Origin of the sequence: Niallia taxi (genome assembly GCF_004005475.1) — a bacterium.
GTDB classification, from domain to species: Bacteria; Bacillota; Bacilli; order Bacillales; family Cytobacillaceae; genus Niallia; species Niallia taxi.
The window spans coordinates 690,167-805,509 of the sequence record NZ_RZTZ01000002.1; the positions used below are offsets into that span (position 1 = coordinate 690,167).

A 115,343-nucleotide genomic window follows, 5' to 3' on the forward strand; every position below is an offset into this window, starting at 1 on the left:
AACAGCTGCTCGAGGATATTCTGCTCGTTCCAGAAGGAAAGGTATGCACATCTATTCTCTCTCTTTATAATGAGCACGCTATCGTTGCAGAGCCAGCAGGTGCTCTCCCTGTTGCTGCATTGGATTTATATAGGGACAAGATTAAAGGGAAAAATGTCGTTGTTGTTATCAGCGGAGGCAATAATGATATCGACAGAATGCAGGATATTAAAGAAAGATCCTTATTATATGAAGGACTGCTTTATCACTTTATCGTCAATTTCCCGCAAAGAGCAGGAGCACTAAGGGAATTCCTTGATGAGGTGTTAGGCCCTGATGATGATATAACAAGGTTTGAATACATCAAGAAAAACAATAAGGAAAATGGACCAGCGTTAGTCGGACTGGAGCTTAAGCATAGGGAAGACTATAAAGGGCTTATTGAGAGAATGGACATCAAGGGCTTTGCTTATACAGAGCTTAATAAAGATTCAAATTTATTTAATTTGCTTGTTTAAAAACAACTGGACGATATGAAACATAAGGAACCACTTAAATAACCCCGGTTATTATGCGAATTTCTAACAAATTTTCGTTTAATAGTCGGGGTTATTTATTTGCAGGTTTGTAATTTTTTACAGACGAATGTAAAGCGCACAATCTAAACTACTTTCTATATAGAAAGGTTGTCAGATTAGGATATTACTTGCTAACTATAGGACTATTGTTGTATAATTTATGTTTAAGAAAACGCTTTACAATTGATTAGATTTTTAAAAGGGAAGTGTAAAATGAAAAGAATTAAAATTGTTACTGACTCCACCGTAGATTTGGCAGATGAATTGATTGAAAAATATGAAATTGAAGTGATTCCTTTATCCATAACAATTAATGGGGAAACTTTTTTAGATAGAGTAGATATAGAACCAGCAGAATTTATTCAAAAAATGAAGGAAGCAGGCAATCTTCCGAAAACATCTCAACCACCAGTAGGCTTGTTTTTGGAAACCTACAATAAGCTTAGTGAACAGGGATATGAGATAATTTCTATTCATATGACTGGCGGAATGAGCGGAACAGTTGATTCTGCTCGCAGTGCTGCATCAATTACAGAGGCAGATGTTACTGTATTCGATTCTGAGTTTATTTCCAAAGCCTTATCCTTCCAGGTTATAGAAGCAGCAATATGTGCACAAAATGGCAAAAACAAAGACGAGATCATCGAAAAAATTCAGCATATTAGGAAGCATACGAAGCTATATGTTGTGGTGGATACACTTGAAAACCTGATAAAAGGTGGAAGAATAGGCAAAGGCAAAGCCTTTATCGGTTCACTCTTGAACATAAAGCCGATCGCCTCATTAGAAGAGGGAGTATACAACCCTGTCACAAAAGTGCGAAGCAGAGCGCAAGCTGTTAAGTATTTGGCAAATGCGTTTGCAGAGGATTGCTTAGGAAAAACCATCAAAAGAGTTGGTATTACACATGCAGACAGTCTCGACTATGCCAAAATGCTTCAGGAAGCAATTGAGAAGGTTTCCGGATTTAATAAAATCGAAATAGATTTTACTACACCAGTTATAAGTACACACACAGGACCTGGAGCATTGGGATTCAGTTACTACGCTGAATAGACTGAAAATTTTTAAGTTTTGCAGAAAAAGGAAATGCTGGCAATTACTTAAAGCTAAAGTCAAGCGCCAGTTAAGTGAAGTATTCATACTTTGAATTTTGATGTTTTAGCACCTCACAGGTGAAATTCTCCAGAAACGTTCATATAGATGGAGCTTTTCTCCGCAGAAGGCTTTCGGAAATTATCAAGTTAAAAAAATCGTCATCAAACGCAGAAAAAAAGTTTGTCGACAGACTGAGAGATTGATACTATATCAATCTCTTTTTTGTTGTTTCATAGGACTGTGACATGCTTTTAGAACATATATTGTAGTGGGGAAGCGATAAAGGGGGAGTTATTAAATGGCGTATTTTGGTTCGAAGGGCTGGTATGTTAGCCGTCTGAAAGAATTGGGAATAAGCAGACATCCACAAGAACAAAGGAAGCTTGAATTATACAAAACATATATTTTAAGGAATTTATATCAGGAGCAGCTCGAAAAAATAAAAGGCAATGTTTAGTGTTATAGACGTAGTTAAACGTCAACCCGCCTTGAAAAAAAGTTAGCGAAATAAGAGGGAATTAGTGTGAATCTGTCGAATTCTTTTAGTTATATTTCTAGAAAAGGAATAAAAAGGATTTGGTGGATATGATGATAAAAAAAATGAAGCAAATTCCTCTATTAAATAAAATTCAATTATTCTCTTTCTGTATGCCTTTATTTCTTTTAGCGTGTGCTGCTATAGCCATATTTGCTATTTTTTCCTACGAATGGAAGGAAGACTTGACTTATCGTGCTGACAGTCTGTTAAAGACTGCAGGATATCAGCTAACGAATGCTGAAGAAAGCAGCACGATAAGTAATCAAGATAAGGAAATGCTTACATCCTTGCTAACAATACAGCAAGAAACGGTAACTAATACATATATTTGCTTATATGATGAATCCTCTGCATGCCAGGAGTGGTCTGTAATTCATCAGGACGGCACATATTCAACTGTAAGCAGTACGGCTTTACAGAAAATATATTATCAAATTGGGAGAAAAGGCGTTTCAAACAACAGTGCTGATTTCCTTGGCTTTTATAAGGAAAACAGCAGCTATTTTTATACTGCCTTCATACCTTTAACTGATGAGGATGACAATATTGTCGGTGGAATTGGTATGGATATAGCTGCAGATAATCTGTTCCATCATATTCACAAGCTACTTGCTGCTATCATTACTATATTTGTTGTGACTGCATTCCTTTTGTTTTTCTATACGAAAATAACAATAAGTAAATACCTCCTTCCATTAAAGGAGGTTATTTGGGGACTGCAGGAGATCAGCAGTGGCAATTTAGAGGTAGAGCTTACCAGCCATGGTGCTTCTGATATTAGAATGATAAGTGAGAGCCTTAACGAGATGGTTAGAAAACTCGCTATGCTTTTTACAAGACTGTCTAAAACCTCCAAAGAATTGGGTACTTTATCTCGTGATATCGAATTGAATTCTGTGGAAGAGGCACTGAATGAAATGGATAATATTATGAACTACACGAAAATCCATCGGGAGCTGCAGCGTGCAGAAAAAATGAATGCAATCGGTCAACTTGCAGCATCTGTTGCACATGAAATTAGAAATCCCATGACGGTTGTAAAAGGTTTTCTGCAAATATTCTTGGCAAAGGAGCATATAAGCGAAGAAGAGCGAATGTACATTAAGCTGATGATTGAAGAAATGAATCGGGCTGAGACAATTATCAACGATTATTTATCCTTGGCTAAGCCTGGAATTGAGCAAACAGAAAAAATTGATGGTCAAGATATGATAATAAAGGTGATTGATCTTATGTACTCCTATGCCATGATGTCGAAAAGTATTACATTTGAACGGGATATCCAGCAAGTATTTTTACGTGCAAACAGGAGTGAACTAAAGCAGGTATTAATCAATATCGTTAAAAATGGGATTGAATCCATGCAGCAAGGCGGAGTATTAAGTGTTTATCTATACACAAAAGAAGGGTATGGAATATTTGAAATAACGGACACTGGTATTGGGATGACAGAGGAAGAATTAAGCAGACTTGGCACCGCCTTTTATTCCTTAAAGGAAAAAGGCACAGGCATGGGATTAATGGTCAGCTACCAAATGATTGAACAGATGAAAGGCAAAATAGAAGTGGAAAGTAAAAAAGGCAAGGGAACAACATTTAAAGTATTTATCCCACTTTATTAAATAAGGAAAAAACTTTATCAGCACTATTACATGCTTATAACATTATTGCATTTGTTTAGATTGCTATAAGGGCCTAATGAATAGGTCTTTTTTAAATAAAACAAGGACGAGTAGAAAAGATTCTCGTATAGTTTTCCTGAATCTGTAGAAGGATAAAAATGTAAAAAATATTCAACTGTCGATATGTTATAATGATTAAAAATGGAATAAAGGTAGGTGTATATAAATGAGACCATTTACCTTAATAATTTCTATTATTACGCTTTTATTGCTTTCTTCTTGTGGCAACAATACCTCTTTTCAAAAAAACAATGGAAAAGAAACTGTTTTGGCCATGAAGCAGGAAGTCCCTGAGAGCTTTGTTTCGGAGGAATTAAATGTTGTCGCTGCAGGTGATTCCTTAACACAAGGGGTCGGTGACAGTACTGGTACAGGAGGCTATGTCCCTTATTTACAGAAATTATTTCAACAAGAACAGGGAATAGGAACCGTAACCATTAACAATTATGGTGTTAAAGGCAACAGGACGGACCAGCTTTTGAAAAAAATTAAATCTGCCGAAGTGAAGCAGTCCATTAGTGATGCTGATATGGTTATATTAACAATCGGTGGAAATGATATAATGAAGGTTGTTAGGGACCATATCTCGAATTTGCAGCTTGATGATTTTACACCACAGATGAAAACCTTCGAAACAAATCTTTATAATGTTCTGAGAGAAATTCGCAAAGACAATCAACAGGCAGCGATTGTTCTTGTTGGGGTATATAATCCTTTCACAAAGTGGTTTGCAGATGTGGATGAGATGAATGATATTGTGACAGAATGGAATAGGACTGGGGAAAACATACTTACCCTTTATGACAATACGTATTTTGTCCCAATTGAACAAATCTTTTCCGATACTACGGAAAACTTATTGTATACGGACTATTTTCACCCGAATGATAAGGGCTATAAGTTGATTGCTGATGAAATATACACGAAAGTTAAAGAAAATGCCATTGGGGAAATTTTGGCGACAAAGCGCATGAATAGAGAAGACAGAGGAGAATGAGTTTGTTTAAGAAAAAATGGAAAGCAGCATTTTTACTATTAGCAGGCATCAATATTGTTATACTGCTTGCACTTGTCCTGCTGATATTTTTACCTGCTGACAGGTCAACTTCGGACAGTGCGGATGCAGGAAATGAGGAGGTTATCCCATTTCAGGTCACAACGAATAAGGAAGACTTGACGTTGCTCATCAACAGCTACTTGGAGAAGGAAGGCTTAAATGGACCTGTCCATTATGAGGTTAACTTATCAGATGAAGTAGAGCTTTTCGGTTATTTACCGATCTTTAACAGTGATATTGAAATGAAACTGACATTTGAACCAATCCCGCTTGAAAATGGAGATATCACATTAAAGCAAAAATCAATAAGTATTGGGCAGCTGTCCTTACCAGTGTCTTATGTTATGAAATTTATTGAAAATCAATATAAGCTGCCAACTTGGGTTAATATAAATCCAGACGATGAGACAATTGATGTACATCTAACAAATATGAAAATTGGGGACGGCATGAGTGCGGAAGTAAAGGAATTTGATCTTGAAAATGATCGTATTCAGTTTAATCTGCTCCTTCCTGTTACGGAATAAATGTAAATACTTAAAAAAAGGGCAGAATGAAATTTCTGCCTTTTTTATATGGAAATCAGTAGTATTTCGGCACTTACATCCGCTGAGGTACCCTCTAGAATAAGGGCTGAATAAGCTTTGTTTTCTTTTAATGGGAGCGGAGGAAAGCTTGCGAGTTTGCCGTTTGTTTCCGCATCCTTTGCTTCTAAGTAGACAGTCATAGGGTAAAGCCCGAGATAGGAAGTGGCCGCCTTCAAATGTAAATTGGGGAAAACGACATCGCCCTTTTGAACGGCAATATTTAATGCAGACATTTTGGGATGGAGATGAATGATGCGCAGCTTTGTTTCAGATGGATGAACAAATGGGTCTTCTTGGAAGGTATAAAGCTTTAAGTAATTGTTTGCTGATTCTAAAAATGTAATGGTATGAAAAATATTGCTCTCAACAAGAATTTTTTGGCTGCAAAGGGAATCAACCATTGCGCCTGTTTCATATATATCAACCTGATAGCGGCCGACTGGCAATGTCATTTCATTTGTAACCGATTTAAAGGCAACCTCTTTAAACAGCTTTACTCCATTGATATAAATATCAACAACGGGCTTTTGTGCAGCAGTATGGATGAACCTTAGTTTTCCGTACTCTGTTTGCCTGTCTAAATCTGTAGTTATGGAGTTTTGCGGCAAAGCTTTTCTAAGAACCTCGAGATGCTTTTGATAATAATAGATATGGAGGTCTGGATTAGTATATTTATAATAATCACTTAGCATATTGTACATTCCGGCTTCCTGGAAGGAATAGCTGTCCCCTTGTTTTTGCATGGTTTTCACTCCTGTTTCCTAAAAGATGATAACAGTTTATGCATGCATTTAGATACAGTGCCTATTTAAAAATAATCTTAAAAAGGTAAATTTTATGTACAAATTAGAAAGGATGGAATATAATAGATATTAACTACAACGGAAAGGGTGATGACGATGAAAACAACAATCTGTGTAAATAAGGCAATTGTATTCATCGTACAGCCCACTGCATACTTGCTCCATTAGTATGTATCTTTTATCCTGCATATTTAATGCATGAGAAAACCATGGGCTGTACGTCGCTTATGGTTTTTTATTATGCTTAAAAACGGAGGATATACAAATGGATTTGAATAAAATTGGGTTTAATGAAAATATAAACAATGCTTTAGCACAATTAAACAAGGCAGGTCTCATTGCAGGGCGGGTTGCTTTAGAACATAAGAGACTTTATCGAGTATATACGGAAATTGGAGAATTATTGTGTGAGGTTTCAGGAAAACTGTCCTTTGATGCTGTTGGCAGAGATGATTATCCTGCTGTAGGCGATTGGGTGGCTGTATTGCCTCGCGAAGGCGAAGGGAAAGGGACCATCAATTCCGTTCTTCCACGGAAAAGTAAGTTTTCCAGGAAAGCAGCAGGAATGACAACAGAGGAGCAAATTGTCGCCGCAAATGTCGATACTATTTTTCTTGTCAATTCCCTAAATGAGGATTTGAATTTACGCAGAATAGAAAGATACTTGACGCTGACATGGGAAAGCGGAGCGAATCCAGTGATCCTGCTAACGAAATCGGAGCTTGCTGACAAGGTGGCAGACAAAATTGCCAGTGTGGAATCCATTGCATTTGGTGTTCCAGTAATCGCCATAAGTGTTCATGAAAAACAGGGACTTGACTCCTTAAATGATTATTTGCTTCCGCAAAAAACAATTGCATTATTAGGCTCCTCAGGTGTTGGAAAGTCAACGTTGACTAATTATTTACTTGGTTATGAAAAGCAGTTAGTACAAAACATTAGAGAGGACGATGATAAGGGGCGCCATACAACGACATATCGAGAAATGGTTGTGCTGCCTAATGGCTGTGTTCTGATTGATACACCAGGAATGAGAGAGCTTCAGCTTTGGAACAGTAATTCAGGCATATCAGAAAGCTTTACAGATGTCGAGCAGCTTGCAACAGAATGCCGATTCAGAGACTGCAGCCATCTAGGTGAAGCAGGTTGTGCTGTTAAGCAGGCGGTAGAGGACGGAAGATTGGAAGAGGCACGTCTCAACAGCTATTTCAAGATGAACAGAGAGCTCGCCTATTTGGAAAGAAGGCAAAGCAAAAAAGCACAGGCAGATGAAAAGAAGAAGTGGAAAAGTATTCACAAAGCGATAAAAGCAAAGCATAAATAAGCAGAGTAAGGGAGTGCAATCTATGCACTCCCTTTATATTTTTTTGAATGCTAACATTTTTGAGCCGTCTTTTTGCATATTTTAGCGAATTTGTTTAAGCTAAATAAAAGATGTGTTACTACACCCCCATTGGGGAATATAAAAAGATATGAAATATGAAAGGAATAGAGGTGCATCGTATGGAAAAACAATACGAAAAAGCAACATTTGCCGGGGGCTGTTTCTGGTGTATGGTTAAGCCTTTTGATCAACAGCCTGGAATTATTTCAGTCGTTTCAGGCTATACAGGTGGACATAAGGAGAATCCTACTTATAAGGAGGTCTGTTCTGAGACAACAGGTCATTATGAGGCAGTCCAGATTACGTACGATCCTTCCCTGTTTCCTTACGAAAAGCTCCTTGAACTCTATTGGCAGCAAATCGATCCGACAGATCCAGGCGGCCAGTTTTTTGACAGAGGCTTGTCTTATCAAACTGCGATATTCTATCATAATGAAGAACAGAAAAAATTAGCAGAGGAATCAAAAAAAGCTTTAGGAGAAAGCGGCAAATTCAATAAGCCGATTGCGACAAAGATTATTCCAGCAACTGCTTTTTATGATGCGGAAGAATATCATCAAGATTATTATAAGAAAAATTCCCTGCATTATAATGCCTATCATGTAGGGTCAGGCAGAGCCGCGTTTATTAAGAATAACTGGGGGGATAAGCATGAATAAAAATGAATTGAAAGAAAAACTAACACCAATTCAATATGAAGTTACACAAAACAACGGAACAGAACCGCCGTTTCATAATGAGTATTGGAACGAATTTGCGGACGGCATTTATGTAGATGTCATTTCAGGTAAACCATTGTTCAGCTCAAACGACAAATATGATGCAGGCTGCGGTTGGCCTAGCTTCACAAAACCAATCTCAGAAGAGGATCTTGTAGAAAATACAGATACAAGCCATTTCATGGTGAGAACAGAGGTAAGAACAAAGGAAACCGATTCCCATCTTGGCCACGTCTTCAACGATGGACCACATCCAACAGGATTACGATATTGCATGAATTCTGCATCACTTCGTTTCGTTAGAAAAGAAGACCTAGAAGCAGAAGGCTATGGCAAGTATAAAGTTTTGTTTGATGAAGATTGATGATAAGACAAAAGGCAATCCTTCTATCTAGGATTGCCTTTTTTTAGTTATCTTGCACGATAATCGATGAGATCTGTACCCTGTGAAAACCGGAAGTATTATGTGACGAAGATTTACCCTTCATACGAAACGACACGGTGTGCTTGCTGTCAGAAAGCCCGCCGGCAATATAAAGGGACCGAGGCTTTTTGAAGGGCCACCATGTCGAAATGCTTGTGACAAACTCGTCATCAATATAAACATCCACCAAGCCTCCTAAAGGACTTCTTATCATATTTGCCCCAAGATACGTGCCTGTAAAGGTAAAGTCAATGCTAGCTCCTTTTTCATCAGAAGTATAATAGCCGTCCCTTTTAATAAAGGAACTGTCTTTAAATTGATACTCGTTTTTTGTTTCCATGTTGATTGCCTTTGCAGCAAATTCATTTTTTGGAATATCGGTGCTTTTATTCCCTTTTTGTATTCTTGTTTCTAAATACTGATAAATATAATCGCTATAGAGCTGATAGCCATCGTCATTTGGATGGACTAGATCTTTTGTTAAACGTTTCATGCTCTTACCCGATTCATTAAACGGAATTCTCATATCGAGATTTAACGCATTTAACTCCTTTGATACTTCCGCAATTGTATCGGCAAAGTTTTCATTGTCTAAGCTGCTTTCTGTTAGTGTAATAATTTCTGCAGTCGGGTATTTCTCCTTTACTTGCAGAAGTAGCTGGCTGTAAAAGGTGTAGAATACTTCCTTATTCATATATTTACGATCATTTTCACCGAATACGATAAAAACAAGATCAATATTCTGAAGGGAGGAATTTCTGAATTTATATAAGCCTTCAAAAGCTGTAGCCCCGCTTTGTACAAGCATATTTCTCTGCATTGGTGTGCCATGCTGTTCAAACACGGACTGCTCTAACAAGTAAAACCATTTTGTTTGATCCTTGCTCGCACCAGACCCTCTACCGATACTGTCTCCAATTATTAAATAAGATATTGGCTCACTTGATCTGATTTTGTCAAATGCATTTTTGGATGTGGAGCTTGTTTGATTTGGTTGATAGAGGCAATACAATAAAACGAAAGCTAATCCAATTACGGAGCTGATTAAAAGAGTATAGGTTTTGTTTTTCATAGGATTAACTGTACGTCCCTTCTGATTTTTTGCATGGTTTATTATATCCTAAAGAATCTTCATTAAACATAAAGAATAATACTTTATAGCTTTATAGAATACTAATTATCTTTTATTGGTGAATAATGCTTGCACCATTATTTCATGTTATGTATAGTATACGTTATATCATTTCGGATAAGGAAGATGCACGATGACAAAATCTTTTTACCATTTTTTAATGAAATTCCGACATCCCGAGCCAAAGGACGCTATCAGCATATTTGCAAATCATGCTTATTTAGATCACAGTTTTCCTAAAAACAGCTTTGACTATGATGAAGTGAGCAATTATTTGGAGCTTAATGGCCATTATTTAGACAGTATGAGAATCTTTGATGAAGCATGGGAGACCTATTTATTTCAAGAAGAGAAGGAAACACGCTATTAGCATTTTGCAGTGGTTACTGCAAAATGCTTTTTTTGTTTAGGACCTTGTAAGCGGCTTTTACATAATGAGTATTCTAAAATAGTTTGTCAGCTACATATATTGGATTAAACAAAAACATCCAATTCTAACTGACATGTTTATTTTAAAAAAAACGCGTGGAAATAGGGTGGAGCATTGTCGATTAGCAAGTGAGATGCATATATTATTTCAAGAAAAGATAACAGAGAACAAAAAAAGGATGAAGATGAGATGTTGATTGATGAAAGGCTGTGTTGTTTCATTTAATCCCCCGCCGTAAACGTTCAAGTCTTTAAGCATGACTGTGGGGGTGTATCGCCACACAAGTGGCCAAAATAATCGCACAATCTGTTTAGAGAGGACTTTTAACTATGGGAAATCGAAAAAAACCGAAATTTAAAATTGGTGATACGGTTGTCATCACCATATACGGTACTGTCGGAAAAATCACGGACGTAAAGTGGCTTGATGACATGCATGTCTATGAGGTTAATAAAAGCGAGGGCCTGTACTTAGAATCCAGCCTGCAAATGCTTTCCGAATTTGAAGGAGAACTGATGGATACAGAAAAAATAGACATTGAATATCGCTACTTTATAGGTGATCTCGTCAAAGTGAAAGGCTATGGCTCTAACCTCTTTAAAATTATGGGCTTCCGAACGGAAATATGGCGTTACAAGTCAGATGCATGGGAAGACATCATTTACGAGTTGTCTAGGGTAAGTGATGGAGATTGGCTTGAAGCTGGTGAAGAGGAGCTGACATTAGTAGCAGACGCAGAAAATGCCGATAGTTTCATTCAGAAATTAGGACTTTTGTATATAATGGATAAAAAGAAGAAACCTGTTAATCTGCAAAAACCAAATAGCTCTTACCGAAAAACGGAAAAAGAGCTGCTGGAAAGCACGAAGGAAAAACAGGAATTAATCAATGGTTTACTTGATATTTACAATGATTATCATATACTACATGAGTTATTTCATGACACTGAGTATGAACAGGCGATGAGGCTAACAATACGAAAGCTGAAGCAGCTGAGCAGCAAGGATGATAAGTCTGCATTATAATAATGGAATTACAAGATTAAATAGAGAAAATATGGAATACATCCAAACACTAATAGAGAAAACAAAACTTGAAGCCATTTGTCAAATATTCTTAAGATATTACTATTATCCTCATTAACATCTTCTTTCACTACTGCGACTAAATGCTGCAACTTTTTCATGATAATTTTCCCCCTGAAATCTCGGATTATAGTAATGTTTTCTTGTTATTAGTAATGAATATGAGCATGACCATCTAAACATGTCTCTTTTTACTTGAAAAATATTTTAATTTATCACATAATTTGTACAAATGCCTTGCATTTTTTATGCATTGTCACATATATTCTTACTAAAGGGGGCGATATGCTTGAAAGAGATTGATGTAATAATAGATACGGAGGAAATTGCTGAGTTTTTCTTTCGTGAGCTATTAAAAAGGGGATACGTTCCCACTGAAGAAGAGATGGATGAATTGGCTGACATCACGTTTGAATATTTGCTTGAAAAATGCATTATTGATGAAGAATTGGATGACTAGCTTGCAATGTAAGTTTGTAAAAGACAGTTAATTATATAAAGAAGTAGCAATGCATATGGCAGGAGAATACTCTTGCCATTTTTTTTATGGAGAAAATGATTAGTAATCTTGAAACCTTTTTGTTATTTACGCGTAAATCAAATTAATAAATTAAAATTGGGGTAACAGGAGGAAAAGGAATGTCTATATTTAAAAAGGCGTTGGCAAGTGTTGGGGTAGGTGCTGCTAAAATTGATGCAGTGCTGGATAAGAGGGATTATATGCCGGGTGAAAGGCTAGAGGGAGAAATAAATATTGTTGGCGGTAATGTGGAGCAGAATATTGAAGCGATTTATGTAAGACTGTATACAGAATATGAAGTGGAACATGATGATAAAAAAGAAACACGCACCGCTCTGATAGGTGAATTTTTGGCAGCAGGCGCCTTCACGATAAATATTAAGGAAAAGAAGGTAATTCCATTTTCTGGTACTCTTCCATATGATATTCCTTATTCCATAGGCAAAACAAAAGTATGGATTTCAACAGGTCTTGATATTAAGCAAGCCATTGATCCGAGCGATGTAGATCCGATTAATATTATTCCATCTCCGCTTGCTGATGAAGTGTTTCGTGCATTTCAAGAATTAGGCTTTAAAATGAAAAGTGGTGTTTGCAAGGAGGCAGGCCGGCGGCATCAACTGAGACTGCCATTTGTACAGGAATTTGAATTCATCCCATATGCAGGAGACTTTCGAGGGAAGCTGGATGAAGTGGAGCTTGTGATTTTGTCAACTGGTGAAAATGTAATGGAAGTTATGCTGCAAATTGACAGGAAAGCGCGTGGACTTTCTGGATTATTCGCAGAAGCTCTTGATATGGATGAAAGCTATGTATCATTAAGCATTCACAAACATGAGTTGCCAGGACTAAAGAATACACTTTACCAATTGATTAATAAATATGCCTAAAAACCTTCAAGCGTGTACCCTTTTGGCACACGCTTTTTATTTACCTTAGTTCTTTCTTTCTCTTGCAGACATTTCCTTACCATGTGCTTCTTGTTCGGCTATTATAGCCTCTTTTGGTATATGATTATTCTTTTTAGGAGAGTTAATTCGATTGCGATGCTTTTTTCCCATAATATTATATGTCTCCTTACGTGTCTGTTTTTAGAATATTATCATTGATAAGCATGTTTTCCAAAACCTATGGAAAACCTAAAGTTAGTATTGCCGATTAAAGATTTGTTATCCTGCAATTAATTGTATTTAACCTAAAACTAGAATATGATATAGTACAAATAGTGATTGTTTAAGGTATGGAAATGATTCCTATTATTATTTAAAAGAATGTTCTTAAAATTTGGAGGTACAAAAAAATGAGTGTACATATTGGAGCAAAAGAAAATGAAATCGCTGAAACGGTTCTTCTGCCTGGAGATCCTTTGAGAGCAAAATATATTGCAGAAACCTTTTTAGAAAATGCGGTTTGCTATAACGAAGTCCGAAACATGTTTGGATATACTGGTACATATAAAGGCAAAAGAATCTCTGTACAAGGGACAGGCATGGGAGCACCATCCATTGCCATTTATGTTAATGAATTAATGAATAGCTATAATGTCCAAAACCTAATAAGAGTTGGTACTTGCGGAGCAATCCAACAGGATGTAAAGGTGCGTGACGTTATCCTTGCTATGAGTGCATCAACTGATTCGCAAATGAATCGCCTAACGTTCGGCGGGGTTGATTATGCACCGACAGCTAATTTTGACCTGCTTAAAAAAGCGTATGATGCAGGCATTGAGAAGGGGCTTTCCTTAAAGGTTGGAAACGTATTTACAGCAGATAGCTTCTATAATGATAACTCTGAACTGGAAAAATGGGCGAAATATCAGATTCTTGCTATTGAGATGGAATCAGCAGCACTATATACACTAGCAGCAAAATTCAATCGTAAAGCATTGTCTGTACTTACTGTGAGCGATCATGTACTGACTGGTGAAGAAACAACTGCTGAAGAAAGACAGACAACTTTTAATGAAATGATTGAAGTATCACTTGAAGCAGCAATAAAGTAACATAAGCGTAACTAGTAACCTGGAACAAAGTGTAATATGGGGTGTAGAATGAAAAAACTATTGCTGCTGCTGATGCTTACTTTCCTTTTGACAGGATGCAGTAAATTGGATGGCATTACAGATCATATCCCTTTCTTAAACAAAGAAAAGGAATCGGAAGAAACAGCCGTGAATAATAACAATTCAGAACAAACAAACGATCAAGATACTGATGATAGTACAGAAGAGCTTCCATGGACTTTAGAAGCTGCTTTTTTCAATGATATTAAGGTTGTGGATGGCAGGAACATTATCCAAAATCCAACAAATACAGTGTCATTAGTTAACAAAAGCTTTGGTTTGCCAGATGGATACGCACCAGAGGATCTTATCAGGCCAGAAGTTCAGTTTTCCTTTGGTAATCAAGATATAGAGAAAAGCTATATGAGAAAGGAAGCTGCTAATTCTTTAGCTGATATGTTTAATGCTGCCAAAAAGGACGGTGTTATCCTTTATGCAGTATCAGGCTATCGTTCTTATGACCGTCAGACCGTTCTGTATGATGCAGAGATTGAAAAGGTTGGACAGAAGAAAGCGGAGGAAGCAGTTGCATATCCTGGTAACAGCGAGCACCAGACAGGTTTAGCCATGGATATATCTGCTAAAAGTGTTGATTTCCTGCTTACAGAGGACTTCGAGGCTACGAAGGAAGGCAAATGGCTGAAAGATAATGCACATCTTTATGGGTATATTCTGCGTTATCCGAAAGGAAAAGAGGATATTACAAAATATAAATTTGAGCCATGGCATTTCCGCTATGTCGGCGAAAAATCTGCAAACGATATATATGAAAACGGTTGGACATTAGAAGAATATTTTGACCAAGTTAGAAAAATCTAAGTAATAAATAAAATTATTTGTTCAAAATTTATTCATAATTATGTCATGATTTAAACCAATTTTTTTGATACTGTTGAGTATAAAAGGCATGTATCGCGGTGCCTAAAGGGCAAATGAAAGTGGTGAATTATTTGGAGAATGAAAACAATGTAAATGAAGAAAAGGAAAAAGAAGCAAGCGATAAAGATTCCAGCTTTATCCGCATTAAGAAATTTCACTTTGTTATGCTTATCTTCTTTACTGTTATATTGGCAGCCGGTATTACAACGGTTGCTCTGGCATTTGGTGAGGAGCCGGCCGTAACAGTAGGCACAGATCGAAGCGAATTTTCAAAGCTCTATTCAGCATATGATACTATTAAGGATAAATATTATCAGGATGTAGAAACAGAAGACCTCGTCAATGGAGCGATTGACGGCATGTTTACAGCACTAGATGATCCATATTCCGATTATATGAACCAAGAGGAAGCAACAAGTTTTAATGAAAGTATATCCTCTTCCTTTGAAGGAATCGGAGCAGAGATTCAGGAAAAGGATGACAGTATCATTGTTGTATCACCAATTAAAGGCTCACCAGCAGAAAAAGCAGGAATCAAGCCAAATGATAAAATTTTGAGTGTTGATGACAAGACCTTACAAGGGATGAGTTCATCTGAAGCAGTCCTACTTATCAGAGGTAAAAAAGGAACAACAGTCAGCCTTGAGATTGAAAGACCTGGAGTGGAAGATACTTTAAAAATTGATATTGTCAGAGATACAATTCCAATTGATACAGTTTACGGGGAATTACGTAAGGACGGTATTGCTGAAATACAAATCACGAGCTTCTCCGCAGATACAGCTCAAGAGCTTACAGATAAACTGAATGAGTTCAAGGAAAAAGGAATGAAAGGGATTGTACTTGACTTGAGACAAAATCCAGGCGGATTATTAACGCAAGTACAAGCAATTGCCAATTTGTTTGTTCCAGACGGAAAGGTGATTTTCCAAGTCGAGCATAAAAATGGAAAAATCGAACAAGTCGCATCAGACAATGAAAATTCCAATACATTACCATTAGTCGTATTGATTGATGAAGGTAGTGCTTCAGCCTCTGAAATACTTGCTGGGGCAGTTAATCAATCTGCAGACGTTCCATTAGTTGGTGTGAAATCCTTTGGTAAAGGAACAGTTCAAAGTGCAATAGAACTATCTGATGGAAGTAACATCAAGTTTACAACAGATAAATGGCTGACACCGAATGGCAGCTGGATTCATGAAAAAGGGATTGAGCCAACGTATAAGGTGGAGCTTCCAAGCTATGCGAAGCTGACAGTTATTAACCCAGATACAAAGCTTAAGCTTGATTCAAATTCCAATGAAGTGAAAACAGCGCAAGAAATGCTGAATGCCCTTGGATATAAGGTCGACAACGCAAACGGCTATTTCGATGAGAGCACAGAAGAAGCAACTAAGGAATTCCAAGAGAAGGAAAAGTTAAAGGTTGACGGTGTTATCACTGGAGATACGACAACAAAGCTTATGGAAAAACTTAGTGAAAAGATTCAAAAAAACGATACACAAATGAATAAAGCGATTGAAATACTGCAAGAAAAATTGAAAAAGTAACAAATGGAAGGAGCGGCACTCTATTTGCCCTCCTTTTTCCATGTCTGCTTTATGAAAAGAAAGGATTAGGGGGATAAAGATGAAAAAAACAGAAGTGTATATATTGTCAGGGTTTTTAGGCAGCGGTAAAACAACTTTGTTAAAAGAATTGCTTTTACATGAAAAAGCAGAAGGAAGAAAAGTGGCAGTTCTCATGAATGAATTTGGAGATATCTCAATTGATTCAAACGAAGTCGATGAAGATATCCCATTAAAGGAGCTGTTAGGAGGCTGTGTTTGCTGCACCATCCAGGATAAGCTGGAAGGCCAGCTCCAATCCTTGCTGATTGAGGAAAAACCTGATGTAATCTACTTAGAGACAACTGGAGCGGCACATCCGGTTGAAACGATGGATAGTATCCTTTCTCCATATTTCGCAGATAGGCTATGCATGAAAGGGATTATTACCGTAGTTGATGGCAAGCTTTGGCTTGATCGTAAGAAAATGAGTCCAAGCGTGCAGCAGCTGCTAATTGAACAGGTTCGGCACGGGAATATGCTGTTAATTAATAAACAGGACCAACTGACAGAGGAAGAAAAAGCAAGGATTACATTTGAGCTTCAAAGTATAAATCCACAGGCCTTTACGTTATTAACAAGCTATTCAAAGCTGCCTTTTCAAAGGTTAAAGGGCATGGTAATGCAGTTTGCAAATGATACTGTTAAAACAACGATTCAAACATTACAGCTAAGTTCTTTTGTTTATCCATTTCAGCATACTATTTCGGCCGAGAAATTTGAGGCATTCTTAAAAGAATTGCCTGATACCATTTACCGTATTAAAGGATATATACAATTCCATCAAAATAAGTATCCTGACCTTTTCCAATATTCTTATGGAATGCCTTTAATGATGAGAGAAGACATGAAAATGCCGTTAAATTTAGTGTTTATCGGTGAAGATGTAAACTGGAAGGAAATGAAGGACAAGTTGGATATGCTTTAACAGTCAGGGTTTCCAGCTATATCCAGAATGGAACCTTCGTAAAAAGGGCAAACTTTCTTTAGTTAAAGGAAAGAGGAGGATAATCTTGTTCAAGAAGCGAAAGTTTATTCCTTGTTTTGCACTTTTGGTTAGCTTGTTTTGTATATCAACGGCAAATGCCGCACCAATGGAAAGCATTTCACCTAAATATGGTATCCAACTGCTTGAATGGAAGGATGCAGATGTAATTATTCCTCGCTACAGCAAGTTTTCTATCTATGATGTCGAAACAGGCAAAGTATTTCAAGTCCAGCGGCGGGCAGGTTCTCAGCATGCAGATGTCCAGCCTTTAACCACCGCGGATACCGAGATTATGAAGGGAATTTATAATGGCAAATGGAGCTGGAAGCGACGGGCGATATTTGTTTTACAGGATCAATATATTCTCGCCGCATCTATGCATGGTATGCCACATGGAGCAGGATCATTAGCTAATAAATTTCCGGGCCATTTTTGTGTGCATTTCTTAGGAAGCACTACACATAAGACGGATAATATGGATCTTTCCCATAAATTGATGGTATATAAAGCAGCAGGCATTCTGAAACAGGAGCTGGATAAACAAAATCCAAATGAGACAGTACAATCGTTTGTAGCTGGAATGAAAGAACAGGATAATACAATCCTTAACCATTTAAGCTCCAAAAAGATTGATTGGAAAAAGGCTTTGGCGAATGTTGAAAATGTTAAGCTGTTAAGGGTAGAAGAAGTGGAAGCAAAGGATTATCTATCCAAAACCTCTATACACATAACAATAGAGTGGCAGCTGTATATCCAAAACGAAAAGAGAAAAAGTGAGAGTAAGACACTAACGCTTGTTAGAAGCTCACCGCTTGATCCATGGAAGGTCCTAACTGACGATGGGTTAATGCCATTATGAGTTAAAAAAGAGGCTGGGACAAAACAAAAGATAGCTTTCTAAACACGAATAATAGAATTGCAACTAAATTTGAAAAATGAAGGTTGTGTCTAAATAGAATGTTGAGTTAAAGTTAGTTCGTTTTATTGCGCGCTCGTCCTCGCGCTTTCCGCGGGGAGGAAGCTTAGCCTCCTCGTCTTCGCCTGCGGGGTCTAAGCCTTTCCTCTATTTCCCTTAGTAGTCGAGTGGCCTCCGCTCCATTCCACTAAAATTTCTAATTTTTTGTATTTAAACTAAAAACAAAAGACCGAACTACTTAATCCATAGTTGATTAAGTAGTTCGGTCTTTACGCTGGTTCACATACTTATGTCCCAGCCTTTTTTTAAGCAACTTTTGGAATGCTAAATGCATTCCTTTTTCATTATTTCATCTCTCCAAATTTGGCGAAAGTCCGTTCTTCATCAATTAAACCACAAGCAGCACATTGGATACGATAATCAGGTCCTTTATATCCCATATGAAAGGGAGAAAGATTTTCTGCTGTGTATTCTTCTACTATGTCCCCTGTTTGTGGGTCTAATTTTACTGATTGAGGCACTTGCTGAATGATATTAAAGCGACTCCGATTTGTTCTGCAGTTCGGACAAGCATACGGTGTACTCATGACCAAACTCCCTTCTTTTAAGAATGCATTCTGTTATTACTATTCCATCCTTTGTCCGAATATATACCTGCTAAAAGCCAAGTTTACAAGGCATTTATTGAGATAGTTACAATTATTGCGCTGATGATATGTACGACAAGTTATTGTCATAAATGTTATAAAAACAAGGCTGCTTCCATGCTGTCAATAGTAAAAAAGCTGAATTATATTACTTATATGGATAATTAAGGGATTTTAAATGATTTGCCGATAAATTAGTAAATATAGGAGGAGGCACTGTGAGAGAAGTGATTGATAGCTTGATAGATTGATAATCAGAACAGTTATGAAAGAAGAAGGTGATTATTGGAAGAATCATCCTTAAATATGACAAAAATCGTATGTTATGATTTGTCTGTAAGCAAGCACGAAAACAAGCTTTATATTCAAGGAGGATATAATCAAATGAACAAAAAAGTGATTTTATCAACAGCAGCAGCAGCAGCTCTATTAATGTCTAGTCCATTAATGCAAAAAGCAAATGCAGCATCTAACACTGCTCAAGAATCTACAAAAGTAGTCTATCAATCTTACAATTTAAATGAAGATCAAATAAATGCATTAATAAAACAATTTTCTGGTCGTGTGGACGTTAACAAATTATTAAGTTCATTGGAAGCTAATTCAGCTACTGCAGCAAATAAACAGACAGAAAGCACGAAAGCTCCAGCGAAAACAACAGCAAAAACAAACACTGCAGAAAAGACTACTACTACTACAAACACTGCTAAGCAACAAACTAATACAACTTCTAAACCACAGCAAACAACAACAACAACACAAGTAACTTCCTCTGTCAGTGCGTTTGAAAAGCAAGTTGTTGAATTAACAAATGCAGAAAGAGCAAAAAATGGTCTTCCTGCACTGACACTTGATACAAATTTAAGCAAGGTTGCGAGAGCTAAATCAGAGGATATGAGTAAAAATAATTATTTTGACCATACAAGCCCAACTTACGGAAGTCCTTTTGATATGATGAAGCAATTTGGAATTTCCTATAAAGCAGCAGGTGAAAATATCGCTAAAGGCCAAACAACACCAGAACAAGTTGTAAAAGCATGGATGAACAGCGAAGGACACCGTGCCAATATACTAAGCGATAAGTTTACGCATATCGGTGTAGGCTATGTAGCAAACGGAAATTACTGGACACAGCAATTTATTGGGAAGTAAAAAAGGCACCGTGCTTTACTATGTTATCTCTGAAGAAAACAGAAACAAGATTTTGACCAAAGGTATCATTTCCTTTGGTCTTTTTTTATACGAAAATTTCCGCGGTTTTGAATATTGTTATTTTTACCTATTAGCATATACTTTAGTGGTTTTTTTGGTGAGAAATTTATATAATAGTTTTTCAAATGATTTACTAAAGAAAAGGAAGAAAATAAAATCATGAAAAATAGGAAATAATAAAGAAATACTATTATAGGAGAATTCAGCGTGGAAATTAGACAAGCAACGATAAATGACTTAGAGAAAATCATGAAAATAGCAGCAAAAACAGTAAAGATAATGAATGAAGAGGGTAATGACCAATGGTCGGATAAATATCCTGCTGAAAAGGATTTTAAGGCAGATATTGAAAATAGTGCTTTGTTCGTAGCATTCATGGATGATAAAGTAGTTGGGTCCATTGCCATTGACCGCATTGGCGGGAAGAATTATGACCTAATAGAATGGACATTACCGGATAATAACTATTATGTTATTCACCGACTTATGGTCGATCCGGAAATTCGCGGCGGAGGCATTGCAAGCAAGCTTTTATCTTTTGCCGAAGTTTTCGCAAGAGAAAATGATACATTTTATTTAAAAACTGACACTTATGCCATAAATGAAAAGGCACAGAATCTTTTCTTGAAAAACGGCTTTAACAAGGTTGGAGAGCTGCATTTCCCCGGAAAGGAACGCCCATTCTACTGCTTTGATAAAACCTTTAAGTAATAAAAAAAATCAACTCGTTCAGCCCGAGTTGATTTTTTTATGGCCGAGGGATTTTTACGGATAGTATTCCGTATTTCAGCTCACAGGAAATGTCTTCTTTTATTATAGTATTTGGCAATGTAATTACTTTGTGAAAGCCCCTGTTTTGTCTTTCCTTCAAATAATAAGCGTATTCCTCATGCAGTGTTTTGTATTGTCCAGCTATATGGAGTTCATTACCTACACATTTTATCCCAATGTTTTCTGGCGTGATGCCAGGAAGTTCTAATTCAATGAAGTATTGCCCATCTTTTACATAAAAATCACAGGGCGGAAATTGATTATTGCTTTTTATGCTATTCGCATTACTGAAAAAAGCCTGCTGGCTTGCATCTTGAAAGAGATTATTCCAAAGCTTTTCATTTGTTGGATTTTCATGAAATTGAAAAATTTTTTCGAGGTTTTCGAAAGACATTGTTTTCAAATCCTTCCTTTTAGCTATTGCAATTCTGTCACTTCAATTTCTGAATATTGATTATGATCATTTTTCTGGATCATAATTTCTAAAACGCCTTCCTTATAATTAGCGGTTGAGCCTTTTTTACGAACGAGAGAAGGAAGATTGATAGTATGCTTGCTTTCGAATTCTGGAATGTTCTGAATAACTAATTGGCTTGATGTGTAGTAAACCTTAACTCTTTCCAGCCAAATTTCTTCTTTAATCGGAATGCGTATATAAACATGGTGATGTGTTTCAAACACAACGTAATCAAACTTTTGCTGGTTTGTCCCTTGTTGGTTGTTTGCCATTTGGGACATATTTTTAAACATATCATCACTGTTCATTTTTTGAAGGGATTCTGGCATCATTTTATTCATCATATCTTGAACATAATTTTGGATATCTCCAGGTCTCATTTGGTTCATTTTGTTTTTTGTGTCTTTATTAAAAGGGAATAAATTCCATGGGAACATTGGAAATTCATCCTTTCTTTCATTAGTTGCTGAATTTTTTATATCATATTCAAGTGCACCCAAATCGTGTTAGTTAGGCATGTATTTATTTTCCTTTTTATTATGAGTAGAAGGAACTAGTTATTTTAACCTAATGATGTTAATATAAAAGTACATTTTAGGAAAATTAGGTGCATTTTTTTGGAAACTTACAAAAAGCTGTTAAACAGTCTGTTTTACAATTATATAATTGGTTCATTTCTGGCCGTATTTGGGGTAGGCGGTGCCTTTATGTACACCAGCTTGAAAATTAGCAGCGATGACATGAAAATTCTCGGATTTATTATGATTCTTTCCTTTATATGCATGGTTTGCGCAGAAGGTGCCTTTTTTTATAAGGATTTAAACCCGTTACGAAATGTGCTTAAACTTGGTAAGCGGGATGTAAATAGCCTAGTTGAGGCATATCACCGTTCTAAAAGCTTCCCGTTGTTTTCGGTTAGAAGAATTCTAATCCCCCACTTACTTGGAATGTCTGTTCCGGCAATTATTTGTTCCATTTATTATATTACATCAGGCAAGCTTGAACTGCCGTTCGTGTACATTGTATATGCGACAGTTGCGGCGATTATTGTTGCCATATTGCATGCATTTATTGAATTTTTCCTTACTATACGGACGATGAAGGGAATCACTATTTATATTAAATCTTTAATGCCAAAAAACTTGGTTATTGAAGAGAAGGTGTTTATATCCATTCACAGAAAATTCTTACTTACTGTTGTCAGCATAAGTGTATTACCTTTAGTAATCATTCTGCTTTCAACAAGAGTTAAGTTGATTGATAATGGCAATCTTACAGAATTACCTTATTGGAATTGGGCAATTGTCATATTGTTTATTACACTAGTTTATTCCGTCCTTTCTGCAAGATTTCTGTCTAGAGATATAATAACACCTATCTATCAGCTGAAAAATCTTATGAAAAAGGTTGGTACAAGTCAATTCACCCAGCCAAACAGCGCAGTTTATACAGATGAATTTGCTGAGCTATTTAAAGGTTTCCACAAGATGAATGATTCAATCATTCAGCGTGAAAGGGTTAATAAGGAACTGCTTGACAGCTTTATGATGGTATTGAGTGCCACGCTTGATGCCCGTGATCCATACACGGCAGGTCACTCCACAAGGGTTGCAGGTTATTCAAAGCTAATAGGAGAAAATTTAAAGCTGTCAAAGGAAGAGATGGAATTATTATATAAAACAGCTATTTTACATGATATCGGCAAGATCGGTGTTCCGGATAATGTCCTATTGAAGGAAGGGAAACTGACAGAGGAAGAATTTTCTTACATTAAAGCACATCCAGTTATTGGAGAAAATATCTTAAAGCAGGTACAGCCCCAGGAAGAAATGGCGAGAATTATAGAAGGTGTCAGGTCCCATCATGAAAGATATGATGGCAATGGCTATCCCGATGGACTGCAAGGGGAAGGGATTCCTTACTTTGGCAGAATTCTTGCTGTTGCTGATGCCTTTGATGCAATGACGTCTGACAGGCCATATAGAAAGGGCATGCCTTTTTCAAAAGCGCTGTCCATTTTGCATGAAGGCAAAGAAACACAGTGGGATGGAAAAATGGTAGAAGCCTTCATTGGAAAAATGACAGAAGAGAAGATGGAAAAAGAAATAAGTTAAAAAAGGGAGGATCCATAATTGATCCTCCCTTTTACTATTTTGTTGATAAGGTAATATGCTTCTTTTGGAGAGAATACAGTCTGCTAGATAAGAAGGCTGCACCAGTAGCTAAACCAATGATTAAGCCAATCCAATAACCGAATGGGCCAAAGCTTGTGTAATTAGCAAGCAGATAGCCTGAAGGCAGACCGATTACCCAATAGCTGATTAGCGTCATAATTAAAGTAATGTTAACATCTTTATAACCGCGTAATGCTCCTTGAACTGGTGCCTGGATGGCATCTGACAGCTGGAAGAAAATTGCGTATATAAGGAAGCCAGTTGTAAGCTTAAGTACTTCTGCATCATTCGTATAAATTCCTGCTATTTGTTGGCGGAATGCAAGCAGAATGATGCCGCTCACGAATGCAATAATGACGGCAGTAAATACTCCCATCCAGCTGTATTGTTTGGCATCCTTCAGCCTGTTTGCACCAACTTCAAATCCAACTAGAATCGTCAAAGCAGTTGAAATGCTAAGAGGAACCATATAAAGGAGGGAAGCAAAGTTTATGGCAGATTGATGGGCAGCAATCGTATTCGTATCATAATTACTCATTAATAGTGTAACTGCACTGAAAATGCTTGTCTCAAAAAAGATCGAAAAGCCGATGGGTACACCTATCTTCAGGATCTCTTTCCATTTTTCCCATGAAATACGGTGTATTTTATTGAGCAGCTTAAATCCAGCAAATGGTTGATTATGATAAACAATATGAAGAGCAGTCAGCAGCATATACCAGTATGTAATACTTGTAGCATATCCTGTTCCAACGCCGCCTAACTCAGGAAAAATCCAAATGCCATTAATCAATAAATAATTCAGTACAATATTAACAGGTAATGCAGAAAGGGTGATAAACATCGTCACTTGTGTTTGCCCAAGTGCATCAATAAAGGACCGCAATACAAAATATAAAAAGATTGGTATAATACCTGTGCTAAGTGCGGCCAAATAACGGAAGGCAATGTCTTGGACATCTGCCTCAAGTCCCATTAATTGAAGGATTGGCTTCAAAAAAATAAAACCAAAAACAATTAATAAAACTGCCATGGATAAACTTAAATAGATAGCTTGAATAACAGAAAAGCTTACCTTGGATTCTTCTTTTCTTCCAACCAGCTGTGCGACAATTGGAGGGACAGCAAGTAGTATACCGCTTAATCCAGTATAAATCGGTGTCCATAAGGAGCTGCCAACAGCAACCCCAGCTAAATCTGTAGGGCTGTAATGACCAGACATGGTTGTATCAAAGAAGGTGAGACCAAACATACCTACCTGTGTAACGAGAACAGGCAGTAATATAACTAGCATCTGTTTTAGTTTTTGCTTTGTTGTAAAGGTTTGTTTCATTCTTTTTCCTCTCTTATGTTCAATAACGTTACGATTATATCACAGATAAAAGGAAAATATGGCAAATACAGATTTTTTGCTTATAAAATTACCCGTGGGACATGAGGCGCTTCATTGGCTCTTTGTTGTGCTCCTGTTCAGCACTTTCTAAATAAACAGCACTTTTTGGAACGGAAAATAATACATTTCTCTTTTCCAGAATACTAATAATTTGAAAATTAATGTCCTCTTTTGTTTGTAAATAGCCGAGATAATCAGTTGCCTTTGTAAAGAAATAAATTAATATGTCAGCACTAGTATCACTCATTGACTCAAAAGAAACGAGAATGGTTTCAGGATGTACATCCTGATGATGCTGCAGCAATGCTTTTATGTCTGAAATAGTCATATGTAATTTTTCTGTTTTTGTAAGAATATCTAGCTTTAAGTAAAAGGAGACTTGCCGTTTCCCCATTTTAGACCAATTGATAATCGGTTCGTTGGCAAGAGTCGAATTTGGCACAGTGACGAGGGCTTGAGCGAACGTCCGCACCTTTGTACTGCGGAAGGTAATATCTTCAATCGTGCCTTCTACACTTGGAGTCTTAATCCAGTCACCGATCGTAAACGGCTTTTCTGTAATTAACACAATACCTCCAAAAAGGTTGCTGACCGTTTCCTTTGCTGCAAGGGCAAATGCAAGACCACCTAGACCAAGTCCAGCGATAAAGCCGTTTATATTAAAGCCCCATTCCTGGGCAATAATGCTGAATCCGAACAGGAAGACTAGAGTTTTCAGCATTTTTGTCAAAAAGGGGATAATGATTTTATCAACATTAATATCCAGCTTTGTCATCAGCTTTGGAAATAGCAGTGTTGTTACATTGCACAAATTAAACAAACCCCATGTTAATAATGCGATAAAGCATGAGCGGACAAGGCTTGATTCCCATGCTGCAGATACGGTTTGAAAGGGGAGAAACTGGAAGGCTAACTGCATGCCTATAACTACAAACACCCAGCGCATCGGTTTTTCAAAGGCGACAAGGACAGTGCTTGCTGCATGAATCTTTTTCGATTGGGTATAGGAGAGGACCAATGCAAACAAATGGCCTGTAAACCACTTTCGTAGTAATAGGCTTGTTACAATAACCAGTATTGACAGCAGCAGGCTGGCCCAAATGTTGGTGTCTAAAAAATCACTCATAAATAATACACTCCTTCTAATAAAGTTGTCCTATCTGTACTATATTAGAAGGAGTAAATAAGTATGCCTGCATGAAAAAAGCCTGAAGCATATATGCTTCAAGCTTTCGTATTAAGCCTCCATAAGACCATCTGTCTGGTCTATGGTTGAGCGCATTGTGTATAGAGTGAAAACATCCTTTGGAACTTCAAATAATTCGTAGCTGACTCCGGTTTCTTCCTTGAGCTTTTCTACGATTGTTTTTCTGGTTTCATTGGCATGGACGGCATAAGGGAGCTTTTCTGCTGCTTTAATAGAACGAAGATTATGCTCTCTTATACGCATCAAGATACTGTTAATATTCAATTCAAAGAAGGTTTCCGAAAAAAACAGTTCCTTGGCAATTTTATTGTATCCTTTTCCGTGATATGGCTTGCCAATCCAGGTTCCTAAAAAGCCGATTCCGTCTTGTATATCATACAGATTGATCGTTCCAATCGGGTTATGCCATTCATCAAGAATGGTGCGAGAAATCAGTTCTCCTTTTTCTTCCGCTTCAATTGTTTGTTTTGTGACAAACAAATATTCTTCATAAGATGCTGCCTTTTGGCGAACAAATGGAAACACATCTGGATGCTTCATTAATTCATAAAGAACAGCACAATCTTCCAATTCACGTTTTTTCAGCATAAAAAATACCCTCCTTATACATGAGGGCAGAAAACAACAGAATGACAAATACCGCTCCGCCCTCGAAATTTTTTATCAACTTGTAACTTGTAAAAAATTTCGGGGTGGGAATCGAACCCACTAGAACCGTAAAGGTGGCGCACCATTTGCCTTCCCTATATTTTATTTATTGTTTTCCTGCAATAATTTCGTACTGCTTATATTGTACAAAAAAAATTTTAAAATTCCTATAGGTAAATGTAAGGTTATTGTAAAGTATTTATTTATTTTTTTTGCGGATTTGAAGAAGTATATACGCACCGAGCAATAAGACTGCTGCAATGATAATAGGTGTGATATATGGCTTAGCATATGTCTCGATATTCTCCCAATGATCGCCAAGTCTCATTCCCAGCAATAAAAACAGAACTGTCCATGGAATGATGGCTGCAGTTGTATATAAAGTAAACTGCCCAATCGGCATTCTTGCAAGTCCAGCCGGAATGGAAATAGCATGTCTTACTACAGGAATAAATCGGGCAAGGAAAATCATGCCTGTCCCGTACTTAAGAAACCATTTTTCGGAAGCATCCACATGAGAGCTTTTGATTAAAATGTACTTTCCATATTTGTCAATAAAAGGTCTACCGCCGTAAAGAGCAATCCAATATAAAAATAGCTGGGCAATTGTCCCGCCGATGACACCAGCAAGTAGGGCGCCGAAAAAATTTATATGGCCGGTATGGATTAAATACCCTCCATAGCTTAGCACGATTTCACTTGGAATTACTTCGACCATCAACCCCAATGCTATACCCATATAGCCTAAGGATGATAAAAATTCAAAAATTGTATGTACTAATTCTGACACTTACATCTCTCCCGCGTAATGTAATTATTTGTATTTTCTATAAAGAATAGTCAATCATAAGTATACATGACTAATGGACAAAATTGAAATAAGAAATTAATCTGAGTTTTACCTAGATATTTATAAAAGGAACTGTAAACTATATGCCTTAAATTTCACTTAAAGCGAAAAAAGAGCAAAAAAAACTGAAACATATTAACAATATGCTCGTATATAATAAAGACAAATAATTTAAAACCTATAGAGGGAGGACATAATGACTTATCATAAAGAAGTACACCAAGATGAAAGACTATTTGCAATGCTCATTTATGTATTAAGCTTTTTTACAGCATTTATCGGCCCATTAGTCGTTTATTTAATAAAGAGCGATTCACCATTTGTTAAGTATCATGGCAAAGAATATTTTAATTTCCTTATATCTTATGCTATATACGGAGCCATAAGCTGGTTGCTGGTATTTGTGCTTATCGGTTTTGTTTTAATGCCACTTGTCGGAATTGCAGCATTTGTATTTACGCTTATTGCTGCAATTAGAGCATACGAGGGTGTTGAATACCGAATTCCATTCATTATCCGGATTATAAGATAGTACTAAGTGCAAAAAGACTCGTTCATAAGGAACAGAGTCTTTTTTTGTCTTTTATCGTAATAATCGTTATGATAGATTGGAATGAAGGGAAAAGAAAGAAGGATTGAAAATGAAAGAAAAGGTAGGATTAGTGCTAGAGGGAGGCGGCATGCGAGGTGTGTATACTGCAGGTGCCCTTGAGTGCTTTTTAGAACATGAGGTGTATTTCCCATATGTGATTGGTGTTTCGGCAGGAGCCAGTTATGGAGCATCTTATCTTTCAAAGCAAGCTGGGAGGAATAAAAGAGTTAGTTTGGATTTTGTTACAGATCCCCGCTATATGTCTTGGCGAAACTTTCGGCAAACAGGGCAGTTTTTTGGGATGGATTTCATTTACAATCAAATCCCAAATAAGATGGTCCCATTTGATTATAATGCCTTTTACGAAAATGAAGCAGAATTTAAGATAGGGACAACGGATATCCAAACAGGTGAAAGTGTCTTTTTTGGTAAGCAGGATTATAAAGAGGAGTTGCTGAAGGCATTAGAAGCATCGAGTTCTTTGCCATTTTTGGCACCGATTGTAGATTTTAAAGGTAAAAAGCTGATGGACGGTGGCATTGCTGATCCTATCCCCCTTAAGAAGGCGGTAGAGGATGGTTTCACAAAAAATGTTGTCATTTTGACAAGGAATTATGGTTATCGTAAATCAAAATCGCGGTTTTCCTTTTTCGTGAAACGCAAGTATCCTCAATTTGCCGGATTGCAACAAGCTATGCAAGCAAGATATAAATATTATAATGAAACGCTTGAATATATTGAACAAGAAGAACGGAATGGAAACATACTTGTCATAAGACCACAGGAAAAATTGATTGTCGGACGAATGGAAAGAAATCCTCTAAAGCTCGAAAATTTGTATATGCAAGGCTATCGTGATGCAAAAGCGGCACTTGTACAAATGAAAGAGCATGAATATATGTAAAGATACCAACTCCCAATTGTATACCAATTGGGAGTTGGTTTATGTCCAACTACAAAAGCTATTAATATCCAAGAACCTTCATTTTTCCTATAGCCAAAAATTCTCGCAAAGTTAACGAGACTTTCACTGAGTTCGGTGTTTTAGCTGCAAGAGGATAGGCGCGTATCCCAATTTTTTCAGCGATAGTGATTGCTCTGTATAGGTGGAAATCGCTTGTTGCGATAATGGCTTCCTTTATGTCATATAAGTCTTTACTATTTTGCAGGTTTTCAATTGTGGAAGTAGAGGTATCTTCCATAAGTATCATCTCTTCTGGAACTTTTTTTTCAAGAAGATAGTTTTTGAGTGCAGCAGCCTCTGATATACTTTCGCCCTCCCCTTTGCCGCCAGATACAATAATTTTAGACTGTTTATTATTATTCCAATAAGAGAGGGCTGCATCAGCCCGGTTTTTTAGCACCTTTGATAATGTTTCGCCTTCCACTTTAGCCCCAAGGATAATGATGTAAGGTATTCCGTCTGGTGGTGTGGTAGAGGAGGTTCTTTTCATTTTTATATAGTAAAAGGATGTGCATGCTATCATCACCACAGTAAATGTGAGGATAGCTAATTTTACTTTTTTCAAAAAATATCACTCCAATCAATCATAGATGATAATGGCTGTTAATAGAATATAGAATACTAGATTATGTTTAAAAAATCAGTAAGGAGCCATGTTCGTGATGAATATTGAAAAATACTACAGACAATCAGCAACTGCTTATCTTAACGCAAGCCTTATCAGCTGCCTTCCAGTCATCTTTTTTCTGGTCATGTTTTTAAGTATTAAGCTGAATCGTCTCTTTCTTTTGTTAATCATACCCTTTTGTTTATACAGTATAACAGCATTTGCCTCGTACTTGCTTCAGAAACGGCGATGTGAGAGGCTTGCAAATACTTTCGAAGAGACAAAGGTGAAGTCTCTCCTTCAATCTCGGACAGTTCTTTTGTCTTTTTTGCCAGCCCCATCCTTAAGAATGCTTATATTTGACGGCGAGGGCATCGCACTTGGAGAAATTAGAGATGAAAAATTTGCTTTGTTCAGGTGGTATTTGCCACCATTTTTAGACGGATTATGGTCAAAAAAATATGGTTTCTATAACGGGGAAGATATGCTTCAATATCAATTTACGATGCGAAAACATTCGATAGAGATTCGGAATAGAAAAAATCAGCTTATTAGTAAAATGGATGAAAAGAAAACAGACAAGGCTGTGCAAACTATCTATGTGTATGATGATAAGCAGCTTGTTTTAAAAAGGTCCCTTGCATTTACTGATTATTGCCTTGAAAAAGAAAGCGGCTTAATACTGGCCGATGTAAAAAAAGGCTGGATGCCAAAGGGTTGGCAAAAGCGTTTTTTAGACCCCAACCATCCAGTTGTTTCTATCCATCATTCTGCAGCAGATAAAGATATAATTCATATTTATGCAATTTTGGCAAAAATATTTGCTTATAAGGACCATTAAAGAAAAAAGGCTGGCAAATTTGCCAGCCTACTAATTTCAAATGCGTTATTCGTATTTTTTTAGCACGATAGCTGAATTATGGCCGCCAAATCCGAATGAATTGGAAAGACCGATGGACATCACTTTTTCTCTAGCTCTGTTTGCAACATAATCCAAGTCACAATCTGCGTCTGGGTTTTGCAAATTGATGGTTGGGGGTATAAGCTGGTGCTGAAGAGTTTTGGCGAGGGCAATGGCTTCTGCTCCACCTGCTGCACCTAGCATATGCCCTAGCATTGATTTATTCGCAGTTACTGGAATGCGATGGGCATCTGCACCAAACAGCTTCTTGATTGCGAGTGTTTCTGACATGTCGCCAACCTTCGTGCTTGTTGCATGTGCACTGATTACATCCACGTCACTAGTTGTAATGCTTGCTTTGCGCAACGCATTTTTCATTGCTGAATATGCTCCAATTCCCTCTGGATGAGAAGCAACCATATGATAGGCATCAGAGCTTGCACCATAGCCGATTACTTCACAAATAATTGGCGCATTGCGACTTAATGCATGCTCTAAAGATTCTAGCACTAATATTCCAGAACCTTCACTCATAACAAATCCATCCCGATCTTCATCAAAGGGACGACTTGCAAGCTCAGGCTCGTCATTTCTTGATGATAATGCTCTTGCGTTTGCAAAGCTAGCCACAGATAATCGTGAAATTGCGGCTTCAGCGCCGCCAGCAAACATGATGTCAGCATCCTCATTTCGAATCGCGTTAAATGCTTCCCCAATAGATGTATTTCCAATGGAACAGGCAGTTACAGGCGAAAGGGAAGGACCTAAAGCACCAAGCCTTATACTTATCTGTGCTGCAGCTGCATTTGAAATCATCATCGGCACTAAATTTGGACTGACCCTATTTGGACCTCTGTCCTTTAATATATTCACATTATCAATAAGAGTATTCAGGCCGCCGATTCCTGAACCGACATAAACGCCCATCCTTTCCTTATCAACCTTGTCTAGGTTCAATTGTGAAGCAGCTAACGCTTCTTCTGCAGCTGCTAATGCAAACTGTGCAAAGCGATCTAGTTTTTTTGCTTCCTTTGTGCCCCATCTTCCTTCAGCATCTAAATTTATAACACTTCCAGCAATTTTCGTTTTTAAATCAGAAACATCAAATTGTTCAATTTTGCTTATACCCGATTTTCCACTAGAGAGATTTTCCCAAAATTGGTTCACATCATTTCCTAGTGGGGAGATAACACCCATTCCTGTGACAACGACTCTTTTCATTTTTCATTCCTCCAAAAGCTTGTTTTTTTATCTATTTTATCGTTTACTTATCCTATTACAAGTTGTAGTTTATCCTATTATAAATACTACTATCTTAATGAGGAGACGAAATGATTATGAACGATGAGATAAGACTTCGGGCACTGTCAGAGTTTTTGAAAACGAAACGGTCAAAGCTGCAGCCGCAGATGGTTGGACTACCTACTGGAGGGAGAAGGCGGACACTTGGGCTTCGCAGAGAAGAGGTGGCACAGCTAGCAGGGGTCAGCACAACATGGTACACATGGCTTGAGCAAGGGAGAGATATTAAAGTGTCGATTTCCGTATTAGAAGCAGTTTCAGACGCTTTAAGATTGAGTAAGGACGAAAAAAAATATGTATTTGGACTTGCCTTGGAGGAAACGCATAACACAGAAATTACTATAGAGGAGGGAGAATTAATTACACCTTCTTTAGAAAAAATTCTAAAGGAGCTTAAATACTGTCCGACAATTATTACAGATAGAAGATGCTTTATCGTTGGCTGGAACGAAGCTGCAGCACAAGTATTTCTGAACTTCAACCTGCTGCCTTTAGAGAATCGGAACTTGATTGAGCTTTTGTTTGCCAGAAAGGAATTAAAGGCTCTAGCTGTTAACTGGGAGCATTTCGTCCAAGGTTTTCTATCCATTTTCCGCACTTATTTAGGCCAGTATATGGCAGATGATTGGTATTCCCACTTTATTCAACAAATGGGTGATAAGTATCCTGATTTCCAAAAGATGTGGAAGGAAAGTGAGGTTAGCTCTGCACCAGAAGTTATGATTGAATTTCGACATTCAAAAGCTGGAAAAATGCTCTACAATTTGTCATCTCTGCAGGTTCATGGTGCGAATGATTTAAGATGCAGCATTTATACACCAGTTGACGGTACAGAAACAGAAGAGAAATTAAAGCAGCTTATTAAATAGCAGCTAAAAAACGCATTGTGCAATAAAATGCCTTCATATAAAATGAAAGTAAAAGAAAGTAAAAGAAAGTAAAAGAAAAGGATAGAATAGGTGAATGCATCATGCTTGACGACTTACTAGTAAACGGTTTCTTCCTATTTTTGTTTTGTTGTTTTATACCGCTGCTGTTTGTGTTTCAAAATGGCAGAATTGAAAATAAGAAGTACTTACTTATTTTAACTTCCTCAGCTGCAATCATTGCCTGCATGAGTTTTCCGATTAAGGTGGGGAATGGTACGCTGTTTGATTTGCGGCTTTTGGCCCAAATTTTCGGCTCTTTATATGGAGGGCCAATTGCAGCGATTATTTTAGCATTAGTCAATATCCTGTATAGAAGCTTTTTTGATGGTATAGGTGTAATAACCACACTTATTATTTCCCCCATTCATTTGATAGTTATTTTGGTTGTGAGAAAGCGGTTTCTGCTGTTGTCTATTCGGAAAAAAATTATATATAGTTTTTTTGGAGGAACCATTTCTACCTCACTTACTCTGTTAATGGTTAATTGGATAGCGGGAATTAATGTCCCAATTAAGCTGGCGATCCTATACGCATTGCTCCTATCATCTGTATTAGCCTTAATAGTTTATGTTGTGGAAACAATTCAAAAGCTTTGGACAGTGCAGCATAAAATAATGCAATCTCAAAAGATGGAAACGGTCAGTCAGCTGGCAGCATCTATCTCCCATGAGGTACGTAATCCACTAACATCAGTAAAGGGATTTATGCAGCTGCTTCAAGAAACATCTCTTACTAATAATCAAAAGAATTATTTGGAAATTTCAATAAGTGAGCTTGACCGGGCAGTAAAGGTAATAGAAGACTATTTGACATTTGCTAACCCAAAACCATGCAGTGCTGTGAAAGAATTGGATGTTCAAGAGGAGATTAATCAAGTTGTTAAGGTGCTTCGGCCCCTTGCAAATAAGAACTCTGTGCGTTTGGAGCTTAGTATAAGCAGTATCCATATTATAGCTAATCAGCAATACTTTAACCAATGTCTTATTAACATATGCAAAAACGCAATAGAGGCAATGGAAGAGCATGCCCATGGAGTACTGGCAATTAAAACAGAAAAAGCAAAAAACGATATTATCATCCGTTTCATTGATACAGGAATAGGAATGAGCAAAGAAGAGATAGCCAGACTTGGGGAGCCGTATTATTCTACAAAAGGAAAAAATGGAACTGGACTTGGCATGATGTTTGTTTTTAATTGCATTAAAGAAATGGGCGGTACCATTCAAGTAGAAAGTAAAAAAGGGCATGGCACAACATTTATTATGCGCCTGCCCCTTAAATATCATACTAATTCAAAAGAAACGGATCATGCACATTGATCCGTTTTTTTTATAAATAGAATCTGTACCCACTTAATGTTGGTGATTGTGGAGCCTTTCTAATACTTTACGTTTTCGATAAAACATTTCACCTGTCTCGGCAATATCATGAATCATCGACCGGTTGGAGAAAGCACCAAAGACAACTCCGAATACTGGCACCATCTGAAATAGCTTTTTCCAGCCAAAAGTATCGCGATAGGCGAAGACAACCTCCTTCCAGCCTTGCATTTCAAGCAGAACCTCTCTTTGTACTTTATCTGCTTCTTGGTCGAAGTGGGATAGCTGATCCAATATAGTGTTTTTCCCTAATACGTCTGCTGAAACATATTGCAAACATTTAATAATAAAAATACGTTCTTTTTTTTCATTTGGGTTATAGCCGTAACAGATGGCAATATCCTGCAATATTTTAATTTGCATCGAAAGCAGGATGGGAATATCGATTCCTAATGTCAAGAAACCGCCAATTCCTGTACTAGCTCCTTGGATGGTTGCAATGTTTTTGCGGCTTTTTTTCAGTTTCTCGACTGCAGATTTCATCTCAATTAACGGCAAGTCCTTAACTTCGTCAAAATGCTGTACATTAAGATGCTTATAATATTTTTTTGAGGAAGATATATCACTTAACAGTTTGCCGCCACTCTGAATATAGTTTCCCATTTCATCTAAAAGCTGCCCAATTTTATTTTGGATGAAGGCTGGTGTTAATTTGTCTATTAATTTAAAGGGAAGTCTGCTGAGCTTCTCCCAAAACCATAATCCGCTTTGGTCCTTTTCCCATGCTTTTACTTCCTCTAGCTCATTCAATAAAAAGGCTTTATTTTCTGTCATAAAAGCTGCTCCATTTCTGATTAGATGTTTTGTTCATATTGTATAGTAATACGATAGTATCGAAAATTAGTTTCAAAAATCACTGGAAAAATGTAATACTAAGATAATTTTTCTGCTCAAGTTTTTGTTTTTTTGATGTTTATGTATAAACAGAGTAGTTGCATTCTAATATTAAGTAGTGTAAACTGGCAACAATTAAATAGTAAAGGACCACATTATGTGGTCGCCTTCGGGGTAGGGTGAAATTCCCAACCGGCGGTGATGAGCGTTCGTTTGCTCTAAGCCCGTGACCCGGCTTAAAAAATTTTTTAAGGCGGTGGATTTGGTGAGAAACCAAAGCCGACAGTATAGTCTGGATGGGAGAAGGAATAACAAAAGCTGCTGATTCATTATGTGGATTCAGTGTGTTTGGTGTGAGTATCGCTAACTTAGGTTCGCTTTTTTGACTATGGGCTAATTGTGTCCATTGTTGAAACAGGTGTAGCTTTATTTAGTGAACACTTAAACAAAAACGCGTCTTTATTTGTTATGCAATCTCCCGTATAAATTTAATTTATACGGGATTTTTTATTTTTCAGTGCTAGCTTAAAGGGCATTTAATGAATTTATTGCATGAATTCTTAAAGGGTTGGTCAAAATGAACAAAAACTGTTTTTACATACAGCAGCACATACTAAATTATCCTCTAACTTATAAATAATGAAACATGCTTTAATCACCCCACTTAGGTGTGAAGGCAGCTATTTAAGATAAACAAAAGAGGGAGGAGGAGATTTTTTGTTTACTGGAATTGTCGAGGAAACAGGTATAGTCAAAAATATTTCAAAAACAGGCAAAACATTAGTGCTTGCCATCCAAGCGAAAACCATTATGGATGATATGAGGCTTGGGGACAGCATTTCGGTTAATGGGGTTTGTCTTACCGTAACAAGCTTTAAGCAAAATGAATTTTCTGCAGATGTGATGCCTGAAACGTTTAAAGATACTTCACTTTCTCGGCTTACAAATGGTTCACTTGTAAATTTGGAAAGAGCAATGGCGGCAAATGGCAGGTTTGGAGGTCATTTTGTAACAGGTCATATTGATGGCGTTGGGACCATTTTAAGTAGAAAACCAATTGAGAATAGCATCAGTCTTGAAATCGAAATACCGGAGGCTGGCACTCATCTAGTATTGGAAAAAGGATCGATTGCCATAGATGGAACGAGCCTGACCATTTTTGAGACAAAAAGCCGCTCCATTTGTGTAAGTATTATCCCGCATACAACGTTAGAGTCCATTGTTGGTAAAAAACAGGTTGGGGATATCGTAAATCTTGAATTTGATATGATGGCGAAGTATTTTTATTCCTTCATGAATAGGGAGGCAGACAAGAACCAGTCAAGCAAAATAACACCATCCTTCTTAAAGGACAATGGCTTTTATTAAACGGATTCTATAGGTAAATAGGAAGGGGGAGTATTTTATGTTTCATACGATTGAAGAGGCATTAGATGATTTAAAGGCAGGCAAGCTGATAATCGTAGTAGATGATGAAGATAGGGAAAACGAAGGCGATCTAGTGGGGATTTCCGACTTAGTAACACCTGAAATGATCAACTTTATGGCAAAAGAGGGCAGGGGACTTATTTGTGTTCCCATTGAAGCAGAGCTTGCCGGCAAGCTCAAACTGCCACCAATGGTAGATAATAGTAGTGATCCTCGTGGGACAGCTTTCACAGTGAGTGTTGATCATAAACAAACATCAACAGGAATAAGTGCTTTTGAACGAGCATTAACAATCGAAAAAATGGTGGCCCAAGGTGCTAAAGCGGAGGATTTTACAAGACCAGGCCATATTTTCCCACTAATTGCGCATAAAGGCGGTGTCCTTTCCAGAAATGGACATACAGAAGCTGCGGTTGATTTAGCAAAATTAGCAGGTTACTCTCCATCTGGAATCATTTGCGAGATTTTAAAAGAAGATGGAACGATGGCCAGAGTGGATGATTTAAAAGTAATTTCACAAAAGTTCGGACTGAAATTGGTTACGATAAAAGCACTAATAGAATATAGACAAAAAAGAGAAGAAGCAAAGGAGACAGTAAAATGACAAAAATATTTGAAGGTAATTTAATCGGAAGTGGGCTAAAGGTTGGCATTATCGTTTCAAGATTTAACGAATTCATCACAACAAGACTTTTATCTGGTGCAGAGGACGCTCTAAAACGCCATGGAGTAGAAGCAGAAAATGTTAATGTTGCGTGGGTACCAGGTGTTTTTGAAATTCCACTAGCAGCCAAAAAATTAGCAGAAACAAAGAAGTATGATGTAATAATCACATTAGGAACAGTTATTCGTGGAGCAACACCGCATTTTGATTTTGTTAGCAATGAGGTGGCAAAAGGGGTGGCAAGCACGTCTTTATCAACAGGAGTTCCAATTATTTTTGGAGTTCTTACGACAGAATCGATTGAACAGGCAATCGAGCGCGCTGGCACAAAAGCCGGAAACAAAGGCTGGGAAGCGGCAGTTAATGCAATTGAAATGGCAAACCTTTACAAGGAAATAGTTTAATCTCAAAAAAAAATTGGTCAAATCCTCCATTTTTACGGGACAGGATTTGGCCAATTTTCATTTAAAAAAGTTGGCAAAGTAATGGAAATCTGCTATCATATTCAATTGTGGCTCCCTTAATAAAATAAAACAAATTAGGACTAAAGATTTATGTGTCTTAAACTTATTTTTAAGGTGATGCGGGTAGGGAGAGGGCTAAAAATACACAGGTTTACTAAATGAAAAACTATATATCAGAATTCTTTAAGCTGAAGGAAAGCGAAGCTACTTTCAAAGGGGAATTTTTTGCAGGGCTGATTGGCTTTTTTACAGTCGTCTATATTGTCGCTGTTAATTCGCTGATTTTGTCAGAGGCTGGAATTCCACTTGAAGCAGCAATAATCGCAACCATTTTAACATCAGTCGTTGGCTGTTTCTTAATGGGGTTTCTAGGGAATGTGCCAATATTGCTTGTTCCAGGAATGGGGATTAATGCGCTGTTCTCGTACACAATTGTCCAGTCCATGGGATTAAGCTGGCAAGAAGCACTTGCCGTTGTTTTTGTTTCTGGACTATTGTTTATGCTGATTGCCTTTACTAAGCTAGCGGCAATCGTAAGCAGGTCGATACCAAATTCTCTTAAGGAATCACTGACAGTTGGACTCGGTCTATTTCTAATGCTGATTGGATTGGAAAAAGGCGGAATTGTCGAAAAGGGCAGCAATTCTATCATTGCGTTAGGCTCTTTCAGTGATTTGCATGTATTGGCAACCGTTATTACATTAATCATAAGCATTATCTTGTTTTTGAGAAATGTAAAAGGAAACTTCCTGATTACGATTTTAGTTGGAACATTGATTTCTTGGATGTTCGGCTTGATTGAACCAGGAAGTACAGGAGAGTCTGTACAGTTAAAGGATTATTGGAATGTTTTCGGTTCTATGTCCTTTGAGAATATTATTTCCATTCCTTTTTGGATTGCTGTTTTCTCTTTATCCATGGTGCTTGTATTTGAGAATATTGGTCTTGTATCAAGTCATGTTCAATATGTTGGAAAGCCAGAGCGTTTCAAACGAGCTTTTCAGGCAAATTCCATTTCCGTGTTGCTTTCAGGTGTATTTGGAAGCAGTCCAACTGTTGCGACAGTGGAAAGTACTGCAAGCATGACAGCAGGTGGAAAAACAGGACTTACGTCCATTACGACAGCATTGTTGTTCATTTGTTCCGCATTCTTCATTCCTGTTATAAAGATGATCCCGAATAGTGCCATCGCCCCGATTTTAATCATAATTGGTGGGCTGATGCTGCAAAATATTCGCCATCTTGATTTAAAGGATATGAGTGAAAGTTTTCCGAGCATTTTTATTATTGCGATGATTCCTTTCACATATAGTATTGCGGACGGTATGGCTATCGGATTTATATTGTATCCGATATTAAAGATAGCACTAGGAAAAGCTAAAGAAGTATCTTTGCCTTTATACTTCATTTCTTCCTTGTTCTTAATAAATTTTGTCCTTCAATATACACATTGATGAAAACTGGCTTCCATAGAGTTTCCTTTTATGGCAGCCAGTTTTATATTGAAATATCGGGAAAAATTTGCTCCATAGTTTTGGAATGAGTTAAATTACCCATTATAATAGAGTAGATAGTCACTTTTTGTAAAAACTCCATCGTTCGACAGCCTTTGGAGACATCGTTTATTAGAATAAAACTAAATATTTTGAAATGAGTAGAAAGAAGTTCGGAGGTATTTCAATGGAAGTTTTTGTGGCCAGGCAGCCGCTGTTCAATAGAATGGAAGAAGTGTACGGCTATGAGTTGCTGTATCGCAATAATGAAGTCAACATGTTTCCGAACATCGACGGTGATCATGCGACAGCAGATGTAATTATCAACAGTTTTTTAAATATTGGGATTGAAAAACTATCTGATGGAAAGCCTTGTTTTATTAATTTTACAGAAAATCTTCTGGATTTAGGGCTGCCTACATATTTTCAACCACGAGATATCGTAATAGAAATTTTGGAGACTGTCGAACCAAGCAGAAAAATAATTGACATATGCAAAGAATTAAAGTCATTAGGCTATAGAGTTGCGCTTGATGATTACATTTTTGATAACAGTAATCCATATGCTTATGAATTATTGCTAGCATCAGATATTATTAAAGTGGATTTTATGAATACGAATGAGGAAGAGAGACTAGAAATAGAGGCGCTTGCAAAACAGCTTGGCAAGGAGATGGTTGCCGAAAAGCTTGAAACAAGAGAAGAATATGAAAAAGCTAGAAATTCTGGTTATCATTATTTTCAAGGTTATTTCTTCTCAAAGCCTGCAATTATGTCTACACATGATGTTCCTGCATATATCCATACTTATTATGGTATTTCCAAGCATATTCGCTCCACTGACCCGGATATTGATATGATTACCAATCTGATTGAACAGGATATTTCATTGTCGTACAAGCTCCTTAAATTAATTAATACTTTAGGATTCGGCCTAAAGCATAAGGTGACGAGCATTAGGCAAGCGATCGTGCTTATTGGCTTAATGGAGCTTCAGAAATGGTTGTACGTGCTGGCAGTAAGGGAAAGGGACTGGAATAACGGCATATCATATGAAGTAATGTCCAATTGTCTAATCAGGGCCAGAATGTGTGAGTCTGTTGCAAATCTAATTCCAGGCAAAACAAATACCTCTGGACATTTTTTGACAGGAATGTTTTCGTTAATGGATACGATCTTAAACCTTGATATGCAGGATATTTTAACACAGGTTCCACTTGACGGTGCAATCATGGATGCACTGTCAGGCAAAAATAATACACAAAGAGATGTCCTTGATCTTGTACTTGCTGTTGAAAAAGCAGATTGGGTACTAATCAGTAAAGGCTGCAGAAAGCTGAACATAGAAGAGAAGGAATTATTTAAGGTTTATGCAGAATCACTGAACTGGGCAAAAAATCTCATGAAAGATAAAATACAATAAAAAATAAGCCTGCATTCTAAAACCTCGAATGCAGGCTTATTTTTTTTTTGAATTTTTCGGCTAAGAAAAATGTTACAATTGCAAAAATAGTAAAAAGAGAAGTACAATGAGATAAAGCTAATGTTGGAGGGTTACATATGAAAATTAAACTTACAAAATGTCATGGAAGCGGGAACGACTTTTTAATAATAGATGAAATTTCAAACAGCTACACTTTTACAGAGGAAGAACGTGCAAATTTGGCAATCGCTTTTTGTAATCGCAGTACGGAATTAGGGGCAGATGGAATTTTATTTGTAATGCCTAGCAAGCAGGCAGATGCTCGTATGAGAGTGTTTAATGCAGATGGATCTGAAGCATCGATGTGCGGTAATGGAATACGTTGTGTGGCACGTTATGTATGCGAGCTGCTTAATGTTGAGGAAGCAGTAATTGAAACAATGAAAGCTAACTTGGAAGTGAAAAATGAAGCAGATATCTTTCCAAACATACCGACATATTTGGTGGAAATATCACCAGTTTCTTTCCAGACAAAGGACTTACCTTTACATGTTGGCAAAGAAACTCTGTTAAATGAAAAGATTGAAAGCCTTCATCCTAATCTGGAATTTACTGCCTTAGCTGTCCCGAATCCACATCTTATTACAATTGTCGACAAAGCAACCATCGAATCCTCGGTTCAAGAGGAAATTAGCAGCTATGTAAATGGACCTAATGAGCTTTTCCCTGATGGAGTTAATGTGAGCTTTGTGTCTATATTGGACAAAGGAAGCATCTATGTCAGAACGTACGAGCGTGGTGTTGGATTTACAAATGCATGCGGTACTGCGATGTCTGCATCATCACTAGTATCTATTTTAAATGGCTTCAATAAGTCAGGTGATTACATTGAGGTTTATAACAATGGTGGAAAAGTACGCTGTTATGTGCATGAAAATGATGGGAACTATCGTATTGACCTAATTGGTAATGCAACATATGTATACGAAGCATTTGTGGAAACAGACCTTGAAAAGCCTGCTGATTTTGTGCTCCTTGAAAAAGCGATGGAGGAGCAAGAAGCTATTCATTACAGCAAGCTGCAGGATGCAGCTCAAGCCTATATTAACGAAAAGCTTGTATAAGTATTTTTTTGCCTGAAAGGACTACCCTTTCAGGCTTTTTTTATTACTTTTTCGATATGGAAGAATATTTAAAAGTTATGTTTGTATGATTTCCTTCTTTCCTTCAAAAAATAAGAGCCTAGTCTTGTAATGGAAAGGAAGTACAAAATGGCAAAATTATTATATATTACGGCACATCCAAACGATCATTCTCAATCCTTTAGCATGGCTGCTGGACAAGCGTTCATTGATTCATATAAAGAGCAAAATCCAAATGATGAAATTGTCCATATTGACCTGTATAAGGAAGGGATTCCGCATATTGACAATGATGTTTTCAGCGGATGGGGCAAGCTGCAATCAGGTAAAGGATTTGATGAGCTTTCAAATGATGAGAAGTCAAAAGTGAGCAGACTTGGTGAATTGAGTGATCAATTTGTCGGTGGGGACAAGTATGTCTTCGTTACACCGATGTGGAACTTCTCCTTTCCACCTGTTTTAAAGGCATATATTGACTCTGTTGCTGTTGCAGGCAAAACCTTCAAATATACAGATAAAGGTTCTGTTGGTTTGCTGACAGACAAGAAAGCTCTCCATATTCAAGCACGTGGTGGCATTTATTCAGAAGGTCCTGCGGCTGAATTGGAAATGGGACATCGTTATTTGAATGCAATCCTCGTGCACTTCTTTGGTATTCCTGCTTTAGAAGGTCTATTTATTGAAGGCCAAGCAGCAATGCCAGATAAAGCACAGGAAATTAAAGATAAAGGAATTGCGAGAGCAAAGGATTTAGCGAAAACTTTTTAAAATTAAGGAGCTGCTTTTCATTAAGCAGCTCCATTTTTATTGGGATAAAAAGCTGTATTAGAGGCATGTTAAAGAAAAAAAGGAATGGGAAACAATGAAACCAATCGTCCCTTTTGAACCAGTAGTAACAGAGTCCGTACCCATTGGAGACAACTGGGTAGCACAAGTAAAGTGGGATGGGACAAGAATTCTGACATACCACGATGGCGACAATACCAAGCTCTATAATCGTAAATTGAATGAACGGACGAAGCAATACCCAGAGTTGCTTCATGCCTCCACCTATTTAGAGGCAGACTCTTTCATATTAGACGGTGAAGTAATTGCCTTAAAGAATGGGAAGCCATCCTTCTATGATGTGATGAAAAGAGATCGCTTGAAAAATATCGAACGCAATGGCGGGATGATGGATCGGGTACCTATAACCTATATGGTATTTGACATTCTTTATTTAAACGGTAATTGGGTGACAGACAAGCCTTTAGCAGAAAGAATGGAGCTTCTAAAAGCATTGGTGAAACCAAATGAGCATGTACAGCTTGTTGAAAGCTTCAGTGACAAAGAAGGGCTGCTGCAGGCTTGCCTCAGCAATGACTTAGAAGGAGTAGTTTTTAAGGATTTGACAAGTTCCTATACACTTGGTGCCAAGGATAAACGCTGGTTAAAAAGGAAAAAACAGCATGACCTGATTGCCGTCATTGGTGGTGTCACCTATAAAAACGGTGTCGCAAATTCCCTTCATCTAGGCTTATATGATCAAGAAACTAATTTGATTTACATCGGAAGCGTTGGTAACGGTAAATTGACTAACAAGGATTGGGTGGAGCTTACAAAAATTCTTGTTACATTGCAAATGGAAAACTGTCCTTTTACAAATATTAATGATGGTAAATCTGCCATGGTTTGGTTAAAGCCTATTTTGACTGTAAAGGTCAGCTTTCTTGAATGGATTGAGGACCAGACATTAAGGCATCCGATCATAGAAGCTTTCGTAACTGCAGACCCGCTTGAATGCAGACTGGAAAAGGAAGAGTAAAGATGTGGGCGTTGCATCACAGTTATTGCTTTGCAACGCTTTTATCGAGACAATTGAAGTTTTTCGACTAACATGCGTTGTTTTTTTGCTTCGATATAGTGTAAAAACGAACAGACTAGCTCTGCATCAAAGATAGTGGTTTTTAATGCTTCTATTTCTAATTTAATTTGCTCTTCATTAATTGGGGATTGATAAGCTCTCCCGTAAAGCATTGCATCATAACTATCAATAATACGAAGCATTCTAGAAAATAGAGGGATCTCTTGGCCTTTTAAGCCATAGTAGCCACTGCCGTCTTGATTCTCATGATGATATAAAATGATATTCATAAACTCCTCTGAAAACACCTTTTTCTCCTGTAATATTTGTTTTCCATAAATTGCATGCATGTTAAGCTCATGCTTTTCCGAAATGGTAAGCTTACCTGTTTTGTTCAGCAAGCTGCTGCTGATTTTAAGCTTTCCAATATCATGAACTGCTCCCATGTAATAGATTTCAGCAGACGGCTTAATGTCGATATAGGAGCTGAATTTATCCAGCTCGTCTGCGACTCGCAATGAATGGCCCAAGGTACTTCTGCAGTGTTTAAATAAACTGCATACTAGCTCCTGAATATGTTTGTTCATTTATCATTTCTCCCTTTTATTAGTATGAAAAATCTATCTGAATTTAGGGTACCACTTATTTACATATTTTGTTTCTCATTTTCGAAACGGTCTGTTTAATTTTTGGAGAAATATTATTTAGATTACTATTTTAATATTTTACGATTTATAAATCCTATTCAATTGGAAGTTGAATCTCCTTTTAAAATTATAGTTACGACGGGAACCTTGTTAATGCTTTAATTTGAAAAGCTCCGTTTCAATGTTGAGACGAATCAGTTAATTCCTTGTTGTAAAATGTAAATTGTTATTATTTGCACTTAAATCCTTTGTTCCTATATTTCTAGTGAGTAAATAATCCTTAAAAAACCAAGCATTTTTACCTATGAAGTTTTTTGTTACAAATCCTTTGAGGATAAATAGGAATGTCCTCATTAGCTTGCAAATACTAACACGGAAGAATTTAAAGAGGAGACAATAATCTATGGCTAAAATTGCACTTTTAGATAAGGATCCACTTGCAAGAGATAAAATGAGACAAAGCCTTAGGATGGAAGAATCCTATCGTATTGTTGCAGAGGGGCAAGATGGGAGATTTGTACTGCCAATCATGAGAGCCCACAATCCAGATATATACATCATGTGCAGCAAAATGCCGAATGTTAATGGGGTGGAAGCTGCGAAAGAGCTTATTGAGGAAGTTTCAGAAGCGAAAATTATCATGGTGTTTTCAAATGAACAAGACATAGAGTTAACGGCGTCTTTATGTGCAGGAGTAATGGGGTTTGTTTCCATTGAAAGAATAGAGGATTGGTTGAAGGAAGCAGTGAGGAATCTCCTTTCTAACAGAATTTATATGGATCCGTACATTTCAACTGAAATTCTCAAAGAATATCGTAAGCTATCAGATCGAACAAAAAAACATAAATTTGGTCGTGCTAGTATTTTTACAACACGGGAGCAGGTAGTTCTCCAATCGCTTGTAAAAGGGAAAAGCAATTTTGAAATTGCAGATGAGCTGCATATCAGTGATAAAACAGTAAAAAACCATATTAGCAGTATTTTAAAAAAGTCAGATACAGAATGCAGAACAAGAGCTGTTGTTAAAGCGATTAAATACGGATGGGTAAAATTTTGAATAACTAACCAGCAATTTTACCGAGAAAATATTGCTGGTGGTACGTTTTGCATTATTTTCATCATATCAAGACAGTAAAAAGCAAATCTCGGCAAAAAGGTGATAAGGATGAATCGATTTTATAAGCGGTATTCTGATATAATTTTTCAACTGCTAAGTGAGGAAAGGTGGAATAGTTTAGCGGTACTTTCAGATAAGACAGGCTTTTCCAAAACAACCATTTGGAGAGATTTAGAATTTCTTGAAAGTGTTTTACCGGAAGATTGGGTGTTCGAGAAGAACGAAGCATATGGTGTCAGACTCATTAAACCGGAAAATGGGACACTTGAAGGTCTTTTGGGTCAAATAAGAGAAAAAAACACGTATTTGCATACATTGAAAATCATCCTTCTAAATGATGGGGTTGATGTTTCTCAAATTTGTCAAGAAGTGCATATAAGCAGGTCAACAGCGTACAGGCACTTGGAGAAATTGCAGGAGGTAGTTAAGGAGGCAGAGGTTACATTAACCGCTAGTCCATTTCGGCTTGAAGGTGATGAAAGGAAAATTAGACGCTTCATTATGCAGTATTTAGATTTTATGTCCTTTGAAACGAATCTTGTCAAAGAAGAGCTTGATGCTGGAAGATTCCAAGAGCATTTGGTAAAAATGTTTGCGCGGTTTTCTATGTCTTATCGAACAGGTGCGCTCTATCGCTTGACGATTATTTTGTTTATAGCGAACCATCGTGCATCAATGGGCCATTATATTTCTTATCCAGATTCTGTGTTAAAGACACATGAAGGAAGCAAGTATTTTGAATTGACTAAAAGGCTTTTGCCTTTTATGGTCAAATGTCCGCGCAGAGAAATTCAACTGCAGGAAATTCTGTATATCGCGATTTTTATTATGAGTGAGGAAAGACCGTTAAATAGAACAAAGCACTTGCAGTATATTCATAAATCAATGAAAAGTGAAAGAGGCTATCCTATGTCTGTCTTTCTTAAAAAGCTTGATAAGTATATCGGTTTACCTATATCCCAAGACGATATATTTTTGTTCCACTTTTATCAGTCACTAAAACGAATTTCTGTTGAGACAGAATTTGAAACAGAAACGGTGAAAAATTCAGCTCTGCAATATTTAGATTTTTTTGAGGGGAACCAGCTTTATCAGGCAATAGCACAAATTGCAAAAGAGTGCTTTACACATTACTCTCTTTTGTTAAAAAAGCTTGATATACTCGAAATTTTCGCCATTACTCAGGCAGCTATAATCAGAAGATGGAATAACCACAAAATCCAGGTGGCTGTAATGTGCAGAACATACAGTGAGAAGGATTACATCCGCGAAATTTTGAACTATCATTTTTACAGCAAGCTGGAAATAACCTGTCTCGATCCTTCAAGCGTTCATCTGCTGTATATGTATGAGGAGTTTGATTTGCTTATTTCTGCAGGAGAATTGAATCCTTCAGATGCACGTATCGAGCATATTCCGAAAATCATCATATCATCCTTTCCAACAAGTGCTGAGTTAAGAGAAATAAATCATTTTATTATGGATCATTTTTTTGGCAATTTAGGAGTTACAAAGGAAATGGTTTATCCCTTCAATGAACCAGTTTGATCTTTTGTTATGTTAAAAAGAATCCCATCAATAGTGCAGGGATTCTTTTTTATTCATGTATGGTTTGACTGGATAAAAGGAAGCACTTCTTTTAATGATTGCTTTTCCTTCGTTGCGAAATAAGATTGGAAGGGATCTTCCCCGTTTTTCAGTCGTTCTGACACAGACTTCATTGTAAAGGCTTTTGGCGATAAATTATTGGTGAGTTCCTCCCAAAATATCGGGCAAGCGACATATCCACCTTCATTTCCTCTAACTGAATAGGGAGCAATGATCGTTTTTCCTTCGCTATGCTGGATATAATCGATGTAAAGCCGGTTATGGCGGTTTTTTTTCAAACGCTCAATCGTAAATAATTCTGGTTCGATTGTTATCATATAGTTTGCAATAAATTCAGTGAAAATTCTAGCTTCCTCATACGTGTACGTTTTTTCTGGAAGTGGAATATATACTTGAATCCCTTTATTTCCAGATATTTTTATAAAAGAAATAAGCTTTAATCCATCAAGAACCTGCTTGAGTATTTGTGCAGCTTTAATGGCCATAAAGAAATGATCTCTTGATGGTGGGTCCAAATCAAATACTATTTCAGAAGGCATACCGTCAGACAGGACGGTCTCAAATGGTATGTGAAACTCGAACGCAAGCTGATTGCCTAGCCAGAACAGGGTTTGTTTATTGTTGCAGATAATATAATTAATATCTTCCTTCCAGCTTGTTTCAACAAATGCTGGTGCATAATCAGGACACTGCTTTTGATAAAAAGATTCACCGAACAATCCATGCGGGAACCGGATAACTGTCAGTAACCGATTTTGTAAAAAAGGCAGTATTTTCTCTTCTGCCAATGTTAGATAGTTGATGAAATCTATTTTGCGTATATTGTTGGCAGGAAATAATGGTTTGTCTGGATTGGTGATAGACAATTTATCAAGTCCGATGTTTTGCAGTAGCTGTTCATAAGTGCACTCCTGCCAGCTTTTTTGGAAAAGAAATTGTACAAATACAGGTTGAATAATTTTTTCGTTCTGAAATGAAGCAAATTCAAGCTCCACACAAATACCTGGTTCAACCAAGATCACTTTATCCTCTGTCCGCGCATTTTTTTGCACAATGCTTAGTAAGGCAGTATTTTCTTCTTTTGTCATGCCTTCACTAAACTGTCCAACATTTTTGATGATGCCATTATCCGCAACACCTACCGAAAACAGCTTATTCTTAAGGTTATACTCTGTAATCGTAAAGGAAGCAGTATATTTCATGGATGTACTCCTAACAATGCTTATTTGCTTTTAGTGTTTCTCCTATGCAGTCGAATCATTCATTTCCAAGATTTCATTGCATGAAAGGTGCGCTCAAAAGCCATTTTATTAATAAGTACCACCTAAAAAAGTCAGTGAAAAAACATGATTGGAGAAATACGAATGCACACAATGTGGAAAGGAAGCATTAGCTTCGGTTTAGTTAACATCCCAATTAAGCTGCATACAGCAACAGAAGATAAAGATATAAAGCTGCGCACTCTTCATAAAGAATGTCATGCACCTATTAAATATGAAAAAAAATGCTCTGCATGTGAAAAAGAAGTTGCACCAGAAGATATAGTTAAGGCATATGAATATGCGAAAGGCAAATATGTTGTCCTTGATAAGGAAGATTTGGAAAAGCTGCAAAAAGAAAATGAAGATAAAGCAGTAGAAATAATTGATTTTGTTAAAATGGATGAAATTGATCCAATTTATTATGATAAGTGCTATTTTATGTCTTCAGGTGATGGAGGCAATAAAGCATATGCTTTATTAAGAGAGGCATTAATTGAATCAGGAAAGGTCGGTATTGCCAAAATTATTATCCGTTCAAAAGAGCAATTAGCGGTAATTAGAGTATATGACAATACATTAGTTATGGAAACAATCCATTTTCCTGATGAAGTCCGTAAAACAGAGGATGTACCGAATGTTCCGGCAGAAGCCACTATCGCCAAAAAGGAGCTAGAGACGGCCATTCTGCTGATAGATCAGTTAACCACTGCATTTGATCCTTCCAAATATACGGATGAATATCGAACAGCATTACTTGAATTAATCGAAGCAAAGAAAATGGGCAAGGATGTTGTAACAAGCCAAGAAAAGGTTCAGACAACAAACGTCATGGATCTAATGGCAGCATTACAGGCATCTATCGACAATACGAAGCCAGAACAGGCAGCAGAAGAGAAACCGAAAAAAACAAAAACAAGAAAAAAAGTTGCAAAAGAAGCATAAAACAGCAAAGGGGGATTTCCCCCTTTGCTTACTGGTTTTATTAATAAAAAGGTCTTTTTGGAAAATTCGTCTACAGTTGTCTATAATGGGGAGATAACCTAATGAAAGGGGGGTATACTTTATTGAATAAAAGTGAAAAAAAGCTGACGCTCAAATATGTCAGTACAATACTTACGATCGTTTTTTTGTTTATACTCGTTTTTTTATTTGTCAGCTATCAAATTAGAGGTGCAGAAATAATCGCTTTTGATAAAAATATCATTGAGTTTGTCCAGTCCTATCAAACAGATGCCACAACTAGATGGACCTCGATTTTGACAGATTTTGGCTCTATTAAATTTATAGCCATTGCCATTGCTGTTGGTGCAGTGCTTCTTTGCTTGTACAAGAAATATTCTCTGGCTATTTTCCTTATTTGTGTTCCTGGGATTGGCGGATTATTAAATAAGTTCCTAAAGTGGATTTTTAAACGAGAAAGACCGGATATACTCCCTTTAATTACAGAGCATGGGTATAGCTTTCCTAGTGGTCATAGTATGGGATCGCTAATTTTTTATGGCAGTGCTGCATATGTACTTCTTCATATTTGGAAGACTAATGGAAAAAAAGTAGCGACTGTTCTGATCGCTTGCTTTTTAATATTAATGATTGGGACAAGCCGAATTTATTTAGGTGTACATTATCCAACAGATATTGTTGGGGGATATGCTGTAGGCTCTGCGTTTTTACTAGTGTGTATCTTAGTTTTCCGCTATTATGAAGAAAGAAAAAATAAATAGATAATAAAACAGGGTAGAGGTAACTATGATGGAACAGAAAATAATACCTGCATCATCCAACTTAAAGGAATTTGAAGCTTTTTTGGAAAGCAGTTACGAGGTTGGCGTTTTTTTAGAAATACATATATCACAGCTGAAGAACATAAGTAAGCTTGCCAAAAATGCCGGTAAAAAAATGATTTATCATGTCGATTTAATACAGGGGTTGAAAAGTGACGATTATGCGACAGAATATGTTTGTCAGGAATTTAAGCCATATGGACTAATATCAACAAAATCATCTGTTATATTAAAAGCGAAACAAAAGAATGTAATCGCTATTCAACGTGTCTTCCTTCTTGACAGTCATGCTATTGAAAAAAGCATTAAACTGGTACAGCGAACAAAACCTGATTATATTGAGCTCCTGCCAGGTACAATGCCTTGGATGATTGAAGAAATAAAGGAGCGGCTAGATGTTCCGATATTGGCTGGCGGATTGATTCGTACGGAAGCAGATGTTGAAAATGCGATTAAGGCTGGAGCAGCGGGTATTACAACATCAAGAAAAGCATTATGGGACAAATAAAAAAAGTTTTCACTATTTTTCTAGAGAAAATCTTGCAAACGTGTTGACAGCGTTTTCATGGTAGGATATGATGTATCTACAAGTTAATAAAACGTGTTGGAGATAAGGAGATGCACACAGATTTTCACATTTATTGTGATATTTTTCTGTTGTGCTCTCCTTTTTTGCTGTTTTATAAACTTATTGTTTTTTTAGAGAAGGGGGAGTTTGGATGTCTGCATTTTTAGGTGAACTTATTGGTACAATGATTTTAATCGTTTTTGGGGGAGGAGTAGTTGCTGGAAGCAATTTAAAGAAAACGTTTTCTAATAATAGCGGGTGGATTGTTATTACTATTGCTTGGGGCTTAGCTGTTACGATGGGAGTATTTGCCGTTGGCAGCATCAGTGGAGCACATCTTAATCCTGCAGTAACAATCGCGCTTGCTATAACTGGCGATTTTGCATGGAATCAAGTGCCTGAATATATCATAGCTCAAATGCTTGGTGCGTTTATTGGAGCAGTTATTGTATACTTACATTATTTACCGCATTGGAAGGCGACTGACGATAAAGGAGCTAAGTTGGGCGTATTTGCAACAGGGCCAGCTATTCCACATACTTTTTCCAATCTGCTTGGAGAATTAATTGGTACTTTTATGCTTGTGCTAGGCTTGCTTTTCATTGGTGCGACAACCTTTACAGATGGCTTGAACCCGATGGCAGTCGGTCTACTAATAGTAGTGATCGGTATGTCTCTTGGAGGTACAACGGGCTATGCTATAAACCCTGCAAGGGATTTAGGGCCGCGTATTGCTCATGCATTGCTTCCAATCGTAGGTAAAGGGGATTCTAATTGGAAATATGCATGGATTCCAGTGGTTGGACCAGTATTAGGTGGAGGATTGGCAGCAGTGTTTTATCAATATTTCTATAAAGGAACAATCTCCAGCTATTTTTGGCCAGTAGTCATCGTTAGCATAGTGATATTAGGGTTTGCGTTTTTTGCTACAAAAAGCAATAATTCTATTAAAATGAAAAATGCAGCTTAATAATAGAAGGAAATAATATGGTAGACTAGTTTCATAATCAAATAGGGGGTATTACGATGGAAAAATATATTTTGTCATTAGACCAAGGGACTACTAGCTCAAGAGCGATTATTTTCAATAAAAAAGGGGAAATTGTACACTCGGCACAAAAAGAATTTACGCAAATTTTTCCAAAGCCAGGCTGGGTAGAGCATAATGCAAGTGAGATTTGGGGTTCCATTCTTTCAGTTATTGCAACCGTTTTATCGGAATCAGATATAAAGGCAGACCAAATTGAAGGTATTGGGATTACGAACCAACGTGAAACAGCAGTCGTTTGGGATAAAGAGACAGGTGTTCCAGTCTATAATGCAATTGTTTGGCAATCAAGACAAACAAATGATATTTGTGAAGATCTAAAGGCACAAGGTCATAACCAATTATTTAGAGACAAAACTGGTTTGCTGATAGATGCGTATTTTGCAGGTACAAAAGTGAAATGGATTCTTGATAATGTGGATGGTGCAAGAGAAAAAGCGGAAAATGGTCAATTGTTGTTCGGTACAATTGATACATGGCTGATTTGGAAGCTTTCAGGCGGAAAAGCGCATGTGACGGATTATACGAACGCTTCTCGTACTTTAATGTTCAATATTTATGATTTAAAGTGGGATGATGAGCTGCTTGAAATTTTGACTGTACCTAAATCTATGCTTCCAGAGGTTAAACCTTCTTCTGAAGTGTATGCACATACAATTGACTACCACTTCTTCGGCAAGAATATACCTATTGCAGGTGTAGCTGGAGATCAGCAAGCAGCATTGTTCGGCCAGGCTTGCTTTGAAGAAGGAATGGCAAAAAATACGTACGGAACAGGCTGCTTTATGCTTATGAATACAGGGGAAAAAGCAGTCCGCTCTAATCATGGTTTGTTAACAACAATTGCATGGGGATTAAATGGAAAGGTCGAATATGCGCTTGAAGGAAGCATCTTTGTTGCCGGTTCTGCTATTCAATGGCTTCGTGATGGCCTCAGAATGCTGAAGGATGCAAAAGACAGTGAAGCATATGCTACAAAAGTAGATTCAACTGACGGTGTCTATTTAGTTCCTGCATTTGTTGGTCTTGGCACACCATATTGGGACAGTGATGTACGCGGTGCGATGTTTGGTGTCACAAGAGGTACGACAAAAGAGCATTTTGTCAGAGCAACACTGGAATCCCTTGCCTATCAAACAAGAGATGTCTTGTCTGCGATGGAAGCTGATGCCAACATTAGTGTCAAAACCTTAAGAGCTGATGGCGGAGCGGTAAAAAACAACTTCTTAATGCAATTCCAAGGAGATATTTTAGATGTTCCTGTACAAAGACCTGTCATCAATGAAACAACTGCTCTTGGTGCCGCGTATTTAGCAGGGCTTGCAGTAGGCTTCTGGAAGGATCAGGCTGAAATTGCTGAGCAGTGGAGATTAGATAAGTCATTTGAACCAGCAATGGAAGAAGAACAACGAGAAGTGCTTTATTCAGGTTGGAAGAAAGCGGTTCAAGCAACAATGGCATTCAAAAATTAAGCTTGGATAATACAATTCTAAATACTATGAATATATATATAATTATGTTATAATAAACACAAGTTAATAAAATGTCCGGAGATTTGGAGAGACCACAAAGTCGTTATCGCGTATTGGTAATGATTCTTTGTGGTCTCTTTTTTGTTGGGCATTATTCTTAGGAGGACATCCAAATGAAAACGAATCGTAACTTCTTAAAAAAACAGCTTCAGGAAAACAAATTTGATGTGCTAGTCATTGGTGGAGGGATAACTGGTGCTGGGATTGCGCTTGATGCATCAACAAGAGGGATGAAAACAGCATTAGTGGAAATGCAGGATTTCTCTGCAGGCACATCAAGCAGATCAACAAAGCTTGTCCATGGAGGACTTCGCTATTTAAAACAGTTTGAAGTGAAAATGGTAGCAGAGGTTGGTAAGGAAAGAGCGGTCGTTTACGAAAATGGTCCACATGTTACAACTCCAGAATGGATGCTTCTTCCTTTTCATACTGGCGGCACATTTGGAAAATTCACAACAAGTATTGGCTTGCGAGTTTATGATTTCCTTGCAGGTGTCAAGAAAAGGGAAAGAAGAAAAATGTTCACAAAAGATCAGACGCTTGCAAAAGAGCCTCTTATTAAAAAAGAAGGGCTAAAAGGCGGCGGTTATTATGTGGAATACCGTACAGATGACAGCAGATTAACGATTGAAGTAATGAAGGAAGCGATCGAAAAAGGGGCAACTCCATTAAACTATACGAAAGTGGAAAATCTGATTTATGACAACGAAGGAAAAGTTAATGGAGTAAATGTAACGGATATGTTAACAGGAGAAACCTATTCGGTTTTTGCTGATATAGTTGTTAATGCAGCAGGACCATGGGTGGACACGATTAGAGAAAAGGATGGCAGTAAAAAAGGGAAAACATTGCAGCTTACAAAAGGTGTGCATATCGTCATTGACCAATCTGTTTTCCCGTTAAAACAAGCCATTTACTTTGATACACCAGATGGCAGAATGGTATTTGCTATTCCAAGGAACGGTAAGGCGTATGTTGGCACAACAGATACCTTCTATAAGGAAGATCCAGTGAATCCTGCGATGACAGTGGAGGATCGCACATATATTCTTAACGCGATAAAATATATGTTCCCAGCAGTTACTATTACAGAAAATGATGTAGAATCAAGCTGGGCTGGGGTTAGACCATTAATTTTGGAGGATGGAAAGGATCCATCAGAAATCTCAAGAAAGGATGAGATTTGGGTATCAGATTCTGGTCTAGTGACAATTGCAGGAGGTAAGTTGACGGGGTATCGTAAAATGGCCGAAACCGTCCTTGAGCTTGTCAGTAAGAAATTAACAGAAAAGGGTAAGAGCTTTAGCGGCTGTCAAACAAAGCATTTGCCGATATCAGGAGGAAAAGTTGGTGGTTCAGCCAACTTTGAAAGCTATATGGAAAAGATCATTCCAGAAGGTATAAATGCTGGTTTGACAAGAGAAGACGCTGCGACAATTGCGAAAATGTACGGAAGCAACGCACCAGACATTTACAGCATGGTGAAGGAAAAGCAAGCAGTGGCACAACAGTTTAACTTACCTGTCCTGCTATGGGCGAAAATCCATTATGCCATGCAGCGCGAACTCGCGATGACACCAGTCGACGTTCTGCTTCGTAGAACGGGGATGCTCTTATTTGACATAACAGAAGCATTAAAACATAAAGAATCTGTTCTAGCATATATGGCAAACTATTACGAATGGGATCAAGCAGAACAACAATTTCACAAGCAACAACTCGAAAAAGAAATTCAACACGCAACAATACCAGCAGATTTACAATCAGCCGAGCTTTTAAATAATATAATGTAATTAAAAAAGAGGGTTTAACTTAAGGAATTCTAGAAAAAACTGAACTATTTTAACGTTAATAGTTCGGTTTTTTTCGATTATAATAATTGAAAACCCTAGTGAAATGGAGCGGAGGCCAATCGGCTCCTGCTTAGAAATAGAGGACGCTTTAGACCCCACAGGTTAAACCGAGGAGGCACCATTCCTCCCCGCGGATAGTAAGTATTGTTGAGCACAATGGAACGAACTCATCTTAGGAACATACTCTATTACTAATCTTATGTTGGGTTGTTGTTTACAGCTAGATTATGGATATTATTACTAATATTCAGTACGGTTGACAAAATGTAAATAATAGGGTATTCTATATCTTGTATGTATTTGAGGCAAGAACGGATTAGTACAATAAAAGTAAAAGATTTTGTGTAAAGTTATGTAGATGCAAACCAACCAGGAACAGTTGAAATATAGAATAAACACCACTTTAACAATCTTCTCCAAAAATCACATTAAAATAATCTTCCATATGCGGATTAAACCCTTCCAAAAAATTATTCTCAGTTAATGTTATTTTTGCCGCCGTTCTAACTGATAGAACCTAAATTCACACTGGCACGGCCTCGGAGCCGTAAGGATGAAAGAGAGGTAGGGCTTTCATTGTTTTAGGCAATGGCACTAATAGTAGTGCATTCCTTAAATATATGCCAATAAAAGTGCAAGATTTTACATAGGTCTACTTTCTTCATATAATAATGAGCAAAGATCTATTGCTAGCACTCACCACTGGGCATCTCCTAAATTAACAGGAGATGCCTTTTTTCATGTCAAAACTTGTTTTCATAAAATGAGAGCTATGTTATTATAACCTAGTAAATAGATTCGTTTCGCAGTGACTGACGACAATAATGGAATGAACCATATGGGAGCTGTGAAAAGGTGTATAGCCGGTCGTCTGGGCAAAAGGTGATAAACCTTTCTAACACAATACCTGGAGGGATATACATGTCTGAGAAAGTAATATTAGATGGAAATGTAGTAGCAAATGCTGTAAAGGAAGAATTGAAAAGCAGAATCGATGCACTAAAGACGAAAGGAATCACACCATGTCTTGCAACGATCCTTGTTGGTGAAGATCCATCTTCCGCTACTTATGTACGCATGAAAGGAAATGCGTGTGCTAAGCTTGGAATTGACAGCAAAAAAATCCATTTAGACAAAGAGACAACAACAGAACAGCTGCTTGAGACCATCCAATCTTTAAATGAAGATAGTAACGTACATGGAATTTTGCTTCAGCATCCTGTACCTGACCATATTGATGAAAGAAAGGCATTTGAAACAATTGCTATAGATAAGGACGTTGATGGTGTAACAAGCCTAGGCTATGGACAAACAGCCTTGGGCTTCGGAAAGTACCCATCCTGTACACCTGCTGCTATACTGAAAATAATGGAGCATTATGGGATTGACGCAAGCGGAAAGCATGCAGTCGTAGTTGGCAGAAGCCCTATCCTTGGTAAGCCAGTATCAGCATTGCTTTTAAATGAAGATGCAACCGTAACAACATGTCATTCTCGCACTAAAAACCTGGCTGAGCATGTCAAACAGGCTGATATTGTTGTTGCAGCAGTAGGTAAGCCTAACTTTATTCAAGGTGACTGGATTAAACCAGGAGCTGTTATACTTGATGCGGGCTACAATAAAGGTAATGTTGGAGATGTTGATTACGAGGCTTGTCTTGCAAATGCATCAGCAATAACTCCCGTTCCAGGCGGTGTAGGTCCCGTTACAATCAGTATGCTTTTGAAGCATACAGTTGATTCAGCAGAAGGAAAATAAAAAAAGTTAATTGACAAAAGTCCATATTGAAGATATGATGTATATAACGCTTGTAAGTTCGGTATATGTTTTTTAAGGATTGTTGGTCATGGTTGCAAATACAGCCTATGTCCGAAAAGGTAGCGATGCTTCACTGATTCCTAAGATTTATATAAGTTCTTAAAGGTGTAACACAATTTTGGAGGTTTTACAATGAACACAGGTAAAGTAAAATGGTTTAATGCAGAAAAAGGTTTCGGTTTCATCGAGTCTACTGAAGGACAAGACGTATTCGTTCACTTCTCCGCTATCCAATCAGAAGGTTTCAAAACTTTAGAAGAAGGCCAAGAAGTAACTTTCGAAATCGTTGAAGGTAACCGTGGACCTCAAGCTTCTAACGTAAACAAAGCTTAATAATTTTTAGATTAAAGGTGATGCCTTTCCTTAATGCATCACCTTTTTTTAGTGTAGTACGCTATCGCTCCACAGGACCAATCATTTTCATCAGGAATTTAAATCCCCTAATACTTTTTCCAGAATGTTTTGGAACATGAAAAAAAGTGAATGGAAGTGGAGAGTATATATTTATCATAATTATACAAAGCTCTTGCTCCAATATTTCTCAAGATTAGATTATTTAAATGCCTACCAATTTGGGTAAAATAGGCTAGGGAATCCAATGTGGACGACCAACATTCTTTAAAAGTATTTAAGGCAATGAGCAATAACGAAGGAGGAAAAAGTATTGACGACTTTTTCAGATTTTAATTTAAGCAGCAGTTTAGAAAAAGCATTATCCAATATGGGTTTTGAAGAGCCAACACCAATTCAAGCACAGGCGATTCCGATTGGTCTTGCAGGTAAAGATATGATTGGACAGGCACAAACAGGAACAGGTAAAACAACAGCATTCGGTGTCCCTCTTTTGGAAAAAATCGAAGTTGGTAAAGCTGTTCAAGGTCTTGTTATCGCTCCAACTAGAGAATTGGCTGTACAGGTTGCAGAAGAACTTAACCGTATCGGTGCAGTAAAAGGTATCCGTACATTGCCAATCTATGGTGGACAAGATATTAACCGCCAAATTCGCGGACTAAAGAAAAAGCCGGAAATTATCGCGGCAACTCCTGGACGTCTTATCGACCATATTGAAAGAAAAACAATTCGTCTTCAAGATACAAAAATGATCGTTTTGGACGAAGCAGATGAAATGCTAAATATGGGCTTCATCGAAGATATCGAAAGAATCTTGAGTGAAACACCAAAAACACGTCAAACTTTACTTTTCTCAGCAACAATGCCAAAAAGAATTCAATCATTGGCAGAGCGCTTCATGGTGGAGCCAGAGCTTGTTAAGGTTAAAGCAAAAGAAATGACGGTTACAAATATTGAACAACACTTTATTGAGCTGCAAGAACGCCAAAAATTTGATGTACTATGCAGTCTTCTTGATATCCAATCACCAGATCTTGCGATTGTATTCGGAAGAACGAAAAAACGTGTTGATGAAGTAGTGGAAGGATTAATCAAACGTGGATATTCTGCAGAAGGAATCCATGGTGATATTCCTCAAGGTAAAAGGGATCAAGTAATCCGTCGCTTCAAGGAGCAAACAATTGATATCATGGTAGCAACAGATGTAGCTGCCCGCGGATTAGATATTAGCGGTGTAACACATGTTTACAACTTTGATATTCCACAAGATCCAGAAAGCTATGTTCACCGTATTGGTCGTACTGGCCGTGCTGGTAAAAAAGGTTATGCAGTAACATTTGTATCTCCAAGAGAAGTAGATCACCTTCGCATCATTGAAAATGTAACGAAGAAAAAAATGGTTAAAAACCCAATTCCATCAACTACTGATGTATTGGCAGGAAACCAACAGGCAACAATCAACAAAATCCAAAAAACGGTTGAAGAGAACCAATTCGCAGAATATAAGCGTATTGCGGAAACTTTACTGGAAGAAACGGATTCTGTTACATTGCTTGCAAGTGCATTAAAGCTTCTTACAAAAGAGCCGGATGCAACGCCAGTTAGATTAACTGCTGTTGAACCGCTTCGTTCTAAAAAGCCAAAAGGTGACCGTTCTGGCGGCGGCGGACGTCGTCGTAGTGGTGACAGAGGCGGACGTGGATATGATCGCAACCGTGGCGGCGGCAACGGCGGCGGCGGAGAAAGAAGAAGCAGAAACAGAAATAGAAATAGAGACTAATAAAAAATATTTTCTGGATTATGTTTAATTTCTCGTCATAATGGTTAAAATGTACAAATGAAGGATATAAATGTATATCCTGGTTATTTAAATCTAGGAGGCAATAAAATGGCAACAGGTAAAGTAAAATGGTTTAACTCAGAAAAAGGTTTTGGATTTATCGAAGTAGAAGGTGGAGATGATGTATTCGTACATTTTTCTGCAATTCAAACAGACGGTTTCAAAACATTAGATGAAGGCCAAGAAGTTAACTTTGATATTGAAGATGGCGCACGTGGCCCACAAGCTGTTAACGTAACAAAACTTTAATATGCTTATCTCAAAGAACCCTGTATGTACAGGGTTCTTTTTCGCATTGTTCATTTTTTAGGTTAATGTTTTTTGCGAAATGGACAAAGTCTGTTACAATTAAGGCTGATTAAGAAAGAGGTGCTTATATATGAAGGAATATACTGTTGAATTTCATAAAGAAGACGGTATGGAAAATATTACAGTCCAAAAATTAAGCGAAGAGGACTTCAATCGTGTCACAAGCGGTGGAACTAGACAGCTGTTTGAGCTTGATACAAATATCGGCTTTTTCATCTATTTTGATGCAGTGGATGAAAGTGGCAAAGAATCTTATTTAGTCCTTCAATATGAAGAGGAGAATGAATCTCCATCAGCTTGCTATTCATTTGAGTTAAAGGATTTTTATCAGTTTATTGCATTGCATTTGAATGATCTGCAAATTGATGAGGATGAAGAGGAAGAAGCGGATGAACAAGAATTTGGTCCAATTCATTACCTTGCACATTTAATGCATCATATTGTTGAAGACGGAAAGTCTGTGGAAGTATAAGCAGAGAAAAAGGAGCAGGATTAGCCTGCTCCTTTTTATGTAGATTAAGCCTCTTCTGATGCATAGTGGCTGCTGCAAAAGCTGTGAATCTCTTGGAGCTCTTCATCCTCTAAAGCAAAGTCTAAGTACTTATCCTGACTGCTGTTATGGAAATGATAATTTAAAACCTTCATTTCCTTCTCATCAACGAAAAATAATACCTTCAGCTCAACTGCTCCGTCCTCAAACAGCTCATCATCTTCCTCTTCTTCAAGCTGTAAGATAAATTCATAACGGTCTCCTGATAAAATACCTGTAGGATCTTGAAGCTTTTCAACTGTGTATTCTGTTATATTCATTTGTGTTAGCCTCCTATGTTAATACTTGCTAGTATTTGAAAGTATCGGTGAATTTATTGCACACTCGAAAATAATATCATATTGCTTTCAGGATAGCTAATGCTTTTCATTTGAAATGAAATATGTTACTATGAAATATTAAATATTTGACTTTTTTTTATAAATGTGCTATAATAATAAGATAGGTTAAAAGATAGATATGTTTTGTCACTTGTTTTTTAAGGTCTAGTCTGTAGATTTCTTACGTTTACAAGTGATTTTTTATTTTTATCGGCTCGAACGTACTCTGGCATTGTATCCAGAGCCGAAACAAACAAAAGCTTCATGGAGGTGTTTCATTTGGCAATGGGTTTTGGCCGGAAGAATAACGAGGAAGTTGTAAAAGAAGAAGTAGTAATTTGGGATTGTGTATCTGAAACATGTAAGTGCTGGATACGAGACAATTTTAAAAGCAGTGAAACACCGAAATGCCCAATTTGCGGCAGTGATATGGCACAAACGACTAGAGAATTACAAGTCGTCAATAATAATAGCATTTATTCAAAATAAAAAACTAAAATCCTTTTGGATTTTAGTTTTTTTTTAACTCGTTATATTCATTAATAATGGGATGAGAGAGCTACCCCAAATAACCGTAATCCACGCAGCTAATATCATCGCAAGTGTTGAAAAGGTTGCTTCCTGTTCTCCAAATTCCATTGCTTTTGTTGTTCCTACACCATGTGCACCCATACCTAACGCTAAGCCTCTGGCTATCGGTGATTTCAATGACAAAAATTTAATCGCATATGGGCCGATAATTCCTCCAATGATTCCTGTCAGAATAACAAATACTGTTGTTAATGGCGGCAGCCCGCCGATTTCCTGTGAAACTTCTATTGCAATTGGAGTCGTAATCGAACGCGGCAGGATACTGATCATAAAATCAGGTCTTAAGTGAATGAACATAGAAAAGAAATAAGAAGAAACAATAGCAACAACCGTTCCAGTTGTGACGCTTATAAGCATGACACCAAAGTATTTCTTCAGCAAATGCTTATGTTTATAAATTGGCACTGCAAATGCTATTGTTGCAGGACCAAGCAGATGAGTTAAAAATCTGGAAGCATCTGTATAGTTGCCAGCAGGTATATGCAGGCAGCTGATAACAAGTATCAACATTAATGGTGCCAGCAGGAGTGGGTGCAATAAGGGATTTTTCCACTTTTTATAGCTCCACTTTGTCAGCCTGTATAATAAATAGGTTAACGCTGTAAACAGTAAAATATTCATTTATGAAAACTTCTCTTTCTATTATAGATTTTTTCGGCTGTAAAACCTGTCGCACCCATGACTATAAAGGTACTGACAGCAATGAGAAGTACTGTTTCGACGCCTTTCATGTTAAAAATCTCTTCATAATTAACGATTCCAACTGCTGAAGGAATAAAAAACAGCAGTAGCTCTGCTAACAGCCAGGCAGCTCCTTGCTCCACCCATTTTAATTTAATCCAGCCAAGCTGCAATCCTATAAATAAAAAAATGAGACCAATCATGGATGCCGGCAGTGGAACTGACACAACCATTTTTATTCCCATTCCTAGAAAAAGAAAAAGATGTATAAAAGCAATTTGCCCAATTATTATGATTAGTTTCAATACAATCACCTTCCTAATGTCAATCAATGAAAGTACATATTTCAAAAGATTAACTATATGGATATAATACGATGATTGTTGGTATTCGTAAAATACATAATAATTATAATTAATATAACTATAAGTTATGATGAGGCCGTGAGATGACAAAAGGAGGAAGGGGGAGGGAAGAAGGGCAGAAGGGCAGCTACTGCTGAAGAATAAAGTCTATAAACCTTCTTCCGGCGACAGAAAGATAGCGGTCTTTTTTTGTTATGACAGCCAATTGCCAGTTTGTTACTGGCTTTAAATCCATAAATCGTACTTGATTGTTCGTAGTTCTGCTGCATATTGATTCTGGGAGCATGGAGATTCCTAGGTTTGCTGCCACTATTTCAATCATAAAGTCCCATTGTGAGCTTTTGAAAATAATGTTTGGCTCAAATCCTTCATTAATAAAGCCTCTTTTCATCATTTCATACAGTGCAAACTCTTCGCTATAAAAAATAAATTCCTCCTCTTTCAGCTCCTTCATATGGACTTGGTTTCGATCTGCAAGCTTATGCTGTTCATTTACAATTAGTTTGATTTCTTCACTTACAAGATGAAAAACGTTAAAGGAAGATTCATCGGTTAGCGGCAATACAGCGATACCAATTTCAAACTCGCCTTCTTCCACACTCTTAACAACTTTAGCAGCTCCATATTCTTTTATATTGATATGAATATTTGGATAGGCTTTATGAAATGCAGCAATTACTTTAGGAAAGAATAAACTCCCAATCATTGGCGGAATGCCTATTGTAATGCTTCCTCTTGCAAGATTTGTCATGTCATGAAGAGTAGTTGCCATCTCATCCATTTGCGCCATAATTTTTTGTGCATATTCGTACACAATCTGACCGGCATCTGTTAATTCATGGGTTTTATTGGAGCGGTTAATGAGTGTCATTCCAATCTCTTCTTCTAAGCTTTTGATCCCCTTGCTTAAAGCAGGCTGTGAAATATGCAATTTTTCTGATGCTCTTGTCATGCTCTTTTGTTTAACCACTTCAACAAAATACATAAGCTGCCTAATATCCATGTTTCTCCTCTATTCTTCGCTTGTTTAATGTTTATTATTGTACTCTACTAGTTGAAAAAGGAACAGGTAAATATTATTATTTCAAAAAAAGATCAAAAATATCGGGATTAGGCGTTTATAGTTAGCGGCAGGAGGGTATAAACACGTTAGAATGAACGAAAAGGGTGTGGAAGCTATGAATACTTATGAGCTGAAAACGAAAAGAAAGCATTCTGACTGGAAAAATAATTTAATGGCGCAAAAGAAGTATGAAAAATTAATTACGAAGAAAACTATTGTGGAATTTATCACAAACAATATTAACCGCAATAAGGAACAGCATTAAGCGTTTATGTGAAATATATGATCTCAGGCTGTTTTTGCAGAAAATGCTAAACAGCCTGAAAATAGTATCTAAAGTGAGCGCAATTATTTCAGCGCGGAAGGTTCCATTATATAATCTTCAAAAACTTTTTCTATGATTGCATTTTCCTCAATATAATTTGTACTTTCAAAATGTTTGATTCGCACAATATAAACAGACTTAACAAACATATGAAGTGCTTCATCCTCGGTTAAAGCATCAATCTTTTCGATTAATACTCGGTCGGATATATAGTTAACAATTCGACTCAGAAATTCTTTTGGATAATCCTTTGGCAGTTTTCCGGTTTCTTCTGTAAAGATACCTCCTTGACCTTCAATTTCGACATGACGTATAACCTCTGATAATTCTTTAATACTGAATATATCCACTGATTCAACACCTCTTTCCTCTAGTATTATAACAGGGGTTTAAATGCTAGTAAATTAGTGTTTTTTCACTTGATTATTATGTTTACAGCTGCTTGGTCTAAAACGTTGTTATATAAAAGAAAATCGCGTGATTTTTTTGGGGATTTCAAAAAAAAACAGAATGTAAGTCCCATATTGGGAACAATAATGGTAAAATACTCATGGTAGACTATTGATAAAGGGAGTACGGTATGGCTAACGAACAAAATAAAGATTTAAACATAATGTATAAGATGGTAAAGGATTTTCATCAGGCATTTGGCCACCAAGTAGGAGAAAGTCCAAAGCCGATTGCGGAAAAAACTGCTGTTAACAGAGCTGTTTGGACAGGAGAAGAGCTTGTGGAATTCCTTTACGCTACTGCAGCAGGTGAGGAAGAGAAATTCCAGGAATTATTCCAGCAATTTCTTAAAGGACTCCATAAAGCAGCAGATAAAATGATGACAGAGAAAAAACCTGTCGATGATGTGCTTGTGGCACAAATGGATGCATTAACAGATGTGGAATATTTCAATCAAGGCAGCTTTGTTATTGCCGGAGTTGAACCGTTCAATTTATTCAATATTGTCCAAGAGGCAAATATGGGCAAGCTATTTGAAGATGGAAAACCGAGATTCAGGGAAGAAGATGGAAAGATCATTAAGCCGCCAAATTGGGAAAAGGATTTTGCCCCTGAAGGTCGTTTAAAAGAAGAAATTGACAAGCAAAAGAACAGATAATGTGTTACCACATATGGAGCTAGGAGGTCATTCTTTAAAAGGATTTCTCCTAGCTCTTTGTTTGTTCATTTACTTTTCCATATAAAGGGTGAAACATCATGTAAGAAAAATGCCCCTAAAAATTAGCAATCACGAAAATGACACATTGTCATGTTTTTATGTTGACATATGACACTGTGTCACATATAATAAATTTTGTTACTAGATATGACACAGTGTCATATGAAGAGAGTAGGGTTATGTTATGCCAAAACAAACTTTTTTTCACTTAGCTCAGGATAAGCAGGATACACTAATACTTGCTGCTAAAGAGGAGTTTTCAAGAGTGCCGCTCCATGAAGCTTCCATTGCAAATATTATTAAAAGTGCAGGTATTCCAAGAGGTAGCTTTTATCAATATTTTGATGATAAAGAGGATTTGTATTTCTATTTATTGAGCGAAACCTCTAAAAAAAATACCGGAAAATTTCTGTTGATATTACAGGAAAACAATGGTGACTTGTTTAAAACGTTTATTGAGTCCTTTAGATTTATGGTAAGTACTCATAAAGATAAAGACCAAGCAAATTTTTTTAAAAATGCTTTCTTGAATATGAACTATAAATTGGAGAATACTTTAGCCAATAATGTATATGAAGAAAACCAAAAAAGTCATTTTGAGAACATTTCTAAATCAATTGATAAAAGCATGCTGAATATAGAGGATGAAAGTGAATTACATCACATGGTAAGGGTAATGACTGCTGTTACCTTTCATAATTTAGTGCAAATGTTTGTGAAGGATCTTACCGCAAAAGAAGCAGAAAACAGCTATTTGATGCAAATGAAGCTGCTAAAAAGAGGATTTTGCAAGACAGAGTGTTAAGGCGAACAACATAAAGTAGCTGCGAGTAAAGCAAACTAAAGGTAAATAACATGATTAGTTAAAAACAGTGAGGAGATAAATTAGATGGATTCAAGTTTACAACAAAAAAAACCCCCCTATTTGATGATTGCTATACTTTTTGTGGGAGCCTTCGTTTCATTTTTGAATAACTCCCTTTTAAACGTTGCGCTGCCATCCATTATGGTAGATTTAAAAATTGACGATTATTCAACAGTACAGTGGTTGTCAACAGGCTATATGCTTGTGAGTGGTATATTGATTCCTGCTTCAGCCTTTCTTTTGACCCGTTTTTCAAACAGAAGCCTATTTATTACATCAATGGCTATCTTTACGGCAGGTACGGCGTTGGCAGCATTTGCGCCTAACTTCGGCACATTGCTTGCTGGACGTATGATCCAAGCTGCAGGATCTTCTGTAATGGGTCCTTTACTTATGAATATTATGTTAATCAGTTTCTCCCGTGAAAAACGTGGAGCTGCAATGGGTATCTTCGGATTAGTTATGATTACGGCTCCTGCAATCGGACCAACATTATCTGGTTATATCGTAGAGTATTACGATTGGAGACTTCTTTTTGAAATGATTCTTCCACTAGCTGTTATTAGCTTGCTGCTTGCAGTATGGAAGCTGAAAAACGTTATGAATCAAAACAAAAATGCAACACTTGATTATATTTCAATTGTGTTATCAACTATCGGATTTGGCGGTTTGCTTTATGGATTTAGTTCTGCAAGCTCTGACGGCTGGACAGATCCAATTGTGCTAACAACATTAATTGCCGGTGCACTAGCTTTAGCTGCATTCATTATCCGCCAATTAAAAATGGAAGAGCCGCTGCTTGACCTGCGTGTATATAAATATCCAATGTTTGCGCTTGGCTCCGTCATTGCCATCGTTAATGCTGTTGCCATGTTCTCAGGGATGATATTAACTCCAGCATACGTGCAGAACGTAAGGGGGATTTCACCACTTGATTCAGGGTTAATGATGCTTCCTGGTGCAATTATTATGGGAATAATGTCACCAATTACTGGAAGACTGTTTGATAAGTTTGGACCTCGTGTTTTAGCAGTCATTGGCCTTGCTATCACAGGATTGTCCACATATATGCTGGCACATCTGCAGCTTGATTCAACACATACGTATATCATACTTGTGTATACACTTCGTATGTTCGGAATGTCGATGGTAATGATGCCAATTATGACAAATGGTTTAAATCAGCTTCCTACACGTCTGAATCCACATGGAACAGCTGTTAATAATACAGCACAGCAGGTATCAGGTTCCATCGGGACAGCAATATTAGTTACCATCATGAATACTGTGACAAAAAACAACGCAGAAAGCATGATGGCAGGTGTAGACCCTGCAACAATCACACAATCCTCTGCAGCGCTGATTACGCAGAAAGCATTGTTAGAAGGTATTCAATATTCCTTTTACGTAACACTTGTAATTAATATTATTGCATTGATTCTTGCCTTCTTTGTTAAACGTGCTGATACAAGCGAAAGTGCAGTGAAAGAGCTTGAAAAACAAAGCAATGCAACAACAAAGCCTGCAACTAACTAAAGAAATGAAGAAAAACCAGGCGATTGCCTGGTTTTTCTTTTATAGGTCGTAATATAAGTATGAGCCATCAATGTTCGTCCAAATGTTTTGGATAATTTCCAACAAGATAAATCGCACTGATGATTCGTTTGTTAATCCATTTACGGTTTTCGTCTGTGTTTAATTGCTCAAAAACATGCTCTCTGCCTTTATCTGTTGTAACATAATGGTGTGGCAGATTATTTAAGCTGTATGCAATTATATCCATTTTACATTTTTCACATTTACAAAAAAGCTGAAAATCGGGACTGAGCAATAAATAGGTTACGAGAGACTCGACGATTTCTTCCATGACATTTAAGTATTTTCTATCCATAGCTATTCCCCCACAAATGCACTATATTTGTTATATCGGCAAATTCCATGATTTTTTCACTTAGTTATAAACATTTGTTTATCGAATCAAAAAATATTTTTATTTATTTAGCGAAGGAGAAGCTGTTTTGACTAACCAGGTTAATGCATTTTTACAAAGCTATTTTAAAGATTTAGAATTGAAACCACCGTTATTTTACAGCTGGAATTATGGATTAAGATTTGAAATCGCAGATCCAATCAAATGGAATGAAAAGGGTGGTATGAGCCAAGCTTATGAACGTTCCACCACATTATTCAATGAGGTGTTTGCAATCGACGATAACATTATTTTTGTGACAGATGTCCATACTTTCAAAAGCAACAAGTATCTGCAGAAGCGTCCACTGAATGTATATTCTAAATTCATAAAAAGTAAACAAAAATTATATCAATTATCTCACCAAACACTTCCTGAATTGGAGGAGGAAGATGGAGTTACCCATCGGTTTAGTCTTATTTGTAACAAGTCCGAAATAAGATATGCTTCCTTGCTTAAGGCAATATGCCATGAAGATATGGGTGATTCGCAAACTATTCTAAGAGGAGATAGGCGGATTGGCTATAACATTTACTTGATAAATGACACGAAGCAGATAATTTATCACCTGTATGATGATCGTGGGTGTGATATTATCGCTGCAGGTAAACGCAGCCTGCACGCGATTTATAAGAATTATAATCATTGGTTACTGGATTATGATCGAGAAAAAATGTCTTCCTTGTTTGCACCAAGCAACATGTAAAGACAATCTATCGAAAAAAAAACATGTCCTTTTTATTTTTCCTCCTCAATTAGTGAATTCACCTAGACAAAATAAGGGCTGGGTGAATATCGTATTAAGGATTACAGGAGGAGGTAATATAGAGATGAATGAGATAGCTGCAAATTATCCAATTAACAGTACTGATTTAAGAAGACCATTTGGAAGGCCTTTTGGTTTTGGCCATTTTGGCTATGGTAGAAGACCGTGGGGATACCGTCCGTATGGATTTGGCTTTCCTTTCGCTGCAGGACTTCTTGGAGGTCTTGCTGCTGGATCACTTATCGGTGGACCATATGGATATGGGTATCCATATGGGGGATACCCGTACCCATACACATATCCAGCCTACCCTTACTATCCTTATTAATATAAAGAGATGCCCATCCTACTGGATGGGCATCTTTCTTTTGTTAGCGTGAATTAGGGAAAACTCTTCTGATTGTTTCGACAAATTCGTCATATAAACCGCTGATTGGTTTTCCATCTTCAATGTCATTAGCATAATTTGAAAATCGATCAAAAAAATCGGGGTTAGAGGATACGTACACGTTATCGATGTCCTTATCTGTATCTTTCACACGATCGGCAATTTTATCCTCTAGCTTATTTGTTACACCGTTTTCTTGATTGCCTTCAAGCTGGACAGCAACAAAGGCATTTTCGTCTGTTTTCATCACGACAGCACGCTTGACTTCTTTCATATCTTTTACTTTATCTGCTGCTTTGTCTGCGACATCTAGGTTGGCTTTTTTACGCTCATCTGTTTTATAGCCAACACTATTATCTCTTAAATTGTTTGCAGTATTATTATTATCATCATTCATGGCTGTGTTATTATTATCGTCATCATTGCCACAACCTGTCATGATTGTCATTAGAGCAGCAACTGCAAGCATATGCTTCACTTTTTTCATGGTGATTTGCCTCCTTGTATATGATTCAAATTAAGTTTTCCCGAGAACTTAATTTAATATGTACAAGAAATCAACCATATCCGTTTAAAGCTATTGTCTAACGACCATCCTAATAATATCTCCAATGTTGAAAATTCCTTTAGATCAACATTAAAAAATGGAGTTAGATTGGCTGTTGATTTGTCGGATTGTCATCTTCTGAATTTCCTAATTGTAAGAAGTTACTTACAGAGCGTACATGCTCATCCAAAGCATAATTTCGGTACAAGCTGCTAGCAGATCTTACTGGATCGCCAAAGAAAAATCTTTCATACTGTGTTTGTCTCGAGCCAAAAGCACTCATCGTTAAATCCCAGCCTAAACGAAAAATTTTATTGCGGTCAACTGCCTGTTTATTTGCACCCTGCAAATACTGAAGTAAATCCTTTCTAATCTCAGATTGAAAGGCTGCTTCTGTCGGTAATGTAACGAGTCCGCTCGCCCCAAGTAATTGAATGATTTCAACAAATCTAGGGTAATTTTTTGAAAAAATATTGCTGGAAACCTGAAGGGGAGTAATGCTGGGTACTAGGCCCCCCCAATTATCGTAACTTGCATCGTTCTCAGATTTGTCTAATAACGCTTTCATCGTTTCAAGTGTAATGATGATTTCCGCCATTTTTTCTTGTATATGAGTGTATTCTCTTATATCAATTGTATCAATGATTAATTCGGCAATTCCCAATAAAAATTCCGTTTTGACGATTTGCCTAATTAAAACTTGATGTAATGCGAAATGATGGAAGGAGCTGTTGTTTAAAAATTCGTTTGCTGCATCTAAATTGTCATAATAAAATACACGGCTCCATGGAACCAATACATCGTTAAATACAAGGATACAATCCATTTCCTCGTATCGAGAGCTTAATGGATGATCGATTTGAGATTTCCCGCCTGCAAATGACTCTCTGCCAATAAACTTAAGTCCAGGTGTATTAGAAGGAATACTGAAGGCGAATGCCTCATTTTTATCATACTTTGGTGCACCAAAAACAAGCACCTCGTCTGTTATGCCACCCTGTGTTGCCAAAAGACGCGCTCCCTTTATAACTAATCCTTCAGAGGTACGAGCGATGACTTTAGCAGAGATAGGTTCTTTTGCATCTTCTAAAAATATTTGTGACCGATTCACCTGTGGGGTAATAAAAGTATGGGTAAAAGTCAAGTCACGCTCTCTAGCTTCTTTATAAAGGCGTACAATGTTTTCAGGGAAACAATTTTCCTTGCCTGCAAGCAGACTTGCTGATGAAGCCAAACTCATTACCGCTGTATTTAAATAATCAGGACTTCTGCCCATCATCCCGAAGCTTGCTTTTGCCCAACATTCCATCATTTTACGGCGCTTATATAAATCTTCCTTTGTTTTTGGCTGCAAATAGGACATTCCAATATGTTCGCCTGTATCCGGGGAAGGAAATGTCATTAGCTGCTTCAAATCTAAGCTTGTCTGCAAGTCATATAGTGCAGCTTTTTCCTTTAGTATTCCTTTAAATGCTGGATGTGTTGACAGCTTTTGCGTGACTTTTCTGCCGTCCAGCCAAATTTCTGGATTCAAGTTATCCATTCTTTCCATAAAAGCTTTCCCATTAATAGCCCCCATAAAAATCCTTCCCTCATATGATATTTAGTTAAAGTTATTTTATTGAAAATCATTGGTTATTGTTCCACGTTTTAATGTATATAGGTATGGGTTTAAAGAAATTAGTCAGGTGTATAGGGCGAATGTTAGATTGTTTGAAGAATTGTTGATACGATAAATATTGAGGGTCTGTTTTTTTTTACTTCTAATGGAAACTTAGGGCTGTTAATGTGCGATGTTCTTGGAGACTCAAAATTAGGCACCGTACATACTTGCAAAAAAGTTTAGAAAGTTTTTTAAGCATTTGTTAAAGGAGGAAATGATGTATCATTAGAAAACAGGACAGGAATTTATTGTCCTGTTTTTTTATATGCAAGTACACATTATATTTGAACATAGGGAATGTCATAAACATAAAAACATGGTTATATGCTATGGAGAGGCGCATGTTATTGGAGGTGATGCTTTTGGTAAGATTAAACACGCTGTATCAGGATAAAGGAAAAGGCTGGCAGTCTAAACAAATTATCTTTCAGATAGCACCATCCATTGGCGAGACAATTAAAATTGATAAAAGTTTTTACAAAATCACTAATATCATTCACCATGCAGAGGATGGCAGCTTGGAAGTAATTGCCCAAGCAGATTGAGCTGACGATTAAGGAGATAGGGACTTATAGTCAATACCTCCTTAATCATCTATAATAGTGAGGGATGAACAGGGAACTTGGTAATGAGAATCGATTCTTAGGGACAAGCTCTGACTAAAATATTATTATCATTAAGTGTTCGTTTAGCTATAAGGGAGGTAATTAATGTGGAAACAAAAAATAAAGAGAAACTGTTAATGGCAATATGGGTTGTCTCAACAATTGCCACGTTTGGAAGCTTGTTTTTTTCTGAAATTATGAAATTTGAGCCATGTAAACTATGCTGGCTTCAGCGAATATTTATGTACCCATTACCGATTATTGTCGGCTTAGCCATTATAAGAAAAGATTATAATCAAATTTGGAGCTTTTTAACGTTAGCAAGCATCGGCTTTGTTATTTCTGTCTATCACAATTACATTATGCTGTTTCCGCCAGAGCTAGGCTCATGCGGCAGGGTGTCATGCACAACGGATTATTTTCATTTATTAGGCTTTATTACTATACCGCTTATGGCTCTTATAGCATTTATTATTGTTATTGTTTTATGTATTATTGGCTTGAAAATGGACAAAAAGTCTACATTTATCGTTGGTGAAAATCAGGAATAAGCATGGGACTGAGACAAAATAATTTCTGCATTCAGACATTGGGCCATGTAATTATATTATTAGTATGGAATGAAAATTAAGTTCATTCCATTACGCACATAGACTCGCTCTATTCGCAGAAAGGTGTGGGGCTTCCTTGTCTTCGCCTGCGGGTACTCATCTCCCACAGGCGTCGAGTCGCCTCCATTATCAAACTGAATTATTTATGGATAACCGGCGAAATTGTTTTGTTTCAACATTGGCTTACATTCTTTTATCCCACTACCAACTTGCTTATATTTCTAAGGAAATTCCGGAAACAATAATAACTGCCTTTATTAATATATGTTTAAACACTCCCTCAAGAAGGTAAATAACTCGTACACACTTCCTTAACAGCAAAGGAAGCTGCGAATCTATATTTACATAAAAAAGGGTGAGGAATTAAATGAAGACTAGTGAGGAACCTGCTTTTGTAAAAACATCCGCAGCAAGCTCAAATGAAGGGCAGAAAAAGCAGAGGTTTTCACAAAAAACATATTTAAAATTGATTACATTTATTTCTACATTCGGTGGTCTTTTATATGGTTATGATACGGGTGTAGTAAATGGAGCACTGCCATATATGTCAAGAGAGGATCAGCTTAACTTATCTCCTTTTACGCAAGGGCTTGTTACGAGCTCCCTTCTGTTCGGGGCAGCATTCGGGGCCATTTTTGGAGGCAGGCTGTCTGACAGGAAAGGAAGACGCAAAACAATCATAAGTGTTGCATTTATTTTTCTTATCGCAACAATCGGTTGTTCGATTGCTCCAAATATGGAGATTATGGTTTTAAGCAGATTTATTTTAGGTCTTGCAGTCGGAGCAACATCTGTAACAGTACCTGCATTTTTAGCGGAGATGGCTCCTGCAGAAAAAAGGGGAAGACTTGTTACTCAGAATGAATTAATGATTGTCACAGGACAACTGCTTGCATACATATTCAATGCCGTTTTAGCGAACTCATTTGGCGATATGGGCAATATTTGGAGATATATGCTCGTTATTGCGACTCTTCCAGCAGTTTTATTATGGCTTGGAATGCTGATTGTTCCCGAAAGTCCACGCTGGCTAGCTTCTAAAGGCAACATAAAAGGAGCTTTACAAGTACTTGAAAAGATTAGGGAACGCATGCAAGCACGAAAAGAACTAGAAGAAATTGAGAATACGATTGTTAATGAAGGGAAAGTAAAAAAAGCAACTTTTAGAGATTTGAAGCTCCCTCATGTTCGCAGAATTATACTTATAGGAATAGGAATTGCGATGATCCAGCAGTTAACAGGAGTTAACTCTATCATGTATTATGGAACAGAAATATTGAAGGATGCAGGCTTTTCAACAGAAGCGGCCTTAATCGGTAATATTGCCAATGGAGTTATCTCTGTTGCTGCAACATTCGTTGGTATAGCCCTGCTTGACAAGGTAGGCAGAAGACCAATGCTGTTTATTGGTATGGTTGGGACAAGCACTTCACTCCTGCTTATTGGTATTATTTCGATGACAATGGAGGGTTCTTCCGTACTTCCGTATATTATCTTGAGCTTAACTGTTTTATTCTTAGCATTTCAGCAAGGTGCTGTCTCACCAGTAACTTGGTTGATGCAGTCAGAAATTTATCCACTTCATCTTCGTGGGTTAGCAATGGGTATTTCTATTTTCTGTCTGTTTATGATGAATTTCCTTGTAGGATTACTATTCCCTGTATTATTTGATGCATTTGGATTGGCAACTACTTTCTTCATCTTCGTTGGATTGGGATTAATAAGCTTATTTTTCATCAAACGATATGTACCTGAAACGAAAGGTCGTTCACTGGAAGAGATTGAGCAAACCTTTGCTAAATCACAGAAAAAATATGCTCAACAAGGTTAATAACGATGAAACGTTCCTAATAAAGGAACGTTTTTTTATGTTAACAGCCTGTTTTTTCTATTCATTGTCGCGAATACCTTCCTCCAATCATTTTATATAAAAGGTTTTCTGTGAAAAGAGGAGGAATTGAAAGTCAATACACCGCTGTTGACAAATAAAGTTCATTCGTAATAATATAAAATTAGTACCTGATACTAATAGTAGAATATAATAACTGGTTTTAAGTATAAAAAGGAGCGAACGGTAATGACTTCAAAAGCAAGGATTTCAGCAATTGGAACATATGTCCCTGAAAAGAGACTGACAAATAACGATCTTGCGAAAATGGTGGATACAAGTGATGAATGGATCATCCAAAGAACTGGCATAAAGGAAAGACGAATTGCAGGAGAAGAAGAGTTTGCTTCCACCTTGGCGATTAAGGCAATTGAAAACTTAGCTGCAAACAGCAACCAATCACTGCATGATGTTGACTTTATTATCGTTGCAACAACTACTGCTGATTATGGTTTTCCAAGTGTAGCAGCACAGATACAATCGCATTTTAAAATCGAGCAGACAGGTGCAATTGATTTAAGTGCAGCGTGTGCCGGATTCACATATGGTTTGCATTTAGCGAATAGTATGATTACATCAGGAATGCATAAGAAAATTCTTGTTGTTGCGACAGAAACTTTGTCCAAGGTGACAGACTATACGGACAGGACGACATGTATTCTGTTTGGTGACGGTGCTGGAGCATTTCTTGTTGAATATGATGAAGAAAATCCAAGCTTCCTCGCATCCCATATGGGCACAAATGGAGAAGGAGGCATTCATATTTATCGAACGGCACTTTCGGAAAAGATGAACGGAGAACCTTTAAACAACAGTGGGAAAATGGTTCAAAACGGCCGTGAGGTATATAAATGGGCGACAAGAACAATTCCAGCCTCCATGGATACTTTATTGAAAAAAGCAAATATGAAAAAAGAACAGCTGGATTGGTTCGTTCCTCACAGTGCAAATTTACGGATGATTGAATCCATTTGTGATAAATCTGGTGTACCAATTGAAAATGCCTTAACAAGCATGGTTCCATATGGAAACACCTCTTCAAGCTCCATACCATTAGCAATCCAGATAGGGCTCGATGAACAAAAAATCAAAAATGGAGACCATTTACTTTTATACGGATTTGGTGGCGGACTTACACATCTCGGGTTAATTATAAAATGGAATTTAGTTTAAAAAGCTACAGGGAAGAGCAATCTGCTCTTCCCTGTTTTTTTTGCTGCTTATCAAATGGTCCTGTTGTCCGATGTACCGTTATAATGGATCACTTTTAAAAGGAGCTTGTCTGATGAATGGTAAAAAAAGACTTATCCAAGCGAAATACAGGGCTAAAAAGAAGGAAATGCAGGAAAATAATAAATCGATTGCCGTTTTTTATCTTTTAGCTTTAATAGTGCTCATTTTGATGCAAAGTGATTTTGGAAGTAAGTCTATATTTCCTTTCGATGGAAATGGCAATTATACTTATTATAGCGAGTAATTAAAAATGAATAGAAATAGATAAGTCAGTCCTATACAAAGTGTACAGGGCTTTTTTTGTCGGAAATCCTTAAGCAATGTGCACAATTTATTAATACGCAAGAGCTGAAAAAGTGTATAAGGAAGATGTTTGAACATACCATTTCAAACCCTCTCTCATAGTATATAAAAGTAGTTATGAAATGGAGGGAAAATAGCTTGGATAATCTTATTACAGTCCTAATCCCGTTTTACAATCCTGGCAAATATATTATTGATGCTATTAGCAGTATATACGCACAAAATTATTTCTCCTGGAAAATTGTTTTAGTAGATGACGGCTCGACAGATGAGAGTACAGAGTTAGCAAAAAAATATCTTGTTGATCCAAGAATAACATATGTACGACATGACGAAAACAAGGGGCAATCGGTCAGCTTGAATACGGGACTTCAGCATATTGAAACACCCTTTTTTGTTCAGCTTGATCCAGATGACTGGCTTTATCCTGACACATTGCAAAGTTTAGCTGAAGAAGCGTTAAAGCAGCCAGAGGATGTTGCGGTAATTAGCGGCAATATTAATATTAGTTTTGAAGATGAAAATGGACAAGTTTATTTATCGCGAATAAAAAAAGGCAGGCATTATGATAATCCATATGCTTTTTTATTGGCAAATACATCTATTTGGCCGAGATGCTACAGAACCGCTGCTGTACGAGAGGTAGGAGGCTGGCCGACGGATGATCCTTATGGAGGCAGATATGTGGAAGACATTAGAATACTGCTTCTGTTGATTATGTCTTATCGTTTTTATTGGATAGATCAGCTTATGCTTTATCATCGCAGACATGAAAAAAATAACACAAATGAAAAAGATGAAACGGCTACTTCCTTAAGATCGCTTATAGAAGAAACATTAGTCAATTGGGGAGATGTATACAAGCCTGTCTTTAAATATGAAGATGGCTACATGATTCTGCATGGTCTTGAGGTTAATAAAGACAGTCAAGATGATAATATAGCAGAAATTATTACGGAAATACCAGAGTCAGAGTAAACGTAATAGTTAATGAAAAAAGGGAAGATGTATCGCATCTTCCCTTTTTCAAAATAGATTAAAGTGCACCTTTACCAAATGAACCTTCAAATAGTGACTCACTTAATGCACGTCTGTTGCTTGGCTTTTCGCGCTCTTGCAAATTATCAGGGAGCGCTTCTTTTTCCCCTTGATAACCTATTGCAACAACAGCGTGTAGTTCATATTGCTCTGGAATGTTTAACACTTGACGAGCAAGCTCCTTATCAAATCCGCCCATCGCATGTGTGACCAAGCCTTTATTATGTGCTTCAAGAGCAAGGTGACTCCATGCAGTACCAGCATCAAATGCATGCCAAGCATTGGGACCGCGTTGTGTTAATGCTTCCGAAATAATAACTGCTATTGCAGGTGCATGCTTAGCCCATGTCAGATTTCCAGGTACAATAAAGGAATGGAACTTCTCTAAATCTTCTTGCGTGCGGGCAATAATAAATCTCCAAGGCTGAATATTGGATGCAGAGGGAGCCCATCTTGCAGCTTCAAATATACTTAATAGCACCTCCTCAGGTATATCCTTCTCCAAAAATGAACGGGGAGACCAGCGATTGATAAATTGCTGTGAGATTTCGTAATCAGCATTGCGGAAGTCTTTCATATCAGCCATAAATAATCCTCCTAACTAGAAATATTAGTTAAAATATACCATAAATAACCTAGGATAAAAAGTTTTGCAAACAATTGTTAGAAGATAATGATGTTTCTAAAAGATATGTTAATAAGGAAATATATGTTAATATATTGTTAATGATACAATGGAGGATAATAATGTCATATATTACTGGTTTTTGGCAACTGATGATTTTTTTATTGTGAGTCTTATTGGTGAGAGGGGTATATAAATTTATAAAGGTAAAACGGTACTGAACGGAGCAATAAATCTGCACACAGCTGCTAAAAAGGCAGCTATTTTTTATTAGGAAAAACATTTGCAAAAAAAATGGACAGTGTTTAGGTTAAGGAAAGAAATTCTCACCTGTTTCTTGTATAATGGATAGAGAAAAACATGTAAACATTTAAATTGCTTTAATGAGGGGTTAAATTGAAAAAAAGAAGAAGAAAATTGAAAAAACTGCCATTCCTAATCTTAATCGTTATTGTTTTATACGGTGGTTATTTAATTACCGCTAAATCTATTAAACAAACAGCTGAAACAAGATTAGCCAATTATTTGCCAGAGATCAAGGATGAATTGGAAAAAAATGAACTGGATGCAGATGAGTTTGCACCTGTTTTGCTTGCCATTATGGATCAGGAAAGCCATGGGAAAGGCAGTGATCCAATGCAATCATCTGAATCTGCTGGTTTAGCGCGAAATGAAATCGGTGACCCCGCAGAAAGCATTAAACAAGGAGTGTATCATTTTTCCGAAATGTACAAATATGGTGAAGCAAATGATGTAGACCTTGAAACAATTATTCAAAGCTATAATATGGGTCCAGGCTATATCGATTTTATTGTTAATAGTGATACAAACCATAGTGAGGAAACAGCTAAATCCTATTCTGAGCTTATGGTAGAGAAATCGCCTGATTTGTATACATGCAATAACGATAAATTAAATTTCCGCTATCCTTATTGCTATGGTGATTATAGTTATGCAGGAAAAGTCACTGCAAAAATTGATGCGATGAATAAGCTTGTGAGACAGCATTTATAGAATTAGGTAAATAAAAATTATACAAAAAAAGATAAACAAAAGGTTTGTCTAAAAGTTTTAAGACCAGTGGAAATCACTGGTCTTAAGTCATTCAGGTTATTTTTTTCTGTACTCATGCTTGTGCCGATTGAAGGGTGTAAAATAGGAGACGGAATAATCTAAATTAATCATTTCACTATATTCAAACACCTTGCCATTTTCTAATATACCTCTATTAATAATTTTCATGGCTGCACTCCCTTTTTTACAATTAAGCAGGTCTGCATCCTCTTTAGAGATGTTAATAGCACGGTATGTTGTGATGAAATGGGAGATGATTAGCCCGCATTGCTGTACATAATCATGGACAGATTTTTTTATTTCTTCTTCGTTCAGATCTGGAAAATAAGAACAGGGAAGTACGGATGTTTCAATCTGCATCTTTTGAAAGTCGACAATTCTTATCCGTTTAAACTCCCATAATTTCTTATTTGGAACCATATGTAAATCAAAAATCTTTTCGAGCTCTTGATTTGGCTGGATTTTTTTTAAGTAAATAATTTTTGAATGGATATCCTTGAATTTTTTTTCCGTAAGTGAATTATAAATTAAAGGACTTTTATATCTAGTTTCAGACACAAAAATTCCCGAGCCCTGAATGACTTTAATACACCCAATGTTGACAAGCTTCTTTAACGCTTCTCTAATCGTATACCTTGAAACAGTATACAGATCAGAAAGCTCCCTTTCTGTCGGGAGCTTTTCTCCAGCTTTGTACTTATTCTGATAAATTTTACTGAGTATATCCTCTGCGATAAAATCTCTTTTTTTCATTATTTATACCTCGAAAATTATTATCTCTCCTCGGTTCATTGTAGCATGCAAAGGTATAGGAGCGCTTGTTATGGTGTGTGGATTGCGCCGTTCGGCAGGCGGGACTCTGTCCACTCGTGTTTACGGTAAATAACAGGATAGGCAGCTGCCATTTCTTCGTCAAAATCTACACCAATGCCGATTTCTTCAATTGGATAAATATACCCATCCTGTACCTTCACATTACCAGGAAACATTTTTTTTGTTGTTTCATCTGGTTCTTGAATTTCCTGAATGGCTGCATTATGAAGATGGATATTTAAGTGCGTATTGACGGCAACACCAATTGGTGTCATATCAGATGGGCCATGCCATGCAAGACGAACACCAAAATTCTCACAAAGCGCTGCTAGCTTTAAGGCTGGTGTAATTCCACCTATTTGTGAAACATGACAGCGAATAAAATCAATTTGACGATTAACAATCAGATTTCTCCATTCTACGGGATTATTAAATAATTCTCCTGTAGCAATCGGGGTGCTGCATTGATTTCTTAAGGAAACAAGCCATTCATTTTGGTCTGGAGGAAGAATATCCTCTAAAAAGTATGGTTTAAATGGTTCCAAATCCTTCGCTAGCTGCAATGCTTCATTAGGAAAAAGTCTTTCGTGAACATCATGCAGGAAATGGATAGAATACCCATATTTATCCCTGAGTGCCTGAAACATTGTGATAACGTCCTGCCGATAATTATGCTGATCAAAATATTCACCGCCAGCGTCCTTTCTGGCGAGATGCATGTTCGGGTTTTTCCCGCCGTATTTTCCCAGTTGACAGCGGATATGTCGATAACCTTTTGCCAGCAGCCGATCCACATCCTCGAAAAGCTGTTCGATTGTTAATCCATCAGCATGTGTATATGCAGCAATAGCATTTTTGGATTTTCCGCCAAGCAGTTGATAAAGAGGCATGCCAGCTAATTTTGCTTTTATGTCCCATAATGCCATGTCAATGCCAGCAATAGCATTATTGATAACAGGACCGTTTCTCCAATAAGAATTAACCATCATTACTTGCCAAATGTCTTCTATATGATTTGCATCACGATTTATGAGCAGCGGTTTTAAATACTCTTCGATTATTGTTTGAACAGCTAATGGTCGTTGTTGAAATGTGGCACATCCGTAACCGTAAACACCATTATTCGTTTCTACTTTAACAACGACAAGATTATGCCGATGCGGATTTGTTACAAATGATTTTATGTCAGTAATTATTGTTGGTTCCAACTCTTAATCTCCTTTTCTCTCGCTTTTTTCGTCAAATCAAAGCCTTATAATGACTCCATTAAAGCATATGGAAAAACAACGAGTCAATTTGGTCAGGGAAGTACTTCATATACATTAATTTACCGTACCAATATATTATCAAATAGATGGTGAAAGCCAGCTGCAGCAACGGTCTCCATAATAATGGGTGCTTTTTTAACCGCTTTCATAGTAAGCGGTGCTATGCTATTATGACCTTGTCAAATCAAGGTTCTATAATTAATGTTAATCTGCATTTACTTGATAATGAGAGGATGCTTTAGGATGAAGGAAAAAGAAGCTGTTAAAAGAATCATAGAAAATGTTGGCGGGAAAGATAATATTAAGAAGGCATGGCATTGCATGACAAGATTACGGTTTGATTTAGTCGATCAAGCAAAAATTGATCATGAAAGTGTTAAGCAAGTTAACGGAGTTATTGGAGAACAGCTGCAAAATGATCAATATCAAGTGATTATTGGTACAAATGTGCAAGTCTATTATAATGCTTTAATGGAAGAATTAGAGGTAGATGAAAATACAATTAGCACAATAGAGGAAAAGAGCAGTAAAGGAATGTTTGGCAGATTATTGGATGTAGTTTCAGGTGTGTTTGGACCAATTGTGCCTGCCATTGCAGGAGCGGGAATGATAAAAGGGGTTTTGGCTGGTTTAATAGCTTTAAACATTTTGTCAAAGGAAAGTGAAACGGTTGTTATCTTAGATTTAATTGCTAGTGGAGTCTTTTATTTTCTGCCATTCTTCTTAGCAGCATCTGCAGCAAAAATCTTTAAAACAAATCAATACTTAGCGATAGCAGTAGCAGGAGGGCTGATGTACCCGACGTTGCTTGATGCGGCGAAGCTTGGAGAAATAACCAAGTATTATTTTCTAGGGCTGCCGATACCTGTTATTAATTACTCAGGTACTGTTATTCCCATTATTTTATCTGTGTGGGCATTAAGCTATATACATAGATGGGTAGATAAATGGATGCCAAGTGTATTGAGAACCGTATTTACGCCAACATTGACTTTATTCCTTGTTATTCCAGTTACACTTATTGTAACAGGTCCTTTAGGCAGCTATGTTGGGAGGGGCCTGGCATATATGGTTGAATTTTTGTTTAATGTGTCTCCGATTTTGGCAGGTGTTGTCATGGGTGGGGCGAGACCGATTGAAATCGTTTTTGGTGTTCACCATGCTATCACACCGATAGCCTTGCAAAATTTTGCGGATAAAGGATACGACATGCTGATGCCAATGATGTTCATGACAAATATGGCGATTGCTGGTGCGACCTTTGCAATGTTTTTCAAAGCGAATAGTAAAACAGAAAAGTCAGTGATACTATCTGCAACCATTTCAGCCATACTTGGCATAACGGAACCTGCTTTATTTGGAGTTTTAATCAGGAACAAAAAGGCATTTATTGCGTGTACAATCGGCAGTACGATTGCTGCGACATTCTTTGCTGTCATGGGGGTGAGAATATACGGGTATATTCTTTCAAGTATTGTAAGTCTTGTTGCATATGTCGGACCGTATTTTCCGTATGCAATTGCAGGTATCATTATCGCAATTGGAACAGCCTTTTCCATCACGTTTTTGACGGTAAAAAAGAATTCATTTGGGGCGGGGCATAAAGATACTCCCGTTCAGAAAATAAGTGGATAATAATTAGAGGGGTGTCTCCCTTTAGGGGAGGTCCCTCTGACTATTAAACGAATGCCTCTATTGGTGATCTTTGATTAATTAATTTTTTTATGATAGATAGGTAGCTTTGCATAACCTCATTGTTTGCCACTGATTTCGGATAGACAGCCCATATTTCCCGATACAAATAATCGGGACTTTTAAAGGGCAATACAATAATATCTCCTGATGCATAATCTTGGTGATTAATAAGGGAAAAATCATCGAGTGCACAGATGGCATGGCCATCCTTAACAACATTTCTTATTAGTGCACTATTATTGGAGGTAACAAAAACAGGGTTGGTTTCCAAGCCTGTTTTTTTCACAAGCTCTTTATGTGTGGATGTTTCCAGGACGGCAATACTTTCATTTACTAAATCTTCCTTCGTCAGAAATTTTCTAGTAGATAAAGGAGAATGCTTACTTAATGCAATACAGACATAGCTTTGATAAAATGGCTCAATATGGATGGAACTGCTATTTTCTAACAGATTTCTGTTCTCAACAATTAAGGATAGGTCGAGTGACCCATCATTTTTTGTGATCTTTGAGACGATATCCTCATGCATACCCTCTTGTATTTCAACCTTCAAATCCTTATATTTCTCCTTTAGGGACATAAGAGCAAGATAGCCTACATTTCCGAATGTTGGAGAAAAGGCAATTCTTAAAGGCAAGCATTGCTGTCCATTTTCCATTCTTTGCACTTCGTCATATAGCTCTTTATACTTACACTGCAGCTCGAATGCGCGTTTCAGGACAATTTTTCCTTCAGGTGTTGGATTAGTCCCTTTGTTGGAGCGCTGAAAAATAGTGACCCCTAAATTTAGTTCTATTTGCAGGATGGATTGGCTGATTGCAGAAGGCGTTATATGCAGATTATCTGCTGCTTTCCTGATAGACCTTTCCTTCGCCACTTCCAACAAATAATCAATTTGTTCTATATTCATTTTCATCCTCCTACCTAAAAAAATACTTAAATGATTGTCCAACTTTATTACTGTTCTTATAGTACTTAATATTCGCCTTTTATTAGTCTCAATAATAAAATGGAGAATTTCAATTTAGAGACAAAAAGGAATTAAATAACTAGCTATTGTTCCTATTTTTGACTATTGATGTTTTGATAAGCAAACATAGCAAGGGTTTTTCGTTGGAAGTAAGAAGAGGCAGGTGATTGAGATGAGCAATAAAGAATTGGAGCACGGATGAAGTGAAATTACTGCAACACTTTTAAACAGAATAGAATTAAGGGTGGAACAAGGTATTCCAAGCTGCTCGAAAAGGCGTTAAAAGGAAGTAAAAACAGACTGCCGATTGACAGCCTGTTAGCTTCCTTTATAATATTTTACAAGCTTGATTTCAAGTCCATTTACTTTTTCGCTTTTTAACCGAGGTGCAGTGCCGCCAATATTCGGTGCGTCAATTTCGAGGACTACTGTATCCGTAAATGTTTCGCCATCAGGCTCTCCGACAAGAATGGACAGCTTTACTTCATACCAGCCATTGTAACTGTCTTTGCCTGTTTGCTTCTGCATAATGGCAACATCTTCTACCTTTATTGGATTTACAATCATTTCCTTCCCATATTGGTCCTGAACGATTTTGTTTAATTTTGGCTCAAATATAGAGAAAAGAATATCCTCCGTTGTAAAGTAACCATCGACTCTTTCTGCTTTTGTTTCCGTTTTGGCATAAATATAATGTCCATTTGCGAAAATCATTAAACCTACAAGTAAAAATAGCAGATTTTTCATTTTGTCATTTACCTTCCTTCCATATTTATGTTGTCACTGATTTGGAGATTTATTATATGTTGCCACTTGTAGTCCTTTATCTTCCTGCCATTCAGCATAAAGGACATCTTTATAATCTGAAATTTGCTGTTGAGATAACTGTTTCTTCAGCCAGCCTTCGTTAAATTGGAGTGTTTTTAAATTTTGTTTATTCACTTTACCATCAAGCACTAATGCATATGCAAGCCGTACTTTTTTTTCTGGTATCTGTAAATCTTCATTAGTAGGAGCACCGTATGAATGCTTTGGCGCAACACTAATATTACCATCCTGTTCCAAAATGACATACTCTGCGTCAAATAAAGAAAAATAGCCTTGTTTTCTTAAAAGATGCTGAAGCTGACTTAAATCAATATGATTTTTTTTTAACGCTTTAAAGTCAATTTCTCCTTTATTCACAAGCATGGATGGTTTTCCTTCAAAGAAGCTGCGCAGTATAAATGATTTTTGTGTCAGTAACTCAACAAGGTAGATAAGTAGACCCCAAAGTAAAATGCTGTATACGATATCAAGCACACCTGTACGCTCATCAAAAATAGAATCTCCTACGAAATTCCCTAATACCATTCCAGTTATAAAGTCAAAGGGGGTAATTTGCGAAAATTGAATCTTACCTAGTATTTTCAGCATTAACAGAAGTGTAAAAAACCCGACACATAATTCCACTGTGATATCAACTAACATTTTCTTCACCTATTATCTTTTTAATTAATTTGCTTAAAGGCATGGTAAACTATACAGAAATTTCATCCGTTTATATAATGCGGAAAATCACCTGAAATATACAAAAGCTGGTCATTTTTCCATAGAGAATCAAAAAAGCAGTATAAACTACCGATAATTTATAAAATAGACAGGCTTGAATCATGGTTACATGCTTAAATCAATTAATCTGTAATAGATAAAAAATATTTTATTGAAAGCGTTGACATGAAATCGTTCTCATGATAAATTAAACCTATCAAATAACAACTTAATAAGTTCCTTGATGGAATGTTACCTTAAGTGGGCATAACCTGAACTGACTAGAACACGCTTTTATAGTGTGATTTAGTGGGCTCAGGTTTTTTATTTGGCAAAAACCAAAAATAGAGAAAAGAAGGAAGGGTCAAAAATGAAATATGAGCAGCTGGCAAAAGACATTATTGCTAATGTAGGTGGAAAAGAAAACGTTTCCAATGTGGTCCATTGTATTACACGCCTTCGCTTTAAGCTAAAGGATGAAGGAAAAGCAAATACAGAGGTATTAAAAAACATGGATGATGTTGTTACAGTCATGAAAAGCGGCGGACAATATCAAGTCGTTATCGGAAACCATGTACCTGATGTATACAAAGCTGTAGTTACAGTTGGTGGCTTTCAAGGTCAGGAGCAAGTGGAGGAAGATGAAGGACCAAAAGGTTCCCTTTTCAGCCGCTTTATTGATATGATTTCTAGCATTTTTACACCAGTCCTTGGTGTGTTAGCCGCATCAGGTATGATCAAAGGCTTTAATGCATTATTTGTTGCACTTGGCTGGCTGGAAAATACATCTGGCACCTACCAAATCTTAAATGCTGCCGGTGATGCACTATTTTATTTCTTGCCAATCTTCTTAGGATATACAGCAATCAAAAAGTTCGGTGGTACACCGTTCATCGGAATGGCGATCGGAGCAGCATTAGTATACCCGACCCTTTCGACCTTAACAACAGGAGACCCGCTGTACACAGTATTTGCAGGTACAATGTTTGAATCACCAATTTATGTTACGTTTTTAGGAATTCCCGTTATTTTAATGTCTTATTCATCATCCGTTATACCAATTATTCTTTCTACGTTCTTTGCAGCAAAAGTAGAAAAATGGCTTCGTAGCTTTATTCCAGATGTTGTTAAAACATTTGTAGTGCCATTATTAACATTATTAATTGTTATTCCAATTACATTTATGGTCATTGGCCCGATTGCAACATGGGCAAGCAGCTTGATCGGTGCAGGTTCATTATTCCTTTATAACTTAAGTCCATTAATTGCAGGGATTTTGCTTGGCGGTCTATGGCAAGTAATCGTTATTTTCGGTCTTCATTGGGGCTTAGTGCCAATTGCGATCAACAATGTGGCGACAATGGGCTTCGATACAATTCTTGCAACAGTATTTGCCGCATCATTCGCCCAAATTGGTGCAGTTCTTGCAATCTTAATTAAAACAAAAGATAAAAAGTTGAAATCATTGAGTATACCAGCATTCATTTCCGGTATCTTCGGTGTAACAGAGCCGGCTATTTACGGAATTACCTTACCATTAAAGAAACCATTTATCATCAGCTGTATCGGTGCAGCAGCAGGTGGAGCTATTTTAGGTCTTGCTAATGTAAAGGGTTACATTATTGGCGGTCTTGGAATTTTTGGAATTCCAACATACATTAGTCCTGATGGTCTTGGCATGGATTTATGGGGGGCACTAATTGCAATCGTTGTAGCATTCATTGTTGCTTTCATCTTAACGTACTTGTTTGGCGGAATTGGCAAAGAAAAAGCTGCAAGTACTAATGCAGAAGTAAAATCTGCTTCAAATGAAGTAGCTGCAACAACAGCAGTACAGCATGAGGTTATCATTAGTCCATTAAATGGTGAAGTGAAAGCATTATCAGAAGTAGAAGATGCAGCATTTTCAACAGGTGCATTAGGACATGGCCTTGCAATTGAACCAACAGAAGGGAAGCTTTATGCTCCAGTTTCTGGAACAGTATCAGCATTATTCCCAACAAATCATGCCATTGGTATTACGACTGATTCTGGTGCAGATATTTTAATTCATATTGGGATGGATACTGTACAATTTGAAGGAAAATACTTTAAAGCATATACAGTCCAAGGTGAATACGTGGAAAAAGGCCAATTGCTTATTGAGTTTGACATCGAAGAAATTCGTAAAGCAGGTAAGTTGTTAACAACACCTGTTGTTGTAACAAACTATAAGGATTACAGCATGGAGTTGACTAATAAAAAGCAAGTCACTACAGTAGATGAGCTGTTCAAATTAGATGTAAAATAATAGTGAGGTAGAAGATAAGGAGCATAAGCTCCTTATCTATTGCAATGAATATAAAGGAGGAAAAGAAAATGGCATTTCAAAAAGGATTCTTATGGGGCGGCGCAATCGCTGCAAACCAAGCAGAAGGTGCATATCTTGCTGACGGAAAGGGTTTAACAACAGTTGATCTTCTGCCGACAGGTCAAAAAAGATGGGACATTATGATGGGGAATTTATCCTCATACGAACCATTAGAAGGAGAATTCTATCCATCACATGAAGCGATTGATTTTTATAACCGCTATAAAGAGGATATTGCATTATTTGCGGAGATGGGCTTCAAGGCGTTGCGTCTATCGATTTCTTGGGCAAGAATTTTTCCAAATGGGGATGATGCAGAACCAAATGAAGCAGGACTGAAATTCTATGATAATTTATTTGATGAGCTGCTGAAATATGGAATTGAGCCTGTTGTTACAATCGCCCATTTCGATGTGCCAGTAAATCTTGTTAAAAACTATGGAAGCTGGCGAAGCCGTAAGCTTGTAGGATTCTTTGAGAAATATGCGACAACTCTTTTCAACCGTTATAAAGATAAAGTAAAGTATTGGATGACATTTAATGAGATTAACATGCTTCTTCACCTTCCGTTTGTTGGAGCTGGTCTTGTATTTGAAGAAGGGGAAGATAAGAAGCAGGTGAAATACCAGGCAGCACATCACCAGCTTGTTGCAAGTGCACTAGCTGTTAAAGCATGCCATGAAATCAGCCCTGATGCTAAAATTGGCTGTATGCTTGCAGCTGGACAAACCTATCCATATAGCTGTAATCCTGATGATGTTCTCGATGCAATGGAAAAGGATCGCGATTCTTTCTTTTTCATTGATATTCAATCTCGCGGAAAGTATCCTGGCTATGCAAAGAAATTCATTAAAGACCATAATATTACAATTGAGATGGAAGCAACGGATGAGGAAATTCTGCAGAATAATACGGTAGATTATATTGGCTTCAGCTATTATGCGAGCAGAACGACAAGCACAGATCCGGAAATCAATAAGACGACATCTGGAAATGTGTTCGGTTCGATTGAAAATCCATTTTTAGAAAAGTCAGAGTGGGGCTGGACAATTGATCCTAAAGGGTTCCGCATTACAGCAAACCAATTATATGACCGTTATCAAAAGCCGTTGTTTGTTGTTGAAAATGGACTGGGTGCCATTGATATTCCTGAAGAGGATGGAGCTGTAACGGACGATCATCGCATCGACTACTTAAACAAGCATTTACAGGAGCTATCTCAAGCGATTGATGAAGGTGTTGAAGTGCTCGGTTACACGAGCTGGGGCCCGATTGACCTTGTGAGTGCATCAACTGGAGAAATGAAAAAGCGCTATGGCTATATTTATGTGGACAAGGATAATGAAGGAAATGGATCATTAGAGCGTTCACGCAAAAAAAGCTTCGATTGGTATAAAGAGGTTATTTCGACAAATGGAGAAAATTTATAAAGAAAACACCTTTAGGAAAGCGAGTCAGTTGCTTTCCTTCTTTTGAATTTTCGAAAAATAATCCTTTTAGATTCCTATTTTCCATTATATTATAAGTAATAGAACGATAATAAACGAATAGGTGGTTACATGAGAATAGCCAAAGTATTTAATAATAATGTCATTAGCGTATTGGATGACAACCAGGAAGAGCTCATCATCATCGGAAAAGGTCTTGCATGGCAAAAAAAGCCAGGAGATATTGTGGACGAAGAGAAAATTGAAAAGATTTTTGAGCTGAAAAACAAAGATATTTCACAGAAATTTAAAACCCTTCTATATGAAGTTCCCCTTGAATATATGGAAGTGACCGAAGAAATCATCAAGCTTGCAAAAAGCAGACTTGGTAGAACCTTCACCGACAGTTTTTATATTTCTTTAACAGATCATGTCCACTTTGCTGTGGAAAGAATTCAACAAGGACATATAATCAACAATGCATTATTATGGGAAATTAAAAGGTTTTACAAAGATGAATATACAATCGGCAAAGAAGCATTGCGTATGCTGAAGGAGAAATTCGGTGTCGAATTACCTGAGGATGAAGCGGGATTCATTGCGATGCATATCGTGAATGCTGGTCTTAGTGAAGAGATGCCAGATGTTGCGAACATCACAAAGGTCATGCAAGACATTCTTAATATCGTTAAATATCATTATAAAATGGAGTTTGATGAAGAATCATTGAATTATTTTCGGTTTCTCACTCATTTGAAGTTTTTTGGTCAAAGATTGTACAGCAAAACGTATTTGCAGGATGACGATCCATTTTTGTATGATGCCTTTAGACAAAAGCATCCAGGAAGCTTTGAATGTACAGAGAAAATCAGTGAATATATTATGAAGCAATTCGACTATAGCATTACAAATAATGAAAAGCTGTATTTGGCAATCCATGTCCAACGGCTTGTCAGCAGATAATATAGTCATGCAAAGTAGGAAGGCGGAAGCCTTCCTACTTTGCATATTCAGCACTATTTTCCTTCAAACGAAAATGATAGGTTAAAGTGATGATAACAACAAGAATACTTAGTACTGTATATATATTGCTGTAGCTAATTCCATTCTGTGTCAGCAGGAGTGGATTCAACTGGATGCTAAGATTTTCCTTCTCAAGGGATGCACTCATCATCGTTGTAAACACTGCCCCGGAAATAAAATTAATCATCATCATTATTCCCATTCCGACACCTACATCCGTCTTAGGCAAAGTATTTGAAACAGTGTTTGCCATGGAAATCTGCATAAATGTTTGCCCGATACATGCAAAAATAAGGATAAACATTGTCATATATGGTGAATATCCTGCAAAAATAGACAAAACGCTAAAGCCGATAAAGAAACCTATCAAAGCTAGGAGGGTAAGAGAACGATTCCCCTTCCTATCTGCAAGTCTTCCACCGCTAATCCCTAATAATGCCGCTATTAATGCACTTGGGAACATGTATAAACCACTTAAAAGAGGCGATAATCCATTAACCTCTTGCAGTAATAGAGGCGTCAAATATGGAATTCCAAAGCCAATTCCTGAACAAATGCCGGAAATGGCAATTCCTAATGAAAACTGTTTGTTTTGGAACAAGGAAATCGGTATAAATGGATTTTTTCCTTTCATTATCCTCCAAATGAATAAAACAAAGCATAAAGCAAATAAAGCAGCATAGCTTAATGCACTTAATGTGATTGCTAACAGAAGGAAAGCAAGAGCACAAGCCAAACATGCCGCTCCAAGTAGATCCGTTTTCCCTTTTTTCTGCCGTTGTTGTTCATTTAGATATTTGCGGAAAAATGGCAATGTAATAAGCGAAAGCAGGGAAATAACAAAAAGATAATGCCAGTTAAAGAAGCTGGTGACACCTCCTGCCACGATTGGGCCAATCGCTGTTCCTAATGCCATCCCTGCTGATGTTAAACCTAATACACGCCCTCTTGTTTCCTTAGGGAAGAAGCGGGCAGGAATGATCATTGCAACAGTCGGCATAACAGATGCTCCTGCTGCTTGCAGACATCTGCCTGCAAGCAGCAGGGGAAAGCTGTTTGCAGCAAACCCCAAGATACTTCCAGCAGCAAAAGTGCATAAGCCGATAGTCAGCAAGGTTTTTAGCATAAATTTATCTGCTAGCTTCCCATAGAGAACAGATCCAATCGCATAAATGATAATATAGGCAGTTATAATCCAGCCTGCTTCTGTTGGCAAGAGCTTGAATTCCTTTGTGATAGAAGGGATTGCCATATTGAACATAGTTGAATTCATAACACTTATTACTAGAGCAAAAGTAAGTACCGCCACTAAACGGTCACTGTTTTTCTTTTCCAGTTTTAAATCGCCAGCCATTTTTTCTCTCCTTTATAAACTTATAGGTTGCTAGTTTTTGCTTACGACCTTCAAATCTAGCATTTCCAAGTTTTCTATAATCCTGTCAAAACGTAAGGGCATTGGTTGACTTGGGAACATACAATGCTCATAAGGATCACCTAGAATGCGGAAGAAAGGTTCAAATAATCCGGAGGCAAGCAGACCGACCATCTTCGTATAGTGGGAGTCAAGGCGATAGGAATGAACGGTGCCTGCAGGAACATGCAGAAAATCTCCAGGATGCATTTCGATTTCCTCGCCCATTGCCCACATCGTCATTTTGCCCTCCAGACAGAAAAAGGTCTCTGTATGCTGTTCATGATAATGCTCTACAATTTTGTCGCCTTTAGGTCCATCTGAAGCAACGATGATAAATTGGCCTTCTGTATTTTTTTGTGATGCAATAATACGGTGGAGCTGGTCACCTGTCAATAAACGGTCACCTTCACCTGAAAGGATAACATAGGGGCTAAGTGTATCAGGAAGCCTCGTTTTATTTGGCAATATCCGTTCAGCAGTTGGTTTTTGCCTGCTTAATTCGAAGTCTGTTTTTGACTCAGCTTCTGCCAGCAAGGCAGCAGAAATGTCTTTATTAATATGTGGGGGATATTCAGCATTTGAATAGGGACTACCGATAATGCGATAAAGGTTTGTCACTTCACCATTTGAAGTATAAGAGATAAATCTTGTTCTGTGGGCTAGCATTTTGTAGCTATGTACCGTACCAGCAGGAATATGGGCATAGTCTCCTTCTGTAAGCAAATAACTCTCACCACCAAGAGAAACTTCCAATTTTCCACTAAGAACTAGAATTCCTTCATGTGTTTTTTCATGAAGATGGGAAGGAAATGAATCGTCTTTTCCGCCTGTAATCAGCACCATACCGAAAATATTATCGGTACTTGCGGCATTAGCCATAATTGTTGCGACTTGTCTGCCGAACAGCAGGTGTTCTCCATCTCCACTACGCAGTAAATAGGGTGTTTTTTCCGTTGGTAAGCAGTCTTTAAACGTTTTCATTTTATTCGCTCCTTTACATATTGACTAGACCGGTCTGTCTAGAATAATAATACAAAGGGATAAAAATTACTACCCCTTTGTTTTTAAAATTTGTGGAATTGTTTCCATTACAACGATAAGTGGGGCTTTATCCTTACGAGTGATGGACTGCATAATTCCTCCGCCAATCATAGAATTAATCAGCATCCCCATTTTTAATGCATGCTCATCCTTCTCCCCATTTTGGATTAATTTATCCGCAATGATTTTCTCCCATTTTGAAAATGCTTGTATACAAGCAAGGCGTAATGGTTCACTAATAAGTGCTGTTTCGCTTGCAAGCAGGCCGACAGGGATTCCTTCAATGCTTTCAGGGGAATCAAACTGGCTTGATGTATCCTTTATAAATGCTTGGATTGCTTCAACCGGGTCTGATATTTCCTCCATTATTGTAAGCAGCTTTCTTTCAATAAAGCTGCTTGTAAAATGGACAGCCTCAATGGCGAGAAGCTCTTTGCCTTGGGGAAAATGATGATAGATAGACCCTTTCGGCAATCCGCTTTCACTTATGATTTGATTCATACCTGTTGCATGATAGCCTTGCAGCTGAAAAAGACGAGAAGCTGTTTGCAATATTTTGTCACGAGAATTCAATTTAGTATCCATTGTAAGTTTCCTTTCCTTCAAATGTGAGGATAGTCCTACTTTACTATAGAAAATAGAAAGAATATTGTCAAAGAACTGTTATGGCTTTTCGAAGATAATCTTAATAGCTTCCTATAAACTCATTTCTTCTTGTCTTTTTGTTCAAGCAGTCCTTTACGGTAATCAGCGGGAGTACATTTATAATATTCCTTAAATTTTTTATAAAAATGGTTAAAATTAGTATACCCAGTTTCATCTGCAATTCTGTTTATCTTCATTTGTGTATTTTCTAGTAGAAGCTTTGCTTGGCGAAGTCGAAGCTCTTGAACCATTTCACTAAAGGTTTTGCCAATATTCTCCTTCAACAGCCTGCTCAAATAATTTGGATGAAAATGAAATATGGAGGCAACTTCTTTTAAGCTTGTTGTTAAATAATGCTCTTCAATATATTGAAGGATTTCTAAGATTACTAGATTCCAGCTTTCATCCTTAGCCACCGCATGACTTTGTTTTTTGGATATTCTCATCAGCTCTGTAAAGAGGAGAACAATATTACAGCTTATAACTTCCTGGCTGGCTATATCGGGTTTATAAAACTCAAATAGTCCTTCATTGATATATTGGCGGACTTTTTTATTTCCAGAAGACGGGAAGTAAAGGTATCGGCCCTTCATTTTCGGCTTGTAAATGGTGTCAATAACAAATTTTGATATTAAATCATTTTCTGTTAAGCGGGCGAGAATATCGTGATTAAAGTAAGTTTTGCGTAAGAGGATGTTGATAATGATTGTGTCCTTGTCTGCCTTTTTAATTGTATGCATCACATCTGTATCTAAGATTGTTAAGTCACCCTCCTGCATTTCAACTGTCTCTCCATCTATCCACTGTGTAAAGCTGCCAAAATACGCATAGCTGATCTCTAAATAATCGTGTTTATGTACTTCTATGTCTACATAACGAGGATGCTTCATAAAGGTTATTTTCTCGTGTTTTTTCATTAACAAGTCTGCTGACAGGACAGAATCCAGGCCTGTTACTGGTGAAATCCGATTAATAGTCGATAATATTTCCTTCAGGTTATATACTCCTGATGATAAAGCTATTGCTTCAATTTCATTTTCAGCAAGCAGCTTTTTTTTTAAGTCCTTCACCAACATAGCCTCACCATACCCTTATCTCTAATAGGTTACTAATTGTTATAGAATAGCCGTTCATTTGACATAAAAATATAACAGATAATTATATAAAATGATTATGACACCGCTTACAACAATTAAGCAAGCGTTTTATGAAATAGTCAGTCTTTTTTTGTGGACGGTTCAATGATAAGAGGAAAAGGAGTGGGGAAAATGGCGAGCAAAGGATATTCTAGCATTTTACTCAGGGAGAAGCTGGCTTTTGGCGCAGGTGCATTTGGTAAAGACTTTGTTTATATTTTTGTTTCGATGTATTTATTGTACTTTTATACAGATGTATTGGGCATCTCTGCTGCAACAGCAGGATCGATTCTGTTAATTGTTCGGTTTATTGATGCAGCATTTGATTTGCCATTCGGCTTTATGGTTGACAAAACAAATTCTAAATGGGGGAAATTGCGGCCCTATTTGCTTTTTGGAGCCGTTCCATATGGGGTAACAGCGGCGTTTTTATTTTTCGCACCAGAGATAGGGGAGGGTGGAAAGGTTTTTTACGCTTTCAGTCTTTATTTCCTTATCAGCATTCTTTACAGTGTTGTCAGTATTCCGCATGCAGCCCTTAACACAGTAATGACAGATAATCCAGAAGAAAGGGCTCATTTAACGAAGTATCTGATGCTTTTTTCCGGACTAGCTGCAGCACTTGCTGGCAGTATAACAGTTCCTGTTGTTGCTATGTTTCCTTCTGAAAGATCAGGCTATTTCTTTATGGGAGCTGTTACTGGTGTAATGGCAATCCTGCTACTATTCCTATGTTTTAAAGGTACTAAAGAGCAAGTAACAACGAGTGAGCTAAATGAAAATATTCCCTTTAAGCTTGCCTGGAAAACAGTGCTCACAAATAAACCGTTTATTATTCTTTCTGCATCCTTTTTAATGATGCAAATAAGTCTTGGAATCCGTGGTGCTGCGGGCATTTACTATTTTATTTACAATGTTGGCAATGCAAATCTTTTTAGTGTCGTCTCAGCAGCGGGCGGGATCGCAGGATTGGCAATCACCTTCCTCCTGCCGGCAATTGTCCGCCGCATCGGGATGAAAAAGTTTTATATTGCAGCAGGTCTGTTAACGCTTCTTAACTTTTTGTCCATCTATGTCGCACCAGTCCATATAATTCCGCTTGTATTAGTTTTGAATATTGCTGCATCCGCGTTAACTTCTGTTGCTTTATTTGCTGCATGGGGTTCTCTCCCAGATGCGATAGCCTACCAGCTACAAAAGAATGGCTTACACATGGAAGGCGTGTATTACGCACTATATAACTTTATCCAAAAGGTAGGATCGTCGATTGCAGGAGGGCTCGCCGGATTTGTTTTAGCTGCATTTGGTTACAAGTCAGGCATGACACCAACAGCTAGAAGCTTAGAAGGAATTCTCGTTACAGCTGCGATTATTCCAGCAGTATGTGCCTTATTGTTTACGATATTCATATTTTTCTATCGTACAAAGGACAAAAACAAAAAAGAATCAGTAGAAAAGGGTGTTATCAATGGATAAAAGTATATTTGTAAAAAATTTAAAGGTGGAAAATCAAACTAATCCTCTCGGCATTGATATTTCATCTCCGCGCTTTAGCTGGATGATTAACACGGAGCAGAATAATGTGCTGCAGTCTGCCTATCATCTTATCGTGGCAGATGAGGATGGAGAGGAGGTTTGGAATACAGGAAAAACAGACAGTGATCAATCTGTGTGGATTCCATATAAAGGACCAAGTCTTAAAGCAAGGAAATGTTATTTCTGGAAAGTGAGGATTTGGGATAATAAAGGACAGATTTCTGATTGGAGTAAAGCATCATGGGAAATGGGACTGCTTGGTAAAGACGACTGGCAGGCTTGTTGGATTGAACCGGAACAGAAGGAAGCAGTCGAGGAGCCTTTTATTACAGTGCAGGAAATGTTTTCAGTGGGACTGAAGGATAAAAGCTTGGAAGAAAAAGCAAAGGACCTTCGGCCACCACAGCTTTTAAGAAGAAAATTCACGATAACAGGTGACATAAAAAAGGCACGGCTGTATGTAACAAGCCATGGTGTTTACCAATTGGAGCTGAATGGCAGTCGTGTCGGGAATAATGAATTCGCACCAGACTTTACGGCTTATAATGTCCGTCTTCAATACCAAACATACGATGTGACAGATTTGCTTGCTGCTGGAAATAATGCAATCGGAGCAGTTATTGCAGACGGCTGGTATATTGGCCGCATTCAGCTGACAGGGCACAGCTGCCAATTCGGGAACAAACTTGGCTTGCTCCTGCAGCTGGAGGTAGAATATCAGGACGGAACGACAGAACGAATTGTTTCAGATGAGCAGTTTGTTTCAAGTACAGGTCCATGGGAGTATGCTGATTTATTTATTGGAGAAAAATACGATGCCCGCTTAGAACAGCAGGATTGGAGCTGTTTTGAATTTAATGATCAAAATTGGAAGAATGTGAAACAGGTAGACTATCCCCTCGATAATCTGATTGCACAATTTGGACCAAATGTGCGTGCAATGGAGGAGATTTTGCCGCTATCCGTTCATTGTGAAACGGATGGTGCCCAAATTATTGATTTTGGGCAAATCATTGCCGGACGCATTCGGATTGCAATCGAAGCGAGGAATGGGGACATAATCACACTTCAGCATAGTGAGGTGCTGGATAAAGACGGAAAGTTCTTTATGAACATTATCGGCCGAAATAAGGACCAGACAGATATATTTATTGCAAAAGGGAAAGGTTCGGAGGTATATGAGCCGAGATTTGTTTTTCATGGCTTCCGCTATGTAAGAATCACAGGTCTTAAGGCAGCAATACAAAAAGACGCTGTGCGAGCAATCGTCCTGTACAGTGATATGGAGACAACTGGCCATTTCCAATGTTCGGACCAACGCTTGAACAAGCTGCAGCAAAATATTCAGTGGAGCCAGAAAACAAATATGCTGAGCATTCCGACAGATTGTCCGCAAAGAGAAAGAGCTGGCTGGACAGGTGATTTGCAGGTTTTTGCACCAACAGCTGCTTTTAACATGGACGTATATACATTTCTGGAACGCTGGCTAGGCGATGTTAGAGAAGAACAGTTTCCAGATGGTCAGATTGCCAACTTTGTACCGACTGGTAAATACTATGTAAAGGAATGCTCAAGCATGGGGCAGCTTTCCAGCGCAGGCTGGGGGGATGCGATTATTATCGTTCCATGGGTGCTGTATGAGCGCTATGGTGATGTACGTGTGCTGGAACAAAACTATGAGGCAATGGCAAAATGGCTGGCATATGTTCAAGAAAAGGCAGAAACAGAAATACCAGATTCGATGACAGAAACGGACCCGGTTGTATTGGAAAGACAAAAGTATTTATGGAATACAGGCTTTCATTTTGGTGACTGGCTTATTCCAAGCATAGTGGAAAGCGCGAATGAAAATACAGGACCGATGGACAGTGCTATTCTTACAAAAGAGCTTGTGGCAACTTGTTTTTACGCGAATTCTGCCTTGCTTTTCGCTAAAATAGCAGAACTTCTTGGAGACAAGGAAATTAGCCAGACTTACTACACTTTAAATAAACGTATACGCAAAGCCTTTGAGAAGGAGTATATAGAATCAAATGGCAGAATTAGCGCTCACTTTCAAGGGATTTATATTTTGGCACTGCAAATGAACATGGTTTCAAGTGAAAAACGTCCGCTGGTTGCAGCACAATTAGCACAATTAATTAAAGACAATGACCATAAATTAGATACAGGCTTTTTATCTGTTCCATATTTAATGGATGTGCTCTGTGCGGAAGGATATGAAGATATTGCTTATCGCATCCTCTTCCAGACGGATTGTCCTTCTTGGCTTTACGAAGTAGAAAGGGGTGCGACGACCATTTGGGAATCATGGTCAGCTATTAAAAAAGACGGAACAGTTGGGCATATGTCCTTTAACCATTATGCCTTCGGGTGTATTGGCGATTGGCTTTACCGTGAGCCCGGTGGCATCAAGCATAGCTCACCAGGCTATAAACATAGTATTATCGAGCCAAATGTGAATGTCGGATTGAGTAGTGCTAAAGCGGTTTTGAAAACAGGATATGGAATCCTGTCATCTGCTTGGGAAAGAAACAACGACTTCATAAAGCTGGAAGTGAAGATACCGCCAAATACGACCGCAACAGTTATACTGCATGGGGAAAAACGAGTGGATATAGGAAGCGGTACACACCAATTCCATTATGAAAGTCCTTCCGTATTAAATGGAAGAGCATAGGAAAAAAGCTGGCTTATTAAGCCAGCTTTTCTTTATGACGTCCCTGGAGGGAATCGAACCCACGACACACAGCTTAGGAGGCTGCCGCTCTATCCTACTGAGCTACAGAGACATGTATGATTGTTTTTGCTACCTTAAGAGGATACAACATCGAAGGAAATAAGTAAAGTAAATAGCATTGGAAAATTCCAGCTTTTCCTTTTATTAAAGTAGGGATAAAGACGCTGTTACTGGGTGGCATTGTAAGAATAAAGGCATAAGCAATCGAGGATTTTGAGAAGCAAAATATATTAAAATTGTAATTTTTATGTATATTTTTTAAATTATGATTCACATGTCTACTATATTATTGCCTACGTTAACGATTAACACATATAATAAAACCTGTATTAGAGACGTGCCTTACATAATATATCGAAGTATCTAACTAGAACTAGAGGGAGGAATATAGTGAAACCTCTTTACATGTTAATAAAGGAAAAAATTGAGGCAGACATGCATTCAGGCAAACTAAAGTCAGGTATCAGGTTGCCTTCTGAAATAGTACTTGCAGCAGAATTTAAAGTCAGCCGAGAAACCGTACGTTCCGCCATTCGCCTTCTTGAAGAAAATGGAAAGGTTTATGTTAAGCATGGGGTAGGGACATTTGTTGTTAACCCATTGCCTAAGACACCGAATAGCTTAGAGCAGCTGATGAGTGTCACATCCATGATAAAGTATGCCGGCTTAGAGGATGGGGAAAAACGAGAGAAAATAAAGCTGGATAAGCCTACAGAGGAATGGAGAAATTTATTACAGCTCAAGGAGGACGAAGAGGTAATCATTCATGAAAGAATCCGAACGGCGAATGATGAACCTGTTGTGTTTTCTCAGAATGTCATAGCGGAATCACTTGTTAAGAAAAAAATGATTAATCAAGGCTCAATCGGCTCTCTATTCGATTACTTAAAAAAAGAATGCAATATTGATATCGCTAGAGCTACAACGGAAATTGTTGTTCCCCTTCATACAGATCGTAATTGTCATAAGCTGCTTATTCATCCAGAAACGACTGTTTTATTATTAAAGCAACTTCATTACGATCATCAAAACCGCCCCGTTCTATATTCATTAGATTATTTTAGGAATGACGTTTTTACATTCACTGTAAATAGAACAAGATAAGAATTAATAGGCTCAAAGAGTTGGAAAACCAATCTATTTTTTTAATGGATTGGTTTTTTGTTTTTTAAAAGAAGTCTAGACAACTAAACGGAATATAAAAGAAAGTTATGAATATTTACAAGAAAACAACAAATGGATGAAAGATTATTAATAATCATTTGTTAAATTAAAGCTAAGAGGTATAGACTTCTTATTTGGAAAAATCATTACCTGAACAGGAGAGGAGAAGAGATATTGTGGTATTTTAAAACACTTGGTAAGGGGAAAATAGTCGAATTCATTCTACTTGCGATTTTCCTGCTATTCTTTTTTGGGCCCTTATTAAATTTACTGTTACTAGCGTTTTCTGGTGAGTGGCAATATCCTGATGCTTTGCCAAAGTCTTGGTCATTGGAATGGTGGAGCTTCGTCTTAGCAGATGAGTCAATCGTAAGATCAATGTGGTTATCTTTTCTTATTGCAGCGATTGTTACCTTGATTTCCCTTATTATTTGTATTCCTGCAGCATATGCGTTTGCACGCATCAGTTTTCCATTAAGAAGGTTTTTTCTTTTCTCCTTCTTGCTGACTAATGCTTTTCCGAAAATGGGATTATATGTTGCAATCGCCGTTTTATTTTATCAATACAACCTTATGAATACATTCATTGGGATTATATTAATACATCTAATTAATACGCTTATGCTCATGACCTGGATTCCTTCTGCTGCATTTGAGAATGTTCATCGTTCACAAGAGGAATCTGCTCGCGATGCTGGGGCATCTCCGTTAAAGGTATTCTGGTATATCACTTTGCCGATGGCTAAGCCGGGGATTATTGTGGCGTCTGTTTTTACCTTCCTATCTTCCTTAGATGAAGCACAAGGAACCTTATTAGTAGGAATACCAGACTATAAAACGATGCCAGTTATCATGTATTCCATCATAGCGGACTATCCAAGTACAGCAGGTGCAGTGTTTTCGGTGATATTGACACTTCCAACGATCATTTTGCTATTTGCCGCTAGAAAATTTGTTGGGGCAGATTCATTTGCTAACGGAATGCGTCTTAAATAACGCTTGCAATCAAACGTACAGAAAGGAAGGTAATCTAGCGTGTCAATTAGCTTATCAATAACTAATTTAAGTAAAATTTATCCTACAGGAGAAGGTGTTAAAAGCTTTTCCTTAGATATTCAACATGGAGAAATGGTTACGTTGCTTGGGCCTTCAGGCTGTGGGAAATCTACTGTCCTTCGCAGTGTTGGCGGATTTATCGAGCCCAATGATGGATCCATCATAATCGATGGGAATGAGGTGAACCACCTTCCTCCTGAAAAGAGGCCAAGTGCAATGGTTTTCCAAAGCTATAATTTGTGGCCGCATATGACTGTATTTAATAATCTAGCATTTAGCTTAAAGCTTAAGAAAATGAAGAAAGCTCCTATTATCGATAAAGTGAAATGGGCACTAAATCTAGTTCAACTACAAGGCTATGAAAAGAAGTTTCCAAGTGAATTATCTGGAGGTCAACAACAAAGGGTTGCCTTGGCACGCGCCTTGCTTCTTGAACCGAAAGTACTGTTGTTGGATGAACCGTTTTCTGCTCTTGATGCAAAATTAAGACACGAATTACGGGAAGAACTGCGAGAGATTCAAGCAAAACAGCAGCTTACCATGCTATTTGTGACACATGATCAAGAAGAAGCATTAGCCATCTCTGATCGAATTGTTGTTATGAACAAAGGTGAAGTGGAGCAAATTGATTCTCCGCAAAATATTTATAATTATCCTGCATCCCTGTTTGTTGCTCAATTTATTGGAAAGATGAACTTCCTAACAGGTTATGCGGAAGGAAACAAAATTCATATTGGTTCACTTAACTTTCCTAATATGAATCGATATAACAAATCGGTGACTGTTGCTGTTAGACCAGAGGATGTTGTGCTTGCAAGTGAAGTCGAAAATGGCCTTGAGGCAATGATTGAAAAAGTGATGATGTTAGGTCATTACGCAGAGGTCAGCTTGAAAACAGAGTTTGGGATTATAAAAATGTTTATTGATCGCAGTGAAATAAGTCAATTTAAAATGCACCAAAATATCCGCATAACGTTCGCAACCATTCAAACCTTTACAGATGAACAGGACATACATACTAATGGTTATTCAAAAATACCAAATCTAACTAAAGAGGAGATTGAAGTATATGAAAAAGTCTAAATCATTAAAAAGAATGTTAACAGGAACAATATTAGCTGTCAGTACCTTTTCATTAGTTGCGTGTAATTCTAGCGAGACAAACAGTGCGGCAAGTGGAGGGGAAGATGTAACTAAAATATCTCTATACAGTTCAGGCTCTCAAAATGTTGAGACTTTCTGGGAAACGGTTATTCCTAAATTTGAAGAAGCACATAAGGATATTGATGTGAATTTCGTATTTGTTCCGTCTGGGACAGGTGGACAGGCTACAATTGATCGAATTGTTGCAGCTAAAAAAGCAAATAAAGATTCTGAGATTGATATTTATGAAGGAGCACTTGCAGATATTATCCGCAGCGAAGAGGAGGGCGGGTTGTTTTATGAACTTTCAACAGATTCTATTAAAAATCTAGAGAATGTTCAAGCAGAAAACCTAGAGGGTACACAAAATCTAGCAGTTCCTTATCGTGCATCATCAGTTGTGCTCGCGTACAATTCAGACAAAGTAAAGGATGTTCCGACAACGGCAGCAGAATTGAATGCTTGGATAGAAAAAAATCCAGGTCGCTTTGCTTACAATGATCCAAATACAGGTGGAGCAGGAAGCTCATTTGTTCTCTCAACTGTTTATAACGAACTCGATGATAATGCTATGAATGTTCAGGATGAAAGTATTATGAAAAGCTGGGACAAAGGAATTCAAATACTAAAGGACATGGCACCAAACCTTTATAAATCAGGAGTATATCCGAAAAAGAATCAAGGAACGGTTGACCTGCTTGCTAATGGTGAGGTTGATATGATTCCAGCTTGGTCTGATATGGCTTTAGAACAAATAAATTCAAAATTATTGCCGGATACTACTAAATTAACACAAATCGATCCAGCTTTTACTGGTGGACCAGCTTATTTAATGGCTGTGGATAATGGTAATGATGAACGTAAGGAAGCCTCTGAAACGTTCCTGGATTATGTTCTTACTCAAGATGTGCAGAAACTGGTTATAGATACAATGTACGGCTATCCAGGTATTAAATGGGACCTATTGCCAGCAGAGGATCAAAAGAAATTTGAAGCAGTCAGTGGCGGTTACCGTACTTTTAACGGGGGCGATCTAGCAAGTGAATTAATGAAAGTCTGGCAAAAAGAGGTAGCGAGTCAATGAGTAGGGTAGTTGCCTTAAAAGAGAGTTTTGTCATTCAGAAAAAAACAAAATTAGCAGTGTTAGGAATAGGGCTTGTTATGCCCTCTTTCCTAACGTTGCTTGTTTTGGTGATCTATCCAGTCGCCCTTGCGATAATGGAGAGCTTTCAAAATGAAGAGGATGCCTTTTCACTTGAGAACTATCAATATATTTTTACAGAGCCATTAATCTTGCAAAGCATTCAACATACTTTAGTAATTACGTTCATTTCTTGTTTTTTAACTTTAGGATTAAGCTATCTATTAGCTATTTATCTTAACTTTAGTAACAGTATTTTTTCTAAAATAATCAACAAGCTGTATTTTATTCCATTGTTTATTCCGGGCGTTATCGCCATATATGGATTTTTGAATTTTTATCGGGATAATGGCTGGGTTGCAAGAATCATTGGTGAAAACAATATGCCCTCCATTATTTATGATATGAAAGGCCTATTAATGATTAATGTGTGGTTTAATATTCCCTTTACAACCATGCTGTTATTATCGGCTCTACAAGCCATTCCTCGGTCTGTCATTGAAAGTGCAAAAGATACGGGGGCATCAAGGCTCAGGCTGTTTATTCATTTCATACTTCCTCTTTCCTATAAGACAATGCTTGTTGCTTTAACGTTTCTGTTTATGGGCTTAATTGGCAGCTTTACAGCACCCTTTCTTATCGATCGGAATGCGCCGCAAATGCTAGGTGTATCCATGCAGCAGCATTTCTCCGTATACAATGAGATCGGCCAATCAAGCGCACTTGCTGTTTTTATGTTTGTATTATGCTCCATTGTAGGCTATGTATATATTCAAAATAATATGAAAAAGTCAAAGAAGGATATGTTCTAATTTTAAATTAGGGAGATGGTTAGGATGACGGTATTAAACCCTGCAAAATTAAAGCATTTAGAGCGGTATCAATCTAGCTTTATTATTGAGGAAAAAGGCTATTATGCTGTGAATCTTAGGGCGTTGGCATCTACCTCTTGGCAGGAGGAAAATAATGAATCACTAATGCTGAGATTGTATGTGAATCAAGTGCATCATCAAGATATTATATTATTTTATGGAAGCAATAGCTTCACATATAAGCGTCTTCTTGGCTTAATGGAGTCTGGAACATACGAAATGGAATGGCTTTGTGAATCACCTCGAAACAGGGAAGCTTTTGCTCAGCTTGAAAGCTGTACGCTAGAAAAATTAGCTTTAACTGATCGAGAAACACTTGCTGTTCAATATGCTCCTAAGCTTTACGGACGTGCAGTGTACAGCCAATTTGATAATTTGTTTACGGACACTCCTTTAGAAATGATTTATTTTTTTGATAAATGGGAAAAAGGGGCGGTAATTGAATATCATATGGTTTTTAGTCATGAAGATGAGGGGACACCTGCGGTTCTGTTAATGTCAAAGTGGGGGCGTTTATTAGATATTGAATATATGGCAAGCATTTATTTGAATGAACAGAATGAAGTAGAATATGTTGAATATCAAGGGGCTGAGCATCAGGTGAAATCATATCAAGTAAATGATAACCAGATTATTCTTCAAACAGCTACCTGCAATGGGAACTTTACAGATGAAATTACAAGTTCCTACCATTTCTCCTTTATTCCAAGCTACGAATGGAAAATAGAAAACGAGGCTCGAGAAACAGTGATGGTGCGTTTTCCTTATATCAATCATGTCATGAAATGGGAAGCGGAGAGACAGTTGAAGAATTCTCCCTTGCCTTATAATAAAATCGAAAATGTGAATCAGTATATTTATATTCAATCCTCAGTATGGGGAATGGAGCTTGGCAGCCCAAGTGTGGATTTTCTTTGCCGGACTAAAGGTGACAACGAGTGGTACTCGAGTTCTTTACATAATAAAAAGTTAGGCGAATTCTCAGCAGCCTATACTGGTCCCTACAATCACTTTGGAACAGCTATTTGTCTGCCTGAAGGGAAATCAATGGAAGATATAGTGGAAATAAAGATTGCTCTTATTAATGATAAACTGCCTCAAGTCAACGTGAGAAATGTGCAGGTATTCGCTTACGATGAAAATAATGACATGAGAAAATATATAGAAAAAGCCTTTGACGAAAATTTAGACAGAATAGAATCGGAAATGACTATTTGGCGAAAAGAGATGTAAGGATGGTGTAAAACAACAAGATGAGAGAAAAAGAGAATCATATATTATTTGAAATCAATTCAACAATAACGAATAAAAGTACACAATCACATATCCAACACAGCTTTTTTGTGCCGGAAGATACGGACGTAATTTATGTGGATTTTTCTTTTGACCCACCACATCAATCAGATATAAATGAAAATAAACGATTAAGTGAAGAAGCTTCTACCTATTATGAAGCAAAGCTTTCGCAAAATGAAATCATTAGAAACCTGCTAACAATATCCATTGATGATGATGATGGCTTTAGAGGGGCGCGTCATTATCATTCACCTATCCAACATCATATGATTAGTGCGTTTAATTCAACCCCAGGATTCCTTAATAAAAGAAATCCTGCCGGGCTATGGTCTGTTACCGTAAGCATTCATGCATTGGTAACAGAGAGCTGTACATATAAGCTTCGTATATATAAAAGGCACCATTTGGGAATCGAAACGGTTATACCATGGCGAGATAGGCCGCTAAATAAACAAATAAAAGATAATGACTCAAGTATTCCAGCATATCCCTCTCTAGTAGGTCCTGTTAGGTGGGTGCCATCTGAACTGCATACACATACATTTCATAGTGATGGGAAACAGTCGCTGTTGGAAATGGTAGAAGCTGCTAAGGAAATGGGCCTTAAAGCAGTCGTTATGACAGATCATAATACTATCAGCCCTTTTGAGGAAATGGAGCAAGCAGAAGATCAAACAGGTCTGCATATTCTGTATGGTTTGGAATGGACGACATTTTACGGACACCTACTAACGATAGGATATGATTCGCCAACCTACACGGATTGGCGACTAATTGGACCATTAGATATTGAAAAAGGTATTAAAAACATTCGGCACCATGACGCCTTGGTTGGAATAGCCCACCCGTTTCGGATCGGTAATCCAATCGGCACTGGCTGTCACTGGGAATTCCCTCTTGAATCCATTAATATGGTTGATTTTATTGAAGTATGGAATTCTACAAGACCAGGGTCGAAAGCATATAATCAGCGGGCCTTTTTATATTGGACAGAACTGTTAAATAAAGGCTATAGAATAACAGCAACTGCAGGAAGGGATTGGCATCATAATGAAGAAATAAATCCTTTACCTGCATTAACTTATGTACAAATGTCTCAAGGCAGTGCAGAAAAAGATACGTTCAGAACTGCTTTTTTACAGTCTATCCGTGCAGGGCGAATCAGTATTTCATATGGAAAACCACTTGAACTTATCGTGACCCACGAGGACATGACTTATAGTGTTGGTGATGCAATCGATAGAGTGGAAAATCAGCCATTAATTGTCCAAGTTTCGTCAGAGGGATGGGAATATAATAGCCGCATTGATAGTAAGAATGCTGTCTTGGTTGTAGTAACAAATACTGGGGAAATACTACATGGCAGCCCTGGGCTGTTACAGCTTCAAGCTGATATAAAGGAAACAGAAGTAAAATGGATTCGATCAGAATTATATGCATCAGTTGATAATGGCACAGCAGAGCTGGTCGCCTTTACTAATCCGATATATATCAGGTGAATACCTGAAGTTAAGAACTGAGTAGGGTGTGTCCGGTAGGGAGCCAGACTCACCCTATTCATTTCCTGCACTAACCCTATTCAAACTATAATTCCTTCTTCAAAAATTTCATTTTTTCATGCTTACAATTAAGTGTAAGGATAAAGTCTACTTCTTTGACAAAATAAACTTACTAATGGTAAGTTAGTTATTGTATACAATTACTACATATACATTAGGAGGAGTGAAATTAAAATGTCACAATTAGAACAAGTTATTAAAAGTCGCAAATCAGTTAGGGCATATGACCCTGAATTTAAAATAGACAAAAAAGAACTGGAAGAAATTTTAGAAATTGCTTCTAGTGCACCTTCTTCTAGTAATTTACAAGCTTGGAGATTTATTGTTATCCAAGATCAAGAGAAGAAAAAGGAATTAACACCATTTGGTAACAACCAAGCAGCAATTGATGCATCCTCGGCTATTATCGCAGTAATTGGAGATGCAGAAGCATATAAAAATGCTCAGGAAATTTATGCGCAAAACGTTGAACTAGGCTATATGGACCAATCTATTGCTGAGACATATGCTACTAATACGTATAATTCCTATTCTAAGCTTCCACAGCAAGTGTTATCTCAATTTGCTAGCTATGATGCTGGATTAATCTCTATGCAAATTCTTTTATTAGCAAAAGACCGTGGATATGACACGTTAGTTATGGGTGGATTTGATAAAGTGGATTTTGCAAAGCGTTTCGAATTACCAGAGAATCAATTCCCAATTGCACTTATTGCTCTAGGAAAAGCAAAAGCGCCTGCATTTAATTCAAGTCGTTTACCTTTAGAAAAAATTGTGACATTTTATTAATAATAAAGAAAGGCTATTTGCATGAGAAGACTATTCTGAGCAAATAGTCTTTTTTTTGTAAAAGAAGGTTGTTTTACTGTAATCGCACTTTTTGCTGTTGATAATTTGTGGCTCAGTCACTTTAGCGGGAAAGCCTGACACATATTTCGTTTGAGAAATTTTTAGGGAAAGAAGGTAATTTAGTTTTTGGGAAAGAAGTTTATTGAAAAGGAGGTAATCTTGTGAGCTATGTATCTGATTTAAGAAAATTAGTTGGTAGACACCCAATTATTACGGTCGGTGCGACCATCATTATTGTGAATGAGCAGGGAGAAATTCTATTTCAGCATCGGTCCGATACACTTGATTGGGGGTTGCCGGGAGGAGCAATAGAGCTAACAGAAACACTAGAAGAAACTGCATGGCGAGAGTTAAAGGAAGAAACAGGTCTTTTGGCAGAAGAGTTTACGTTAATTGCTGCTTTTTCAGGGCCAGATTATTACTTCCGTTATCCAAATGGTGATGAGACATATAGTGTGATACATTTGTATCACGGAAAAAGGGTAAGTGGCCAGCTTGAATTGACTGATGGAGAAAGCTTGGATCTTCAATACTTCGCAAAAGACAAACTACCTGAAAAGATAGAAAAGCGAGCGAAAGCTTTATTAAATGCTGCAGGTGAAAAGCTTTGGAAGCTTGAATCTTCTTTTTAAAAAAGGAGGAAGGGAAATGGAATAAGTTAAATTTATAATTTAAAATGTATTAGACGTCTTTTTAATCATCAAATCAAATCATCCTAGTTCCTTGTATGTGTTTTTTGTTGTACTTGTAATTGGATATATTATCTATGATTCTATTACAGCTCCAAAAAGAAATAGTAAATAAACACATTACTTTATGGTCATTCAAGAGTCTCGTAAAGGCTCTTTTTTTGTTTCAGCTTGATTAGATGAACATGCGAAATTAATATATAATAGTAAAAAATACTTTATACATTGTTTAGGAGAATAAAATGAATTGGACAATAAAAGCATTTAATGAGTTAACAGCAAATGAGGTCTACACTATTTTACAAGAAAGAACAGCTGTGTTTGTTGTCGAGCAAAACTGTCCTTATTTAGAGGTGGATGGGAAAGACATACAGTCCTTTCATCTTCTTGCAGAAAAGAATGGAGAAATTGCCGCGTATTGCAGAGTTTTGCCTGCCGGAATTTCTTATGAGAAAGCATCAATTGGCAGGGTGCTTGTTAAAAAAGAATACAGAGGATATGGTCTAGCATATGAATTGCTGAATAAGGCGATTGCGTTTATAAGAGATGAATTAAAGGAGCCTGCCATTCAAATTTCAGCACAAAGCCATTTAGAAAAATTTTATGCTTCCTTCGGCTTTCAAGCCACCTCTAATGAGTACTTGGAGGATGATATTCCTCATATTGATATGCTGCTTTTCTTTGCAGAATAATAGATTCCTGTATAGAAGAGGAGGGGAAGAGGGTGAATCTTGGGAGCTTTATGATCCTATTGACAAGAACTTCTCCCCGTACGGAAGCCATTTAATCAACAGCTATTGTCATGCATGGAGCTGTACACCGACATATTTAATCAGAAAATATGATTTATAAGAGGAAAGAGACAATCACTAGCGATTGCCTCTTTTTTTTCATAGAAAACTAGATAAAGTATATCTTATCCTCCGCTATTATGGTAATTTAAAATATAGAAAAATATGCAAATTGAGGTGGAAAATGGATTCGGAATGGAAGGCGATTTTACGGTTTTTAGGCATTTCGTTTTATGCTCTATATTATACAGGCTGTTTTATTATCATTAAAGCGTCTCTATCAACCTATAATATTGTAAATATAACAATACTAGTTTTGCCGATACTTATTGTTTTGCTTATGAATTATCTTAGGGAAAAACGCCAAAAGACAACTACATTTAAATATAGGAAAGCAGTGCTTCTATATAGCATTGCTCCAATTATTTGTTTTTACCTGCTAACAGTTAATGAATATAAAGCTATTTTCACTGCTGAAAAATGGCTGGAGCAGGAGACAGAAAGAACCTTTATGATAGATAATTTATTAAAGGAGCATCCTTTAGAGGGCAAACAGAAAAAAGACATAGTTGCCCTGTTAGGAAAAGAAACAGCAGAAGCATATTTTAAAGAAAAGGATAATTTGGTCTACCTGCTCGGTGCTGAACGTGGTTTTATTTCAATGGACACTGAGTGGCTTATTATTCATTTTAATGATGACAACATTGCAGATAAGGTGGAGGTAGTATCCTCTTAATAGAACTTTAGAAATATTAGTTTTTCTTACACCTGATGCTCTGCATAATTTCCCTAGATATAAGACTGTAAAGCATGGTTTAATAGTGAACCATGCTTTTTTTTGTTAGATAAGTAGTAAAGCGTATACATTCAGTGTCAATGTTAATCATTTTTTTAAATTAAAGCGCTAATCACATGATATACTTAATAAAAAGCGGGAAGGAGGCAGATAACCAATTTGCTATGCTGCCTAACGGAATAACATGAAAGCGTTTTTTTGCAACTTACGTACATACATAGGTTGGAGCATTCATTCCTTTTAACTGAAATTACATGTATCTGCTTCAAAGCCAACACATACTTAACACATCTTTTCACTGGCAGGGGGTATATCAATGGCAATAGAACGAGGCCGATTGCTGATTGTAGATGATGAAATATTGATAAGGCAGGGGATTAAGCATTACATCAATTGGGAACAGGAAGGTTTTGACATTGTCGGGGAAGCTGCACATGGGAAGGAAGCACTTGAACTGATTGAGGTTGTTAAACCAGATATAATCCTTACAGACATTGTCATGCCTATTATGGATGGCGAAGAGCTGACGAGAATATTGAAGGAAAAATATCCTCAAATTGGAGTGATTGTCTTAAGCAGTTTTGGGGATTTTGATTACGTCCGTTCCACATTTCAAAATGGTGTGCTCGATTATATTCTTAAACCAAAGCTTAATTCGGACAGCTTACTGACGGCTTTAAGAAAAATGAAGCAGCAAATAGCTGGGCAAAAGCTGTCGGAAATGAACGAAGGAAATTCTTATATAAAACAGGCGATTCGTAAAATGCTGTCAGGCTATGACGTAGAAAAACATGGCGAGAAAATAGCTGCCGTATTTCCAGCCGGAACTTATTGGTTAGCTGCCATTCAAACCACGGGCGAGCAAGCACAGATGGATACTTTCAAAACAGAAATAATCGGTGGTTTGAAAGGAAGAGGCTTTACATGCTTTATGGAAAAGGACATTGCCATTATTAATGGCCATGATGTGGAGCAATTACAAGCTTTTTTTGAAGAAATGACTTGCGTGCATATGGAGTTGCGTATTGTTTTAACAGATTCATTCGATGACTTTACATTAATCGGCAAGTAGTATAAAGATACATTAGTGAAATTAATAAATACTAGATTTTATTTTCCAGAAATTCCTGTTTTAACAATACAAGTTCTTTCTAAGGAAATCCCTGAATTAGAAGCATTTCACCTAGATTGGTTTATAAGTGAGTTTAAAAGTAAACGCTTTGATACGGCTTTATCATATGTAGAAGAGTATGCTGCAAATATTTCTGGTAATTTCAAGCTTGATGTTTATGAATACAAGTCTTTTTTCAGCAATATTATCTTTAATATTACAATTTTACTTGGAAATATGGATTATGAAGTAAAAAAACTGGAGCAGGAAAAATATACGTATTTGCGCGGAATCGAGGAAGCGGCAACTGCTGATCAAGTAGGGCTACAACTGCAGCGATTTTTGATAGAAGCGAAAAGATCGATTGATGTGATGCTTGAACAGCCAGACAGTATAAATATAAAAAGAATTATTTCCTATCTAAATGAACATTTTCAAGAACAGCTGACACTAACAAATGTAGCAAATCACTTTCACTTTAATCCATCCTATTTGTCCAGTTATTTTTCCACACATATGAAGGAAGGCTTTAGTGAATATCTTAACAGAGTGAGGATTGAAGAGGCGTCTAAGCTTCTTACGGCAGGAACGGAGCCAATTTCGGAGATTAGTGGCATTGTCGGTTATTCTGATCACAGTTATTTCTGTAAGGTATTCAAAAAAATGAAAGGGCTATCACCAAGTCAATTTAGACGTAAACAATGGGTGGAGAAGTGATGATTAAAAGATGAAACTTATTCCGGAACGATTTAAACACAGCAATCTATTCATCACCATGTCACTAATTACAGTCATTATAATTATCATCGTTTCCATTACCATAACATGGACAACAATACGCATGAGTGAACAATTCTTTTTTGAAAAGTTCAGCATTACAAATGCCAAGGTTATGGACCAAGTGAAGGATAGCTATGAGAAATATCATTACTCTGTCGTAATTGCTTCTAATAATTTACAGCAAAGCATTACTATAAGAGACATGCTGACAGAGAAAAAAGAATCTAATATCGAGAGGTTTCAGTCCATATACGGCCTGAGTGAGCTTATTCGGCGAATTGAACCTAATCTAGCTGCATATGAGGTTGGGATAATGGTAGCAGGGGAAAACGGTTTAAGCTATGCAACAAATGACAGGTCCATTTGGCCAATTACAGATGAAGAGCTGGATAAAAGCAGTTTAGCTAAACAAACAGCCCAAACTCCATTTAAGCTGCAATATCATTATGATTGGCGTCCTAGCAACGATTCAGGCAGTTATCTTGTTGCTTCTAAGGCATTAGTGAATCGTGCTGGTGAGCAATATGGGGCAGCATATATATCTATACGTGAAAGTGATTTTCGCAAGTTTTATTCGACCTACACTTCTCCAGGTAATAATGTTTTTTTAGTCGATAAAGCTGGTGTGATTGTTTCAAGCAGCCTCACAGAACAAATCGGCAAACACTCAAGTGAGCTGAAGGATTATGAAAAGCAGATTGGAACCACTGAAAATAATGATTACGTAATTGGCGATTTCCTAGGAAGAGAACAAATTATTATGATGGAATATATACCTTTCTTTGATATGTATATGTTTAATATTATCGATAAAGATACAGCGTTTGGGAATTTAATAGATAAGAAAAAGATTTTGCTCATTTCGATGGGGATCGTGATTGTAGCACTATTTATCGTTTTGCTTGCTTCAAGACGGCTAACTAACTCTCTGTCTAGTCTTGTAAGACAAATTGAAAGTGCATCAGAATACGATTTTGATGAATATGTATCCGTTTCTGGCACATATGAAACACGAAAAATCGGCATTGCCTTTAATTCGATGCTCGATGAATTGCATGAATATGTCGATCAGCTTGTTCTGTCACAGAAACAGCGCCGAAATGCCGAGCTTGCTGCATTGCAGCAGCAAATCAACCCTCACTTTCTTTATAATACTTTAGCATCCATTAAATTTATCGCAAGTCAAGGCAATATCGCTGAAACAGATGCAATGATTAACTCCTTAATCTCATTATTACAAAACACGATTGGAAATGTCAGTGAGACGATAACAGTAGAACAAGAAATGACTAATTTGCGTAACTACGTTTTTATTAATGAAAAACGATACGGTAATAAGATTAAGGTTAATTACTTTATTGCACCAGATTGTGCTGATAATCTTGTCCCAAAGCTGATACTGCAGCCATTCGTTGAAAATGCTTTTTTTCATGGATTTATTGAAAAGCAGGAGGGCTATATCCATATTCTGATTTGGCAGGAGGATGGCAGCTTAATCTGTGAGGTTGTTGATAATGGCGATGGCATGGAGGCGACATGCAGCTTAAAACAGCAAACAAAGAAGAAGCAGCAGCTTTTTTCTGGAATAGGGATAACAAATGTTCATGAACGAATTAAGCTTATTTATGGGGAGCCATATGGTGTAGAAATTACAAGTGAGCTTAAAGAAGGAACAAAGATCAGAATAACCATGCCGATACAAAAAAAATCCTAAAATCTAAAAGAAATCCAAATGCAAAAATGAAAACGAATTCATATTCTTGAAATAATACAAAAACAAAAAAATATCTTCCTAACGGTTTTCCCAAGCAGGATGCTAACATAATAAGTGTAAGTGATAACGCTTACAAAAAAAGAATGGTACTTGGGGGGAAATGGATGAAAAAGCTACTTGCATTGATTTTAGCCAGCATCCTGCTTTTGGCAGCTTGTTCTTCTGGAGGCAATACAGAGGATGCATCTGGAGACGAAAAGGATACAAATAAAATTACGGTATGGGCATGGGATCCTAACTTTAATATTAAAGCAATGAATTTAGCGGTTGATGCATATGCATCCGAAAATTCCGACCTTGATATTCAAGTAATTGAAAATGCTCAAGATGACATTATTCAAAAGCTTAATACATCTTTAAGCTCTGGCACAACAAAGGGTTTGCCAAACATCGTTTTGATTGAAGATTATCGTGCACAAAGCTTTCTACAAGCATATCCAGATATGTTCTATGAATTGACTGACAGCTTTAAGCAAGATGATTTTGCTCAGTATAAAATTGCTCCTACAAGTGTTGAAGGAAAAAATTATGGTTTGCCATTTGATACTGGGGTTGCAGGTTTGTATGTCAGAACAGATTACTTAGAAGAAGCAGGCTATACGGTTGATGATATTAAGGATGTCGACTGGAATAAATATATTGAAATTGGCAAAAAGGTGAAGGAAGTAACAGGCAAAAACATGATTACACAAGATCCAAATGATCTTGGTTTAATTCGCATGATGATTCAATCTGCTGGTTCTTGGTATACGAAGGAAGATGGCGTAACACCTAACTTAGCTGGTAACGAAGCATTGAAAAAGGCTTTCGAAACATATAAAGCCCTTTTAGATGCAGATATCGTCACACCTGTTTCAGACTGGAGTCAATTTTTGGCAGGCTTTAACAGTGGTGATATTGCGACAGTGCCAACAGGCAACTGGATAACTCCATCTGTTAAAGCAGAAAGCTCACAGTCAGGAAAATGGGGTGTAGTTTCCTTGCCGCGCTTGCCTGATGTGGAAGGCTCTGTTAACTCTTCAAATCTTGGCGGAAGCTCCTGGTATGTTCTGAACGTTCCTGGTAAAGAGAAGGCAGCTGAATTCCTTGCCAAAACATTTGGCTCTAATGTTGATTTCTACCAAACGCTTAATAAAGAAGTAGGTGCAATTGGAACTTATTCTCCTGCTGTTGAAGGGGATGCCTATCAAGAAGCAGATGATTTCTTTGGCGGACAGCAAGTAACGGCTGATTTTGCGAAATGGACAGAACAAATTCCGCAAATAAATTATGGTTTGCACACATATGCCATTGAAGACCTACTTGTGGTAGAGGCACAAAACTACTTGAAAGGCAAAGACATTGATAAAGCCCTTGAGGATGCACAAGCACAAGCAGAGGCGCAAATCAAATAAACTAGAGTAGTGATGAAAAAATGCAGCCTTACTTGGATTCAAAATTCCGTTTAAGGCTGCATTTTTATCAACTAGATGCAAGGAGTGTTGAGGTGTGATTCCAGCAAAAACCAATCAGAGTTTCCAGCCAGTAAAAACGTCAAGAAGCCTGCGAACAAAAAACACGGCAATAGGCTGGTCTTTTATAACGATTGCATCTGCAATGATTTGCTTGTTTTATTTTTATCCAATGGTTCAAGCATTTATTTTGTCATTGCAATCAGGAACAGGCACAAATTTAACTTTTGTCGGCTTTGATAATTATGCACGCTTACTGAAGGACCCGACTTTTTTGACAACAGTAAAAAATACGGTTATTTATCTCATTATTCAAGTTCCAGTGATGATTTTGCTTGCCTTATTCATCTCGGTTTTATTAAATGATAAAACATTAAAGTTTAAAGGTGTTTTCCGGACAGCTATTTTTCTTCCATGTGTCACGTCATTAGTTGCTTATTCTGTTATTTTTAAGTATTTATTTGGACTTGACGGCATTATTAATCTATTTTTGTTGAAGCTCTCCATTATTTCGGAGCCGATCCAATGGCTGACAGATCCTTTTTGGGCAAAAATCGCCATTATCACCGCCATAACTTGGCGCTGGACTGGCTACAATATGATTTTCTATTTATCTGCATTGCAAAATGTCGACCAATCCATTTACGAAGCTGCAAAAATGGATGGGGCATCAAGTATCCAAACCTTTTTCAAAATTACTATTCCGATGCTTAAGCCTATTATTTTATTCACTTCCATTACCTCCACAATTGGTACACTCCAGCTGTTTGATGAGGTCATGAATATTACACAGGGCGGCCCGGGGAATGCCACGATGTCGATTTCCCAGTATATTTATAACCTTTCATTTAAATATACTCCAGACTTTGGTTATGCAGCGACTGTCTCGTATGCGATTGTGATTATGATTGTAATTTTCTCTATCATCCAGTTTAAAGTGGCAGGTGATAAAAATGATTAAGAAAGTATTCAGCTATGGTTTTTTAACGATTGTATCCATTGTTTCTGTGTTCCCATTTTTGTGGATGATTGTCAGCTCCACAAATAAGTCAGTCGACGTCACACAGGGACGACTTTTACCAGGAAGTCATTTTATGGAGAACTTAAACAGTTTGCTTG

General features: G+C 37.3%; 116 protein-coding genes, 1 tRNA gene, 2 pseudogenes and 2 riboswitches (2 of these 121 running past the window's edge). Of the genes and pseudogenes, 84 read left to right on the forward strand and 35 right to left on the reverse strand.

Features of this window, described 5'->3' with window-relative positions:
* The 6 genes from ilvA to EM808_RS08335 all read left to right on the forward strand — a co-directional run.
* Positions 1-497 carry the 3' end of a threonine ammonia-lyase IlvA gene (gene ilvA, locus EM808_RS08310; RefSeq protein WP_127737706.1) on the forward strand. Its footprint begins 769 nt before the window's first position, so only the last 497 of its 1,266 coding nucleotides appear in the window; the start codon falls outside the window, past its left edge; the stop codon is at positions 495-497.
* A gap of 273 nt (positions 498-770) precedes the next feature.
* On the forward strand, positions 771-1,613 hold the full coding sequence (locus EM808_RS08315) for a DegV family protein (RefSeq protein WP_127737707.1): 843 nt from the start codon (positions 771-773) through the stop codon (positions 1,611-1,613).
* Positions 1,614-1,953: 340 nt separating this feature from the next.
* The gene (locus EM808_RS08320; RefSeq protein WP_127737708.1) at positions 1,954-2,112 is read left to right on the forward strand and encodes a YflJ family protein; all 159 of its coding nucleotides are present in this window, start codon (positions 1,954-1,956) and stop codon (positions 2,110-2,112) included.
* 128 nt (positions 2,113-2,240) lie between these two features.
* Entirely contained in the window at positions 2,241-3,815 is a 1,575-nt protein-coding gene (locus tag EM808_RS08325) for an ATP-binding protein (RefSeq protein WP_127737709.1), read from the forward strand.
* Between the two features lie 226 nt (positions 3,816-4,041).
* Positions 4,042-4,872: an SGNH/GDSL hydrolase family protein gene (locus EM808_RS08330; protein ID WP_127737710.1), complete on the forward strand. Its 831-nt coding sequence runs from the start codon at positions 4,042-4,044 to the stop codon at positions 4,870-4,872.
* A gap of 2 nt (positions 4,873-4,874) precedes the next feature.
* Positions 4,875-5,459, forward strand: a complete 585-nt coding sequence (locus tag EM808_RS08335) for a YpmS family protein (protein ID WP_127737711.1) — start codon at positions 4,875-4,877, stop codon at positions 5,457-5,459.
* A 44-nt stretch (positions 5,460-5,503) separates the two neighbouring features.
* Here EM808_RS08335 and EM808_RS08340 read toward each other — a convergent pair whose 3' ends face one another.
* On the reverse strand, positions 5,504-6,262 hold the full coding sequence (locus EM808_RS08340) for a DUF4397 domain-containing protein (RefSeq protein ID WP_127737712.1): 759 nt from the start codon (positions 6,260-6,262) through the stop codon (positions 5,504-5,506).
* A gap of 325 nt (positions 6,263-6,587) precedes the next feature.
* On the opposite strand from EM808_RS08340, the gene rsgA reads away from it, so the two are divergent.
* The 3 genes from rsgA (at position 6,588) to msrB (ending at position 8,789) form a co-directional block, all read left to right on the forward strand.
* Positions 6,588-7,646 (forward strand): ribosome small subunit-dependent GTPase A, encoded by a 1,059-nt coding sequence (rsgA, locus tag EM808_RS08345; protein ID WP_127737713.1) that lies wholly within the window; start codon positions 6,588-6,590, stop codon positions 7,644-7,646.
* A 179-nt stretch (positions 7,647-7,825) separates the two neighbouring features.
* Positions 7,826-8,365, forward strand: a complete 540-nt coding sequence (gene msrA, locus EM808_RS08350) for a peptide-methionine (S)-S-oxide reductase MsrA (protein ID WP_127737714.1) — start codon at positions 7,826-7,828, stop codon at positions 8,363-8,365.
* Complete coding sequence (gene msrB / locus EM808_RS08355) at positions 8,358-8,789, forward strand: peptide-methionine (R)-S-oxide reductase MsrB (RefSeq protein WP_127737715.1); 432 nt, start codon at positions 8,358-8,360, stop codon at positions 8,787-8,789. Before msrA ends, msrB begins: the two co-directional genes overlap by 8 nt.
* 43 nt (positions 8,790-8,832) lie before the next feature.
* Here msrB and EM808_RS08360 read toward each other — a convergent pair whose 3' ends face one another.
* Positions 8,833-9,921: an SGNH/GDSL hydrolase family protein gene (locus tag EM808_RS08360; RefSeq protein ID WP_127737716.1), complete on the reverse strand. Its 1,089-nt coding sequence runs from the start codon at positions 9,919-9,921 to the stop codon at positions 8,833-8,835.
* Positions 9,922-10,114: 193 nt separating this feature from the next.
* Between EM808_RS08360 and EM808_RS08365 the strand changes: the two genes are divergently transcribed.
* Complete coding sequence (locus EM808_RS08365) at positions 10,115-10,351, forward strand: YozE family protein (RefSeq protein ID WP_127737717.1); 237 nt, start codon at positions 10,115-10,117, stop codon at positions 10,349-10,351.
* A gap of 389 nt (positions 10,352-10,740) precedes the next feature.
* A complete protein-coding gene (locus EM808_RS08370; RefSeq protein ID WP_127737718.1) occupies positions 10,741-11,436 on the forward strand; it encodes a hypothetical protein in 696 nt (231 codons plus the stop codon).
* Positions 11,437-11,444: 8 nt separating this feature from the next.
* Here EM808_RS08370 and EM808_RS28530 read toward each other — a convergent pair whose 3' ends face one another.
* Positions 11,445-11,597, reverse strand: coding sequence for a hypothetical protein (locus tag EM808_RS28530; RefSeq protein WP_164849597.1), 153 nt, complete (start codon positions 11,595-11,597; stop codon positions 11,445-11,447).
* A gap of 188 nt (positions 11,598-11,785) precedes the next feature.
* Between EM808_RS28530 and EM808_RS08375 the strand changes: the two genes are divergently transcribed.
* Complete coding sequence (locus EM808_RS08375; RefSeq protein ID WP_127737719.1) at positions 11,786-11,956, forward strand: YozD family protein; 171 nt, start codon at positions 11,786-11,788, stop codon at positions 11,954-11,956.
* Positions 11,957-12,135: 179 nt separating this feature from the next.
* Positions 12,136-12,906 (forward strand): sporulation protein, encoded by a 771-nt coding sequence (locus EM808_RS08380; protein ID WP_127737720.1) that lies wholly within the window; start codon positions 12,136-12,138, stop codon positions 12,904-12,906.
* A 45-nt stretch (positions 12,907-12,951) separates the two neighbouring features.
* Here EM808_RS08380 and EM808_RS29480 read toward each other — a convergent pair whose 3' ends face one another.
* The gene (locus EM808_RS29480) at positions 12,952-13,077 is read right to left on the reverse strand and encodes a hypothetical protein (RefSeq protein WP_259347199.1); all 126 of its coding nucleotides are present in this window, start codon (positions 13,075-13,077) and stop codon (positions 12,952-12,954) included.
* A gap of 239 nt (positions 13,078-13,316) precedes the next feature.
* Between EM808_RS29480 and deoD the strand changes: the two genes are divergently transcribed.
* From deoD to EM808_RS08405, 5 genes are all read left to right on the forward strand, one after another.
* Complete coding sequence (deoD, locus tag EM808_RS08385) at positions 13,317-14,018, forward strand: purine-nucleoside phosphorylase (RefSeq protein WP_127737721.1); 702 nt, start codon at positions 13,317-13,319, stop codon at positions 14,016-14,018.
* A 48-nt stretch (positions 14,019-14,066) separates the two neighbouring features.
* Positions 14,067-14,897 (forward strand): M15 family metallopeptidase, encoded by an 831-nt coding sequence (locus EM808_RS08390; protein WP_127737722.1) that lies wholly within the window; start codon positions 14,067-14,069, stop codon positions 14,895-14,897.
* Between the two features lie 131 nt (positions 14,898-15,028).
* On the forward strand, positions 15,029-16,507 hold the full coding sequence (locus EM808_RS08395) for a lmo1851 family serine protease (protein ID WP_455749415.1): 1,479 nt from the start codon (positions 15,029-15,031) through the stop codon (positions 16,505-16,507).
* A 79-nt stretch (positions 16,508-16,586) separates the two neighbouring features.
* Positions 16,587-17,492: a CobW family GTP-binding protein gene (locus tag EM808_RS08400; RefSeq protein WP_127737724.1), complete on the forward strand. Its 906-nt coding sequence runs from the start codon at positions 16,587-16,589 to the stop codon at positions 17,490-17,492.
* An 85-nt stretch (positions 17,493-17,577) separates the two neighbouring features.
* Complete coding sequence (locus EM808_RS08405) at positions 17,578-18,411, forward strand: hypothetical protein (RefSeq protein WP_127737725.1); 834 nt, start codon at positions 17,578-17,580, stop codon at positions 18,409-18,411.
* Positions 18,412-18,812: 401 nt separating this feature from the next.
* On the opposite strand, the gene EM808_RS08410 is transcribed toward EM808_RS08405, so the two are convergent.
* A complete protein-coding gene (locus tag EM808_RS08410) occupies positions 18,813-19,055 on the reverse strand; it encodes a DNA alkylation repair protein (protein ID WP_127737726.1) in 243 nt (80 codons plus the stop codon).
* A gap of 444 nt (positions 19,056-19,499) precedes the next feature.
* On the opposite strand from EM808_RS08410, the gene EM808_RS08415 reads away from it, so the two are divergent.
* Positions 19,500-20,267, forward strand: a complete 768-nt coding sequence (locus tag EM808_RS08415) for a CAP domain-containing protein (protein WP_127737727.1) — start codon at positions 19,500-19,502, stop codon at positions 20,265-20,267.
* Positions 20,268-20,534: 267 nt separating this feature from the next.
* The gene (locus EM808_RS08420; RefSeq protein ID WP_127737728.1) at positions 20,535-21,038 is read left to right on the forward strand and encodes a GNAT family N-acetyltransferase; all 504 of its coding nucleotides are present in this window, start codon (positions 20,535-20,537) and stop codon (positions 21,036-21,038) included.
* 37 nt (positions 21,039-21,075) lie between these two features.
* On the opposite strand, the gene EM808_RS08425 is transcribed toward EM808_RS08420, so the two are convergent.
* Positions 21,076-21,492, reverse strand: a complete 417-nt coding sequence (locus tag EM808_RS08425; protein ID WP_127737729.1) for an Hsp20/alpha crystallin family protein — start codon at positions 21,490-21,492, stop codon at positions 21,076-21,078.
* Between the two features lie 23 nt (positions 21,493-21,515).
* Positions 21,516-21,992 (reverse strand): Hsp20/alpha crystallin family protein, encoded by a 477-nt coding sequence (locus tag EM808_RS08430; RefSeq protein WP_127737730.1) that lies wholly within the window; start codon positions 21,990-21,992, stop codon positions 21,516-21,518.
* Positions 21,993-22,172: 180 nt separating this feature from the next.
* Between EM808_RS08430 and EM808_RS08435 the strand changes: the two genes are divergently transcribed.
* The gene (locus tag EM808_RS08435; protein ID WP_127737731.1) at positions 22,173-23,669 is read left to right on the forward strand and encodes an HD-GYP domain-containing protein; all 1,497 of its coding nucleotides are present in this window, start codon (positions 22,173-22,175) and stop codon (positions 23,667-23,669) included.
* Positions 23,670-23,703: 34 nt separating this feature from the next.
* Here the strand turns inward: EM808_RS08435 and EM808_RS08440 are convergent, their stop codons facing one another.
* From EM808_RS08440 to uptA, 4 genes are all read right to left on the reverse strand, one after another.
* On the reverse strand, positions 23,704-25,062 hold the full coding sequence (locus EM808_RS08440) for an MATE family efflux transporter (RefSeq protein ID WP_127737732.1): 1,359 nt from the start codon (positions 25,060-25,062) through the stop codon (positions 23,704-23,706).
* 88 nt (positions 25,063-25,150) lie between these two features.
* Positions 25,151-26,248 (reverse strand): mechanosensitive ion channel family protein, encoded by a 1,098-nt coding sequence (locus EM808_RS08445; RefSeq protein WP_127737733.1) that lies wholly within the window; start codon positions 26,246-26,248, stop codon positions 25,151-25,153.
* A gap of 111 nt (positions 26,249-26,359) precedes the next feature.
* Positions 26,360-26,917, reverse strand: a complete 558-nt coding sequence (locus EM808_RS08450) for a GNAT family N-acetyltransferase (RefSeq protein WP_127737734.1) — start codon at positions 26,915-26,917, stop codon at positions 26,360-26,362.
* Positions 26,918-27,176: 259 nt separating this feature from the next.
* Entirely contained in the window at positions 27,177-27,767 is a 591-nt protein-coding gene (gene uptA / locus EM808_RS08455) for an undecaprenyl phosphate transporter UptA (RefSeq protein WP_127737735.1), read from the reverse strand.
* Between the two features lie 256 nt (positions 27,768-28,023).
* Between uptA and EM808_RS08460 the strand changes: the two genes are divergently transcribed.
* Both EM808_RS08460 and EM808_RS08465 read left to right on the forward strand, forming a co-directional pair.
* Positions 28,024-28,359, forward strand: a complete 336-nt coding sequence (locus EM808_RS08460; RefSeq protein WP_127737736.1) for a DUF4870 domain-containing protein — start codon at positions 28,024-28,026, stop codon at positions 28,357-28,359.
* A gap of 109 nt (positions 28,360-28,468) precedes the next feature.
* Positions 28,469-29,323, forward strand: a complete 855-nt coding sequence (locus EM808_RS08465) for a patatin-like phospholipase family protein (RefSeq protein ID WP_127737737.1) — start codon at positions 28,469-28,471, stop codon at positions 29,321-29,323.
* A 61-nt stretch (positions 29,324-29,384) separates the two neighbouring features.
* Here EM808_RS08465 and EM808_RS08470 read toward each other — a convergent pair whose 3' ends face one another.
* Positions 29,385-29,948: a YdcF family protein gene (locus tag EM808_RS08470; protein WP_127737738.1), complete on the reverse strand. Its 564-nt coding sequence runs from the start codon at positions 29,946-29,948 to the stop codon at positions 29,385-29,387.
* A gap of 94 nt (positions 29,949-30,042) precedes the next feature.
* Here EM808_RS08470 and EM808_RS08475 point away from each other — a divergent pair, with 94 nt between their 5' ends.
* The gene (locus tag EM808_RS08475) at positions 30,043-30,831 is read left to right on the forward strand and encodes a hypothetical protein (RefSeq protein ID WP_127737739.1); all 789 of its coding nucleotides are present in this window, start codon (positions 30,043-30,045) and stop codon (positions 30,829-30,831) included.
* Between the two features lie 45 nt (positions 30,832-30,876).
* Here the strand turns inward: EM808_RS08475 and fabF are convergent, their stop codons facing one another.
* Entirely contained in the window at positions 30,877-32,112 is a 1,236-nt protein-coding gene (gene fabF, locus EM808_RS08480) for a beta-ketoacyl-ACP synthase II (protein ID WP_127737740.1), read from the reverse strand.
* Between the two features lie 116 nt (positions 32,113-32,228).
* Between fabF and EM808_RS08485 the strand changes: the two genes are divergently transcribed.
* Positions 32,229-33,062, forward strand: a complete 834-nt coding sequence (locus EM808_RS08485; RefSeq protein WP_127737741.1) for a helix-turn-helix transcriptional regulator — start codon at positions 32,229-32,231, stop codon at positions 33,060-33,062.
* A gap of 101 nt (positions 33,063-33,163) precedes the next feature.
* Positions 33,164-34,441: a sensor histidine kinase gene (locus EM808_RS08490; RefSeq protein ID WP_127737742.1), complete on the forward strand. Its 1,278-nt coding sequence runs from the start codon at positions 33,164-33,166 to the stop codon at positions 34,439-34,441.
* A 33-nt stretch (positions 34,442-34,474) separates the two neighbouring features.
* Here EM808_RS08490 and EM808_RS08495 read toward each other — a convergent pair whose 3' ends face one another.
* The gene (locus EM808_RS08495) at positions 34,475-35,275 is read right to left on the reverse strand and encodes an EcsC family protein (protein WP_127737743.1); all 801 of its coding nucleotides are present in this window, start codon (positions 35,273-35,275) and stop codon (positions 34,475-34,477) included.
* Positions 35,276-35,496: 221 nt separating this feature from the next.
* Positions 35,497-35,647, forward strand: a riboswitch (FMN riboswitch).
* A gap of 405 nt (positions 35,648-36,052) precedes the next feature.
* Between EM808_RS08495 and ribE the strand changes: the two genes are divergently transcribed.
* The 8 genes and pseudogenes from ribE to EM808_RS08535 all read left to right on the forward strand — a co-directional run bounded on the left by ribE (position 36,053) and on the right by EM808_RS08535 (position 43,753).
* On the forward strand, positions 36,053-36,703 hold the full coding sequence (gene ribE / locus EM808_RS08500) for a riboflavin synthase (RefSeq protein WP_127737744.1): 651 nt from the start codon (positions 36,053-36,055) through the stop codon (positions 36,701-36,703).
* 37 nt (positions 36,704-36,740) lie between these two features.
* Positions 36,741-37,346 (forward strand): annotated as a pseudogene (gene ribB, locus EM808_RS08505) (3,4-dihydroxy-2-butanone-4-phosphate synthase); the annotation flags it as partial.
* Positions 37,347-37,363: 17 nt separating this feature from the next.
* The gene (gene ribH, locus EM808_RS08510) at positions 37,364-37,831 is read left to right on the forward strand and encodes a 6,7-dimethyl-8-ribityllumazine synthase (RefSeq protein ID WP_127737746.1); all 468 of its coding nucleotides are present in this window, start codon (positions 37,364-37,366) and stop codon (positions 37,829-37,831) included.
* Positions 37,832-38,049: 218 nt separating this feature from the next.
* Positions 38,050-39,345: an NCS2 family permease gene (locus EM808_RS08515; RefSeq protein WP_127737747.1), complete on the forward strand. Its 1,296-nt coding sequence runs from the start codon at positions 38,050-38,052 to the stop codon at positions 39,343-39,345.
* A gap of 226 nt (positions 39,346-39,571) precedes the next feature.
* Positions 39,572-40,807 carry an EAL and HDOD domain-containing protein gene (locus EM808_RS08520; protein WP_127737748.1) on the forward strand — a complete coding sequence of 412 codons (1,236 nt, stop codon included), beginning with the start codon at positions 39,572-39,574 and terminating at the stop codon, positions 40,805-40,807.
* Positions 40,808-40,944: 137 nt separating this feature from the next.
* Positions 40,945-41,931, forward strand: a complete 987-nt coding sequence (gene dapF / locus EM808_RS08525) for a diaminopimelate epimerase (protein WP_127737749.1) — start codon at positions 40,945-40,947, stop codon at positions 41,929-41,931.
* A gap of 147 nt (positions 41,932-42,078) precedes the next feature.
* A complete protein-coding gene (locus tag EM808_RS08530) occupies positions 42,079-42,717 on the forward strand; it encodes an FMN-dependent NADH-azoreductase (RefSeq protein WP_127737750.1) in 639 nt (212 codons plus the stop codon).
* Between the two features lie 94 nt (positions 42,718-42,811).
* Entirely contained in the window at positions 42,812-43,753 is a 942-nt protein-coding gene (locus EM808_RS08535; protein WP_127737751.1) for an ATP-dependent DNA ligase, read from the forward strand.
* A gap of 41 nt (positions 43,754-43,794) precedes the next feature.
* Here the strand turns inward: EM808_RS08535 and EM808_RS08540 are convergent, their stop codons facing one another.
* Entirely contained in the window at positions 43,795-44,379 is a 585-nt protein-coding gene (locus EM808_RS08540; RefSeq protein WP_127737752.1) for an HD-GYP domain-containing protein, read from the reverse strand.
* Positions 44,380-44,842: 463 nt separating this feature from the next.
* On the opposite strand from EM808_RS08540, the gene EM808_RS08545 reads away from it, so the two are divergent.
* Positions 44,843-45,496 carry a LuxR C-terminal-related transcriptional regulator gene (locus tag EM808_RS08545; protein ID WP_127737753.1) on the forward strand — a complete coding sequence of 218 codons (654 nt, stop codon included), beginning with the start codon at positions 44,843-44,845 and terminating at the stop codon, positions 45,494-45,496.
* Between the two features lie 108 nt (positions 45,497-45,604).
* Positions 45,605-47,104: a helix-turn-helix domain-containing protein gene (locus tag EM808_RS08550; RefSeq protein WP_127737754.1), complete on the forward strand. Its 1,500-nt coding sequence runs from the start codon at positions 45,605-45,607 to the stop codon at positions 47,102-47,104.
* Between the two features lie 53 nt (positions 47,105-47,157).
* On the opposite strand, the gene ligD is transcribed toward EM808_RS08550, so the two are convergent.
* Positions 47,158-48,366: a DNA ligase D gene (gene ligD / locus EM808_RS08555; RefSeq protein ID WP_127737755.1), complete on the reverse strand. Its 1,209-nt coding sequence runs from the start codon at positions 48,364-48,366 to the stop codon at positions 47,158-47,160.
* 162 nt (positions 48,367-48,528) lie between these two features.
* Between ligD and ku the strand changes: the two genes are divergently transcribed.
* The 11 genes from ku (at position 48,529) to EM808_RS08610 (ending at position 59,998) form a co-directional block, all read left to right on the forward strand.
* Entirely contained in the window at positions 48,529-49,368 is an 840-nt protein-coding gene (gene ku / locus EM808_RS08560) for a non-homologous end joining protein Ku (RefSeq protein ID WP_127737756.1), read from the forward strand.
* Positions 49,369-49,490: 122 nt separating this feature from the next.
* Entirely contained in the window at positions 49,491-50,147 is a 657-nt protein-coding gene (locus EM808_RS08565; protein WP_225314678.1) for a phosphatase PAP2 family protein, read from the forward strand.
* 28 nt (positions 50,148-50,175) lie between these two features.
* Positions 50,176-50,715, forward strand: coding sequence for a glycerol-3-phosphate responsive antiterminator (locus EM808_RS08570; RefSeq protein WP_127737758.1), 540 nt, complete (start codon positions 50,176-50,178; stop codon positions 50,713-50,715).
* A gap of 211 nt (positions 50,716-50,926) precedes the next feature.
* Entirely contained in the window at positions 50,927-51,745 is an 819-nt protein-coding gene (locus EM808_RS08575; protein ID WP_127737759.1) for an MIP/aquaporin family protein, read from the forward strand.
* Between the two features lie 56 nt (positions 51,746-51,801).
* Positions 51,802-53,295 (forward strand): glycerol kinase GlpK, encoded by a 1,494-nt coding sequence (gene glpK, locus EM808_RS08580; protein WP_127737760.1) that lies wholly within the window; start codon positions 51,802-51,804, stop codon positions 53,293-53,295.
* Between the two features lie 173 nt (positions 53,296-53,468).
* Positions 53,469-55,148, forward strand: coding sequence for a glycerol-3-phosphate dehydrogenase/oxidase (locus EM808_RS08585; protein ID WP_127737761.1), 1,680 nt, complete (start codon positions 53,469-53,471; stop codon positions 55,146-55,148).
* Between the two features lie 858 nt (positions 55,149-56,006).
* Positions 56,007-56,092: riboswitch (ZMP/ZTP riboswitch) on the forward strand.
* A gap of 37 nt (positions 56,093-56,129) precedes the next feature.
* Positions 56,130-56,966: a bifunctional 5,10-methylenetetrahydrofolate dehydrogenase/5,10-methenyltetrahydrofolate cyclohydrolase gene (locus EM808_RS08590; protein ID WP_127737762.1), complete on the forward strand. Its 837-nt coding sequence runs from the start codon at positions 56,130-56,132 to the stop codon at positions 56,964-56,966.
* 192 nt (positions 56,967-57,158) lie between these two features.
* Positions 57,159-57,359 (forward strand): cold-shock protein, encoded by a 201-nt coding sequence (locus EM808_RS08595; protein ID WP_127737763.1) that lies wholly within the window; start codon positions 57,159-57,161, stop codon positions 57,357-57,359.
* Positions 57,360-57,690: 331 nt separating this feature from the next.
* A complete protein-coding gene (locus EM808_RS08600) occupies positions 57,691-59,157 on the forward strand; it encodes a DEAD/DEAH box helicase (protein ID WP_164849598.1) in 1,467 nt (488 codons plus the stop codon).
* A 108-nt stretch (positions 59,158-59,265) separates the two neighbouring features.
* Entirely contained in the window at positions 59,266-59,466 is a 201-nt protein-coding gene (locus tag EM808_RS08605; protein WP_127737764.1) for a cold-shock protein, read from the forward strand.
* A 130-nt stretch (positions 59,467-59,596) separates the two neighbouring features.
* Entirely contained in the window at positions 59,597-59,998 is a 402-nt protein-coding gene (locus EM808_RS08610; protein WP_127737765.1) for a cytosolic protein, read from the forward strand.
* A gap of 44 nt (positions 59,999-60,042) precedes the next feature.
* Here the strand turns inward: EM808_RS08610 and EM808_RS08615 are convergent, their stop codons facing one another.
* Positions 60,043-60,336: a DUF6509 family protein gene (locus EM808_RS08615; protein WP_127737766.1), complete on the reverse strand. Its 294-nt coding sequence runs from the start codon at positions 60,334-60,336 to the stop codon at positions 60,043-60,045.
* 345 nt (positions 60,337-60,681) lie between these two features.
* Between EM808_RS08615 and EM808_RS08620 the strand changes: the two genes are divergently transcribed.
* On the forward strand, positions 60,682-60,885 hold the full coding sequence (locus EM808_RS08620) for a cold-inducible protein YdjO-related protein (protein WP_182104154.1): 204 nt from the start codon (positions 60,682-60,684) through the stop codon (positions 60,883-60,885).
* 33 nt (positions 60,886-60,918) lie between these two features.
* Here the strand turns inward: EM808_RS08620 and EM808_RS08625 are convergent, their stop codons facing one another.
* From EM808_RS08625 to EM808_RS08635, 3 genes are all read right to left on the reverse strand, one after another.
* Entirely contained in the window at positions 60,919-61,608 is a 690-nt protein-coding gene (locus EM808_RS08625; protein WP_127737768.1) for an LrgB family protein, read from the reverse strand.
* Entirely contained in the window at positions 61,605-61,982 is a 378-nt protein-coding gene (locus EM808_RS08630; protein WP_225314679.1) for a CidA/LrgA family protein, read from the reverse strand. The genes EM808_RS08625 and EM808_RS08630 overlap by 4 nt, the downstream gene beginning before the upstream one ends.
* Before the next feature lie 178 nt (positions 61,983-62,160).
* On the reverse strand, positions 62,161-63,036 hold the full coding sequence (locus EM808_RS08635; protein ID WP_127737770.1) for a LysR family transcriptional regulator: 876 nt from the start codon (positions 63,034-63,036) through the stop codon (positions 62,161-62,163).
* A gap of 175 nt (positions 63,037-63,211) precedes the next feature.
* Here EM808_RS08635 and EM808_RS28535 point away from each other — a divergent pair, with 175 nt between their 5' ends.
* Positions 63,212-63,361, forward strand: coding sequence for a hypothetical protein (locus tag EM808_RS28535; RefSeq protein WP_164849599.1), 150 nt, complete (start codon positions 63,212-63,214; stop codon positions 63,359-63,361).
* 83 nt (positions 63,362-63,444) lie between these two features.
* Here the strand turns inward: EM808_RS28535 and EM808_RS08640 are convergent, their stop codons facing one another.
* A complete protein-coding gene (locus EM808_RS08640) occupies positions 63,445-63,771 on the reverse strand; it encodes a hypothetical protein (protein ID WP_127737771.1) in 327 nt (108 codons plus the stop codon).
* Between the two features lie 230 nt (positions 63,772-64,001).
* Here EM808_RS08640 and EM808_RS08645 point away from each other — a divergent pair, with 230 nt between their 5' ends.
* The 3 genes from EM808_RS08645 to EM808_RS08655 all read left to right on the forward strand — a co-directional run bounded on the left by EM808_RS08645 (position 64,002) and on the right by EM808_RS08655 (position 66,990).
* Positions 64,002-64,529 (forward strand): pyrophosphohydrolase domain-containing protein, encoded by a 528-nt coding sequence (locus EM808_RS08645; RefSeq protein WP_127737772.1) that lies wholly within the window; start codon positions 64,002-64,004, stop codon positions 64,527-64,529.
* Positions 64,530-64,773: 244 nt separating this feature from the next.
* Positions 64,774-65,394 carry a TetR/AcrR family transcriptional regulator gene (locus EM808_RS08650; protein ID WP_127737773.1) on the forward strand — a complete coding sequence of 207 codons (621 nt, stop codon included), beginning with the start codon at positions 64,774-64,776 and terminating at the stop codon, positions 65,392-65,394.
* A gap of 84 nt (positions 65,395-65,478) precedes the next feature.
* On the forward strand, positions 65,479-66,990 hold the full coding sequence (locus EM808_RS08655) for an MDR family MFS transporter (RefSeq protein WP_127737774.1): 1,512 nt from the start codon (positions 65,479-65,481) through the stop codon (positions 66,988-66,990).
* A 67-nt stretch (positions 66,991-67,057) separates the two neighbouring features.
* On the opposite strand, the gene EM808_RS08660 is transcribed toward EM808_RS08655, so the two are convergent.
* Positions 67,058-67,345, reverse strand: a complete 288-nt coding sequence (locus tag EM808_RS08660) for a late competence development ComFB family protein (RefSeq protein WP_225314680.1) — start codon at positions 67,343-67,345, stop codon at positions 67,058-67,060.
* Positions 67,346-67,472: 127 nt separating this feature from the next.
* Between EM808_RS08660 and EM808_RS08665 the strand changes: the two genes are divergently transcribed.
* Both EM808_RS08665 and EM808_RS08670 read left to right on the forward strand, forming a co-directional pair.
* Positions 67,473-68,129 (forward strand): DUF3885 domain-containing protein, encoded by a 657-nt coding sequence (locus EM808_RS08665; RefSeq protein WP_127737775.1) that lies wholly within the window; start codon positions 67,473-67,475, stop codon positions 68,127-68,129.
* 124 nt (positions 68,130-68,253) lie between these two features.
* Positions 68,254-68,517, forward strand: a complete 264-nt coding sequence (locus EM808_RS08670) for a spore coat protein (RefSeq protein ID WP_127737776.1) — start codon at positions 68,254-68,256, stop codon at positions 68,515-68,517.
* A 43-nt stretch (positions 68,518-68,560) separates the two neighbouring features.
* Here EM808_RS08670 and EM808_RS08675 read toward each other — a convergent pair whose 3' ends face one another.
* Entirely contained in the window at positions 68,561-69,064 is a 504-nt protein-coding gene (locus EM808_RS08675) for a YhcN/YlaJ family sporulation lipoprotein (protein ID WP_127737777.1), read from the reverse strand.
* 163 nt (positions 69,065-69,227) lie between these two features.
* Complete coding sequence (gene hpaB, locus EM808_RS08680; protein ID WP_127737778.1) at positions 69,228-70,703, reverse strand: 4-hydroxyphenylacetate 3-monooxygenase, oxygenase component; 1,476 nt, start codon at positions 70,701-70,703, stop codon at positions 69,228-69,230.
* Between the two features lie 446 nt (positions 70,704-71,149).
* On the opposite strand from hpaB, the gene EM808_RS08685 reads away from it, so the two are divergent.
* From EM808_RS08685 to EM808_RS08710, 6 genes are all read left to right on the forward strand, one after another.
* Entirely contained in the window at positions 71,150-71,332 is a 183-nt protein-coding gene (locus tag EM808_RS08685) for a hypothetical protein (RefSeq protein WP_127737779.1), read from the forward strand.
* 167 nt (positions 71,333-71,499) lie between these two features.
* Positions 71,500-71,943, forward strand: a complete 444-nt coding sequence (locus tag EM808_RS08690; protein ID WP_225314681.1) for a disulfide oxidoreductase — start codon at positions 71,500-71,502, stop codon at positions 71,941-71,943.
* A gap of 427 nt (positions 71,944-72,370) precedes the next feature.
* Positions 72,371-73,834 carry a sugar porter family MFS transporter gene (locus tag EM808_RS08695; protein ID WP_127737780.1) on the forward strand — a complete coding sequence of 488 codons (1,464 nt, stop codon included), beginning with the start codon at positions 72,371-72,373 and terminating at the stop codon, positions 73,832-73,834.
* A gap of 246 nt (positions 73,835-74,080) precedes the next feature.
* Positions 74,081-75,064 (forward strand): ketoacyl-ACP synthase III, encoded by a 984-nt coding sequence (locus EM808_RS08700; RefSeq protein WP_127737781.1) that lies wholly within the window; start codon positions 74,081-74,083, stop codon positions 75,062-75,064.
* A gap of 112 nt (positions 75,065-75,176) precedes the next feature.
* Complete coding sequence (locus tag EM808_RS08705) at positions 75,177-75,368, forward strand: hypothetical protein (protein ID WP_127737782.1); 192 nt, start codon at positions 75,177-75,179, stop codon at positions 75,366-75,368.
* Between the two features lie 197 nt (positions 75,369-75,565).
* Positions 75,566-76,405: a glycosyltransferase family 2 protein gene (locus EM808_RS08710; RefSeq protein ID WP_164849600.1), complete on the forward strand. Its 840-nt coding sequence runs from the start codon at positions 75,566-75,568 to the stop codon at positions 76,403-76,405.
* A gap of 58 nt (positions 76,406-76,463) precedes the next feature.
* Here EM808_RS08710 and EM808_RS08715 read toward each other — a convergent pair whose 3' ends face one another.
* On the reverse strand, positions 76,464-77,051 hold the full coding sequence (locus tag EM808_RS08715; protein ID WP_127737784.1) for a nitroreductase family protein: 588 nt from the start codon (positions 77,049-77,051) through the stop codon (positions 76,464-76,466).
* Between the two features lie 435 nt (positions 77,052-77,486).
* On the opposite strand from EM808_RS08715, the gene EM808_RS08720 reads away from it, so the two are divergent.
* Positions 77,487-78,104 (forward strand): lysozyme family protein, encoded by a 618-nt coding sequence (locus EM808_RS08720; RefSeq protein WP_127737785.1) that lies wholly within the window; start codon positions 77,487-77,489, stop codon positions 78,102-78,104.
* Between the two features lie 96 nt (positions 78,105-78,200).
* Here EM808_RS08720 and EM808_RS08725 read toward each other — a convergent pair whose 3' ends face one another.
* Both EM808_RS08725 and EM808_RS08730 read right to left on the reverse strand, forming a co-directional pair.
* Positions 78,201-78,917 carry a GntR family transcriptional regulator gene (locus EM808_RS08725; RefSeq protein WP_127737786.1) on the reverse strand — a complete coding sequence of 239 codons (717 nt, stop codon included), beginning with the start codon at positions 78,915-78,917 and terminating at the stop codon, positions 78,201-78,203.
* A 68-nt stretch (positions 78,918-78,985) separates the two neighbouring features.
* Positions 78,986-80,185: an enolase C-terminal domain-like protein gene (locus EM808_RS08730; RefSeq protein ID WP_127737787.1), complete on the reverse strand. Its 1,200-nt coding sequence runs from the start codon at positions 80,183-80,185 to the stop codon at positions 78,986-78,988.
* Positions 80,186-80,488: 303 nt separating this feature from the next.
* Between EM808_RS08730 and EM808_RS08735 the strand changes: the two genes are divergently transcribed.
* Positions 80,489-81,880, forward strand: coding sequence for a PTS transporter subunit EIIC (locus tag EM808_RS08735; RefSeq protein WP_164849601.1), 1,392 nt, complete (start codon positions 80,489-80,491; stop codon positions 81,878-81,880).
* Positions 81,881-81,923: 43 nt separating this feature from the next.
* Here the strand turns inward: EM808_RS08735 and EM808_RS08740 are convergent, their stop codons facing one another.
* The 3 genes from EM808_RS08740 to EM808_RS08750 all read right to left on the reverse strand — a co-directional run bounded on the left by EM808_RS08740 (position 81,924) and on the right by EM808_RS08750 (position 84,380).
* Positions 81,924-82,850, reverse strand: a complete 927-nt coding sequence (locus EM808_RS08740) for a LysR family transcriptional regulator (protein WP_164849602.1) — start codon at positions 82,848-82,850, stop codon at positions 81,924-81,926.
* Positions 82,851-83,228: 378 nt separating this feature from the next.
* Entirely contained in the window at positions 83,229-83,657 is a 429-nt protein-coding gene (locus EM808_RS08745) for a DUF3888 domain-containing protein (protein WP_127737789.1), read from the reverse strand.
* Between the two features lie 33 nt (positions 83,658-83,690).
* Positions 83,691-84,380 (reverse strand): DUF421 domain-containing protein, encoded by a 690-nt coding sequence (locus tag EM808_RS08750; RefSeq protein WP_127737790.1) that lies wholly within the window; start codon positions 84,378-84,380, stop codon positions 83,691-83,693.
* 430 nt (positions 84,381-84,810) lie between these two features.
* Between EM808_RS08750 and EM808_RS08755 the strand changes: the two genes are divergently transcribed.
* The 3 genes from EM808_RS08755 to licT all read left to right on the forward strand — a co-directional run bounded on the left by EM808_RS08755 (position 84,811) and on the right by licT (position 89,180).
* The gene (locus EM808_RS08755) at positions 84,811-86,730 is read left to right on the forward strand and encodes a beta-glucoside-specific PTS transporter subunit IIABC (protein WP_127737791.1); all 1,920 of its coding nucleotides are present in this window, start codon (positions 84,811-84,813) and stop codon (positions 86,728-86,730) included.
* A gap of 68 nt (positions 86,731-86,798) precedes the next feature.
* Complete coding sequence (locus EM808_RS08760) at positions 86,799-88,220, forward strand: 6-phospho-beta-glucosidase (protein WP_285094897.1); 1,422 nt, start codon at positions 86,799-86,801, stop codon at positions 88,218-88,220.
* 129 nt (positions 88,221-88,349) lie between these two features.
* Positions 88,350-89,180 carry a BglG family transcription antiterminator LicT gene (gene licT, locus EM808_RS08765; protein WP_127737793.1) on the forward strand — a complete coding sequence of 277 codons (831 nt, stop codon included), beginning with the start codon at positions 88,350-88,352 and terminating at the stop codon, positions 89,178-89,180.
* A 34-nt stretch (positions 89,181-89,214) separates the two neighbouring features.
* Here licT and EM808_RS08770 read toward each other — a convergent pair whose 3' ends face one another.
* The 4 genes from EM808_RS08770 to EM808_RS08785 form a co-directional block, all read right to left on the reverse strand.
* On the reverse strand, positions 89,215-90,594 hold the full coding sequence (locus EM808_RS08770) for an MFS transporter (protein WP_127737794.1): 1,380 nt from the start codon (positions 90,592-90,594) through the stop codon (positions 89,215-89,217).
* Between the two features lie 30 nt (positions 90,595-90,624).
* Positions 90,625-91,635 carry a quercetin 2,3-dioxygenase gene (locus EM808_RS08775; RefSeq protein ID WP_127737795.1) on the reverse strand — a complete coding sequence of 337 codons (1,011 nt, stop codon included), beginning with the start codon at positions 91,633-91,635 and terminating at the stop codon, positions 90,625-90,627.
* 69 nt (positions 91,636-91,704) lie between these two features.
* A complete protein-coding gene (locus EM808_RS08780; protein WP_127737796.1) occupies positions 91,705-92,280 on the reverse strand; it encodes a TetR/AcrR family transcriptional regulator in 576 nt (191 codons plus the stop codon).
* A 119-nt stretch (positions 92,281-92,399) separates the two neighbouring features.
* Positions 92,400-93,410 carry an AraC family transcriptional regulator gene (locus EM808_RS08785; protein WP_164849603.1) on the reverse strand — a complete coding sequence of 337 codons (1,011 nt, stop codon included), beginning with the start codon at positions 93,408-93,410 and terminating at the stop codon, positions 92,400-92,402.
* A 198-nt stretch (positions 93,411-93,608) separates the two neighbouring features.
* Between EM808_RS08785 and EM808_RS08790 the strand changes: the two genes are divergently transcribed.
* A complete protein-coding gene (locus EM808_RS08790; protein ID WP_164849604.1) occupies positions 93,609-94,952 on the forward strand; it encodes an MFS transporter in 1,344 nt (447 codons plus the stop codon).
* Entirely contained in the window at positions 94,945-97,692 is a 2,748-nt protein-coding gene (locus EM808_RS08795; RefSeq protein WP_127737799.1) for an alpha-L-rhamnosidase, read from the forward strand. Before EM808_RS08790 ends, EM808_RS08795 begins: the two co-directional genes overlap by 8 nt.
* Positions 97,693-97,730: 38 nt before the next feature.
* Here the strand turns inward: EM808_RS08795 and EM808_RS08800 are convergent.
* Positions 97,731-97,804: transfer RNA gene (locus tag EM808_RS08800), tRNA-Arg, on the reverse strand.
* A 338-nt stretch (positions 97,805-98,142) separates the two neighbouring features.
* Between EM808_RS08800 and EM808_RS08805 the strand changes: the two genes are divergently transcribed.
* The 17 genes and pseudogenes from EM808_RS08805 to EM808_RS08885 all read left to right on the forward strand — a co-directional run.
* The gene (locus EM808_RS08805; RefSeq protein WP_127737800.1) at positions 98,143-98,856 is read left to right on the forward strand and encodes a GntR family transcriptional regulator; all 714 of its coding nucleotides are present in this window, start codon (positions 98,143-98,145) and stop codon (positions 98,854-98,856) included.
* A gap of 231 nt (positions 98,857-99,087) precedes the next feature.
* A complete protein-coding gene (locus tag EM808_RS08810) occupies positions 99,088-99,912 on the forward strand; it encodes an ABC transporter permease (RefSeq protein ID WP_127737801.1) in 825 nt (274 codons plus the stop codon).
* A 39-nt stretch (positions 99,913-99,951) separates the two neighbouring features.
* Positions 99,952-101,055, forward strand: a complete 1,104-nt coding sequence (locus tag EM808_RS08815; protein WP_127737802.1) for an ABC transporter ATP-binding protein — start codon at positions 99,952-99,954, stop codon at positions 101,053-101,055.
* On the forward strand, positions 101,042-102,199 hold the full coding sequence (locus EM808_RS08820) for an extracellular solute-binding protein (RefSeq protein WP_127737803.1): 1,158 nt from the start codon (positions 101,042-101,044) through the stop codon (positions 102,197-102,199). The genes EM808_RS08815 and EM808_RS08820 overlap by 14 nt, the downstream gene beginning before the upstream one ends.
* The gene (locus tag EM808_RS08825; RefSeq protein WP_235856578.1) at positions 102,196-103,068 is read left to right on the forward strand and encodes an ABC transporter permease; all 873 of its coding nucleotides are present in this window, start codon (positions 102,196-102,198) and stop codon (positions 103,066-103,068) included. Before EM808_RS08820 ends, EM808_RS08825 begins: the two co-directional genes overlap by 4 nt.
* A 24-nt stretch (positions 103,069-103,092) precedes the next feature.
* Complete coding sequence (locus EM808_RS08830; protein WP_127737804.1) at positions 103,093-104,361, forward strand: hypothetical protein; 1,269 nt, start codon at positions 103,093-103,095, stop codon at positions 104,359-104,361.
* 20 nt (positions 104,362-104,381) lie between these two features.
* A complete protein-coding gene (locus EM808_RS08835; RefSeq protein ID WP_127737805.1) occupies positions 104,382-105,923 on the forward strand; it encodes a CehA/McbA family metallohydrolase in 1,542 nt (513 codons plus the stop codon).
* Positions 105,924-106,157: 234 nt separating this feature from the next.
* Positions 106,158-106,772, forward strand: a complete 615-nt coding sequence (locus tag EM808_RS08840; RefSeq protein ID WP_127737806.1) for a nitroreductase family protein — start codon at positions 106,158-106,160, stop codon at positions 106,770-106,772.
* Between the two features lie 221 nt (positions 106,773-106,993).
* A complete protein-coding gene (locus EM808_RS08845) occupies positions 106,994-107,464 on the forward strand; it encodes an NUDIX hydrolase (RefSeq protein WP_127737807.1) in 471 nt (156 codons plus the stop codon).
* A 299-nt stretch (positions 107,465-107,763) separates the two neighbouring features.
* Entirely contained in the window at positions 107,764-108,213 is a 450-nt protein-coding gene (locus tag EM808_RS08850) for a GNAT family N-acetyltransferase (protein ID WP_127737808.1), read from the forward strand.
* A gap of 283 nt (positions 108,214-108,496) precedes the next feature.
* Positions 108,497-109,048, forward strand: coding sequence for a hypothetical protein (locus tag EM808_RS08855; protein WP_127737809.1), 552 nt, complete (start codon positions 108,497-108,499; stop codon positions 109,046-109,048).
* Positions 109,049-109,424: 376 nt separating this feature from the next.
* Positions 109,425-109,808: pseudogene (locus EM808_RS29750) on the forward strand (response regulator); the annotation flags it as partial.
* Positions 109,809-110,195: 387 nt separating this feature from the next.
* A complete protein-coding gene (locus EM808_RS08865; protein WP_127737811.1) occupies positions 110,196-110,936 on the forward strand; it encodes a helix-turn-helix transcriptional regulator in 741 nt (246 codons plus the stop codon).
* Between the two features lie 10 nt (positions 110,937-110,946).
* A complete protein-coding gene (locus tag EM808_RS08870; protein WP_127737812.1) occupies positions 110,947-112,713 on the forward strand; it encodes a cache domain-containing sensor histidine kinase in 1,767 nt (588 codons plus the stop codon).
* Between the two features lie 164 nt (positions 112,714-112,877).
* Entirely contained in the window at positions 112,878-114,167 is a 1,290-nt protein-coding gene (locus tag EM808_RS08875) for an ABC transporter substrate-binding protein (RefSeq protein WP_127737813.1), read from the forward strand.
* Positions 114,168-114,369: 202 nt separating this feature from the next.
* Positions 114,370-115,185 carry a carbohydrate ABC transporter permease gene (locus EM808_RS08880; protein WP_127737933.1) on the forward strand — a complete coding sequence of 272 codons (816 nt, stop codon included), beginning with the start codon at positions 114,370-114,372 and terminating at the stop codon, positions 115,183-115,185.
* Positions 115,178-115,343, forward strand: the start of a protein-coding gene (locus tag EM808_RS08885) for a carbohydrate ABC transporter permease (RefSeq protein WP_412973739.1). It continues 653 nt past the right edge of the window; only the first 166 of its 819 coding nucleotides appear in the window; its start codon is at positions 115,178-115,180; the stop codon falls past the right edge of the window. The genes EM808_RS08880 and EM808_RS08885 overlap by 8 nt, the downstream gene beginning before the upstream one ends.

Excerpts from the sequence above, each read along its gene's own strand:
- EM808_RS08315 (WP_127737707.1), top strand. The coding sequence starts at position 771 with ATGAAAAGAATTAAAATTGTTACTGACTCCACCGTAGATTTGGCAGAT.
- EM808_RS08320 (WP_127737708.1), top strand. The coding sequence starts at position 1,954 with ATGGCGTATTTTGGTTCGAAGGGCTGGTATGTTAGCCGTCTGAAAGAA.
- EM808_RS08325 (WP_127737709.1), top strand. The coding sequence starts at position 2,241 with ATGATGATAAAAAAAATGAAGCAAATTCCTCTATTAAATAAAATTCAA.
- EM808_RS08330 (WP_127737710.1), top strand. The coding sequence starts at position 4,042 with ATGAGACCATTTACCTTAATAATTTCTATTATTACGCTTTTATTGCTT.
- EM808_RS08340 (WP_127737712.1), bottom strand. The coding sequence starts at position 6,262 with ATGCAAAAACAAGGGGACAGCTATTCCTTCCAGGAAGCCGGAATGTAC.
- rsgA (WP_127737713.1), top strand. The coding sequence starts at position 6,588 with ATGGATTTGAATAAAATTGGGTTTAATGAAAATATAAACAATGCTTTA.
- msrA (WP_127737714.1), top strand. The coding sequence starts at position 7,826 with ATGGAAAAACAATACGAAAAAGCAACATTTGCCGGGGGCTGTTTCTGG.
- msrB (WP_127737715.1), top strand. The coding sequence starts at position 8,358 with ATGAATAAAAATGAATTGAAAGAAAAACTAACACCAATTCAATATGAA.
- EM808_RS08360 (WP_127737716.1), bottom strand. The coding sequence starts at position 9,921 with ATGAAAAACAAAACCTATACTCTTTTAATCAGCTCCGTAATTGGATTA.
- EM808_RS08365 (WP_127737717.1), top strand. The coding sequence starts at position 10,115 with ATGACAAAATCTTTTTACCATTTTTTAATGAAATTCCGACATCCCGAG.
- EM808_RS08370 (WP_127737718.1), top strand. The coding sequence starts at position 10,741 with ATGGGAAATCGAAAAAAACCGAAATTTAAAATTGGTGATACGGTTGTC.
- EM808_RS28530 (WP_164849597.1), bottom strand. The coding sequence starts at position 11,597 with ATGAAAAAGTTGCAGCATTTAGTCGCAGTAGTGAAAGAAGATGTTAAT.
- EM808_RS08380 (WP_127737720.1), top strand. The coding sequence starts at position 12,136 with ATGTCTATATTTAAAAAGGCGTTGGCAAGTGTTGGGGTAGGTGCTGCT.
- EM808_RS29480 (WP_259347199.1), bottom strand. The coding sequence starts at position 13,077 with ATGGGAAAAAAGCATCGCAATCGAATTAACTCTCCTAAAAAGAATAAT.
- deoD (WP_127737721.1), top strand. The coding sequence starts at position 13,317 with ATGAGTGTACATATTGGAGCAAAAGAAAATGAAATCGCTGAAACGGTT.
- EM808_RS08390 (WP_127737722.1), top strand. The coding sequence starts at position 14,067 with ATGAAAAAACTATTGCTGCTGCTGATGCTTACTTTCCTTTTGACAGGA.
- EM808_RS08400 (WP_127737724.1), top strand. The coding sequence starts at position 16,587 with ATGAAAAAAACAGAAGTGTATATATTGTCAGGGTTTTTAGGCAGCGGT.
- EM808_RS08410 (WP_127737726.1), bottom strand. The coding sequence starts at position 19,055 with ATGAGTACACCGTATGCTTGTCCGAACTGCAGAACAAATCGGAGTCGC.
- EM808_RS08415 (WP_127737727.1), top strand. The coding sequence starts at position 19,500 with ATGAACAAAAAAGTGATTTTATCAACAGCAGCAGCAGCAGCTCTATTA.
- EM808_RS08425 (WP_127737729.1), bottom strand. The coding sequence starts at position 21,492 with ATGTCTTTCGAAAACCTCGAAAAAATTTTTCAATTTCATGAAAATCCA.
- EM808_RS08430 (WP_127737730.1), bottom strand. The coding sequence starts at position 21,992 with ATGTTCCCATGGAATTTATTCCCTTTTAATAAAGACACAAAAAACAAA.
- EM808_RS08440 (WP_127737732.1), bottom strand. The coding sequence starts at position 25,062 with ATGAAACAAACCTTTACAACAAAGCAAAAACTAAAACAGATGCTAGTT.
- EM808_RS08445 (WP_127737733.1), bottom strand. The coding sequence starts at position 26,248 with ATGAGTGATTTTTTAGACACCAACATTTGGGCCAGCCTGCTGCTGTCA.
- EM808_RS08450 (WP_127737734.1), bottom strand. The coding sequence starts at position 26,917 with ATGCTGAAAAAACGTGAATTGGAAGATTGTGCTGTTCTTTATGAATTA.
- EM808_RS08460 (WP_127737736.1), top strand. The coding sequence starts at position 28,024 with ATGACTTATCATAAAGAAGTACACCAAGATGAAAGACTATTTGCAATG.
- EM808_RS08465 (WP_127737737.1), top strand. The coding sequence starts at position 28,469 with ATGAAAGAAAAGGTAGGATTAGTGCTAGAGGGAGGCGGCATGCGAGGT.
- fabF (WP_127737740.1), bottom strand. The coding sequence starts at position 32,112 with ATGAAAAGAGTCGTTGTCACAGGAATGGGTGTTATCTCCCCACTAGGA.
- EM808_RS08485 (WP_127737741.1), top strand. The coding sequence starts at position 32,229 with ATGAACGATGAGATAAGACTTCGGGCACTGTCAGAGTTTTTGAAAACG.
- EM808_RS08490 (WP_127737742.1), top strand. The coding sequence starts at position 33,164 with ATGCTTGACGACTTACTAGTAAACGGTTTCTTCCTATTTTTGTTTTGT.
- EM808_RS08495 (WP_127737743.1), bottom strand. The coding sequence starts at position 35,275 with ATGACAGAAAATAAAGCCTTTTTATTGAATGAGCTAGAGGAAGTAAAA.
- ribH (WP_127737746.1), top strand. The coding sequence starts at position 37,364 with ATGACAAAAATATTTGAAGGTAATTTAATCGGAAGTGGGCTAAAGGTT.
- EM808_RS08515 (WP_127737747.1), top strand. The coding sequence starts at position 38,050 with ATGAAAAACTATATATCAGAATTCTTTAAGCTGAAGGAAAGCGAAGCT.
- EM808_RS08520 (WP_127737748.1), top strand. The coding sequence starts at position 39,572 with ATGGAAGTTTTTGTGGCCAGGCAGCCGCTGTTCAATAGAATGGAAGAA.
- dapF (WP_127737749.1), top strand. The coding sequence starts at position 40,945 with ATGAAAATTAAACTTACAAAATGTCATGGAAGCGGGAACGACTTTTTA.
- EM808_RS08530 (WP_127737750.1), top strand. The coding sequence starts at position 42,079 with ATGGCAAAATTATTATATATTACGGCACATCCAAACGATCATTCTCAA.
- EM808_RS08535 (WP_127737751.1), top strand. The coding sequence starts at position 42,812 with ATGAAACCAATCGTCCCTTTTGAACCAGTAGTAACAGAGTCCGTACCC.
- EM808_RS08540 (WP_127737752.1), bottom strand. The coding sequence starts at position 44,379 with ATGAACAAACATATTCAGGAGCTAGTATGCAGTTTATTTAAACACTGC.
- EM808_RS08545 (WP_127737753.1), top strand. The coding sequence starts at position 44,843 with ATGGCTAAAATTGCACTTTTAGATAAGGATCCACTTGCAAGAGATAAA.
- EM808_RS08550 (WP_127737754.1), top strand. The coding sequence starts at position 45,605 with ATGAATCGATTTTATAAGCGGTATTCTGATATAATTTTTCAACTGCTA.
- ligD (WP_127737755.1), bottom strand. The coding sequence starts at position 48,366 with ATGAAATATACTGCTTCCTTTACGATTACAGAGTATAACCTTAAGAAT.
- ku (WP_127737756.1), top strand. The coding sequence starts at position 48,529 with ATGCACACAATGTGGAAAGGAAGCATTAGCTTCGGTTTAGTTAACATC.
- EM808_RS08570 (WP_127737758.1), top strand. The coding sequence starts at position 50,176 with ATGGAACAGAAAATAATACCTGCATCATCCAACTTAAAGGAATTTGAA.
- EM808_RS08575 (WP_127737759.1), top strand. The coding sequence starts at position 50,927 with ATGTCTGCATTTTTAGGTGAACTTATTGGTACAATGATTTTAATCGTT.
- glpK (WP_127737760.1), top strand. The coding sequence starts at position 51,802 with ATGGAAAAATATATTTTGTCATTAGACCAAGGGACTACTAGCTCAAGA.
- EM808_RS08585 (WP_127737761.1), top strand. The coding sequence starts at position 53,469 with ATGAAAACGAATCGTAACTTCTTAAAAAAACAGCTTCAGGAAAACAAA.
- EM808_RS08590 (WP_127737762.1), top strand. The coding sequence starts at position 56,130 with ATGTCTGAGAAAGTAATATTAGATGGAAATGTAGTAGCAAATGCTGTA.
- EM808_RS08595 (WP_127737763.1), top strand. The coding sequence starts at position 57,159 with ATGAACACAGGTAAAGTAAAATGGTTTAATGCAGAAAAAGGTTTCGGT.
- EM808_RS08605 (WP_127737764.1), top strand. The coding sequence starts at position 59,266 with ATGGCAACAGGTAAAGTAAAATGGTTTAACTCAGAAAAAGGTTTTGGA.
- EM808_RS08610 (WP_127737765.1), top strand. The coding sequence starts at position 59,597 with ATGAAGGAATATACTGTTGAATTTCATAAAGAAGACGGTATGGAAAAT.
- EM808_RS08615 (WP_127737766.1), bottom strand. The coding sequence starts at position 60,336 with ATGAATATAACAGAATACACAGTTGAAAAGCTTCAAGATCCTACAGGT.
- EM808_RS08620 (WP_182104154.1), top strand. The coding sequence starts at position 60,682 with ATGGGTTTTGGCCGGAAGAATAACGAGGAAGTTGTAAAAGAAGAAGTA.
- EM808_RS08625 (WP_127737768.1), bottom strand. The coding sequence starts at position 61,608 with ATGAATATTTTACTGTTTACAGCGTTAACCTATTTATTATACAGGCTG.
- EM808_RS08635 (WP_127737770.1), bottom strand. The coding sequence starts at position 63,036 with ATGGATATTAGGCAGCTTATGTATTTTGTTGAAGTGGTTAAACAAAAG.
- EM808_RS28535 (WP_164849599.1), top strand. The coding sequence starts at position 63,212 with ATGAATACTTATGAGCTGAAAACGAAAAGAAAGCATTCTGACTGGAAA.
- EM808_RS08645 (WP_127737772.1), top strand. The coding sequence starts at position 64,002 with ATGGCTAACGAACAAAATAAAGATTTAAACATAATGTATAAGATGGTA.
- EM808_RS08650 (WP_127737773.1), top strand. The coding sequence starts at position 64,774 with ATGCCAAAACAAACTTTTTTTCACTTAGCTCAGGATAAGCAGGATACA.
- EM808_RS08655 (WP_127737774.1), top strand. The coding sequence starts at position 65,479 with ATGGATTCAAGTTTACAACAAAAAAAACCCCCCTATTTGATGATTGCT.
- EM808_RS08660 (WP_225314680.1), bottom strand. The coding sequence starts at position 67,345 with ATGGATAGAAAATACTTAAATGTCATGGAAGAAATCGTCGAGTCTCTC.
- EM808_RS08670 (WP_127737776.1), top strand. The coding sequence starts at position 68,254 with ATGAATGAGATAGCTGCAAATTATCCAATTAACAGTACTGATTTAAGA.
- EM808_RS08675 (WP_127737777.1), bottom strand. The coding sequence starts at position 69,064 with ATGAAAAAAGTGAAGCATATGCTTGCAGTTGCTGCTCTAATGACAATC.
- hpaB (WP_127737778.1), bottom strand. The coding sequence starts at position 70,703 with ATGGGGGCTATTAATGGGAAAGCTTTTATGGAAAGAATGGATAACTTG.
- EM808_RS08695 (WP_127737780.1), top strand. The coding sequence starts at position 72,371 with ATGAAGACTAGTGAGGAACCTGCTTTTGTAAAAACATCCGCAGCAAGC.
- EM808_RS08700 (WP_127737781.1), top strand. The coding sequence starts at position 74,081 with ATGACTTCAAAAGCAAGGATTTCAGCAATTGGAACATATGTCCCTGAA.
- EM808_RS08705 (WP_127737782.1), top strand. The coding sequence starts at position 75,177 with ATGAATGGTAAAAAAAGACTTATCCAAGCGAAATACAGGGCTAAAAAG.
- EM808_RS08715 (WP_127737784.1), bottom strand. The coding sequence starts at position 77,051 with ATGGCTGATATGAAAGACTTCCGCAATGCTGATTACGAAATCTCACAG.
- EM808_RS08725 (WP_127737786.1), bottom strand. The coding sequence starts at position 78,917 with ATGAAAAAAAGAGATTTTATCGCAGAGGATATACTCAGTAAAATTTAT.
- EM808_RS08735 (WP_164849601.1), top strand. The coding sequence starts at position 80,489 with ATGAAGGAAAAAGAAGCTGTTAAAAGAATCATAGAAAATGTTGGCGGG.
- EM808_RS08740 (WP_164849602.1), bottom strand. The coding sequence starts at position 82,850 with ATGAATATAGAACAAATTGATTATTTGTTGGAAGTGGCGAAGGAAAGG.
- EM808_RS08745 (WP_127737789.1), bottom strand. The coding sequence starts at position 83,657 with ATGAAAAATCTGCTATTTTTACTTGTAGGTTTAATGATTTTCGCAAAT.
- EM808_RS08750 (WP_127737790.1), bottom strand. The coding sequence starts at position 84,380 with ATGTTAGTTGATATCACAGTGGAATTATGTGTCGGGTTTTTTACACTT.
- EM808_RS08755 (WP_127737791.1), top strand. The coding sequence starts at position 84,811 with ATGAAATATGAGCAGCTGGCAAAAGACATTATTGCTAATGTAGGTGGA.
- EM808_RS08760 (WP_285094897.1), top strand. The coding sequence starts at position 86,799 with ATGGCATTTCAAAAAGGATTCTTATGGGGCGGCGCAATCGCTGCAAAC.
- licT (WP_127737793.1), top strand. The coding sequence starts at position 88,350 with ATGAGAATAGCCAAAGTATTTAATAATAATGTCATTAGCGTATTGGAT.
- EM808_RS08770 (WP_127737794.1), bottom strand. The coding sequence starts at position 90,594 with ATGGCTGGCGATTTAAAACTGGAAAAGAAAAACAGTGACCGTTTAGTG.
- EM808_RS08775 (WP_127737795.1), bottom strand. The coding sequence starts at position 91,635 with ATGAAAACGTTTAAAGACTGCTTACCAACGGAAAAAACACCCTATTTA.
- EM808_RS08780 (WP_127737796.1), bottom strand. The coding sequence starts at position 92,280 with ATGGATACTAAATTGAATTCTCGTGACAAAATATTGCAAACAGCTTCT.
- EM808_RS08790 (WP_164849604.1), top strand. The coding sequence starts at position 93,609 with ATGGCGAGCAAAGGATATTCTAGCATTTTACTCAGGGAGAAGCTGGCT.
- EM808_RS08795 (WP_127737799.1), top strand. The coding sequence starts at position 94,945 with ATGGATAAAAGTATATTTGTAAAAAATTTAAAGGTGGAAAATCAAACT.
- EM808_RS08820 (WP_127737803.1), top strand. The coding sequence starts at position 101,042 with ATGAAAAAGTCTAAATCATTAAAAAGAATGTTAACAGGAACAATATTA.
- EM808_RS08825 (WP_235856578.1), top strand. The coding sequence starts at position 102,196 with ATGAGTAGGGTAGTTGCCTTAAAAGAGAGTTTTGTCATTCAGAAAAAA.
- EM808_RS08830 (WP_127737804.1), top strand. The coding sequence starts at position 103,093 with ATGACGGTATTAAACCCTGCAAAATTAAAGCATTTAGAGCGGTATCAA.
- EM808_RS08835 (WP_127737805.1), top strand. The coding sequence starts at position 104,382 with ATGAGAGAAAAAGAGAATCATATATTATTTGAAATCAATTCAACAATA.
- EM808_RS08840 (WP_127737806.1), top strand. The coding sequence starts at position 106,158 with ATGTCACAATTAGAACAAGTTATTAAAAGTCGCAAATCAGTTAGGGCA.
- EM808_RS08850 (WP_127737808.1), top strand. The coding sequence starts at position 107,764 with ATGAATTGGACAATAAAAGCATTTAATGAGTTAACAGCAAATGAGGTC.
- EM808_RS08855 (WP_127737809.1), top strand. The coding sequence starts at position 108,497 with ATGGATTCGGAATGGAAGGCGATTTTACGGTTTTTAGGCATTTCGTTT.
- EM808_RS08870 (WP_127737812.1), top strand. The coding sequence starts at position 110,947 with ATGAAACTTATTCCGGAACGATTTAAACACAGCAATCTATTCATCACC.
- EM808_RS08875 (WP_127737813.1), top strand. The coding sequence starts at position 112,878 with ATGAAAAAGCTACTTGCATTGATTTTAGCCAGCATCCTGCTTTTGGCA.
- EM808_RS08880 (WP_127737933.1), top strand. The coding sequence starts at position 114,370 with ATGATTTGCTTGTTTTATTTTTATCCAATGGTTCAAGCATTTATTTTG.